We start from the raw sequence: 110,366 nt of genomic DNA on the forward strand, positions 1-110,366 counted from the left end.
GCTGCTCGAGGTCCGCTGGATGCTCGAAGAGCTCCGGATCAGCCTGTTCGCCCAGACCCTCGGTACGCCGTACCCGGTCTCGGACAAACGCATCCGGAAAGCTCTGACGACTGCCTGAGCTACGTCCGGAGAGCCCGCCAGCGCTCTCCGGACGTCTGCTCAATTAGGGATAGCTCACCACATAACGTTGCTGGGTCGCCGCATTCGCGGTGCCGCCGGTGTTGTTGATGACGTTGGCGATGGTGCCGACGCCGCCGAGGGAGACCGAGACCAGGTCGTGGAACTTCACGCCCGCGGTGTCGGGGACCTCGAAGGACCGGTCGACGACGAGCGCCGGGTTGACCTGGAAGAACGAGTAGCTGCCGACTCCCCAGGCCTCATGGGTGGTGACGTTGTTCGCCACCTTGTACGCCGCCCAGCCCCGGGTCCCGCCACCGCTGGTCCAGGACGCCTGGTCCGGCGGGTCGTACGGGAACTCGTTCTGGAAGAAGTACGTCTTGCCGCCGTTGCCGTTCCAGAGCACCTCGTACTGCTGGTAGTGCTCGACGAACAGCCCGTACATCGTCACGTTGTTGCCATTGACAACCAATCCGTTGGCCGCCGTGTTGACGTTCCAGCCGACCTGGTCGCCGTGATCCGCGCGCCACAGCCACAGGTGGTCGCCGATCACGTTGTTGCTGTTGACCTGCAGGCTGACCGTCGCCTTGCCGAGGTGCGCGCCGCCGCCGATGCGAACGAACACGTCGTGCAGGGAGGTCGGGTTCGCCGAGTGGTCGGCGGTGGAACCGGCCGGGCCGATCTCGACGAGCACCGGTGAGTTCACCGGGCCGGCGTCGATCAGCAGGCCGCCGAGCTTGACGCCGTCGACGTCCGCGACCGAGATCGCGGCCTTTCCGTTGTCGGGCGTGAGCGTCGCCATCCCGATACCGAGGACGACGGTGTTCGGCTTGGTCACCCGGATGGTGTCGGTGAGGTGATAGATGCCGGGTGTGAAGAGCATGTGCTTGCCCTGGTCGAGGGCCGCGTTGATGGTGGCGATCGGAGTGGACGGCTTCGCGACCAGGAACTGGCTCAGCGAGATCGACGTGCCCGCGGCCGGGCCGTGCGACCAACTGGTGCCGGACGAGTTCTGCCGGAGGGCCGGTACGAAGACGTTGTAGCTGCCTGCGTTGTCGACGTACAGGAAGGGCTTCTCGCGGATCACCGGTGTGGTGCCGACGACCGTGTGGGACGGGTTCGGGAAGTTCTGCGGCGGCGCGCCGGTCGTACCGACGAACACCATGTTCCACACCGAGCCCGCCCAGCTGCCGAACTCGGAGTTGCGCGACACCCACTGCTGCTGCGAGCCGGAGACGACCCGGTTGTCGATCTTGGTGTCGGCGAACAGGCCACCGCTGGCCCAGCCGTCGCCGCCGCTCCAGAGCTGGATCTCCGGTGCACCCTTCAGGTGCATCCGCCGGTACGGCGCCGCTTGCGCGACCGCCCAGCGCTCGATCTGTCCGGCCGGCGGGGTGACGGCCAGGTTCTCCGCGGAGCGCCAGAAGTTCTGGGTGGCGTTCTGCTTGTTGTTCGGGTTGTCGCCCTGCTGCAGCCAGTCGGCCTCGACCCGGACGTGGCCGTTGAGGTTGACGTCGTCCGGCGAGAGGCCGAGGCCGGCCACCTGGGTGTTGAAGCCGAGATTGACGTCAGCGGTGTAGGTACCGGGCTTGAAGAGCAGCGCGTTGCGCTGGTCGCCGAACTGGTTGGTGTGCTGCTGCGCCGCCACCTGGTCGAGCCGCGCCTGCATCTGCGCCTGCGGGGTCGCCGGGGTGAAGACATCGACGTTCGGGCCGAAGTCGGGGTTGATCGGGTCGGTCGGCGGGATCACCGGGCCGGTGCCTCCATCGGTGGTGTGGACGACGAGCTCCCACAGCGAGTAGCCGTAGCCGGTGCCGCGCTGGGTGCCGTTGACCCGCAGGTACCGGCCGCTGCCGGTCACGTCGAGGGTCTGGTTGCCACCAGTGCCGGTGGTCGTCGTGTAGATCGAGTTCCAAGGTCCACCTGCGTTGGCGGACACCTGGATCTGGAAGGACTTCCCGTACGCCGCCTCCCAGCTCAGGCCCACCTGGCAGACCGACTGGGTCGAACCCAGGTCGACCTGGATCCACTGCGTGTCAGTAGCGGCACTGGACCAGCGGGTGCCGGGGTTGCCGTCGACAGCGGCCGAGGCCGGCGTACCGCCGTTCTCGATGCTCGACGCGGTAGCAGTCTTGCCCTGCGCGGCGTTGGCCGCGCCGCAAGCGGTCGGGCCGCCGTCGGTACCGCCGTACACCTGGAACTCCCAGAGCGAGTAGCCGTAGCCGGTACCTCGCTGGGTGCCGGACGTGCGGACGTACCGGCCGCTACCGGTCACATTGAGCGTCTGGACGCCACCGGTGCCGGTGGTGGTCGTGTAGATGGAGTTCCAGGGGCCACCTGCGTTGTCGGAGACCTGTACCTGGAAGGACTTCCCGTACGCCGCCTCCCAGTTGAGGACGACCTGGCTGATGGCCGAGGTCGACCCGAGGTCCACCTGGATCCACTGCGCGTCAGTAGCGGCGCTGGACCAGCGGGTGGCGGTGTTGCCGTCGACTGCCGCAGCGGCCGGTGTACCGCCGTTCTCTGTACTGGAGCTGGTGACCGGCTTGCCTTGGGACAGCAGCGTGGCGGCAGCCTGAGCTCTGCCGCCCGGTGCGATCACGAGGGCCGTGGTGATCAGGAACGCGGCTGAAACCAGGATCAGCCAGCGCCGGAGCAGGGCCGGAGAGCGCGCTCCGGCCGGTCTGGAAATGCGCATGGAGGCACCAATCAGAAGAGAGGGACGGGGGCGGAGAGAGCGCTCTCTCAGAGATTGGGGCGTGCGTGCGGAACTGTCAAGGGAACGTTCCCCCAGACTGGTTCCGGAACTTACCGATCGGACAGATCCAGCGCGTCGAGCGCCTCGGACAACTTGCTCAGCGCCGCGACCGCGTCGGCCAGCTGATCAGCTCCGGCAACGTCCGACAGCTCCTTGGCGTGCTGCGCATGATGCGGACCGATCGCCTGATTCGCCGCCAGGCCCGCTGGGGTGACGGCCACCAGCTTGGCGCGGCGGTGGGCGGGGTTGTCCTGGTACTCGACCAGGCCGCGCTCGGCCAGCAGGTCGGCGGTCCGCTGGACGGCCTGGCGGGTGATGCCCATCTCGCGGGCGATCCCGGACACGGTCAGCGGCTCGCCGATCACCGCTCCGAGCACCTGCCAGTAGGTCGCGGTCAGCCCGGCCGGCCGAGCGAGATGCTCGGCCAGCTCGAGAAACTGACCATTCAGCTTGAACGTCGTCAGCGCGGCCGCGCTGAGCAGTTCCTGCTGGCGCTGCCGGGTCGTCATCAGGCGGACATCAGCTCGTAGAAGCCGGCCGGGTCCTGGTCGCCGTACAGCTTGTACCAGGAGTCGAGCACCGGCGGCTTGTAGACCTCCAGCCGCGCGAAGATCGCCCGCGCGAACTCGACCGGCGCATTGGCACCCGCGGTGATCAGGTCACGATCGATCACCGCCGGCTCCTCCTTGTAGAGCTCGCCACCCTTGTATCCAAGGCTGTCCAGGAACGCCGCCGCGTTGCTCGTGTGCTCCCGGTCATCAAGCAGACCCGCCATCGCCAGCGCACCCGTCGCGCCACAGATCGCCGCCACCGGTACGCCGGCGTCGAGGAACTCGCGCGTCTTCTCGACGTACGGCGCGTACGCCTCGGTCGGCCAGATGTCGTTGCCCGGCAGGATCAGCATCGCGCTGTCCTCGGGCTTGAGCTCCGCCAGGGTCGAGTCCGGCAGCACTCGCATCCCGCCCATCGTGGTGACCGGCTCGAGTCCCGCGCTGACCGTCTGCATCCTGTATCGCCCCGGCGCCTGATGCCACTGCCCGTTGTTGATGTGAGCGGTGACGAACCCCACCTCCCAGTCAGCGAGCGTGTCGTAGACGGCCAGATGCACGGTGAGCTTCTCGTTTACAGACATGACAACACCTTGTCATTTTGACAAGCTGTTGTCAATGACTCAGGACGTCGCCACCGGTGCGGCCGCGGATCGTGGTACCGGAGGTGGTGATCTCGAAGTCGTCGAATCCTTCGAACATCTCCCTCCGATACCCCGAAGCGATCGTGCTAGACGCTGTCCAGGCAGATCCGGAACGGGTGGCCGGCCGGGTCGGCGTAGATGCGCCAGCCGCGGTGGCTCTCCGCCGGGGGCGCGTCGACCGGGTCGAGTGGTTCGGCGCCGAGGGCGACGACCGTGGCGTGGCCGCTGGCCAGGTCCTCGACGACCAGGTCCAGGTGAAGTTGCTGTGCGTCCGTACCCGGCCAGGTGGCCGGTACGTAGTCCTCCGAGCGCCGGAAGCCGAGCGTCGACCCGGGGCCGGTCAGGCTCCGCCAGTCGTCGTCGCCGTGCTCGTCGATCTCCAGACCGAAGAGCGTCGAGTAGAACCGGGCAAGCTCGAGCGGGTCCGGGCAGTCCAGCACCACCGAGCCGAGCCGCCCGGCACTGGTGCCCGGCTGCTCTGCCACCTGAGTCATCTGTCCTCCAGCTTCCTGTTCAGCAAAACGTCCATCCAAGGGCAGGCCCGTCCTGGTCAGAAGGCCCGGCCGCAAACAATGGCAGGTCCGACCGACATTCCGCACCTTTCGACACGCCTCGTTGACCAGTCACGGATCCAGCCGAGTAATGGAGGGAGTTTGCTGAAAGATCTTGACTAGCGCTGTAAGCAGACGAACACTTCCGGTCATGACACGACTCGCCCGCCCTCGTCGTCGGGTCTCGCTGGTTGGCCTCGTCTCGGCCGCTCTGCTAGCGACTCCCCTACTAGCCACTCCCGCTATCGCCATCACCATGCCTGCCACCGCTGAGCCGGCGGCAGCCCCGGCACCCGCGCTGATCCCCAAGCCGACCTCGCAGCAGGCATTGACCGGCCAGGACTACTCCCTGAAGCCGTGGAGCGTCGTCGGTGTCGCCACCAGCGCCAAGGAGCGCCGCGCGGCCCAGAAGGTCGCCGACCAGCTCACCTCACAGCTCCGGCGCACTACGGGCTACCCGCTGCCCGTAGTACCGGTCGTGGCCGGCGTCACCGACATCAAGTTGTCCACCAACGGCCCGTCCAGCCTCGGAGCCGAGGGGTACCAGCTGCGCGTCGACCGCAAGGGCGTCAGCATCACCGCTGCGACTCCGGAGGGCCTGTACCGGGGTGTCACCACCCTCCGACAGCTACTGCCCGCCAAGGCCGACGCCAGGACCCGCCAGGCCGGTCCCTGGAACTTGTCCGGTACTGCGATCGCCGACTCGCCCCGCTACGGGTACCGCGGGGCCATGCTCGACGTCTCGCGGCACTTCTTCTCGGTGGCCGAGGTCAAGCGCTACATCGACCTCGCCTCGCTCTACAAGCTCAACAAGCTGCACCTGCACCTGGCGGACGACCAGGGCTGGCGGATCCAGGTCGACTCCTGGCCGCGGCTCACGACGTACGGCGGCAGCCTGGAGGTCAACGGCACGCCTGGCGGGTCGTACAGCAAGGCCGACTTCGCAGAGATCGTCCGGTACGCCTCTGACCACTACCTGCAGGTCATCCCCGAGATCGACACTCCCGGCCACACCAACGCCGCACTGGCGTCCTACGCGCAGCTGAACTGCGATGGCGTCGCCCCGCCGCTCTACACGGGTACCGACGTCGGGTTCAGCTCGCTCTGCGTCGCCAAGCAGCTCACCTACGACTTCCTGGGCGACGTGTTCCGCGAGGTGGCCCAGCAGACGCCGGGCGACATCATCCACCTGGGCGGCGACGAGGCGCACTCGACGCCGCACTCGGACTACCAGACGTTCGTACCGAAGGCAGCGGCCGCCATCACCAAGCAGCACAAGCGCGTGATGGGCTGGCAGGAGATCGGCGACACGGTCCTGCCCGCCGGCAGCATCGCCCAGTACTGGGGTACCGACGACGCCGGCTCGCAGGAGCTGGCTCGCAAGGCTGCAGCCCAGGGCGCCAAGGTCGTCATGTCCCCGGCCAACCGGGCCTACCTGGACATGAAGTACGACGACAGCACGCCGTACGGACAGGACTGGGCCGGCCTGGTCGACGTGAAGACGGCCTACGACTGGAACCCGTCCACGCTGGTCCCGAACCTCCCGGAGGACGCCGTGGCCGGTGTAGAGGCCCCGCTGTGGACGGAGACGCTAGACGACGTCGACAAGCTCGAGTACATGGCCTTCCCGCGTCTGCCGGGCATCGCCGAGCTCGGCTGGTCGCAGGCGTCAGCACTGGACTGGACGGCGTACAAGGACCGCCTGGGTGGCCAGGCGGCGCGGTGGGACGCGCTGAGCGTCAACTTCTACCGTGCGCCTGAGATCAACTGGCACTAAGCATCAAGTGAGCACCGCCTGGCTCTAGGACTGCAGTACGCGGTCCAGGAGCCAGGCGGTGTCTGCGTCGAGGTCCTGCTCGGCCACCACGAGCTCTGTGGGCTCTGCGTCGGCAGTGGCGTGGACCTGCAGGCGGTAGACGTACCTGTCGGGCTGCGGGCGGCCAGAGCCCAGCTGTGCCCCGTCCAGGCCGAGTGCGACCTGCTCCAGGCGCTCACTGTCCGGTTGGGCCGAGGTATCCAGCTCACCGCTCGCCGTGAGACCGGCGAATCCACCGCTGCGTACCACTTTGAGGATCACCCGGACACCATTTCTCGTCTGGTGTCGGATGTCCACAGCGGTACGACACGCCGGGGAAATCCAGCACGTCCGGGCAGCGATCACCGGGCGTACAGGCCGCCTTGTCCAACCTTGTCTACCGCCGGACCCGCTCTGGGGCTGCCCGTCAGGCGTGAATCAGCAGGTCGGCGGGGGTTTCGTTGTCTTCACCCGGGGCTCCGGTGGACGCTGCGCGCGGGGGCGGGCGTTTCACGCTCCGTGGCGGGCGGCAACTTTCCGCGACACGTGTTCCCGATCACCCCCCACACGAGCCCTCGGATCGGCTACAGTTATCGCGTTGCAGTTTTGGACTCCCACTGACTTTTGCTGTGCTGTACGGCCGGTTTCGTCGTCTGGGGCCTTTCGGCGACACGCGGTTCATGAGGTGTGGATCGCGTCTTGTTACAAGCCATCAAGGAGATAGACAACAATGGCTGTCGGTACTGTCAAGTGGTTCAACGCTGACAAGGGCTTCGGCTTCATCACCCCGGATGACGGTGGCGCGGACGTGTTCGCGCACTACTCGGCCATCCAGACCTCGGGCTTCCGCTCGCTGGACGAGAACCAGCGCGTCGAGTTCGAGATCACCCAGGGCCAGAAGGGCCTGCAGGCGGAGAACATCCGCCCGATCTGATCCGCGGATCAGTCCTTCTAAGAACTGAGTAACGAGAGAGCCGTACACCACCCGGTGTGCGGCTCTCTTCAGTCTGCGGCAACATCTACCGCATGACCGACGAACCGCAGCCTCGCACCGCTCGCTATCAGCGGCTCGAGGAGGACGCGGGCGAGCGGCTGGACCGGCAGTGGATCGAGCTGCTCCAGGAGCTCCGGCTGGCCCAGACCGGCACTCAGATCCTGTTCGCGTTCCTGCTCGGCATCGCGTTCACCAACGTCTTCGAGGACGCCGACGCGTTCACCCACACGGTCTACGCCTGCACGCTGGTCGCCTCGGCGCTGGCGACCGGGCTGTTCCTCGCGCCGGTGTCGCTCCACCGGATCGTCTTCCAGCGCAAGGTCCGCGACAAGATGATCCCGATCGCCGCCAAGATGACCGTCGGAGGTCTGGTCATCCTGATCGTGGCGATCAGCGGCGGCCTGCTGCTCGTCCTCGACGTCGCCCTCAACCGAACGGCCGCGATCGTCATCGTGGCCGTCGTCGTCGCCTGGTTCGTCGTCTTCTGGTACGTCCTGCCGACCTGGGTCCGACGCGCTAACGAAGCCGCGGAATGACCTCGGCGGCAACCTGCTCCAGCACTTCCTCGGTACCGGCGTAGATGCCCTCGGGGCGGGGCCAGTGGGTGATGACGTCGGTGAAGCCCAGCTCGGCGGCTCGACCGGTGGCGTCCTCGAAGGCGGCGGCGCTGCTCAGGGCGTAGCGCTTGGAGTCCAGGGACAGGTACCGGTCGAACGACCGGCCCTCCAGTACGTCGTCCAGCCGGTGGCTGAGGTCGCGGACCGTACCGAACCAGCTCTCGTAGTCGTCGGCCTTGCCGCCGGTGGTCACCCAGCCGGCGCCGTACTGCGCTGCGAGGCGCAATGAGCGTGGCCCGTTGGCAGCCATCACGAAAGGGATCCGGGGCTGCTGGATGCAGCCGGGCAGGGTGCGGCCGTTGCGCGTCGCGAAGTACTCGCCGTTGTAGTCGACCTTGTCGGTGGTCAGCAGCTTGTCGAGCAGTTCTACGAACTCGGCCAGCCGGTCGACCTTCTGCCGCGGCGTCAGCTCGTCGCCACCGAGGATGGTCGAGTCGATCCCGCCGCCCGAGCCGATGCTGCACAGGAAGCGGCCGTCCGAGATGTCGTCGAGGGCGAGCAGCTCGCGGGTCAGCGCCAGCGGGTGCCGGAAGTTCGGCGAGGTGACGAAGGTGCCGAGCTTGATCGTCGAGGTCGCCAGCGCCGCCGCGGTCAGCGTCGGGGTCGTCCCGTACCAGGGTGAGTCCTGCAGACCGCCCCAGGTCAGGTGGTCGTAGGTCCAGGCGTGGTCGAAGCCGAGCTCCTCGGCGCGACGCCATTTCGGCCCCGCCACGGACCAGCGGTACTCCGGCAGGATGGTGATTCCGAATCGCATGATCCGCACCCTAACGCCTCTGGGAATAGATTGAGTGTTCAACTACATTGGAAGAGGTACGACCCTCTGGAAGGACTCTCCGATGAGTGACACTCAGCAGCCGGTGCTCACTCAGCCACGGCGCTCCCCCGCTGGCGGACGACCGGCAGTGGACCGCGGAGCTCGCTGCCGTCTCTGCCGGCCTCGCCAAGCCGACCGCGATCCTGATCGTGTCGGCGCACTGGGAGGCCGCTCCGCTCACGTTGGCGGCGACCGAGACCGTGCCGCTGCTCTACGACTTCTGGGGCTTTCCGGAGCGGTACTACCAGGTGCAGTACGCCGCACCCGGCGCGCCTGAGCTGGCCAACCAGGTGCGGAAGCTCCTGCACTCCCCCGCCACTCCGGTGTACGACGACCCCTATCGCGGACTGGATCATGGCGCGTATGTGCCGCTGAAGGAGATGTACCCCGAGGCGGACATCCCCGTTCTCCAGGTGTCGATGCCGACACTCGATCCGAAGCAGCTGTTCGACATCGGCCGCAAGCTGGCGCCGTTGCGCGATCAGGGTGTGCTGATCGTCGGCAGTGGCTTCACGACGCACAATCTGCGCGCGGTCAACCTCGGCGGACCCGCCGACGCGGCCGCGCCGAGCTGGTCGATCGAGTTCGACGACTGGGCGAAGCGGGCGTTGGCGAAGCAGGATGTCGACTCGTTGATCGACTTCCTGCACAAGGCGCCGGCCGCCGGGATCGCCCACCCGCGGACCGAGCACTTCGCGCCGCTGTTCGTCTCGCTCGGGGCGTCCGAGGATTCACTCGGTACCGCGGAGACCGTGGTGGACGGATTCTGGTACGGGCTGTCCAAGCGCTCCTGGCAGATCGGCTGATTCAGCGCTTGGGGGTCGGGAAGGTCGCCAGGTGGGTCGTGCCGATGCTGCTCAGCCAGACCTGCCCGTCGCGCTCGCGGACGCCGGTCGGCATCCGGAAGTCGGGGTGCTTGCCGCGCAGGTCGTGCACCAGGTTGCCGGCCTCGTCGTACGCCTGGATCTCGATGATGTCGGCGGCCTTCGGCTTGAGCGCGTCGGGCAGTGCCCAGACCACTTTGCGGAGTACCGGGGGTTTCGGGAGCAGGAGGTCGAGCAGGGCGTTGCGGGGTGAGCCGATCGCGACCCAGATCAGCCCGTCCGAGCCGCGCGAGATGTTGTCGGGCAGGCCGGGGATCATCGCGACCAGCTCGGGCTCGGCGCCCTCGGTGGTGAGGTCGACCTTGAAGAGTCCGTAGCCGGCGGTCTCGACGAAGAACAGCGTCCGGTGGTCACCGCTGAGCGCGACGCCGTTGGGGAACGGGCGGTCGGTCGCCAGCCGGGTGAGCTCGCCATCAGGAGTGAGCCGGTAGAGGCTGCCGGTACTGGAGTGCTCGAGCAGATCGGCCATCCACTCGTCGACGCCGAACCGGGTGGACGAGTCGGTGAAGTAGATCGTGCCGTCGGGCAGTACGTCCGCGTTGTTGCAGAACTTCATCGGCCGCCCGTCGATCTCGCCCAGCAACGTCTCGATCCGGCCGTCCTGATCGAGCGTCAGCAGCCCCCGGTTCGCGTCGCAGACGAGCACCTTGCCATCCGGCAGCCACTCCAGCCCGAGCGGCCGGCCACCGGTATCCGCCAGTACCTCGATCGCCTGACCGTCCGGACTGACCCGCAGAATCCGGCCGTCGACCAGGCCCGTCAACACGTTGCCATCAGCATCGATCAACGCATCCTCAGGCCCTTCCCCCGGAACCCGCACAGCCCGTACTTCGATCCGCCCCGGCTCTCTGGCCGGCAGTACCGGCGGCGGCGTCCACCGAACCGGGGCGATGCTCGACTTGGCGCTCATACCGAAAACCATAGACCGTCAAGCCCTTCGAGGTTCGTCGAACTGAGCTGATCGTGCCCCTCGCGGCTGCCGATACTGACCGCGGTGCCGGAGACCCCGGCGCCGGACGAGGGGAGAACTCCTGTGGCATTCCGAAAGACGAGTGTGCTGGCAGCCATCGGCGTCGTGGCGGTCATGACAGCCGGCGCCACTGTGTCAGCCTCTGCCGCTCCGACGACGTCCACCGCGACCGCGGCGACGTGCCACGCGGCCAGCGGCAACCTGTACTGCGGGAACAGGGTCAACGCGGCCATCTACAAGAGCCCGCGCTACGACACCGCGAGCGGCAACCCGATCGAGATCGTCGACACGCTGCGCTCCGGCTTCAGCTACTTCCAGTGCTACACGATCGGCCAGCCGCACGGAGGCGGCAACTCGATCTGGTACCGGACCTACGGCGACGACAACGGCGCTTGGGGCTACGTCCCGGCCGTCGACGTCTGGACTCCGCAGGACCCCTTCCCGGGGGTCAATTTCTGCTGAGCCCCGGCTGGACGGTGTGCTCGGGTCTACTCCCCGGTCGAACCGTCCAGCCGCTCTCTCAGCAGGTCGGCGTGGCCGTTGTGGCGGGCGTATTCCTCGATCATGTGGGCCAGGACCCAGCGCAGTGAGAAGCGGCGGCCGTCGTCCTCGCCGACGGTATCGGGGTCGAGGTCGGCGATGACGCCTCGGGCTCGCTCGACGGCTTCGTCGTACCGGTACAGGTCAGTGGCGTACTGCTTCGGGTCGAGGCCGATCCAGTCCCCCTCGGGGCGCTCGGGCGTCGCGTACGGGTAGACGACCGGCTCGTCGGTGAAGGTGCCGACGAACCAGCCGAGCTCGTTCTCGGTGAGGTGGCGGATCAGGCCGTGCAGCGTCATCGAGGACGGATCGACGGACGGCGTACCGAGTTGCTCGGGGGTGAGGCCTTCGCATTTCCAGCGCAGGGTGGCGCGCTGGAAGTCCAGGAAGCCGACGAGGGTCTCCTTCTCGCCGGCCTCCGTCGGCGGGTCAGGTCTGCCGTTGAGGTCCATGTCCGGGAACCTACCGCCCGGCACGGACAATCCGCTGGCTCAACTGGTGACCGTCATCCGGAGGGTCCTCCGATACGGCGTAGGCTGGCGGCATGAGTACTGAAGCCCCCCTCCCCTACAGCAAGTATCCGGTCCGGATCGGCGTCCAGGTTCAGCCTCAGCACGCGGAGTACGCCGCCATCCGGCGGACCGTCGCGGCGGCCGAGGAGATCGGCGTCGACGTGGCCTTCAACTGGGACCACTTCTACCCGCTGTCCGGTGAGCCGGACGGCCTGCACTTCGAGGCCTGGACGATGCTCGCGGCGTGGGCCGAGGCGACCGAGCGGATCGAGATCGGCTGCCTGGTCACCTGCAACTCCTACCGCAACGCCGATCTGCTGGCCGACATGGCCCGGACCGTCGACCACGTCAGCAACGGCCGGCTGATCCTCGGCATCGGCTCGGGCTGGTTCGAGCGCGACTACGACGAGTACGGCTACGAGTTCGGTACGGCGGGCGGCCGGCTCGACGCGCTGGCCGAGTCGCTGCCGCGGATCGAGCAGCGCTGGGCCAAGCTCAACCCGAAGCCGACCCGGGACATCCCGGTCCTGATCGGCGGCGGTGGCGAGAAGAAGACCCTCAAGCTGGTCGCCAAGCACGCGACCATCTGGCACGGCTTCGGCGACGCCGAGACGATCGCGCACAAGCACGAGGTGCTCGACGCGCACTGCGCCGCGATCGGCCGCGACCCGGGCGAGATCGAGCGCTCGACGGCGGTCGGCGACAAGAGCCCCGAGGAGCTGGGCAAGGCGATGCTCGACGTCGGCACCCGGCTGTTCACGGTCAGCACGTCCGGCCCGGACTACGACCTGGGTCTGCTGCGCGACTGGGTTGCCTGGCGCGACGAGGTCAACCAAGCCTGAGTCGCGGTGCGCTTCCGTAGTACCGGGGCGGTCCTGGTACTACGGACGCGCGCGCCGGCGTGGCGCGCGGATTCGCTAGGATTTCAGCCATGTCTACGCTGCCTACCGACGGCTCCGTGCGCCCCATGACCCGCTGGGGCGCCGACGTCATGCACCACGTGAACCAGCCGGTCACCGAGTTCGGCGAGGAACTGCACACGCTCGTGGCCGACATGGTCGCGACGATGAACGCCGCCGAGGGTGTCGGGCTGGCCGCGAACCAGATCGGCGTGGATCTGCAGGTGTTCGTGTTCAACTGCCCGGACAAGAACGGCGTCTACCAGTCGGGCGTCGTCTGCAACCCGGTGCTGGAGCTTCCCGAGGGCAAGGACCGGCAGCTCGACGAGGGCGACGAAGGCTGCCTGTCGCTGCCCGGCGCCTTCACCAAGTGCGCCCGTCCCGACTTCGCCCGGGTGACCGGGGTCGACCAGAACGGCGAACCGGTCAGCTACGAGGGTGACGGTCTGCTGGCACGCTGCCTGCAGCACGAGACCGACCACACCCAGGGCATGGTCTTCGGCGACCGCCTCTCCCGCAAGTACAAGAAGCGCCTGTTCGCCGAGGCCGAGGAGTTCGCGGCCGACTACCCCGACGACTGGCCGGTCTCCCCCATGCTCAACCAGGACGAACACGACCACAGCGACGAAGGCCTCAACGCCTGATCACCGACCTCGTCGCCTCCCTGCGGGCCGGACGGCGTACTGCCGTCGAGGTGGTCGCGGAGGCGCTGGACGGCGTCGCGCGGTGGGATCCACTGCTGCACTTCATCGACACGCTCGATGCTGACGGCGCTTTGTCGCGTGCCGAGCGCGTGGACCTGGGGTTGCCGTTGGCCGGGGTCCCGTTCCTGATCAAGGCCCGTACGCCGGCCGGCTCGCCGATCGTCACGCGGCTGCTCGCGGCCGGGGCGATCCCACTCGGCACGTCGACCCGCGCCCGGCCGGACGCGGTGTCGCAGACCTTCGGGTGGAACGGGTCGGAGTACACGCGGAACCCGTGGGACCTTTCGCGCTCGTCGGGCGGCTCGTCGGCGGGTGCTGCGGCGGCTGTGGCGGCTGGTGTCGTACCGCTGGCGACCGGCGGGGACAGCGCCGGCTCGTTGCGGATCCCGGCGTCGTTCTGTGGCGTGGTGGGGCTCAAGGGAACGGCGGGGCGGGTACCTCGGGCGGATGGCCGGGCTTTGGCCGGGCTCACGATCGGCGGGTTCATCGGCACGACGCTGGAGGATGTCGCGCTGGCGACGAGCCTGGTGAGCGGACCGGACCGCCTCGATCCGAGCGCGTTGCCACACTGGCCGGTGCCTACGGTCGCCGGACCTGAGTCTTGGCGAGTGGCGTACAGGTCAGCGTTGGGCTTGATACAGAATGATCCCGCAGTGAACGGAGTAGTCCGTGGCAGCCTCGCTGTGCCGAGCATCGGCGTACAAGATGTTGCTCTTGATTGGCTGCCCGTCGACTCGGCCTGGCTGACTCTGCGGGATCTGGATGCCGGTTTGCCTGTTGAGCCATCGGCGTTGCAGGCGGCCGTGCAGGTGCGGCGTCACAACAGCACGGCCCTCGCGGACCTGTTCTCCTCGGTCGATGCTCTGATCACGCCGACCACCCCGAGAGTTGCGCACGGGTACGACCAGCACGAACAGAACATCGTCGTCGGCGACCTGTGCTGGGGCTTCAACATCACGGGCCACCCAGCTGTGAGTGTGCCGGTTGGATTACTCGACGGCCTACCGGTCGGCGCCCAGGTCGTGGCACCGCATGGTCGTGAGGATGTCGCGTTGGCGGTCGCGGCGCGGCTGATGATGCCGATTTCGCCGCCGGGGTGAAGGTTCGCCGATAAACTGCCGGGATGAATGGGATGCTGGGGGATTCGGGGGTGCGGCGTCCTGTCACGCTTGATGATGTGGCTCGGGCCGCGGGGGTTTCTCAGCCGACTGCTTCGCGGGTGCTGAACGGGAGTTCGCGGAAGGTGGCTGAGAGCTATCGCGAGCGGGTGCTGGAGGCGGCTCGCGAGCTTGGTTACACGCCTAATCTGCCGGCGCAGGCGATGGCGCGGGGTACTTCGCGGACGATCGCGTTGGTGATCAGCCTGATCTCCGATCCGTACTTCTCGGCGATGGCGGCCGAGATCATGAAGCAGGCCGAGGCGATCGGGCTGCATGTATCGATCGCCGTCACCGAGCGGCAGGCCGACCGTGAGCTCGACCTGGTCCGAGAGCTCCGCGGTCAGCAACCGCGCGCCATCATCCTGGCCGGCACCGGGTACGTCGATCCGCCGTCGGAGCAGCAACTGGTCGACGAACTGCACCGCTACGAGGAGACCGGCGGTCGCGTCGTCCTGATCAGCCGCTCGGACCTTCCCTTCGAGACCGTCGACTTCGACAACCACGAAGGCTCCCGGCAACTCGCCCGCGAGCTGGCCGGCCTCGGGTACGAGCGCTGCCTCGTCCTCGGCAGCGGTACTCCCCTGCTGTCCATGCGCCGTCGCGTCGAAGGCTTCGTCACCGGCCTCGTCGAGTCAGGCGTCGCCGACGCGGCGACCAGAGTCCATCACCCCGGCTTCAGCTGGGCCGGCGCGCGCGACTTCGTGCTCAGCCTGACCGAAGCCGAGGTACGCGACCTCCAACTCGTCTTCGCCGTCACCGACGACATGGCCCTGGGCGCCCTGGCCGGCCTCCGCGAACGCGGCCTGCGCATCCCCGAAGACATCGGCATCGCCGGCTTCGACGACATCAGCACCCTCCGCGACGTCGTCCCCAAACTGACCACCGTCCACGTCGCCCTGAACGCCGTCGCCCAGGAAGCCGTCTACCGAGCCACCACCACAGACGCCGAGCTCACCCGCCGCACAGTCCCCGCCTACCCGGTGATCCGCGCCAGCACCCCGCCCCTCCCTCAGCACTAGTCTTTCCGGCTATGACCATGCAACCCGGCGTCCGGCCGCCGTTCAGCCGCCGGCCGCTGCTGTGGAGCGCCATCGCCTTCTTCGCCGCCGGCATCGTGCTGAGCTCCATCTTTGTCCTGCAGATGACAAGTGCGATGCCAACCGAACCGGTACCGCTCGGAGACGGTGTAGTCCGGCTGGACCGTGACGGCCTGACCATCTCGACGACCGCTCAAGGCCAGACCCCGAGTTGCCAGGCCAAGGACGCCACCGGCGCCGACATCCCCCTGAAGGGTCCACTGAGAAAAGAGAACTACTCCGTGGACGGCCCGAGCTACTACGTCATCGCCCACTCGAAATCCCCGATCCCACCCCAGACAATCACAGTCACCTGTACCAACGCCGACAACACGATCCCGTACTACGTAGGCGATCGCGCCTCCGTCGACAAGATGATCCCCTCCCTCATCAAGGCCTTCGCATCCTTCATCCTGGCCGTGCTGATCGGCAGCGCGTTCCTCCGCATCGAGCAACTCCGCCACCGTCGCGCCAGCCGAACGACCTGACGTCAGAGCTGCCACCACGTCAGGTGGGAATCGGCTTCGACCAGCGGTTCGATCACTTCCCAGGCTTCGGTGATCTGGTTGTCGGTGACCCGCAGGATGTCGATGACGGCAATGGATGGGCCGTCGGGCAGATGGCGGTGGGTGTGGACGACGACGTGGTCGGCGTCGGAGAAGATGTGGAGGATCTCGACCTTCATGCCGCCCAATGGGGTCAGGGCGTTGCCTACGTCGGTCAGCCATTCGGACTTGGTGCGGGTTCGGCCGTTGGGGCGGTGGTGCCGGAAATCCTCGCTGACGAAGGGTTCCAGGGCCGTGACGCCGCCTTCGCCGATGAGTTGGGCCAACGCTTGCTGCACCAGTTGCTTGTTCTGAGTGGTCATGAGCAGCAGTGTTGTGCCGGGTCGCGGCGGCTGTCGATGAAATGCCATTTCATCGACAAGTGGGGCGAAGTGAGTAGGGTCGATGACTATGGCAACGGTCGGGGAGCTTCTGCGGCAGTGGCGGCATCGGCGGCAGCTGAGCCAGCTGGATCTCGCGATCGCCGCTGACGTCTCGGCACGGCACGTCAGCCTGGTCGAGACGGGCAAGTCGCAACCGAGCGCCGAGATGGTCCTACGACTGGCCGAGCAGCTCGACGTACCGCTGCGTGAACGCAACGCCCTTCTCCTCGCGGCCGGCTTCGCACCCCGGTACTCCGAAAGCCCCCTCGACTCCATTGCGCTGTCAGCGGCGCGCAATGCCGTAGAGCGCGTCCTGCGAGCCCACGAGCCCTACCCAGCTCTCGCCTTCGACCGCCACTGGGACATCGTGATGACCAACCGGGCTGTCGCCCCGTTCCTCACCGGCGTAGCACCAGAACTGCGGGAGCCTCCGATGAACCTGCTCCGCCTCGGACTCGACCCCCGCGGCCTGGCCGCCCTGGTGGTCAACCGTGACGACGTCAAGACAGTCTTCCGCTCCCGGGTACGACGCCAACTCGCCACCGCCCCGGACGCCCGGCTCACCGCCCTCTACGAAGAACTACTGGCTCCCGGCGATACCGGTGACCCGGTCGAGGCCGAGGTCGTGATCCCGATGATCATCCGCATCGACGGCGTCGAGCTGCGGATGTTCTCCACGATCACGACCTTCGGCACCCCGCTCGATCTCACCCTCGACGAACTCGCCGTCGAGTCCTACTACCCGGCCGACGACGAGACCGCCACGTACTTCACAACTTCACTCCCCCACTGATCAGGTCGATCTTCCAGTACCGCTGAAGACTCAGGAACAGCACTCCCAGCGGAATGATCGACACCAGCACACCCGCGATGACGATCGAGTACTGCGCCGCCTGGCCACCCGTGATGATCATCAGCCCGTAGAGCCCGAGCGTCAGCGGGTACAGGTGATCGTTGTTGATCATCACGAACGGCAGCAGGAAGTTGTTCCAGATGCCGATGAACTGGAGCAGGAAGACGGTCACCAGGGCCGGCATCATCAACGGAGCGCCGACCGAGCGGAAGATGCGCCATTCGCTGCCGCCGTCGATCCGGGCCGCCTCCATGATCTCGTCGGGGACCGAGGCCTCCGAGTAGATCTTGCACAGATAGATCGCGAACGGACTGACCAGCTGCGGCAACAGCACCGACGCATAGTTGTTGGTCATCCCGACCTTTGCCAACAGCAAGAACTGCGGAACAGCCAGCAGGATCTGCGGCAGCAGCACCGCCGCGACGATCGCCCTGAACAACACGGTGCTGCCGGCGAAACGGTACTTGCCCAAGGCGTAGCCGGCCGCTCCGGCGATTGCCGTCGACAACAGTCCGCCGCCGATCGCGTAGATGACCGAGTTCAGCACCCAGCGGCCGAAGATGCCGTGGTTGTAGCTGAACAGCGCGTCCAGGTTGCTCCAGAACCCACCGTGGAAGGCGGGCAGGAACGGCGCGGTCGAGAACAGCTCGTCGTTGGTCTTGGTGGACGCGATGACGATCCACAGCACCGGCAGTACGCAGTACAGGGCGCCGATCAGCAGGATCAGTGTCGGGATCCAGCGGGTGCGCTGCCGGGTCATCTGGTGGACCTCCGGGCGATCCTGCGGCCGACGGCCGAGACGAGGACGGTCGCGGCGACCGTCATGGCGATCAGCACGAACGACGTCGCCGCGCCTTCATAGATGCTGTTGTTGACGAAGGCATCGGTGTAGACGCGCATCAGCGGCACCCAGGTCGACGAGATCGCATTCGCCAGCGGCTTCAGCGTCGTCGGCTCGTTGAACAGCTGCAGCGAGCCGATCACCGAGAACAGCGCGACCATCGCCACGGCGGGCGCGATCATCGGCAGCTTCACCCGTACGGCGATCTGGAACTCCGTCGCGCCATCCAGCTCGGCTGCCTCGAAAAGCTCCTTCGGCAGGCTCCGTACGGCGGTGTAGAGGATCACCATGTTGAAGCCGACCACACCCCAGACGGCCACATTGGCCACGCTGAAGAAAATCCCCTTGGTACCGAAGTAGTCGACTACGTCACCGCCGATCGGCGACGTCGCAGGCAGGTACATGAAGCCCCACAGCAGCGACGCGACCACACCCGGCACGGCGTACGGAAGGAAGATCGCCAACCGCGCGAACCCGACCAGCCGGGCCCGTTTCGCGTCCAGGCACAACGCGAACAGCGTCGACAGGATCACCGTCAGCGGTACGCCGAACGCCGCGATCAGCAGCATCCGGCCGAGACTCGACCAGAACTCGCTGTCGCTCAGGGTCGAGGTGTAGTTGGAGATACCGGCCCACACCTCGGTCGGTTTGCCACCGCCGAGCAGACCCTTGCCGACCTTCATCCGGCGGAAGCTGAGGAAGATCGCGTAGACCGCCGGGGCGATCGTGAACAGCAGCAACAACACGACCGCCGGCGTGACCAGCGCGACGGGCAACAGCCCGCCACGGCCGCGGGCCTTGCCCGCCGCCGTGGCGGCACGAGGACCGCTCATCTCAGCCGGCTACCTGGAAGCCGAGCTTCTTCATGTCGCTGACCGTTGCCTCTTGCATCGTGTCGAGTGCCCCGGACAGCGAGGTCTTCTTCTGCAGCGCGGCGCCGAACGCGTTGGAGTACGAGTCGAAGGTGACGTTCGCGTTCGGGCCCCAGATGTCGAACGTCCGCACGCCCTTGGCCGCGGTCGCCATCAGCGTGTTGTAGTCCGGCTGCGTCGACATGAACGGCGGCGGCGTCTTCAGCGCGGGCAGCGCCTGTCCCTGCGGCGAGGCCGGGAAGACCTGCACGTTCTTGATCAGCGAGTCCATGCCGGCCTCGGACGAGTTCATCCACTCGACGAACTTCGCGGCCTCGGCCGGGTGCTTGGAGTTCGCCGTCACGGCTTCGGTCTCTCCGCCCCAGATACCGACCGCGGTGTCTCCGGCGGTCCAGGCCGGCAGCGGTGCCGCGGCCCACTTGCCGGCGGTGTCCTTCGCGATCGACGGCAACTGGTTCGGTCCCCACTGCGCGCCGACCCAGCCGACGATGGTCCCGTTGTTCATGTCGGTGTTCCACTGCGCCGACCAGTTCGGCTGCGGGCTCACCAGGCCGTTCTTGATCAGGTCGTCCCAGTAGTCCGCGACCTTCTTGCTCGCGGCGTCGTTGATCGCCACGCTCCAGGTGTCACCGTCGGCCTTCCACCAGTTGGCCCCGGCCTGCTGGGCGAGCCCGGCGAACCAGCCCGGGTCCGCGGCGGTGAAGTTGCCGATGTACTTCTTCGGATCGGCCTTGTGGATCGCCGCGGCAACCGTCGCGTACTCCGCCCAGGTGGTCGGCGCCTTCAGACCGAGCTTGCCGAACACGTCCTTGCGGTAGAAGAACACCATCGGGCAGACGTTCTGCGGTACGCCGTACGTCTTGCCCTCGAACTGCACCTGGGACAGCGACGCCTTGTCGTACTTGGCGTCCAGCCCCTTCACGTAGTCGTCGATCGGGACGACCACCTGGTTCGCGATCAACGCCGGCAATGCCTGGTACTCGACCTCCGTGACGTCCGGGTTGGTACCGGCCTTGTTGTTGGTGATCAGCTTGTTGTACAGCGTGTAGCCGGTGCCCGAGGGCTTGCTCAGCTTGACCTGGATGTCCGGGTTGAGCTTGTTCCACTCGTCGACGACCTTGTCCATCCCGCCGTCCCAGTTGACGTAGCTCAGGGTGATCTTCTCTTTGGTGGCACTGCTACCACCCCCACTGGGGCCGGCGGTGTCGTCGTTGCCCGAGCAGGCGGCCAGGGCCAGCACGAGGACGGCGCCGAGGGCGGCGGTTTTGCGGAGGTTCATCAGGGGTTTCCTCATTTCGACGCCCAGCCGGGGTACTCGGTGGGGGTGGTCTGGATGCCGATCCACTGGCGGTGGGTGTAACCGGCCAGCTGGCCTTCGCCGCCGTGCCGGGCGTACCCGTCGTTGACGTGTACTTCGTTGCTCCTGACCTTCTCCGCGAACGCGAGCCCGCGCATCGGGTCCTTGGTGAAGACCGAATTCATCAGGGTGCGATGACGGTTGACGAGGTCGAGTGCCTCGGCCTCGCTGTCGACCACGGTGATCGGCATCACCGGGCCGAAGATCTCCTCGGTGAACACCGGCATCTGCGGCGTCACCCCGGTCAGTACGGCCGGCTGGTAGAACAAGCCGTCGTACGTGCCACCGGTCGCCAGCTTCGCGCCGGCCTCCAGCGACGGCTGCACGAGGCCTTCGTGGAAGCGCTTGAGCTGCGTCCCGGTGATGATCGGGCCGAGGTCGACGTCGTCGCGCAGCGGGTCGCCGACCCGGAGCTTGCTGACGCGTTCGACGACGGCCTCGGTGAACTCGTCGGCCACCGAGCGCATGACGATGTGCCGGCCGGCGGTGATACAGGTCTGACCCTGGTACCAGAGTGAGGACCAGACCGCGCAGCTGACGGCCTGGTCGAGGTCTGCGTCGTCCAGGACGACGAACGCGTTGTCGCCGCCCAGCTCGGTCGCGGCGGCGCGGAAGTTCTTGCCCGCGAAGCTCGAGATCTGCTGACCGACCTCGAACGAGCCGGTGAAGTGGATCAGGTCCAGGTCGGGATGCTCCGAGAGGGTCTTTCCGGTGGTCGGGCCGTCGCCAGGTACGACATTGAAGACACCAGCCGGTACTCCGGCCGCCTTGGCCGCCTCGGCGAGAATCTGACCGCCGGCGATCGGGGTGAGCTCGGCGGGCTTGAGGACGACCGCGTTGCCGTAGGCGAGGCCGGGAGCGAGTGCACGCATCGCGAGGCTCATCGGGTAGTTCCAGGGCACGATCAGGCCGATCACGCCCAGCGGGACCGCCCGGGAGAGCGAGATCTTGCCGCTCTTGTACGGGGGCAGGATCGCGCCGGCGTTCTCGGTCAGCTGGGTGGCGGAGTTGAGCAGCTGGTTGATCGACTGCCCGAGCTCCTCTTCGGCCTTCTCCGTAGTACCGCCGGTCTCGCGGATGATCAGCGTGATCAGCTCGTCGTGCCGGTTCTCCAGTTCACGCGCGAACGCCCGCAGGATCTCGCTCTTGGTGTTCGCGTCCACCTCGGCCCACTCGGCCTGCGCCCGCCGGGCGCTCCGGACCGCCCGGTCCACCTGCTCGGCCGACGCACTCCCGCACCGCGCGAACGGCTTGCCCGCCGCCTTGTCGAGCACCGGCAGCCAGTCCGACGCCGGCGGCTCACACCACCCGTCGATCCACACCTGCGCCTCGTAATCCCGCAACCCACTCGCAGGAACCGACCTCATCGGCGTACCTCCACTCGACCTACTCAGGAATGCGCTTTCCCGCAGGATTGCGCATTCCCGACCCCGGGTCAAGAGGTGGCGATCCGGGTACTCGTGATCGTGGTCCTCGCCGCCCGGCCGCGGCGGGCTGAGACATAATTGCTGCTGCTTTTCGGCGTCGAGAACACGGCGCCAGTAGTGAGATCTGCTGTTACGAAGGGTGACAGAGGATGAGCCAAGCCGGCGATTTCGGTGAGCTGGCCATGAACCTGCACGACCAGGACGGAACGCTGGCGACCGTCGAGGGTGTATTGCAGTTCGCGACCGAGGCGTTGCGCTACGACCATGCGTCGGTGATGCTGATGCGCCGCCGACGGGCGGAGACGGTCGCGGCGACCGACGAGCTGATCACCAAGGCCGATCAGCTCCAGCTCGACTTCCGGGAGGGGCCCAGCTTGCTGGCGATCTCCGATCACCACGAGGTGCTGGTGGCCGACACCACCACCGAGACCCGCTGGCCGGAGTGGGCGCCGACCGCGGCGGAGTACGGGATCCGCGGTGTGCTGGCGATCCGGCTGTACACCGAACACTCCACCAGTGGGGTGCTGAACCTGGTCTCCGCACAGCCGCTCGACTTCAGCGACATCGACCGCGAGTCAGCCCGGCTGCTCGCCCTGCACGCCTCCATCGCGATCGCTTCGGCCCGGCTGCAGACGTCGTTGATCCAGGCTGTCGACTCGCGCAAGGTCGTCGGCCAGGCGGTCGGCCGGCTGATGGAGCGTTACGGCCTCGATGCCGTCCAGGCCTTCACCGTTCTCCGCCGGTACTCGCAGGACCGCAACCAACGCCTCAACACCATCGCCGCCCACGTCATCGAAACCGGAATCCTGCCCGACTAGCCGGCCGGCCGCCGGCCGAAGGCGTCCAGCAGGAGGGACTGCGGGGAGGCGTCGGGCGGGAGGGTGTTGCTGGCGCCGGGGCCGTAGGTGCCCATGGCGCGCATGGAGTCGACGTGGGGCTCGACGATCGTCCAGAGTGCGCTGACGACGGCCGGGTCCAGCGTTGGGTCGAGACCGGCGCCGACGGCGATGTCCCAGGCGTGGACAACCAGCTCGCCGGCGCGAAAGCGGACGAACGTGTCGTAGCTGATGTCTCCGCTCGGGTGATGGAGGACGAGAGCCTGATCCGCGGTGGCGAAGGCCTGCTCCTGGGCCTCGCAGGAGCAGGTCAGGGTTGCGAGCGGGTTGTCGCCCAGTTGATCCGCGTCGAGCCCGGCGACCGCCTCGACAGCTGAGGCGCCGGCCAGCAGGCGGGTGGCGAAGATGTTGCCTGCGGCCACGTGGTCGACGACTTCGCGGACGGTCAGGTCAGCGGGGGTGTTGTTGTTCCACGCATCGGGCTGCACGGCAGAGACGATCCGGATGAGCTCGGCGCCGGCCGCCGCGAAGAGGTTCACGGGCACGAGGTTAGCGACCTCACGATTCACCGGGCCGGGTCGTCGGAGCGGCATGAACAGCATCGAAGGAAAGTCAGCGCAACGCGAGCTGGACGAGAATGCCATCAGGCGGCAGATCGGCCGGATCGTCGATGGCATCCGGGCCAGGGATCTCGAGGTGCTGCGGCAGGTGTACGCGACGGACGTGGTCTCGTTCGACGTCGAGCCGCCGCTGGAGCACGTGGGGGTGGAGGCGAAACTCGGGAACTGGGCGAAGGTGTTCACCTTCCTCGCCGATCCGGTGTACGAGGTGCGCGAACTGCGGCTGGAGGTCGACACCGAGATCGCCTTCGGGTACTGCTTCGGCCGGCTGAGCGGAACACTGCCCGACGGCACGGCGACGGACGGCATGTGGGTCAGAGCCACCTTCTGCTTCCGCAAGCTCGACGGCCGATGGCTGGTCGTACACGACCAGGCATCGGTCCCGTTCGACATCCAGAGCGGCAAGGGGGTAACCGACCTGCAGCCCTGAGGCGCTCCGGTCAGGTGATGGGGAAATCGAAGTAGGCGTCCGGGTGGGGTTCGTCGGTGAGGGTGTAGTGCCACCACTCGGACGCGTACGAGGTGAAACCGCAGGCCTCCATGATCGAGCGGAGCGCCTGGCGGTTGGCGGACTCGGTCGGGCTGATGGCTGTCGCGCCGTGATGGGAGATCGGGTCCATCAGGTCGTGGTCGCCGCCCATCGGGGCGAGTTCGCCGGTGGTCAGGTGGTAGAGCGTCAGGTCGACGGTGCTGCCGCGACTGTGGCCCGACTTGGCGGAAACGTAGCCTTTGGCAAACATCTCGGCGCGGCTGATGCTCGGGTAGTGGCGCGGCTTGGTCCGGCCGTCCTCCGGTTGCTTCGACCACCGCAGGAAGCAATCGACAGCGCGCTGCGGGCGGTACCCGTCCCAGAGCAGGAGGCCGAAGCCGCGGGGCTCGGCCTTCTCGCGGGCCGAGGCCAAGGCTGAGCACAAGGCCCTGGTACCGACGATTCTGTTGGCCAGGTAGCCGTCCACGGGCTTGCCGGTGAAGTTGTCCCAGGTCGCGTACTTGGCGTCCCAGCGCAAGCCGGGCGTGAACTCGTCCACGTAGACGAAGTCGGCCTTCACCGCCGCTCCCCCGCCAGCGTCGACGACACCAGCCGATCGATGACCTCGGCGAACGGCAGGCCCGCGGCCGCCATCATCCGCGGGTAGCGGCTGTACGACGTCATACCGGGGAAGGTGTTGACCTCGTTCAGGACAACCTGCCCGTCCGGCTTCAGGAAGAGGTCAACCCGCGCCAGCCCGCTGCAGCCCAGCGCGCGATAGACGGCCTTCGCGGTCTCCCGTACCAGCGAACGCGACTCGGCCGAGATGTCGGCGGGAACGATCGGCGTCGAGTTGTCCGAACCCTGCTCCGGCGCGCTCTCCTGGTGGATCCGGAAGAAGCCGTGGGACAGCGCGATCCGATCCACCTCCCCCACCACCAGATCCGGATCGCTGCCCAGGATCGCGCAGCCGACCTCATGCCCGACCACAGCTTCTTCGATCAGTACCTTCGAGTCGTACTGTCCGGCAACCGCCACAGCGTCGGCCAGCTCGGACGCGTCAGCCACCTTGCTGACTCCGAACGACGAGCCCGACCGGGCCGGCTTCACGAAGACCGGATAGCTGAGCTCGTCCGGATCGATGTCCTGCTCCCCCGTCACCGTCCAGAAGTCCGGGGTGGTGATCCCGGCGGCGCCGGCAACCGTGTAGGCCAGAGATTTGTCCAGGCACAGCGCCGAGCTCTGGATGTCGCAACCCGCATAGGGAATCCCGGACAGCTCCAGCAGCCCCTGGATCGCGCCGTCCTCGCCGAACTTGCCATGCAGAACGGGCAGCACCAGATCCAGCTGGATCGTCTCGTACTTCCCTTCGTCGAGGACCAGCAGCCCACGCACGCTGCTGTCCGGCGCGAGAACAGCCGGCTGGCAGCGGCCCGCTTCCCACTCCGGACCAGGACCGTCACACAGCATCCACGCGCCGCTCTGCGTGATACCGACGAAATACGGCTCGTACTTCGACGGATCGAGGTGTTTCGCGATCTCCCGCGCGGACTTGACGGAGATGTGGCGTTCTTCGGAGACACCGCCGAAGACGACGCCGATTCTCGATCTAGGCATACTGGCTCCTGCTTTCGAACTTGAGACAATTGACGAGCGAGTTCTCGACGGTGTCGCGCAGGGCGCGATCGGTGTAATAAGCGGTATGCGGACTGATCATCACGTTCGGCAGTTTCTGCAGCCGCCGCAGGGATCCGTTGTCGATCACCTTGCCGCCGTGGTCGGCGTAGAAGATTCCCTCTTCTCCTTCGACGACATCCAGCGCGGCTCCCCCGAGCCGGCCGTCTTCCAGCGCGGCGATCAATGCCTCGGTGTCGATCAGCGCGCCGCGCCCGGTATTGACGACGATCGCCCCTGGCTTCATCTGCTTCAGTCGTTGGCGATTCAGCAGATGATGGGTGCCGGCCGTGAGTGGAGCATGCAGAGTGACGATGTCGCTGAGCCGCAGCAATTCGTCCAGGCAGACATAGCCGGCAGACGTCGTGGGCCGGCTGTCGTGGGCCAGGATTCGGCACCCGAAGCCCCGCAGCCTGTTCACGACGGCTGAGCCGATGCGCCCGGTACCGACGACCCCGATCACCAGATCGTGCAGTTCCCGCCCGCGGACCTCGCCCAACCGGTAGTCCTGGACCTCCGTACGCCGGACCATGGCGCGCGCGTCGCGGATCGCCATGAGCATCAGCAGCAGCGTGTAGTCGGCCACGCTGTCGGGTGAATAGCTGACGTTCTCGACGAAGATGCCGAGCCGCGCCGCGAATTCCAGGTCGAGATGGTTGTAGCCGATGCTCCGGGTCGAGATGTACTCGACGCCGGCCCGGCTGAGGTCGAGCAGCGTGGCATTCGTGATTCGGGTCTTGTGGCCGACGCTGATGCAGCGATTGCCGACGGCCAGATCAGAATTCGCTTCGGATACCGCTGCCGCGGTGATGGTCGGCAGTACGCCGAAATGAGGTGCCAGTTCCCGGTACAGCACGTCCTCGTCCGGCTCACAGCCGAAAACCGTGATTCCTGTTGTCATTCTTGTCCCCCTGGATCCTGCGTCGGATCGGCGTAGGGCGCCGGGCAGCCATGAATCACGGCATCCGGACGTAGTTCGTAATGCCAGGATTCGTTCGCATAGATCTGGCACAACCCAAAGGCGCCGCCGCGCTTGGACAACCACGCGGCCGCGTCGCGGCCGAGGTCGATCGCGTGCCCCGACACGTGCGGCGACTTGTCAGGCGTCGCGACCCAGCGGGCCGCTTCCTCCTTCGAGCCGTACTCCGCGACCGCCTCGCTGAGCAGTTCTTCCTGGTACGCCGCCGAGCGCCACCCACTGTTCACCACGAACTCGACCCCGTCATCCCGAGCCGCCGTCGCGGCTCTCCGCAGAGCGCCGAGCAGCGAGGGATCGAGGTTGGCGACGGCAGGAACCCCAGCGTCGAAGACCGTCACGCCTTCGGGGACGTACCCGTTCTGCTCCCCGAGCGCGCGATGGCGAGCGTCGCTGGACGATGCGCTCGACAACAAAGTCGGGGCCACCGCCTGCTGGACGAAAACGGCTGCGAGCGCCGCGTTCGCGAGCACAAAGGCCACCCGGACGGTCAATCTGGTACGGCGACCTGCTGCGGGCGCCGGTTTGATGGCAGACATGTGACCAGCCAAGGCAACCGCGTGTTGCCGGCCGGTTTGGGGATTTCGATACGCCGACGATAACTACCAAGTCGTAGCATCGATGATGTGCGTGTGCTGATCGTCGAGGACGAACCCGTGATGGCCGACGCCATCCGCGATGGCCTGCGGCTGGAGGCGATCGCGGCCGACATCGCCGGTGACGGCGACACCGCGCTGGAAATGCTGTCCATCAACGAGTACGACATCGCCGTGCTCGACCGCGACATCCCCGGCCCGTCCGGCGACCAGATCGCCCAGCAGATCGTTGCCTCCGGCAGCGGTATGCCGATCCTGATGCTCACCGCCGCCGACCGGCTGGACGACAAGGCCTCGGGGTTCGAGCTCGGCGCCGACGACTACCTGACCAAGCCGTTCGACCTGCGCGAGCTGGTACTCCGGCTCAGGGCGCTCGACCGCCGACGGGCCCACAACCGGCCGCCGGTGCGGGAGATCGCGGGGCTGCGGCTCGATCCGTTCCGTCGCGAGGTCTACCGCGACGGCAAGTACGTCGCGCTCACCCGCAAGCAGTTCGCCGTACTCGAAGTACTGGTCGCCGCCGAGGGTGGCATCGTCAGCGCCGAGGAACTGCTCGCGAAGGCCTGGGACGAGAACGCCGACCCGTTCACCAACGCCGCGCGGATCACAGTCTCCGTACTCCGCAAGCGGCTCGGCGAGCCATGGGTCATCGCCACCGTCGCCGGCGCCGGCTACCGCATCGAGGCACCGTCCGACGACGCCGCCGCCGGACGTGACCGTGGCTAGGGAGCCTGGTTGGAGCGTCCGCTTGAAGCTCACCCTCAGCTATGCGGGATTCCTGATGATCGCCGGTGCCTTGCTGCTCGCGGTCGTCTGGGTGTTCCTGCTGCGCTACGTGCCCGACGTGATCGCCAACCCGATGCCGTCGACCGGTGCACCGCAGCCTCACGTGCGCGGAACACCCTCGCCGCCCGGCCCGATGGTCATTCCGGACCGCTCCGATCTGCTGGCGGCCTTCGGGCCCAAGGTGGCCCTCATGCTGGTCTTCCTGCTGGCTTTCGGCTTGATCGGAGGCTGGATCCTGGCCGGCAGCATGCTCGCTCCGCTGACCCGGATCACGCAGGCGACCCGGCTGGCCACCGCGGGGTCGCTCTCGCACCGGATCCAACTGGAAGGCCGCGGGGACGAGTTCCGCGAACTCGCCGATTCCTTCGACACCATGCTCGCGCGGCTCGAGGCGCACGACGCCGAGCAGCAGCGATTCGCGGCCAACGCCTCGCACGAACTGCGCACCCCGCTGGCGATCACCCAGACCCTGCTCGACGTGGCCCGCAACGACCCCGACCGCGACAACGGCAAACTCGTCGAGCACCTGCACTCCATCAACACCCGAGCGATCGACCTCACCGAGGCGCTGCTGGTGCTCAGCCGCGCCAACCAACGATCGTTCACCCGCGAACGCGTCGATCTCTCGCTGGCAGCCGAGGAGGCGGCGGAAACCGTGCTCCCCCTCGCGGAGGAACGCGGCCTCACGATCGAGACGGCCGGTGACATCACGCCGACGATGGGCTCCCGCACCCTGCTGGTCCAGCTGGTCACGAACCTCCTGCACAACGCGATCGTCCACAATCTGCCGACCGGGGGCACCGTGTGGGTCACCACCAGAGTTCGCCCGCAGAGCGTGCAACTCATCGTTGAGAACACCGGTGAGAAGCTCACCTCACAGCAGGTAGCCACCCTGGTCGAGCCGTTTCAGCGTGGCAACGAACGCGTCCGCACCGACCACTCGGGCGTCGGCCTCGGCCTGGCCATCGTCAAGAGCATCACTGAAGCCCACGACGGAACGCTCACCCTCACCCCTCGTCCTGATGGCGGCCTGCGCGTCATGGTGGAGCTACCCGCCGCTCCCAAACCGATGTGAGTCGCGCCAGGCTTCTCGAGTGATGGAGTAGACGACAGCGTCGAACGCTTCACCGTCCTCCTCCAACCGAGCCTCGTGATCGAAGACCATACCGATGCGCTCCATCACGGCGATGCTCTTGGTATTGGGAGTGTCCGTGGAGGCCAGCACGCGGGGAAGCTCAAGCTCCGTGAACGCATAGGCAAGCCAAGCTGCGGCCGCCTCCGTCGCGTAACCATTCCCCCAGTACTCCCGTGCCAGCCGCCACCCGAGTTCGAGATCGTCCGGATGCCACGACTCGTGCGTCAACCCGGCTGCCCCGAGGAACGCTCCGTCGGACCGCCGCTCGATCGCGAGAAACCCGGTACCTTCGGCCTCGTACTGGGCGTTGACCGCCGTCGCGATCCCGTCCGTCTCGGCCCGGCTCAACGGTTTGCCGCCGAGGTACCGAATCACTTCGGGGTCGGTGTTCAGCTCCGCCCAAGCCGGCAGATCCTCGTCCCGGAAGGGACGCAGCAGCAGGCGTTCCGTGGTGAGCATTCCGGCCTCCCGCTGGTCAGGGTCTGGTGGCGTAGAAGGCCACTGCCGCCGAGGATGCCACGTTGAGGGAGTCGACGCCGCCTGCCATCGGGATCTTGACCGTCAGGTCTGCCCGTTCGAGCACGTGGGGTTTGAGGCCGTGGCCTTCGGTGCCGAAGATCAGGGCAAGCTTCGCGTCCTGGCGCGCGGTCAGCTCGTCGAGGGTGATCGAGTCGTCGGTGAGAGCCAGGGCGGCGGTGACGAAGCCGTGATCCTTCAGGAGGTCGAGGGGGCCGGGCCAGGTGGCGAGGCGGGTCCAGGGGATCTGGAAGACGGTGCCCATCGAGACCTTGATCGAGCGGCGGTACAGAGGATCCGCGCAGGTGGGGGTGATCAGCACTGCGTCGACACCCATCGCGGCAGCGGCGCGGAAGCCGGCACCGACGTTGGTGTGATCGACGATGTCGTCGAAGATCGCGATCCGGCGTCCGGTGAGCAGGGTGTCGAGATCTGGTGCGGGCTGACGCCGGTACGACGCGAGCGCGCCCCGGTGGACGTGGAAGCCGGTGACCTGCTCGGCCAGCTCCTCGCTGACCACGTAGACCGGGGCCGAGGGCCACTTCTCCAGTACGTCCGCGAGCGAGTCCAGCCAGCGCGGTGCCAGCAGGAACGACCGCGGCTCGTACCCCGCATCAGCCGCCCGTCGGATCACTTTGTCGCCCTCGGCAATGAACAACCCATGCTCTTCCTCGAGCATCCGCCGCAGATTAACCTCCCGCAACTGGACATAATCACCCAGCCGCTCGTCCGCGGCATCCTCAACAGAAACCAGCGGACTCATGAACCGTCGACCACTCCATCAGACGAGGAAGCCGCACCCGAGGCGGGCGTGCCCGGGGTCGCGAGGCCGGCGATGTCGACGACCTGGCCGATAATGACGATGGCCGGGGCGCCCACGCCGGCGGCTGACATCGCCTCGGCGATGCCGGCCAGGTCTGACTTGACCTGGAGCTGGCCCGGAAGGGTGCCGTCAGCAATCGCGGCTGCTGGTGTCGCGGGATCCTTGCCATTGGCAATCAGCGTCGCGGCGATGACTGGCAGGTTCTCAACCGCCATCAGCAGTACCAGGGTGCCGTGCAGTTGGGCGAGTGCTTCCCAGTTGATCAGTGAGTCCGGATGGCCGGGTGGGATGTGCCCCGAGACAACCGTGAACTCGTGCGTCACCCCGCGATGCGTGACCGGGATCCCCGCCGCCGCCGGTACCGCGATCGAGCTGGTTATGCCCGGTACGACGGTCCACGGCACGCCTGCCTCAGCGCACGCGAGCGCTTCCTCGAACCCGCGCCCGAACACATACGGATCCCCGCCCTTGAGCCGCACGACGACCTTGCCCTGCAACCCACGATCGACCAGCAGACGGTTGATTTCCTCCTGCGCCGCCGACCGCCCGCGCGGCAACTTGGCCGCGTCGATCAGCTCCACGTCCGGATGCAGTTCCTCCAGCAACGGCTGCGGCGCCAACCGATCCGCGACGACCACATCCGCCTCGGCCAGCAACCGCCGCCCGCGCACAGTGATCAGATCGGGATCCCCAGGACCCCCGCCCACCAGATACACGCCAGGCTTCTTGGCCAGCGAGTCCCGCGCCCCCAGAGCACCAACCCGCAACGACTCCAGAATCGCGTCCCGTACCGCCGCCGACCGCCGGTGATCCCCACCACCCAGCACACCGATGGTCACCTGATCGTGCTGCCCGGAAGCCGGCGTCCACGCCGTCGCGCGCGACCGATCGTCCGACCGCACGCAGAAGATCCGCCGCGATTCCGCCTCGGCCGACACCTGATCGTTGACCGCGGCATCATCGGTCGCCACCACGACGTACCAAGCGCCCTCGAGATCACCATCGGCATACCCACGCTCGACCCAGCGGAGATCCGGGTTCGTCAGCAGCCCTTCGATCGTCGGCGTGATCACCGGCGAGATGACGTCGATCTGCGCACCCGCCTCGAGCAACCGCGGCAACCGCCGCTGCGCGACGCCACCGCCGCCCACGACCACCACGCGGCGGCCGGTGAGCACCAGCCCGGACAGGTACGGCGCCGTCACGCCTCGATCCCCGCGTCCTCGAAGGTCGCCATCTCCGCCAGCGCCCGCACAGCACAGGTGACGATCGGATAGGCCAGTACTGCGCCCGTCCCCTCCCCCAGCCGCAGATCGAGATCTACGAGCGGCTGCAGCCCCAGCGTCTTCAACGCCACCGCGTGCCCGGCCTCGGCTGACCGATGCCCAGCGATGCAGTAGTCGATCACCGCCGGCTCGAGCGCCTGCGCCACCAGCGCCGCAGCCCCCGCGATCACTCCGTCCAGAATGACCGGCACCTTGTTCGCAGCCGCGCCGAGGATGTACCCGGCCAGCGCAGCGTGCTCCAGCCCGCCGTACGCCGCCAGCGCAGCCAACGGCTCCGAGGCCGGTACTTCGTGAAGCGCCAGCGCTGCCCTGACAATCTCGGTCTTGTGCGCCAAGGTCGCGTCGTCGATCCCCGTCCCCCGGCCAGTCACCTCGTCGGCCGTTCCACCGCTGAAGGTCGCGATCAACGCGGCCGATGCCGTCGTGTTCGCGATCCCCATGTCACCGGTGAGCAGGCATTGATACCCATCGAGCACCAGCTGATCAGCAAGCTCGAAGCCGACCGCCACCGCGGCCTGCACTTCGTCCACCGTGAGCGCCTTCTCGACGGAGAGATCCCGCGTCCCGGCGCGCACCTTCGCGTGCACGATGTCCAGCTCGTCGACGTCGGACGCGACACCGACGTCCACCACCCGCACGTCGACCCGGTTGTTGGCCGCGAACGCGTTCACCGCGGCGCCACCGCCCGCGAAGTTCGCGAGCATCGCGGCGGTGACCTCCTGCGGCCAAGGCGAGACGCCCTGCGCATGCACCCCGTGGTCAGCGGCGAAAACCGTCACGACGGCGGCCGTCGGCACCACCGGCGGGCACACACCGGTCATCCCGGCGACCCGGACCGACAGTTCCTCCAGCACGCCAAGGGAACCGGCCGGTTTCGTCAGCCTCAGCTGACGCTCCGTCGCCACCCGCATCGCGGCCTCGTCGGCCGGACCGATCCTGGCCAGGTACTCCTCCACCGCTGATCCCTCCACTCGCGACGGCCGCCCGGACGCGGCCAGTTCCGATCTTCGCATCTCCGACCACCAGCCCCGGACAATGCGGCTGACCTGTGGACAGTAATGTCGGATTCACCACATTTCGCGAGATCCCCAGGAGGATCACCAGATGTCGCTCGATCGACCCGTCGCACCGGACCCGTACAAGCTGCTTCCCGAGGTCGGATCGTTCACGGTCACCAGCACCGACGTCACCGACGGTGAGCCGCTCAGCGACGACCAGGCCTTCGCCGGTGGCAACAAGTCCCCGCAGCTCAGCTGGGAGGGCTTCCCTGCCGAGACCCGCGGATTCGTCGTCACCTGCTTCGACCCGGACGCGCCGACGCCGTCCGGCTTCTGGCACTGGGTCCTGGTCGGCCTGCCTGCCGACGTGACCGAGCTGCCGACCGACGCGGGCAGCACCGAGCGCCTCGAGAACGGCGCCTTCCACCTCCGCAACGACTACAGCATCAAGGCGTACGCCGGTGCTGCCCCGCCGCCCGGCGACCAGGTGCACCACTACCACTTCGTGGTCCACGCGATCGACGTCGAGGCCCTGGACATCGACCACGACGCCAGCCCTGCCGTGGTCAGCTTCAACCTCGCCTTCCACACGCTGGCCCGCGCCATCATCACCCCGACGTACCAGATTTCAGGTGACTGACCTCCCCCGCGACCTTCGCGAGGCACTGGACGCGGCGGCGAGCGGCGCGTCCGGTGCCGCGCTGAGCAGCTCATTCAAGCGGCTCAGCACCCGGTACCGCGAAGAGGTGGCCGCCACCGCGCCGATCCTCAAGTCGGCCACGGACGTCGTCACCTATTCGGCGTACCGGATGCCCGCGACGTTCGGGGCGGTGCGCGCCGCGCTCGAACAGGCTGCGGCGTCCCGTCCTGGCTTCGAGCCAGTCAGCCAGCTGGATCTTGGCGGAGGTACCGGCGCCGCGATCTGGGCCGCGTCCACCGTCTGGCCGTCGCTGAAGTCCGTGACCGTGGTCGAGCAGGTCCACGAAGCAATCGCCCTCGGGCAGCAGCTCGCCAAGGGCGCTGAGGCCGCGGCGGTTCGCGACGCGAAGTGGCAGGCCGGCCGGATCGACGACCTCGGTACGCTGGCCGCCGCCGACGTGGTCACTGTCTCGTACGTCCTCAGCGAACTGTCGACCACCCAGCAGGAGAAGCTGGTCGGCCAACTGGCCGCACAGCGCGGGCTCGTCGCCGTCATCGAGCCGGGCACACCGACCGGCTACGAACGGATCGTGGCAGCACGAGACCAGCTGATCGCGGCCGGGCACAGCATCGTGGCACCATGCCCGCACAGCCTGGCCTGCCCCATCCCCCGCGGCCGCGACTGGTGCCACTTCGTCAGCCGGGTCAACCGCAGCGCGGCGCACCGGCAGACCAAGGGAGCCGAGCTGAGCTTCGAGGACGAGAAGTTCTCCTACGTCATCAGCACTCCTGCAGTTCCCGAGCCGGCCGAGAACCGTGTACTGCGGCATCCTCAGCAGCGCAAGGGACTGGTATCCCTCCGGCTCTGCACGAACGCCGGCGACCTGGAGGACACGATCGTCTCCAAGCGCCAGGGGCCGCTGTACCGCTCGGCAAGAGACACCGAGTGGGGCGACCCCTGGCCGCCCCACCCCTGAAGACTCAGTCCTTGATGCCGGACTGGGTGACGCCCTGGATCAGGTAGCGCTGCAGGAAGGCGAAGATCAGCACCAGCGGCACGATCGAGACCGCCGCAGCCATGAAGAGCTGGTGGATGTTGACCGTCTGGGCGGTGATGAAGGTCGACATCGCCACCTGGACGGTCCAGGACTTCTCGTCCTGGCCGATCACCAGCGGCCAGATGAACGAGTTCCAGTTGCCGATGAAGGTGATCGCCGCGATCGCCGCGAAGAACGGCAGCGAGTTGGGGACGACGATCCGCCAGAACGTGGTGAAGTACCCCGCCCCGTCGACCCGCGCCGCCTCCTCCAGCTCCTTGGGGAAGCCCAGGAAGTACTGCCGGAACAGGAACGCCGCGAACCCGCTGAACAGCGTCGGGATGATCATGCCGCGCAATGTGCTGACCCAGCCCAGCGAGGAGACCACGATGAAGCTCGGGATGAAGCTCACCGCGGCCGGGATCATCAGCGTCGCCATCACCGCGTAGAACACCTTGTCCGCATGCTTGTACGGGATCCGGGCGAGCCCGTACCCCGCCATCGATGCCAGCAGCAACTGTCCGCCGGTGCCCAGGATGCCGATCACCGCGGAGTTGTAGAGCGCCCGGGCCATCGGGACGTTCTGGTCGTCGAACAGTTCCTTGATGTTGCCCCACTGGAGATCGGTGGGGAAGAACTTCCAGTCGACGCCGGTGATGTCGGCCTCGGTGGACAGTGCGTTGCGCAGTACCAGGTAGAACGGGATCAGGAAGAGCAGCGTCGCGAGGATGAGCGCGACCCAGCGCAGGACCGACCCGACCACCCCCAACGGGCTGCGGGTGTAGCCGATCGGTTGCGGCGTACCGGTGGTCCGCTCGATCGCCGCCATCAGTCGTTCGCCTTTCCGAAACCGAAGATCCTGCTCTGCAGCAGGGTGAGCAACATGATCACCACCGCCAGGATGAGCGCGCCGGCACTGCCGTGGCCGAGGTCCTGGATGTTGCCGAGCGAGACCTTGTAGAGGTAGACCAGCGGCGGCCGGGCGAAGTTCGCGTCGGCGCCGATCAGGTTGTAGAACTCGTCGAAGGCCTGGTAGGCCGCGATCAGGTTCAGCAGCAGCACCGCGACCGAGGTCGCCCGCAGTTGCGGCCAGGTGATGAACCGGAACACCTGCCAGCCGGGCTTCGCGCCGTCGACGTACGCCGCTTCGTACAGCGTCGGGTTGATCCGCTGCAGGCCGGCGATGAACAGGATCATGTAGAAGCCGAGCTGCAGCCACAGCCGCACGGTGACGATCGGCAGCCAGAACCACGGCGGGTCGACCGTCGACAGCCAGGCGATCTGGTCCACCCCGAACCAGCCCAGGATCGTGTTCGCCAGGCCGAACCGGACGCCGTTGAAGATCGACAGCTTCCAGATCAGCGAGGCTACGACGTACGAGCACGCGGTGGGCAGGAAGAAGACCGAGCGGAAGAACGCCCGGGCCACGGTCACCTGGTTGACCAGCAGGGCCAGCGCGAGCGATAGCACGAAGGTCAGCGGCACGATGAAGATCGCGAACACCGTGAAGGTGCCCAGCGCGCTGACGAAGTTGCGGTCGGTCAGCATGTCGACGTAGTTCCGCAGCCCGACGAAGTCCGTCGGCGTGACCGTGTTCTGGGCCGAGAAGAAGCTCAGTACCAGGCTCCACAGGATCGGCAGGTAGCTGAAGATCAGCAGGCCGATCACGAACGGGCCGGTGAAGATCCAGAACCACAGCGTGTTGTTCCGGGTGGCCGTCCGGCTCACCCGAAGAGCCTCGCCAGCTCGGTGTTCACGGTCTTGTCCAGCTTGGCCAGCTCGGCGGTCGGGTCGGCGCCCTTGCGGATCACGTTGTTCAGCAGGTCGGTGAAACCGGTGGCCATCTTCGGCGTCCAGGCCGGCCGGTCGACCACGCCGAAGTCCTGGTTGAGCTTGACCACCTCGGCGGCGGCGCCGCTCTGCAGTTTGGTCGCCTTGGCCGCCAGACTCTTGCGCGGCGGGATGTGGAAGCCGTAGTTCAGGTTCCAGTCCTCCTGGAACTCCGCGTTGTCGACCCAGAGCCACTTGACGAACTTCTTCGCCGCCTCGACGTTCGCGCTCTTCGCGGAGACGAACTGGGTCCAGCCGCCGGACGGCAGCGCCTGCTTGCCCTCGGCATCGAGCTTCGGGTAGGCGAAGACGCCGAAGTCGTCACCGAGCGCCTTCTGGATGGCAGGCATCGCCCACAGCCCGGTCCACTGGATCGCCGTCAGGCCCTGGACGAACGCTCCCGGATCCCACCAGTCAGCCGGGGCGCCGAGCAGCGTGCTCTTGTCGGCGAAGAACTGGTGCAGCTTGCCGATGCCCTGAGCCGCCCGGGCGTTGTTGAAGCCCGGCTTGTTGTCATCGGTCAGGTACTGGCCACCGGACGACCACAGCGCCGGTCCACCGGCGATCACCCCGCCGTCGTTGCCGAGGAAGATGCCCTTCACCTTGTCGGTGGTGAGTTCCTTGGCCGCCGCGATCAGGTCGTCGACGGTCTCCGGCGGCTTGATCCCGGCCTTGTCGAACATCGACTTGCGGTAGTAGAACACCTGCGGGTCGTCGATCATCTTGATGCCGTAGAGCTTGCCGTCGATCGTGTTCGTCTTCAGGTCGTTCGGGTTGAAGTCGTCCTTGGCGTCGCCGAGGATGTCGTCCAGCGGCACCACCTGGCCGCTCTTCACCATCGCGACGTTCAGCTGGCTCTCGAACACGTCCGGGCCGCTGTTGGACAGCAGCCCCGAGGCGATCTTGGCGCCGTAGTCGCCCGGGATCCACTGCACCCCGACGGTCGAGTCGGTGTAGGCCTTCGCGTACTTGAGCGCGGCTTCCTTCGTACCGGCCTCGCCGTACTGGTGGTACCACTGCGACAGCGTGACCTTGCTGCCGCCGCCTCCCCCACTGCTCGACGGTCGGCCGGTATTGCCACCACAAGCGGCGGTGAAGGCCGCGAGGGCAGCGAGGCCACCGGTTCGCTTGAGCAGATCGCGCCGGGACAGACCGGCGTTCGGGATACGAGCAGGCATACGTGTCCACCTCCAGTGACGAGCGGATCAGAGTTACTTAACCGCGTTAAGCATCTCCGGCTTCGCACAGAGTCCTGCATCGTGGACGCCCTGTCAACAGTTTGATTCAGTCGAACCTCTCCCCCGCCTCCGCCTTGCGGGTCAGCAGCGCCGGCGGCTCGAAGCGTGGGCCGTAACTGTGCGCGAGCTCCCGCGAGCGGGCGACGAAGCCGGCCAGACCACCGGCGTACGCGTTGATGTACTGCAGTGCCCCGCCATGCAGCGGCGGGAAGCCGATGCCGAAGATCGAGCCGATGTTGGCGTCGGCCGTGGAGCGCAGAACGCCTTCCTCGACACACTTCACCGTCTCCAGCGACATCGCGAAGGCCATCCGCTCCTGCAGGTCGATCAGCGGTACGTCGACGTCCTCGCGGACGAAGTGCTCCCACAGACCCGGCCACAGGCGCTTCGGCCCGTCCGCCGGGTAGTCGTAGAAGCCGGCGCCCGCCGCCTTGCCCTTGCGGTCGAACTCGGTCACCAGCCGCTCAGCGACCGCCATGCCCGGGTGGTCGTCGAAGGCACCTGCACTGCCCCCGGCCGCCCGGGCCGCGTCGCGGATCTTCATCGGCAGCGTCAGCGTCACCTCGTCGATCATCGCCAGCGGCGGCGCCGGGAAGCCCATCTGGGTCGCCGCGCGCTCGATCGTCACCGGGTTCACGCCCTCGGCAACCATCGCGGCACCCTCCATCACCAGCGTGCCGAAGACCCGCGAGGTGAAGAAGCCGCGACTGTCGTTGACCACGATCGGCGTCTTCTTGATCTGCCGAACCACGTCGTAGGCCTTCGCGAGCGTGCGATCGGAGGTCTTCTCCCCGACGATCAGCTCGACCAGCGGCATCCGGTCGACCGGCGAGAAGAAGTGCATGCCGACGAAGTCGTCCGGCCGGTCGATGCCGTCGGCCAGCGAGGTGATCGGCAGCGTCGAGGTGTTCGAGCACAGCAGCGCGTCCGGCTCGACCACGCCGGCGATCTCCGCGAAGACCTTCTGCTTCAGTTCCTCGCTCTCGAACACCGCCTCGATCACCAGATCGCACCCGGCCAGGTCGTTCGGGTCCGCGGTCGGCGTGATCAGACTCAGGAACACCGCCGCCTTCTCCGGCGTGCTCCGCCCCTTCTGTACCTGCTTGGCGAGCAGCTTCTCGGAGTACTGCTTGCCCTTCTCCGCCGCCTCCAGCGAGACGTCCTTGAGCACGACCTCGATGCCCACCTTGGCGCACACGTACGCGATGCCCGCGCCCATCATGCCCGCGCCGAGCACCCCGACCTTGCGGGCCTTGTACGCCGGTACGCCGGCCGGCCGCGACGCCCCGGCGTTGATCGCCTGGAGCTCGAAGAAGAACGCGTTGATCATGTTCTTCGCGATCTGGCCGGTCGCCAGCGAGACGAAGTACCGGGACTCGATCCGGCTGGCCGTCGCGAAGTCGACCTGGCTGCCCTCGACGGCCGCGCTCATGATGGCTCGCGGGGCCGGGTACGGCGCGCCCTTGAGCTGCTTGCGCAGGTTCGCCGGGAAGGCCGGGAGGAACGCGGCCAGCTTCGGCGAGGACGGACTACCGCCGGGGATCTTGTAGCCGTCGCGATCCCAGGGCTGCTTCGCGTCACCGTCGTACGCATCGATGAACCGGTACGCCGCGGCCAGCAACTCGTCGGCGGGGACGACCTCGTCGACGATGCCGACCGACTTGGCGTGCGCGGGCTTCATCCGCTGGCCTTGGAGAAGTACCTTCATCAGCGCGTCCTGCAGGCCGAGCATCCGGACCGTGCGGGTGACGCCGCCACCGCCGGGCAGCAGGCCGAGCGTCACCTCGGGCACGCCGAGCTCGATCCGGTTGTCGTCGGCAACGATCCGGTGGTGGCAGGCGAGCGCGATCTCCAGCCCGCCACCGAGCGCCGCGCCATTGATCGCGGCGACGACCGGGACGCCGAGCGTCTCCAGAACCCGAAGCTGGCGCTTGACCTCCTCGATCGTCTCGAACACCTCCGCCGCGTTCTCCGGCTGGATCTGGGACAGCATCTGAAGGTTGCCACCGGCAAAGAAAGTGGACTTCGCACTGGTGATCACCACGCCCTTCAGCGTGTCCTTCTCGGCCTGCAGACGCTCGACCGTCGCAGCCATCGCGGCGATGTAGGTGTCGTTCATCGTGTTCGCCGAGGCGGCCGGGTCGTCCATCGTCAAGGTCACGACCCCGTCGGCGTTCTTCCAGTCGATCATGCCGCAAACCTCTCGATGATGGTGGCGACGCCCATGCCGCCGCCGACGCACAGGGTGGCCAGACCGTAGCGGAGCTCGCGCCGCTCCAACTCGTCCAGCAAAGTTCCGATCAGCATCGCGCCGGTGGCGCCGAGCGGGTGGCCGAGCGCGATCGCGCCGCCGTTGACGTTCACCTTCTCGTGCGGGACGCCGAGGTCGTTCATGAAGTGCAGGACGGCCGCCGCGAAGGCCTCGTTCATCTCGAACAGGTCGATGTCGGACACCTCGAGGCCGGCCTTCGCCAGCGCCTTGCGGGCGGCGGGCGCGGGGCCGGTCAGCATGATCGTCGGGTCGGTACCGCTCACCGCCGCCGCGACCACCCGGCCGCGCGGTGCCTGGCCGAGCGCCTCGCCGGCCTTCTCGTTGCCGACAGCAACCAGGGCCGCGCCGTCGACGATGCCCGACGAGTTGCCCGCGTGGTGCACGTGGTCGATCCGCTCGACAGTCACGTACTTCTCCAGGGCGACCGAGTCGAAGCCACCGTGCTCGCCGATGGCCGCGAACGACGCCGGCAGACCGGCCAGCGTCTCGACCGTCGTACCAGGTCGTACCAGCTGGTCGTGGTCCAGGATCTGCAGGCCGTTGCGGTCGGTCACCGGGACGATCGAGCGGGCGAAGTAGCCGTTGGCCCAGGCCTTGGCGGCGCGGGCGTGCGACTCGGCGGCATAGGCGTCGACGTCGGTGCGGGAGAAGCCGTCCAGGGTGGCGATCAGGTCGGCGCTGATGCCCTGCGGGATGAAGTTCGTCTGCATCGCGGTCTCCGGGTCCATCGCCCAGGCGCCGCCGTCCGAGGCCATCGGCACCCGCGACATCGACTCGACGCCACCGGCCAGGATGAAGTCCTCCCAGCCCGAGCGGATCCGCTGCGCCGCCTGGTTGACGGCTTCGAGGCCGGAGGCGCAGAAGCGGTTGAGCTGCACGCCGCCGGTCGTCTCCGGGTAGCCCGCCGCGAGGACCGCAGTACGGGCGATGTCCATGCCCTGGTCGCCGATCGGGGTGACGACGCCCAATACGACGTCGTCGATCGCCTGTTCATCGAGCCCGGGGTGCCTGACCCGGAGCTCCTCGAGCAGGCCGGTGATCAGCTGGATCGGCTTCACCTCATGCAGCGCGCCGGCCGCCTTGCCCTTGCCGCGCGGTGTCCGGATCGCATCGTAGAGAAACGCTTCAGTGCTCATGGGGATCCCGTCGGTCGAGTCGTCCCGCTGATTGTGACAGTTCTGGTGTCATGGTCGTCAAGAGGGGGTCGTTATGATCTCGGCCATGTCTGATGTGAGCGCGGATGAGGCGACCCTGACCGTCGACGAGCTGTCGGCGAGGGTCGGGATGACCGTGCGCACACTGCGCTTCTACGCGGGCCGCGGCCTGATCCCGCCGCCGGTACGCCGCGGCCGGGTCGGGTACTACGGCCCCGAGCACATCGCCCGGCTCGACCTGGTCCGCGAACTCCAGGCACACGGGTTCAACCTCTCGGCGATCGAGGGCTACCTGGATCGCATCCCGGCCGACGCGACTCCCCAGGACATCGCGCTGCACCGGACGCTGCTCACCCCGTGGATGCGGGACCTGCCCGAGACGCTGGACCGGGCGGCGCTGATCCGGCGTACCGGCCGTGAACTGACCGATGACGAGATCGAGATGCTGATCGCGCTGGGCGTGGTCGAGCCGACCCCGGACGAGGACGTCTTCCAGGTCGCGACGGCACACCTCAGCCTCGGCGTGGAGCTGCTCGAACTGGACCTGCCGGTCGACGCGGTGCTCGACGTCGGGCGGATCTTCAGCGAGCACGGCCGGGCGCTGGCCGAGGAGCTGACCGAGGTGTTCCGGACCAAGGTCTGGCCGCACTACCGCGACTCGGGCGGCCCGCCGGAGCACATCCAGCAGCTGGTCGAACGGTTCAAGCCGGTCACCATCCAGGGCCTGGTCATCGCCTACGAGCGAGCCGTCGGCGAAACCCAGCGCGACACGATCCGACGGTCACGCACCAAGCCACCGCGACGCTGACCTTCTTGGGACCTTCCGACTGTTACTAGTCGACCTCGCCGTCGTAGCGGCCGGCCTTGGTCAGGGTGCTGCCGTCGCGGAAGACCAGTTGCAGGCCGTGCTCGGGCTCCCAGTCGCACTCGCACTCCAGCGACACGTAGATCCGGCCGTCGCCGTCGTCGTTGCGGAACACCTCGGGCTCGTTCCCCAGCTGGACGTACTCGAGCACGTCGTCCGGGCCGGCGATCTGGACCTCCAGCTCAATGCCCAGCTCGCCACGCACCTTCAGGTAGTACCCGTAGATGGCCTGCCGCGCGTCGGCCAGCGCACCCGGCCCGAGGGCGAGGAAGCTGCGGATCGCCGCATGGAAGTCCTCCTGGTCCTCGAGCTCCTCGTACCCCTGCACAAGGAACTCGCACCCCACCCCACCGAGCACCGCGACCGGAACGGCCTTGCTCCGGTACCCCTCGAAGGCCTCATCTTCCACGACCGGCCCAAGCCCAGGAATCTCCATGCGCCGGATGCTAGAAGCAAAAAAGCCCATCCCCACGCCGATTCGACCTGGGTGCAATGTCAGTTGCTGCAATCCGGCCTTGCGGCAGGCCCTGAGTCAGATCGGGTTCGAGAAGCGGAGGTAGGTGAGCCCGCGAAGGTCGAGATAGGTGTCGGTGGGGGTGGTGACCACCCGGAGCAGGACGTCGTCACAGCCGGAGCAGCGCGCGACCAGGCCGGGGGCGTCCATGAAGACGTGGGTCTCGGCGAAGACGCCGGTACGGCCGCAGCCGGCGCACTGGCCGACGGCGGTGGTGATGTCGACGGCGAACAGCTCGCGCAGCGTTCCTGCTGCCGCGTTGCCATCAAGGTAAGTCGGCACATCCGCGGTCATCGCGGTCCTCCTGTCGGTCCGAAGCGTTCGGTTCTCACCCGGGCCGGGTCGTGCCCGGCCTCGACGAGCAGGTCGGCCACCGCCTCGACGAACGGGGTGGGACCGCAGACATAGACGGTCGGCTGTTCTTCCGGCGGGAAGGTGACCGACTTGATCAGCTCAGCATCGACGCGAGCCGGTGGACGGGTCTCCCCCGGCGGCGCTTCGCGGGTGTAGGCGAAGGTGACCTCGACGTCCTCGGACGCGGCGACCGCCTTCAGGTCGTGCACGTAGATGACCGACGTCGGCCTGCGTACGGAGTACAGGAGCCTGGCCGGACGCGTGCTCGCCTCGGCCGCGTGGGCGCGCAACATCGCCATCAGCGGTACTACGCCCGAGCCGCCGCCGATCAGCTGGATCGGACCTTCCTGCTCGGGCTTCCAGACGAACCAGCCGCCGACCGGGCCACGGACCTCGAGCGGATCACCGACCTTGAGCACCTCCACCAGGTACGGCGAGACCTCACCGTCAGGCACCTGCTCGACGGTCAGCTCGATCGTCGTACCGGTCCACGCGGACGCGATCGAGTACGACCGGGAGGCGTGGTAGCCGTCCTCCGCGGTCAGCCGCACGTCCAGGTGCTGCCCGGCCAGATGCCCCGGCCAGTCCGGTACGTCCACCACGATGGTGCGGGCCGTCGCCGTCTCCTCCCGTACTTCGGTGACGGTGCCGACCTGCCAGGTCAGTCGCCGGCGTATCGCTGTTCTTTCCATGGGTCTCCGTACTCGTGATAACCGGCGGTCTCCCAGAAGCCCAGGTCCTCGGTGTCGGACAGGATCAGGCCGCGCACCCACTTGGCGCTCTTCCACAGGTACAGGTGCGGCACCAGCAGCCGGGCCGGGCCGCCGTGCTCGGGGTGCAGCGGCTCGCCGTCGTACTCGTAGGCGACCCAGGCCTGGCCGTCGAGCAGGTCCTCGAGCGGCAGGTTGGTCGTGTACCCGCCGTAGCTGTGCACCATCACGAAGTCAGCGGCGGTCTCGACGTCGGCCAGCAGCACATCCAGCGAGACACCCCGCCACTCGGTGCCCAGCTTCGACCACCTGGTCACGCAGTGCAGATCCTTGGTGATCTTCTCGCTCGGCAGCGAGGTGAACGACTTCCAGTCCCACTTGGTCAGCTCACCTGCCTCGTTGGCGACGGTGAACTCCCAGTGCTCCGGCTGGATGTGCGGCGTCGGCCCAGCCGACAGCACCGGAAACTCATGCGTCAGGTACTGCCCCGGCGGCAGGTCGTCCCCACCCCGCCGACGCCCGGTGAACCCCGGCGACACAGCGCTCATCAGTGCCCTCCTTCAACCCGAAATCACTCCAGGCAGTCAACCACGAATCGGCCCGGATCACGCGATGGTCCGGCTGATTTCTGCACTCCCCGAGGAGATGAAGGAAGCAGCCGAGGGCAAGATCGAAGCACCGGAGTACTGAGGTTGTCGTCAGATCAGGTAGATCTGACCTACGTGGATCTGATCTACCTGATCGGTCAGATGCCCATTGTGCGGCCGATGATCTCTTTCATGATTTCGGTGGTGCCGCCGTAGATGGTTTGGATGCGGGTGTCCAGGTAGGCCTTGGCGATCGGGTACTCGGTCATGAAGCCGTAGCCGCCGTGGAGTTGGAGGCACTTGTCGACGACTTTCTTCTGGAGTTCGGTGGTCCACCACTTGGCCATCGCGGCGTCGGAGACGGTGAGGGTGCCGGCGTTGAGTTCTTCGATGCAGCGGTCGACGAAGACCCGGGCGATCTGGGTCTCGGTGGCCAGCTCGGCCAGGACGAAGCGGGAGTTCTGGAACGAGCCGATCGGGCGGCCGAAGGCTTTGCGGTCCTTCACGTAGGCCAGGGTGGTGTCGAGGATGTTTTCGCAGGCGGCGGCCGCGACGACGGCGATGGTGAGGCGCTCCTGGGGCAGCTTCTCCATCAGGTAGATGAAGCCCTTGCCTTCCTCGCCGAGCAGGTTGGCGGCCGGGACGCGGACGTTGTCGAAGAAGAGTTCGGCGGTGTCCTGGGCCTTCAGGCCGATCTTCTCCAGATTGCGGCCGCGCTCGAAGCCGGGCATGCCGCGCTCGACGACGAGCAGCGAGATGCCCTGGTAGCCGGCGTCCGGGGCGGTCTTGGCGACGACCAGGACGAGGTCGGCCAGGATGCCGTTGGAGATGAAGGTCTTCTGGCCGTTCAGGATGTAGTCGTCGCCGTCGCGCTTGGCGGTGGTGGTGATGCCTTGGAGATCGCTGCCGGCGCCGGGTTCGGTCATCGCGATCGCGGTGATCATTTCGCCGGCACAGAACTTCGGCAGCCAGCGGGCTTTCTGTTCCTCGGTGGCGTAGTCGAGTAGATAGGACGAGACCAGGTCGGCATGGATGGTGAAGCCGGGGCCGCTGGCGCGGGCTTTGGTCACTTCCTCGATCACGACGGCGTTGAAGCGGAAGTCACGCGCTCCACCACCGCCGTACTCCTCGGGCATCATGAAGCCGAGCAGGCCCGCGGCGCCGGCCGCGGTCCAGAGTTCGCGCGGGACGATCCCGGCATCTTCCCAGCTGTCGTGATGCGGGGTGATCTCCTTCTCGCAGAACGCGCGGGCGGTCTCGCGGAAGGCGTCGTGATCGGCATCGAAGAGGTGGCGTTCCACGGGCGGGCTCCTAGAGTTCGGCTTGTACTGCGGCGCCGGAGGCGAGTAGGGCTTCGACATCGGTCACTCCCCAGTCGGCCAAGGCCTCGCGGGTGTGCTGCCCAGGGCGGCCCGGGGGCTGGTCGAGATGGGTCGGGGTGCGCGAGAAGCGTGGCGCGGGCGCCGGCTGCCGGACGCCGGCGTTGTCGACGAAGGTGCCCCGGGCAACCAGGTGCGGGTGGTCGGCGGCCGGCCGTAGTACGGGCGAGACGCAGGCGTCGGTACCGTCGAAGAGCTCGGTCCACTCGGCCTGAGTGCGCTGGGCGAACGTCTCGGTGAGGAGCTTGTGGAGCTCCGGCCAATTGGCCTGGTCGTACCGGTCGGGGGCTTGTACTCCGAGCAGGCGGATCAGCTCGTCGTAGAACTGCGGCTCGATCGCGCCGACCGCCATGAACTCGCCGTCCGACGTCTCGTACACGTCGTAGAAGGGCGCGCCGGTGTCGAGCAGGTTCGTCCCGCGCCGCAGCTGCCAGTTCCCGGCGGCCAGAGCGCCGTGCACGATCGTGGTGAGGTGCGCTGCGCCGTCGACGATGGCCGCGTCGACGACCTGACCGCGACCGCTCCCCCGCGCCTCGACCAGCGCGGCGAGGACGCCGACGACGAGGTACAGGGAGCCGCCGGCGAAGTCGCCGAGCAGGTTCACCGGGACCTGTGGCGGACCGCCCGCCCGGCCGATGAGGTGCAACGCGCCGGACAGCGCGAGGTAGTCGATGTCATGCCCGGCCGACTGAGCCAGCGGACCGTCCTGACCCCAGCCGGTCATCCGGCCGTAGACCAACCTGGGGTTGACCTGATGGCACGCGTCCGGTCCGAGCCCGAGACGCTCCGCCACGCCAGGCCGGAAGCCTTCGACCAGTACGTCGGCACGCTCCACCAACTGCAGCACCGTGCCGATCGCCGCCGGCTCCTTCAGATTGAGCGCGACATTCCGCCGGCCACGGTTGAGCAACTCCAGCTCGGGCGGCCCCATCGCGAGACCGCCGCCCGGACGCTCGATCCGCAGCACCTCGGCCCCCAGCTCGGCCAGCACCATGCAGGCGAACGGCGCAGGCCCGATCCCGGCCAGCTCGACGACCTTCACCCCACTCAGCGGACCCATGCGAGCCATTGTGACAGTACTACTGTCACAGTAGTCAAGTCATCCTGCGGCGCGCGGCCTCCTGAGCCCCGCGGGGACCAACGCGAGCGGCAGCAGGACCGAGAAGATGGTGAAGCCCAGCAGTACTGCCGACCACCCCGGCGAGTCACCCCTCAGGTGGTCTGAAGCTCGCCGGGAAGAACAACGTCCAGCCACCGAGCGCGAGCTGGATGACGGCGAGCACGACCAGGCCGGGGCGCAGCAGTCGACTCATCGGCTGGCCTCGGCGCTGAAGCGGGCGGTCAGGTAGTCGGCGAAGGTCTGCTGCCCGTAGGTCGTGTCGCCAGTCATCGCGGCGCCCGCTGCGAAGGCGCCGAAAGCCCTGCCTGGAAGGCGAATGGGGGTGATCGGGCGATGAGAGCCGGCGGCCTGCTTCCAGAGGCGGGCCAGATCGGGGACGGATCGTTGCTCTGGGCCGCCGATGTCGGGGACGCGGCCGGCGGGCGGGGCGGCGGCAAGTTCGGTGAGGCGGGTGGCGACGTCGTCCACGGCGATGGGTTGGAGTCGGATCGAGGGAGCAAGCAGGAGCGGCAGGAAGCGCTGGGCGGTGAAGACCTCGTCGACGAGGTTGTGGAACTGGGTCGCCCGGAGCACGGAGTACGGGAGACCGGACTGCTCGACGAGACGTTCGGTCTCGAGTTTGGAGCGGTAGTAGGCCAGCGGGATCTGGTCGATGCCGACGATCGAGATGACGATCAGGTGCTCGACGCCGGATGGCCGCAGTGCCTCGACCAGGCTCCGGGTCTGGTCGGCATCGGCAGTGCCGCGGCTGGTGGCCAGGTGGAGCACGGTGTCCACGCCGTTGAGCGCCTCGCGGAGGCCGGTGCCCTTGGTCAGGTCGCCGGTGGTGAGGCCGGGGCCGCTGCGCCGGCTGAGGACGCGGACGTCGTGGCCCGCTTCGCGCAGGCGCGCGGTCGTCGGGCGGCCCAGGTTGCCGGTACCGCCGGTGACGAGGATGGTTCGCATGGTGGTGTCCTTTCGGTCACCAGCCCAGACCGGATACCCCGCCGATTCGTGACAACTGGTCGTCCACCCGGCTCAGCTTGTCCGGGTTCATCGCGATCTCGAGGCTGCTCAGCCGGTCGCCGTCGAAGGCCAGGAAGAGCACCGCGCGGACCCTGTCGGGGCCGACGGCAACGATCGCGGGCTCGCCGTTGGCGTGCGCGAAGTACGCGACGATGCCGGCGCCGAAGCGTTCCAGTACGCCGACCAGGTAGCGCGCGACACGACCGCTCCCCTCGACCGGCCGGCGGGCCGCGTTGACCTTGCCGCCGCCGTCGGCACGCGAGACCACATCGGCGGCCAGCAACGACTCGAGGCCCGCGATGTCGCCGAGTTGGGCGGCGGCCAGGAAGCGCTCCACGAAGGTGCGCCACTGGCTCGGGTCGACGGCATGCGGCTGCTGGTCGGCGGCGACTCGTTTGCGGGCCCGGGAATGGAGCTGGCGGGCGTTGGCTTCCGTAGTACCGATGAGATCGGCGACTTCGCGATGGGAGTAGGCGAAGGCTTCCCGCAGCACGTACGCCGCCCGCTCCGCGGGGCTGAGCTTCTCCATCACGGTGAGCAGCGCGAAGGAGACCGACTCGCGTTGCGCGACCTCGTCGAGTGGCCCGAGGTCGTCGAGCCCGGCACCGGTGAGGACGGGCTCGGGCAGCCACTCGCCGACGTACGTCTCCCGTCGCGCGCGGGCCGAGGTGAGCTGGTTGAGGCAGAGGTTGGTGACCGTCTTCGCGAGGAAAGCGGCCGGCTCCACAACGTGCTCGTGGTCGACCGACTGCCAACGCAGCCAGGCGTCCTGAAGTACCTCATCGGCCTCCGTCGCCGACCCGAGCATCCGGTAGGCGATGCCGAACATCCGCCCGCGATGCTCCTGGAAGATCGCCAGCTTCTCCGTCGCCGAAATCACCCGCTCATCCTTGCAGGCAGCTCAGCGCTTGAGCTCGGCGCAGACCGTTCAGCCCTCGCCGGCCCGCAGGGTCGTGGTGGCCAACTCGAGGAAGTCGAGTGCGGGTTCGTTGCGCCGGCCGGCCGGCACCGCCAGGAAGGTCCCGTCCGGCTCGGCGTCGACGATAGGGAGATAGACCAGGTCGGCGCGCGGATAGATCTGGGCCACCGTCTCGGGCATCAGCGCGATGCCGTGGCCGGAGGCGATCAGCTCGAACTTCTCCTCGATCGAGGAGACCCGCCGCCGCTCCTGCGCGTTCATGATCGACTCGCCGGCCAGGTCGGCCAGCGCCACGGCTTCGCGGTCGGCCAGCCGGTGTGACGTCGGCAGACAGGCGACCCGCCGTTCGCTGCCGATCTCGGCCACCTGCAGGCCGGTACGGTCGAAAGGGCCGCGCAAGTAGCCGACATCGGCACGGCCATCGCGCAACGGCACATCCTGCTCCCACCAGTTGAGGCGCAGCAGGTCGATCTCGACCTCCGGGTACTTCGCCGTGAACGCCAGCACCACTTCGGAGACGTGCAGCCCCGAGGCGAAGGCGACGACCAGCCGCCGGAGACCGCGGTCGATCTCGTGCACGCGGCGGACCGCGGAGTCCACGCTGGCGAACACTCCGGCCGCCTCCTGACGCAACTGCTCGCCGGCCGGGGTCAGCTGCACGCTGCGGGTGGTACGGACGAACAGCTCGCAGCCGAGGTCGCGTTCCAGCGCGCGGATCTGCCGGCTGAGCACCGGCTGCGCGATGTAGAGCTCCTCGGCCGCCTTGCCGAAATGCCGGTGCTCGGCGACCGCCGCGAAGTACCGGAGCTTGCGCAGGTCGAGATCCATACCTCAACCGTATCAATAGTCACACAGAGGTATTGGACCTGCCGCTCACGGTCACGCAGAGTTGACACCATGATCGTCATCACCACGCCAACCGGCGACATCGGCAGCAAGCTCCTGAACCTCCTCCTCGAGGACTCCCACGGCGAGGAGTTGCGCGTCATCGTGCGCGACCCCGCCAAACTTCCCGCCACCGTTCGCGATCGGGTCGACATCGTGACCGGGTCCCATGGCGACCCGGAGGTCGTCGGCAAGGCCTTCGCCGGCGCCGACGCCGTGTTCTGGGTCGTCCCGCCCGCACATCAGGCGGTGAGCCTGGACGACGCGTACTCCGGCTTCACCCGAGCCGCCGCGGACGCGTTCACGACGTATGGCGTCAGCCACGTGGTCGGCGTCTCGGCAGTCGGCCGCGGTACGCCGATGGCCGGGCGCGCGGGCCACGTCACCGCATCGCTTGCCATGGACGACCTGATCGCGAGCACAGGCGTTGCCTACCGGGCGCTCGCCAACCCGTCGTTCATGGACAACGTGCTGCGCCAGGTCGGCTCGATCCGCGAGAACGGCGTCTTCACCGACACCTCCGAACCTGATCGCCGGGCGCCCTTGGCCGCCACCAGCGACATCGCCGCCGTCGGCGCACGGCTGCTGCTCGACCGTTCGTGGACCGGCTCGGGCGAGGTCGCCGTCCTGGGTCCCGAGGACCTCTCGCCCATCGAGATGGTTCAGATCATGTCCGACGTACTCGGCCGCCCGATCCGCTACGAGCACGAATCGCTCGACACCTTCGCCGCCCGGCTGGCCGGCTTCGGCCTCAGCGACCCGATCGTCAGCGGCATGGTCGACATGATGCGGGCCAAGAACGAGGGCCTCGACGCCGGCCTCACTCGCACACCGGAGACCGCAACCCCGACCACCTTCCGGCAGTGGTGCGAACTCGTACTCATGCCCGCCCTCAACGCCTGATCCCCGGAGAATCCGTGACTCGAACCGCACTCATCGTCGGCGCTTCCCGCACCCTCGGACTCGCGCTGGCGACCGAATACCTCCGCCTCGGCTGGGACGTGATCGGTACCGTCCGCGGCGCCGACCGCACCGAACTCCATGCCCTGGCTGAGACCTCCGACGGACGGCTCGCCGTCGAGTCCGTGGACATCACCGACCCCGATCAGATCGCCGCGCTGCGCGACCGGCTGGCCGACCGCGAACTCGATCTGCTCTTCGTCAACGCCGGGATCACCCGGGGCAACCTGCCGATCGCCGAGGTGCCGACGGAGATGTTCACCGAGGTCATGGTCACCAACGCGCTCAGTCCGTTGCGCGTGATCGAGTCTCTGCGCTCACTCGTCACGCCCGACGGGACGATCGGCGTGATGTCCTCGCGCCAAGGCAGCCTGGCGATGAACACCAACGGCGGCCAGGACGTCTACCGGGCCAGCAAATCCGCCCTCAACCAGCTGATGCGCTGCTACGCCGCCCGGTACGCCGATGCCGCCCACACTCTGCTCCTCATCAACCCCGGCTGGGTGAAGACCGACCTCGGCGGCCCCGGCGCCATGCTCACCATCAGCGAGAGCATCCCCGGCGTCGCGGCCACCATCAACGCCCAGTCCGGCCAGCCCGGCCTGCACTTCCTCGACTACCAAGGCGAAACCGTCCCCTGGTAGGTCCCCACCTCGCGTCTTCCCCTGTGGAGGCGCGAAGTGGCGCTATCTGAAGGTCTCGGCTGCCTGTTGGAGTTTGGTGTAGTAGGCGGACCAGCCGGCCTCGTCGAGGACGTCGGCGTCGGGGCCGCCGGTACCGTCGATCAGTTCGCGGATGATGTCGGCGTGGCCCGCGTGGTGCGCGGTTTCGTCGACCATCCGGATCAGCAGGACGCCCAGGGTGGTCGCCCGGCCGCCCTCGGGCCAGTGGGCGACGGAGGCCGGCGCGTCGAGGTCGAGCGAGGTGATCGTCTCGTCGGCGAAGGCGCAGGCGCGTTGGTACAGGGCGATCAGGTAGTCGCTGGTCTCCGACGGCAGGGCCCACATGTCGGCGCCGTCCCAGATCGTGCCGTCCTCCACCCAGGCCAGCTTCTCCGGCGGGGTGCGGCCGAGGGACTCGCCCAGGTAGGTGTACTCCAGGCCGGCCAGGTGTTTCACCAGGCCGAGCAGGTTCGTCCCGGACGGTACGAGTGGGCGGCGCCGGTCGTACTCACCGATGCCTTCCAGCTTGGCCAGCAGGACGGCGCGGGTGGTCCGGAGTTTCTGATGCAGCTCGTCTTTGAGGTCCACGAGAAGGACGGTAGATCAGGGCGCCGACAGTTTTGGAGCACCCGGCGGTACGAACGGCAGGCCGGCCGGGGCGCCCGCTTCGATCAGGCACAGTAGGGCCGTCGTGTCGAGGTGCTCGTCGATGGCGTCGGCCAGCAGGTCGAGCCGGGCTTCACGCTGCGCCGCGAACGAGACGGAACCGTCAGGCGCGGGCTTGCCGGTCAGCGCGGCGACCTCGGTGAGGAAGGCGTGGCGCGCGGTGTCGTCGTCCAGCAAGCCGTGCCAGATGGTCCCCCAGACGACCCCCGAACGACAGCCACCCGGAAACTCCGAAGCCGTACCCGTCACCGAGACGACGCCGTGATGGATCTCGTACGCCGTCGGCGCCGGCCGGGCCAGCACCTTCTCGACGCCGAAGGTGGTTGCTACTGGCAACAAGTCCAGGCCAGTGTGGGTGCCACCGCCTTCGACCCCTGATGGATCTGAGATCTCGCCGCCGAGAAGCTGATAACCGCCACAGATTCCCAGTACCGGGCGACCGGCCGCGACCCGCTCGATCACCGCGTCGGCCAGGCCGGTCGAGCGCAGCCAGGCGAGATCCGAGGTGGTTGCGCGCGATCCGGGCAGTACGACGAGGTCGGCGTCGCGGACCTCTGCGGGGCTCGCGGTGAAGAAGACGCTCGTGGTCGGCTCGACGGCGAGCGCGTCGAGGTCGGTGAAGTTGCTGATCCGCGGAAAGCGCACCACGGCGATGGTCAGCACGGACGAGTCCTGGGAGAGCCGCCGAGCCGGTACGTCGAGCGCGTCCTCCGAGTCGAGCCACAGACCTGGGAGCCAGGGCAGTACGCCGTACGTCGGCCGTCCGGTGACCGAGCTCAACATGTCGATCCCCGGCTGGAGCAGGCTCACGTCGCCGCGGAACTTGTTGACCACGAACCCACTGATCAGCCGCTGATCCGCCGCATCGAGCAACGCGACGGTGCCGAACATCGACGCGAACACCCCGCCTCGATCGATGTCGCCGACAACGACCACCGGTGCTCGCGTGTGTTGCGCGAGTCCCATGTTCACGTAGTCCGACTGGCGGAGGTTGATCTCGGTAGGGCTGCCGGCGCCTTCGCTGATCACCACGTCGTACCGCGAGGCCAGGTCGTCGTACGCGGCGAATGCTGCCTTCGCCAGCTCTGCTCGTTCGGTGAGAAAGCCGCGGGCGGTCAGCTCACCCCAGGGCTCCCCCATCAGTACTACGTGACTGCGGCGGTCGCTGCCGGGCTTGAGCAGTACTGGGTTCATGGCCGCTTCCGGCTCCGCACCGGCGGCCACCGCCTGGATCCACTGGGCACGGCCGATCTCGGCACCGTCGGCGCAGACCATGGAGTTGTTGGACATGTTCTGAGCCTTGTACGGCGCTACGCGGACCCCCTGGCGCGCCAGCCACCGGCAGAGCCCGGTCACCACGGTCGTCTTGCCCGCGTCGGACGTAGTACCGGCTACCAGGAGAGAACCCACGGCGTGATCCTAGAAGGTCACCACCGCGGGCTCTCTTCCCTGGTCCGGCTAGCGATCCCGGACGTCGCCAGGCGGCGGGGCGTCGGGCCCAGGCTGATGGGACTCCGGCTTCACCGGAGTGATCCGCCGTCCTTGCGCATCGGTACTCGGCAACCGGGGCGTCGCCCCCTGGAAGCGGGTCGCGCCCGCGGCCTCCCGCGCCGACAGCGGCTTGGCCACGTTCTCCAGCGACTGCCCCTCGGCATCCACCCCGAAGAACCAGGCGATCAGACCACCGATCAACATGACCGCGGCGCCGATGATGTAACCCACCGTCAGCGGCCCGCGCGGCGGGTTGTCACCCTCACCGATCAGCGAGGCGAACAGGAACGGCGCGATCACACCACCGGTCAGCTGCGAGATCGCGAAGAAGAACGAGATCGCCTGCCCGCGCAGCTCGATCGGGAAGATCTCGCTCACCGTCAGGTAGGCCGACGACGCGCCCGCCGAGGCGAAGAAGAACACCACGCACCACAACGCGGTCAGGCCGGCCGCGTTCAGCGCGCCCGAGTTGAACAGCAGGGCGGTGATGAACAGCACGACCGCCGAGACCGAGTAGGTCGCCAGGATCATCTTGCGCCGGCCGATGGTGTCGAACCAGTGGCCGAGCAGCAACGGACCGGCCAGGTTCCCGATCGCGAACGGGAAGAAGTACAGGGCGACACCGGAGTCGGACAACCCGAAGTACGACTTCAGCACGAGTGCATAGGTGAAGAAGATCGCGTTGTAGAGGAAGGCCTGGGTGACCATCATCGAGAAGCCGAGGAAGGACCTGCTCCGGTAGTCCCGCAACATCACCCGGGCGATCTCGCGGTACGTCACCGGCGGATAGTCGACGACGTTGATCGCCTCGTCGTCGGTCACCTCGCGCAACGTACCGCCCTGGTGCCGGACGGTCTCCTCGATCGAGTCGACGGTCCGTTCGGCCTCCTCGACCCGGCCGTGGGTCATCAGCCAGCGCGGGCTCTCCGGGATGTGCCGGCGCAGGTAGATGATCATCAGGCCCATCACCGGGCCGACCAGGAAGCACAGCCGCCAGCCCCACTCGACCGGGATGATGTCCTTGTCGAGGAAGACCAGACCGACCGCCGAGCCGATCAGAGCGCCGGCCCAGTACGTTCCGTTGACGCCGATGTCGACCCGGCCGCGGTACTTCGACGGGATCAGCTCGTCGATCGCCGAGTTGATCGCGGCGTACTCACCGCCGATGCCCATCCCGGCCACGAACCGGCAGAGCGCGAGCGACCAGAAGTCCCAGGTCAGGCCCGCGGCGCCGGAGGCCACCAGATAGACGACCAGCGTGATGATGAACAGGCTCTTGCGGCCGAACTTGTCGGTCATCCGTCCGAAGAAGAGCGCACCCACCACTTCACCAGCGAGGTAGATGGACGCCAGCAGACCGACCTCTTTGGTGCTCAGCCCGAGGGTCGCGCCTTCTTTCAGCGTGTTGCCGACCAGGGAGACCAGCTGGATCTCCAGGCCGTCCAGAATCCAGGAGACGCCGAGACCGACGACGATCATCCAGTGGAACCGGGTCCACGGCAATCGGTCCATCCGGGCGGGTACCAGACTCGGTATCGCTCTACCCTCGTCCAACGCATGCTCGCTGCTCATCGGCACTCCTCCCGGCCGGCCTCGGAAAATCTCCGGTAGAGCCCGTACCCCGCGAGTAACTGACTTGAAACCCACCGCCACGGTGGGGGCCTGCGGTGGCTGGATACAGTGGCTGGCATGGAGAACGAGATCGCGATCACCGACGCCAAGGACGCCAGCCGGTACGAGGCGCGCGACGCCGACGGCAACCTGATGGGCTTCGTCGACTACAAGCTGCACGGCTCGGTGATTTCGTTCCGGCATGCCGAGACGCTGCCGGAGTACCAAGGACGAGGCGTGGCGGGCAGGATCGCGACCAAGTCGCTGGACGACGCGCGTGACGCGGGCCTGCGGGTTCGCCCAGCCTGCCCGTACTACCAGGACTTCCTGAAGAAGCACACCGAGTACGCCGACCTCGTGGACGCGGAGTGACCGCGCCCGTTCTCGGCAAGCTGGAGTGGCGGGCGGCTGCCGATGTACCGGAGTTGCTCGCCGAGCCCGTGCGGGCTGCCCTTGGCGATCTACCCGCGTGGGCGGTGGCGATCGACCCGACGCTGGCCGACACGGCGGCATTCTGCGCGGAGTACGACGTACCGATGGCCGCGTCGGCGAACTGCGTGATCGTGCACGGCAAGCGGGCCGGTGAGTCGACGTACGCCGCCTTGATGGTGCTGGCCACTCACCGGGCCGACGTGAATGGCGTCGTGCGCAAGCACCTCGGCGTCCGGAAGATCTCGTTCGCGGCGCAGGACGACGCGGTTGGCTCGACCGGGATGGAGTACGGCGGCATCACCCCGATCGGCGTACCGGCTGCCTGGCCCGTGCTCGTCGACGAGGCAGTGGCTCAGGCCGGGCTGGTCGTGATCGGCAGCGGGATCCGTGGCTCGAAGCTGCTCGTCGACGGCGCCGAACTGGCCAAGCTGCCGAGCGCCACGGTGCTGGAACTCGCGACTCCCGCCTGATCTGCGGTTAGCATGCTGGGGTGACGGTGGCGGGTGGTGAAGGTGGGCCGACCGCGCTCCGCATCATGCTGGGCGGTCATCTCCGCCGGATGCGCGAGGCCGCGGGGATCAGTCGCGCCGACGCGGGCTGGCAGATCCGTGCCTCCGAGTCCAAGGTCAGCCGGATGGAACTCGGCCGGGTCGGGTTCAAGGAACGCGACGTGAACGACCTGCTCGACCTGTACGAGATGAAGGACGCCCAGGAACGCGAGCGGCTGATGGAGCTGGCCCGGGCGGCGAACAACCCCGGCTGGTGGTCGCGGTACGGCGATGTGATGCCGAGCTGGTTCGGCAACTACGTCGGCCTCGAGGTCGCGGCCAAGCTGATCCGGACGTACGAGCTGCTCTTCGTCCCCGGACTGTTGCAGACCGAGGACTATGCCCGGGCGGTCGTCCAGTTCGGCAAGGCCTACCTGCCGTCCGAGGAGATCAACCAGCGGGTGGCGCTGCGGGTGACCCGGCAGCAGATCCTGACCCGGCCCGATCCGGCCCGCCTGTGGGTCGTGCTCGACGAGGCCGCGCTGCACCGGCCGGTCGGTGGCCGTGGGGTGATGCGCGAGCAGATCGAGTACCTGATCGAGGCCTCCCAGCGGCCGAACGTGACCCTGCAGATCATGCCGCTCACCAGCGTCGGCTATCCCGACGCCGGTGGCGCGTTCAGCATCCTGCGATTCCCCGAAGGCGATCTGCCGGACGTCGTCTACATCGAGCACGCGGCCAGCGCGCTCTACCTCGACAAGCTCGAGGACCTGGACGAGTACGCCGCGATCATGGAGGCACTGACGATCGCGGCGGCGCCGGTCAGTGCCACCCCTGCCCTGCTCGCGGAAGCCCTCGAGCGGATGAGCTGAGCCTGGGCGGCACTGACCAGTCGGTGCTTACTGCTTGCTGGTTCAGGCGACGCTGAGGTCGACCTTGATGTTGCCGCGGGTCGCGTTGGAGTACGGGCAGACCTGGTGAGCCTTGGCGACCAGCTCTTCGGCCTCGGCACGCTCCAGGTTCGGCAGGGTGACGACCAGCTCGACCTCGAGGCCGTAGCCGGCGCCGCCGTTGATCGGGCCGATGCCGACGGCCGCGGTGACGGTCGAGTCGTCGACGTTCTGCTTGGTCTTGCGGGCGACGGTCTTCATCGCGCTGTGGAAGCAGGACGCGTAGCCGGCCGCGAAGAGCTGCTCGGGGTTGGTGCCGTCACCGTTGCCGCCCATCTCCTTCGGCGGGGCCAGGGTGACGTCCAGCTTGCCGTCGTCGCTCGCGGTGTGACCCTGACGGCCGCCCTCGGCGGTCGCGCGGGCGGTGTACAGAACGTTCTCTACTGCAACAGTCATTGTTGTGGCTCCTGGGGTTTCAGCGGGTGGGGTCGAGCACGAGCTTGCCGACGGTCCGGCGGGCCCGCATGTCTTCGTGGGCGGTGACGATCTCCGACAGCGCATAGTCGCCGCCGAGGATCGAGCGCAGCTTGCCTTCCTTGACCAGCCCGAACAGCTCGGCGAGCGGCTCGCGCAGCAGCGCGGGGGTCTTGAAGCAGTCCGCCAGCCAGAAGCCGGCGATGGTCTTCGAGCCCTTCATCAAGCGGGCCGGCGGGATCGGCTCGGCCAGTTGGCGCGACGCCGCACCGAAGGTGACCAGGCGGCCGAACGTCGCGAGCGCGTCGAAGGACTCGTTCAGGGTGGTACCGCCGACCATCTCCAGCACAATGTCGACGGGCTTGCCGTCGTTCGCCTCGATGATCCGGTCTTTCAAGCCTTCGGGCTCGCCGTCGATCGCGGCGTCCGCGCCGAGTTCGAGGATCTGCTTGCGCTTCTCCTCGGTGGAGGCGGTCGCGATGACGCGTCCGGCGCCCCACAGCTTCGCGAGCTGGGTGGCCAGCGATCCCACGCCACCAGCCCCGGCGTGGATCAGTACGGACTCTCCCGGCTGCATATGGGTCGAAGTCTTCAACAGGTGCCAGGCACTCGTGCCCTGCACGATCAGAGCCAGCGCGTCGGCGTCACTGACGCCTTCCGGTACGTCGAACGCGGCCTGGGCGTAGCCGACCGCCTTCTCCGCATAACCGCCGGAGCCGACCAGCGCGACGACCCGGCGGCCGTCCTCGGTGTGACCGACGACCTCGCCACCCGGGATCAGCGGCAGCTTCGCCTTCGACAGATAGCTGTTCTCGACTTGGTGGGTATCGGCATAGTTGACGCCCGCCCGATCGACGGTGATCAGGATCTGCCCCTCACCCGGCACCGGTTCCTCGATGTCGACCACCTTGAGGACCTCGGGCCCACCGAACTCGCTGATCTGTACGGCTCGCACTGTCTCGCGCTCCTTCCGATTGTTTCCTTACAACGTACTATACACTGTACGTTAAGGAGGTCGATGAGATGTCGGACACCAAACCCAGAACACCGCGGAACACACTCAACCCGGACCTGATCGTGCGGACCGCGCTCGATCTGATGGAGGCCAAGGGGCTGCACGCCTTCAGCCTGCGCGGAGTGGCCGGTGAGTTGGGTGTCGGCCCGATGGCGCTCTACACCTACTTCCGCAACAAGGACGACCTGTACGACGCGATCCGCGACCACCTGATGGCCCTGGTGCCCGATGTGCCACCGGACCTCCCCTGGCCCGACCAGGTCCGCTTCGTCTGCCGCGGGTTGCGCGCCCTGATGCTGCAGCACCCTTGCCTTGCGCAACTACTCGCGAGCCGTCCGTTGAGCGGCAAGGAGACCGCCCGGGTGGCCGAAGGCCTGCTCGGCGTACTGCGGGCCGCCGGTCTCGAGCCCGAGGCCGCCGCCCGGACGCACACCACCCTCTTCACGTACGTACTCGGCGCAACGACCTGGGAGATCCAGATGGCCGCCGAGCGTCTCGACCCGGACGCCTGGCGCCGGTTGCGAACGTCGATGGAGTCACTGTCCGCCCACGAGTTCCCCACCGTCGTCGAGCTCGCCCCGGAACTCGCCCGTACTTCGGGCGGCGACGAGCAGTTCGACTACGGGCTGGATCTGTTGCTGGCGGGGCTCGAGGCTAGAAGACCATCGTGACGATGGCGACGATGCCGATCACAACGATCAGCGCCCGCAGGCCGGTCGGCGGGAGTTTGCGGCCGTAGCGGGCGCCGACGAAACCGCCGATCGTCGAGCCGACCGCGATCAGCGCGGCGGCCAGCCAGTCGACATCCGCGACGATGATGAACAGGATCGCGGCGACGCCGTTGACGACCGTGGCGAGCACGTTCTTCAGGCCGTTCATCCGTTGCAGGTTCGCGTCCATGCCGATGCCGAGGATCGCCATCAGCAGGACGCCTTGGGCCGCGCCGAAATAGCCGCCGTACACGCCTGCGCAGAAGACAGCGGGGATGACCCACCAGGCGCCGCGATGGGTGTGCATCGGGAGGCTGATCCGCTTGGACAGCCACGGCTGCAGGGCGACCAGCACGCAGCCGAGCAGGATCAGTCCGGGGACGACGGCTTTGAACGCCGAGCCGGGGAGCTTCAGGAGCAGGACGGCTCCGACGATGCCGCCGAGCAGCGACGCGGGGATCAGCCGGAGCATCCGGCCGCGCTGGCCTTCGAGTTCGCGCCGGTAGCCGATCGCGCCGGCCGCCGTACCGGGTGAGAGGCCGATGTTGTTGCTGACGTTCGCCAGGACCGGGGGGATGCCGACAGCAAGCAACGTGGGGAAGGTCAGCAACGTGCCGGACCCCACCACCGCGTTGATCGTGCCCGCGCCCATTCCCGCCACCAGGACGAACAGCGCCTCGAACCATGTCATCGTCGCAAGACTCTACGCACCTGATAGCCGTTTCCGATCATCAGTCCGGCAACTGAACAGGTTTCTGCAGTCAACGTCACACGGCCCGGCTCAATTGCGAGCCGGGCCGTGTGACGTTACGTAGTACTAGGTGATCAGCGCTCGACCGGAGGGCCGTCCTGCACCGGGGAGGTTTGCTCGGGGGCCGAGGTGACCGCCGGGGGTGCCTGCTGGGCCGCGCGGTTGCCGACGGCCGCGTTCTGCGCGGCGGCGATGGCTTCCTGTACCGCGTTGTCGGCCTCGACCACGGCGGCGTCCGGCGTGGCCGCCGAACCGAGCCCGCTGTCGACCGACACGGCCTGCGAGTCGCCCAGGTCGGGCTCCGGGAACGGGCCCTCGGCCTTCTGGGTGATGCCGGCGATCTGGCCGACGGCGCTGCCGAGGCCTTCCATCGCCTTGCCGATCTCGCTCGGGATGATCCACAGCTTGTTCGAGTCGCCCTGGGCGATCGACGGCAGCATCTGCAGGTACTGGTAGGCGAGCAGGCCCTGGTCGGGCTTGCCGGCGTGGATCGCGTTGAAGACGGTGGTGATGGCCTGCGCCTCACCCTGCGCCTTCAGGATCCGCGCCTCCCGCTCGGCCTGGGCGCGCAGGATCCGGGACTCCCGGTCGCCCTGAGCGGTCAGGATCGCGGACTGCTTCTGGCCCTCGGCCGACAGGACGGCCGACTGGCGCATACCTTCGGCGGTCAGGATCGCGGCGCGCTTGTCGCGGTCCGCGCGCATCTGCTTCTCCATCGAGTCCTGGATCGACGGCGGCGGGTCGATCGAGCGGAGCTCGACCCGGTTGACCCGGATACCCCATTTGCCGGTCGCCTCGTCCAGTACGTACCGGAGCTTCTCGTTGATCTCCTCACGCGACGTCAGCGTCTGCTCGAGGTCCATGCCACCGATGATGTTGCGCAGCGTGGTCATCGTCAGCTGCTCGATGGCCTGGATGTAGTTGGAGATCTCGTAGGTCGCCCGGACCGGGTCGTTGACCTGGAAGTAGATGACGGAGTCGATCGACACCATCAGGTTGTCCTCGGTGATGACGCCCTGCGGCGGGAACGCGACCACCTGCTCACGCATGTCGATCGTGTAGCGGACCTTGTCGACGAACGGGGTCAGCAGGTTCAGGCCCGGCTGCAAGCCGACCTTGAACTTCCCGAACCGTTCCACGATGCCCACGGTCTGCTGCTGCACGACCCGGACAGATTTGATCAGTGTGACGACCACCAGCAAGGCGACCAATGCCAGCACTATGAGGAACGCGGTCACGTGACCCTCCCACTCGAAGAACCCTCAGAAACGCACAGTCTTTCCTATCGACGGGCCACCGTGTGCAACGGTTCCCTCACGATCGCCCGTACTTCCGACAGTACTTCGGCGCCCGCCCCGCATCCCCGCGCCACACCAGCTTCTTCGGCGACTCTCAGGTCAGTCCTTGGCGTCCGGGGGCTCGGGGTTGGAGCGGAGTTCGGGCAGCGTGTGGTCGATGGGCTGGCCGATCGGGTAGACGACGGCGGTGGCGCCGTCGATGGACATCACCTCGACCCGGGTGCCGGGCTGGATGGTGGAGACGTCGTCGTACGGGCGGGCGGTCCAGAGCTCGCCGTTGAGTTTGATCGAGCCGCCGCCGTCGGGGTGGATCTCCTTGACCACGACGCCGCTGCGGCCGATCACGTGGGCGGAGCCGGTCTTCAGCTCGCCGGTGTGGTGCATCTTGCGGACCAGCAGCGGGCGGATGGCGCCCAGCATCGCGGCCGCGGTGACCAGGCCGACGACGATCTGCAACCAGAGCAGGTGCGGGAACAAGGCGCCTACGCCGGCCGCGGTGATCGCCCCCGCGGCGAGCATCAGCAAGGTGAAGTCGAGCGAAGCCAGCTCCGCCAGACCCAGCACGACGGCGATCCCGAGCCACGCCGTCCAGACGTTCTCCCGCAGCCAATCCATCATCTGCCAACTCTATCCGCGTTCGGGACCTCAGGCAGGTCCATCACCAGTGTGACGCGGAGAATCAGCCCCAGGATTCAGGACCGGCGGATTCGGCGTGAGCGGATTCGGGGTGAGCGGATTCGGGGTGAGCGGGTTCGGGGTGAGCGGGTTCAGAGGGCGCGGGCGAAGTACCGGCCGTCGCGGTGGTCGAGGCTGAGGGCCAGGTCGAAGGTGTCGCTCAGGGTCTCGGCCGTCAAGGCCTGGTCGATCGGGCCGGCCGAGATCACCCGGCCCTGCTTCAGCAGCAGCGCATGCGTGAAGCCCGGCGGGATCTCCTCGACGTGATGCGTGACGAGCACCATCGCCGGCGCGCCCTCAGCGGTCGCGATCGAGCTGAGCGACCGGACCAGCTGTTCGCGACCGGTAAGGTCCAGCCCCGCCGCCGGCTCGTCCAGCAGCATCAGTTCGGGATCCGTCATCAGCGCGCGGGCGATCTGGACCCGCTTCCGCTCCCCCTCGGACAGCGTCCCGAAGGTACGGTCGCTGAGGTGGCCGATGCCGAGCTCGGTCAGCAGCTCCTTGGCCCGCTGGTGGTCCAGCTCGTCGTACTCCTCACGCCACCGCCCGAGTACGGCGTACGACGCGGAGACCACCACGTCGGACACCCGCTCCGACTTCGGCAGCCGGTCGGCGAGCGCGGCGCTGGTCAGCCCGATCCGCGGCCGCAGCTCGAACACGTCGACCGCGCCGAGCACCTCGCCGAGCAGCCCGACCACACCGGTCGTCGGGTGCATCTGGGCCGCGAGGATCTGCAGCATCGTCGTCTTGCCGGCCCCGTTCGGGCCGATCACGACCCAGCGGTCGGTCTCCTCGATGGACCAGTCGACGGAGTCGAGTAGGAGCGCGCCACCGCGCACGATCGAGACACCGGCCAGCTCCGCCACTGCAGTCATAGGACCAAAACCTACGGGGTGGCTTCCCGCGACTCGCGAGGACCCTGCCCGCGTCAGCGCATCACCGCCCGGATGGGACAATGGGAAGTGTGCTGACCACTGCCGCCTCGGTGCGTTTCACCGTCTGGACCAACGCCATGCTGACCGGCGCCTGCGATCCGGACACCGCCGCGCACAAGATCCTCGGCGAGGACGTCGGGCACCACGTGTCCGGCCTCGCCGCGCACCCCACCCCGGCCACGTTGCCGGTGGCCCTCAACCTGTTGCGCGCGGCCGGCGCGACCCAGGCACACCTCGCGCTGCCCATCCCGGGTGACCCGATCGGACTGGCCGGGCCGCCGACCTTCAACGAGGCAGCGTTGGAGACGGGCGAGGCCGTAGTACTGACTGGAGCCGAGATCGGGCTCGTACCTTCGTACGTCGGCCCAGCGGTGCAGTGGACCGTCTTGCCGGCGACCAGTCCGCTGCCGGCCGACTTCGGTGAGGCCGACCGTGGGCTGCGGGCCGCGCTGATCGAGGCGGCCGAGTCGCTCGCCAAGCTCGACGTCGCCAAGTGGAAGCCCGAGGTCGCCGACGCGCTGATCGACATCCGCCGGATCGGTTCGGGCAAGGGCGACGACCTTGCCCCCGGCTACGAAGCCCGCGCGGTGAAGACGGCCGCGACCGCCCGCCGTTGTCTGGCCATCGCCGACGCCGCCCTGGAGGACGACGGCGCGGCCATCACCGGCGCGGAGGCCGACGCCCGTCGGCGCGCGCTGACCGACCTGGCGGCTGCTGCGAGGCGCGCACTTGTCGCGGCATGTGGACCGCCCACCTTCCGTTAACAATTCATCGGTAGCCTGAGGCCTTGAGATGACAGGACAGGCTGAGCACGAGACGTCGATAGCGGACCGCCCCACGCTGCTGGTCACTTTGACCGGTACCGACCGGCCGGGCCTGACTTCCGCAGTACTGTCGATGCTCGCGTTGCGCGGGCTCGACGTGATCGATGCCGAGCAGGTGGTGCTCCGGGGCCGGCTGGTGCTCGGGGTGCTGCTGTCGGCGCCGCGCGATCACAAGGAGCTGAAGAAGGAGCTCAAGGCGCTGGCCGAGAACCTTGACGTCGACATCGACGTCAAGAAGGGCTTCGGCGACAACGAGCCGCGGCGCAAGGGCCGGACCCAGGTGACGGTGATCGGCAGCCCGCTGACCGCGCAGGGCTTCGCCGCGATCGCCGGCCGGATCGCGGACACCGGCGCCAACATCGACCGGATCAGCCGGATGGCGCGCTACCCGGTGACCGCGATGGAGATCGCCGTCTCGGGTGCCGACCCGGACTCACTGCGGACGGTGCTCGCGCTCGAAGGGGTGAGGCAGGGGCTGGACGTCGCAGTACAGCCTGGTGGTCTGTACCGCCGGGCCAAGCGGCTGATCGTGATGGACGTCGACTCGACCCTGATCCAGGGCGAGGTGATCGAGATGCTCGCCGCCCACGCCGGCCGGCTGGAGGAAGTCGCGGCGGTCACCGAGCAGGCGATGCGCGGTGAGCTGGACTTCGCCGAGTCGCTGCGCAGCCGGGTGGCGACGCTCAAGGGGCTGCCGGAGTCGGCGATCGACGAGGTGTACGAGGCGATCGAGCTGGCGCCGGGCGCGCGCACGCTGGTCCGGACGCTGAAGCGGCTCGGGTACCAGTTCGCGATCGTCAGCGGCGGCTTCAGCCAGATCACCGACAAGCTCGCCGCCGACCTCGGCATCGACTTCGCCAGCGCCAACGAACTGGAGATCGTCGACGGCAAACTCACCGGCAGGGTCCTCGGCGACATCGTCGACCGGGCCGGCAAGGCGACCGCCCTGCGCCGCTTCGCCGAGACCTCGGGTACGCCGCTGTCCCAGACGGTCGCGATCGGCGACGGCGCCAACGACCTCGACATGCTCGCCGCAGCCGGCCTCGGCATCGCCTTCAACGCCAAGCCGGTGGTCCGCGCCGCCGCCGACACCCACGTCAGCGTCCCCTACCTCGACACCATCCTCTACCTCCTCGGCATCAGCCGAGAAGAAGTAGAGGCCGCCGACGCGGACACCGACGCCTGAAACCCCGTTGCGGCTGGGGCAGGGATGGCTGAGGATCATTCGTCGTGCCTACTCCGCCGGTGATGCCTGCTGGATTCGACTGCCGACCTGCCACGACAGATGATGCTGAAGCGATCGCCAGGCTGACCGGCATCGCGGTGGACGAGGTCGAGGCGTCGCTCGAGCGGCCCGGGCTCGATGCCTCCGTCGACAGCCTGGTGGTTCTCGATCCAGCCCGGAGCGTCGCCGCTTGGGCGTGGGTTCGGGGGCGCCGGTCTCAGGTCGACGTCGGGGACAAGTACCGCGGACTCGGTCTGGGGAGCGGCCTGGTCGAATGGGTCGAGCGCCGGGCGATCGAGTCGGGCACTGACCGGGTCGCCCAGACGGTCGACGACGAGGACCACGCCGGTACTGCGCTCTTGCGAGCGCGCGGGTACGAGGTGATCGCGACCAACTGGAAGCTCACCAAGCCCGTCGACGAGGAGCCGGCGCCGCCGGAGCTACCCGCCGGGATCACCATCCGTCCCTTCTCCGGCGAGGCCGCGCAGGCGGCGTACCAGGTGATCCAGGACGCCTTCGACGACTGGCAACCGCGTCGCTGGGGCTTCGACGAGTGGGCCCGGATGACCATCGAGCGAACCACCTTCGCGGCTGAGCTCTCTTCCGTCGCCTTCGCCGGCGACGAACTCGTCGGTGCCGCCATCTGCCTGGCGTTACCTGATTCCGCGGCCGGATATGTCGAACACGTCGCCGTCCGCGCGGACCAGCGTGGCAAGGGGATCGCCAGAGCACTGATCGCGCAGGCCTCCCTCGACTTCTATCGCCAGGGCCGGCCGGACCTCGTGCTGTGGACCCACTCGGGCACCGGCGCGCTGGCCATGTACGAGCGACTTGGGATGGCCGTCCAGCACAGCACGACGGTGTTCAGCCGCAAGCTCTGAGCGCGGGGAACGGTCCCTGGCGGCAATGCGGTGACAAGGCGTTGACACTGCGGAGTGAGAGCGCTCTCATGAGCGTACGCACCCGCCCTGGCGCTGCCCTGGTGACGGCGCCTGACCGTGGAGGTCAATCATGCGTTTCCGCCCCAGCAAACCGTCGACTCGTCGCCGGACCATCCTCAGTGCTCTGCTAGCTCCCGTTCTGGTTGTGACCGCGTTGACCGTGGTCGCACAGGCCAGTGTTCCGCCGCCGCCCGCGGGGTGGACGACGGTGTGGAGTGACGACTTCAATGGCAACAGCGGCACGTTGCCGTCGAGTGCCAATTGGATCATCGACACCGGGCACGCCTATCCGGGCGGCCCGGGCAACTGGGGTACCGGGGAGATCCAGAACTACACGAACAGTACGAACAATCTCTCCCTCGACGGCGCCGGCAACCTCCGGATCACGCCGCGCCGCGACGGCGCAGGCAACTGGACGTCGGCCCGGATCGAGACGCAGCGCAGCAACTTCAAGCCGCCGTCGGGTGGCGTGGTCGCGATGGAGGCGCGGATCCAGATGCCCAACGTCACCGGCAATGCGGCGCTCGGGTACTGGCCCGCGTTCTGGGCGCTCGGTTCGCCGTACCGGGGCAACTACTGGAACTGGCCGGGCATCGGCGAGTTCGACATCATGGAGAACGTCAACGGGCTCAACTCGGTCTGGGGCGTGCTGCACTGCGGCGTGAACCCCGGCGGGCCCTGCAACGAGACGACCGGCATCGCGAGCAACCGCGCCTGCCCGGGCAGCACCTGCCAGGCCGGCTTCCACACGTACCGGTTCGAGTGGGACACCAGCATCTCGCCGAACCAGTTCCGCTGGTACGTCGACGGGCAGCAGTTCCACTCCGTCAGCCAAGGACAACTGCCGGCCGACACCTGGGCCAGCATGACCTCGCATGCCGGGTACTTCATCCTGCTCAATGTCGCGATCGGCGGCGCCTTCCCGGATGCGCTCGCCGCGCCGACGCCTCGCGCCGAGACCGTCCCCGATCGGCCGATGGTGATCGACTACGTCGCCGTGTCCACCCGTGGTGGCGGTGGCGATCCGACGACTCCCCCGACCACGCCGCCGACCACGCCGCCGACCACGCCGCCTGGCGGTGGCGGTAGCGCGTACAGCAACATCCAGGCCGAATCGTTCAGCCAGCAAGGCGGTGTCGGTGTCGAGACGACGACCGACTCCGGTGGCGGGCAGAACCTGATGCAGATCGGGAACGGCGACTGGGCGCTCTACCCCAACGTCGACTTCGGCAGCTCCGCGGCTCATCAGTTCGTCGGCCGGGTCGCATCGGGCGCTGCCGGCGGAGTGAGCGGTCTGGTCGAGGTCCGGCTCGACAACAGGAGCAACGCGCCGATCGGAAGCTTCGCGGTGGCCAACACGGGTGGCTGGCAGAGTTGGCGGAGTGTTCCGGCCAACATCAGCGCGGTCACCGGCGTACACAACGTCTATCTGACCTTCACAAGCGGCCAGCCGGCCGACTTCGTCAACGTCAACTGGTTCACCTTCGGGCACTGAGATGCGGGCGACGAAGGTTCTCACCGGTGGGGGGTTGTGCTGATCGCGGCAGCCGCCGCAGTACTGGTTCATCAGCAGGCGCAGGCGACGCCGCAGCCGGTCGATCACTCGAAGATGCATCATGGCGAAGCACCCAGCGCTGCCGAGGCGGCCGCGATGCGGAAGCTGCAGCTGGCTCCGGTGCCGGGGTCGGAGTTCCGGGCCGAGTGCGGGAGCAGTCATCGGGCCGGGAATGACCCGATCGTGTTCCCCGGCCAGACCGGCGCCTCGCACATCCACGAATTCTTCGGCAACACGTCGACGAACGCGAACTCAACGCTGCAGTCGCTGCGGCTCGGCGGTACGAACTGCGATCCGGTCGCCGACAAGTCGGCGTACTGGACACCCACCCTCTACCAGAACGGAGTGCCGGTCGCGCCTGAGCGGGTGACCATCTACTACCAGGGAATCACCGACCGGACGCACGCGACCGCTTATCCACAGAGGCTCCGGTACGTGATCGGCAACGCCGCCGCGATCACCCCCGACCAGAACCCGGCCGCCCGCTGGTCCTGCGTCGGCCAGAGCCAGTCCAGCCGCGACTTCCTCGTCTGCCCACCGGGCTCGAAGCTCGAGAACTACCTCGACTTCCCCACCTGCTGGGACGGCGTCCGCCTCGACTCCCCCAACCACAAAGACCACATGGCCTTCCCGACCGGCCCCACCTGCCCGGCAACCCACCCGGTCGTGGTCCCCCGCCTGGAGTTCCTGATCACCTACCCCGTCAACGGCGGAGACCTCACGCTAGCCGCAACCCGCAACGGCCAACTCGTCACAACAGCCCCCGGCTACACCTTCCACGGCGACTTCATGAACGCCTGGGACCCCGCCGAACTCCAACGCCGCATCACCGACTGCATCAAAGCCGGCTACATCTGCGGCACCGACGGCAACCCCATCCAACAGTAAAAGCCAGATGGTGCCGGACCTGTCCCACCCCGGCACCATCTCCTTACTACCCGTCGATCTGAGCCGCGGGTGGGGCGGTGATGGTGACCTGCTTGCCGAACTCGGTGTAGACGGTCGACATCTTCGACCCACCGAAGGTGAAGTCCAGCTTGCGGGGCAAGGAGTCCTGGTCAACCAGGAGGACGGCGGTGATCTCCTTGAGCTGCTCGTCGGCGACCGTCTCGGGATCCAGGTACTCACCGAAGGCCTTCGCCGCCGCAGCCTTGGCCGGGTCGATGATGATCGTGTACTGCGTTGTCGGCGCGCCGTCGACGGTCTCCCCCGGCGCCGAACTGAACTTCGTCGCGTAGGCCGCCGCCCCCAGGAATTCGTGCGTCAGCACCTGTGCCGAGAGCAGTTCCAACTGCATTCCGACCACCGGGTCGGACGACTCGTCGGACGCAGCCTTCGGATCCCACTTCCGCCACGGCTTCGCAGGATCGTCGGTGAGATCCGTCCCCTTGGCGTAGAGGACTCCGTCGACCCGAAGTACGGAGTTGCCGTCACTACCGTTAGCTGACACATCCCCTCCGCCCGGGGCAACCTTCAGATCGGCTGTGTAGGTCGCTGGGTCGTCCTCGTCGTCCGTCGTCTTGGTAACCGAGTGGAAGGTCCCGCTCTTCAGCAAGGCAGCCTGCGCGCTCGGTGCGAGATCCACCCGGGTCAAAGGCGTCTTGGGCTGGTCGACGACCGGCGTCTTCGCGCTGTCATCAGAACCACCGCAGGCCGCCATCGACAGCATCGCGACGGCGGCTATCGGTATCAGCAGCTTCTTCATCGGACCGCTACCCGTCGATCTGAGCCGCGGGTGGGGCGGTGATGGTTACCGGGGTGCCGAACTTGCTGTACTGGACCGACTCCTTGGTGGTGCCGACGGTGAAGTCGAGTTTGTGGGGGAGGTTGCTCTGGTCGATGAGGACTACTGCTGTTACCTCGTTGATCTTCTGGGCAGTCACTACGGCTGTGGTGAGGTAGTCGCCCAGGGCTTTGGCGGCGGCTGCTTTGGGGGCGTCGATGGTGATCGTGTACTCGGTCATCGAGGCGCCATCGATGGCTGGAGCCTCGGTGGAGGTGAACTTTGTTGCGTACGCGGCGCCGGCCAGCAATTGGTGAGTCAGGGCCGCGGCGGACTGGATTTGGAGTTGTACGCCGGTGAGGCTGGCCAGCGGGTCCTTGGCGCCGGCGGCCGGGTCCCAGAGCTTCCAGGGCTTGGCGTTGTTCTCGGAGAGGCCGTCGCCCTTGCCGTAGAACTTGCCGCCGATTCGGAGGACGGTCAGGCCCTGGTCGGTAGTGGCGGCGAGGTCCGTGCCGGCGGGAGTCACCTTCAGGTCTGACGTCGTGACGACCGGACCGTCCTCGTCGGTCGTTGTCGCGACCGCGTGAAAGGTGCTCTTCTCCTGCAGGGCCGCCGGGACCTTCGTGGCGAAGTCCGCCTGGCTCAGGGCCGCAGCGGGCTTGTCGGCCGGCTTCGGGTCATCGGAACCACCGCATGCGGCGGCCGACATCATTGCCGCGGCAACAACCAGCGGCAGCAGAATTCTCTTCACCGGCGAAGGATGCCACAGATGACTACCCTCCGTACCCGACCTGCAGCTAGTTGCAATCTTCGGCTCGCAGGCGGGGCTGTGGACGACCGAAGCGGGCTGACGGGGGTCCAGCGCTTATTCTTCGGCTATGTCTGAACAGCAGGGTGGGGTGACGACGAGCGGGCCGGGGGCCCTGTTCGCCATCGGTGGGGCCGAGGACAAGCTGAAGAAGCGGCTGGTTCTGCAGGAGTTCGTCGAGGCGGCTGGTGGGCCGAAGGCGCGGATCGTGATCGTTCCGACCGCCTCCGCGCTCGGTCCGGACGTGATCGACGTGTACTCCGCTCTGTTCGCCGCGCTCGGCGCGGCCAGCGTGGTCGGGGTCCGGCCGGAGAACCGCGAGGACGCCGACGACCCCGCCTTCATCGAGCCGCTCGAGCAGGCCACCGGCATCTTCATGACCGGCGGCAACCAGCTCAAGCTGAGCGGGGTCGTCACCGGTACTGCGTTCGGCCGGGCCGTCACCGCTGCCCACGCACGAGGGGCCGCCGTCGGCGGTACGTCGGCCGGCGCCAGCATCCTCGCCGAGCACATGATCGCCTTCGGCCGCTCGGGCGCCACCCCGAGGCAGCGGATGAGCCAGTTGGCCGGCGGGCTCGGTCTTGTCCAGGGCGCCATCGTCGACCAGCACTTCGCCCAGCGGAACCGGTACGGCCGGCTCCTCTCGCTCGTCGCGCAGTCCCCCGGACTGCTCGGCATCGGCGTCGACGAGGACACAGCGGCCGTAGTGCGGGGAACTCACCTGGAGGTCGTCGGGCGGGGTGCCGTGACGATCTTCGACGGCAGCCGGATCACCTCCAACGCGCACTACGCGAGCCGGTCCGAGGCGATCCTCGCGTCAGGCGTCGTACTGCATGTGCTGCCCGCGTCGTCGACCTTCGACCTCAAGGCGCGGGTGCTGCTCTCGTTCGGCCCGCAGCCGCCGGCCGAGGAGATCGCGTCGATCGAGGCCGCTGAGGCGGATCTGCGCAAGCTGGCCAAGGAGATCGCCGCCGAGGGCGTGTCCCCCGCGTACTACGCCGAGCGCAAGCGCCGGGCGGGCCGGCGTACCGCGAAATCAGCCCCTGCGGCCGAGAAGACGGAGTCCGCCAAGAAGACGACCGTCTCCCAGAAGGCGGCGGCGTCGAAGAAGTCCAGATCGGCGGCGGCGGCCCAGTCCAGACCGGAGGCGACCGAGCCTCTGAGCGCGGGCGCCGAACTCAGCCGACCAGATACCGACCCGCGAGCAGACAGTGGGACAGCATGACCGACACCGCCCCCGACCAGACCCACGGGACGCCGAGCCCGGACCTGAAGATCATCGAGACGAGGGTCTACCGCGGCCCCAACATCTGGAGCTACGACCCGGCGATCCACCTCGTCGTCGACCTGGGATCGCTCGAGGACTTCCCGTCGAACACGATCGACGGCTTCACCGAGCGCCTTCTCGAGTACCTCCCCCGGCTGGACCAGCACCACTGCTCGCGCGGCCGCCGCGGCGGTTTCATCGAGCGGCTGCAAGAGGGCACCTGGCTCGGGCACATCGCCGAGCACGTGTCGCTGCAACTCCAGCAAGAGGCCGGCCACGACATGCGGCGCGGCAAGACCCGCCAGGTCAAGGGCGTGCCCGGCCGGTACAACATCATCTACTCGTACGCCGACGAGGGCGTCGGCCTGGCCGCGGGCGAGCTCGCCGTCCGGTTCGTCAACTACCTGGTCCAGCCGACCGAGGACTTCGACTTCACCACCGAGCTGGAGAAGTTCATCAGGATCGCCGAACGGAGCGCGTTCGGCCCGTCGACGCAGGCGATCGTGGACGAGGCGGTGTCCCGCGACATCCCGTGGATCCGGCTGAACAAGTTCAGCCTGGTGCAGCTCGGGCAGGGCGTGCACGCGAAGCGCATCCGGGCCACCATGACGTCCGAGACCGGCTCGATCGCGGTGGACGTGGCCAGCGACAAGGACCTCACCACCAAGCTGCTCGCCTCGGCCGGTCTGCCGGTACCGCGCTCCGTCTCGGTCCGTGAGGTGGACGAGGCCGTGTCGGCAGCGAACAAGATCGGCTACCCGGTCGTGTGCAAGCCGCTCGACGGCAACCACGGCCGTGGCGTCTGCCTGAACCTGCAGGACGCCGACGCGGTCCGGGAGGCCTTCCCGATCGCGGCCGAGCAGTCCCGGCGTGGCTCGGTGATCGTCGAGAGCTTCGTCACCGGCAAGGACTACCGCTGCCTGATCATCAACGGGCGGATGGAGGCCATCGCCGAGCGGGTGCCCGCACATGTCGTCGGCGACGGCGTGCACACGGTCGCCGAGCTGGTCGACATCACCAACGCCGACCCCCGTCGCGGTGTCGGCCACGAGAAGATCCTGACCCGGATCACGGTGAACAACGCCGCGCGTGAGCTGGTGAAGTCGCAGGGCTTCGAGATGGACGACGTACCGCCCGAAGAGACGATGGTGAAGCTGACGCTGACCGGCAACATGTCGACCGGCGGGATCTCGATCGACCGGACCTTCGAGGCGCACCCGGAGAACGTCGAGATCGCCGAGGAGGCGGCCCGGATGATCGGGCTAGACATCGCCGGCATCGACTTCATCTGCCCCGACATCACCCAGCCGGTCCGCGAGACCGGCGGCGCGATCTGCGAGGTCAACGCGGCGCCCGGGTTCCGGATGCACACCAACCCGACGATCGGCGATCCGCAGTACATCGCGAAGCCGGTCGTCGACATGCTCTTCCCGCCCGGCGCGACCAGCCGGATCCCGATCATCGCGGTGACCGGTACGAACGGCAAGACCACCACCTCGCGGATGATCAGCCACGTCTTCAAGGGGATGGGCCGCAAGGTCGGGATGACCTCGACCGACGGCATCGTGATCGACGAGCGGCTGGTGATCCGGTCCGACGCGTCCGGGCCGAAGTCCGCCCGGATGGTGCTGCAGAACCCGCGCGTCGACTTCGCCGTCTTCGAGGTGGCTCGCGGCGGGATCCTGCGTGAGGGGCTCGGGTACCAGCGCAACGATGTCGCCGTCGTGCTGAACATCCAGCCGGACCATCTCGGGATGCGTGGGGTGGACACGCTGGAGCAGTTGGCCGACGTGAAGGCGGTGCTGGTCGAGGCTGTGCCGCGCAACGGGTTCGCAGTACTGAACGCCGATGACCCCTTGGTCCGGAAAATGCGGCGCAAGTGCTCCGGCGAGGTGGTCTGGTTCAGCGTCGCCGAGCCAGGCAGCGAGGTGCGCGAGTACATCGAGGGCCACTGCCGCCGCGGCGGCCGCGCGGTCGTGCTCGAGCGGTCCGACCTGGGCGACATGATCATCATGAAGCACGGCCGGCGTTCGATGCAGCTGGCCTGGACGCACTTGCTGCCGGCAACGTTCGGCGGCCGGGCGATGATGAACGTGCAGAACGCGATGGCCGCCGCGGCCGCCGCCTTCGCCGCGGGAGCGCCGCTGCACGACATCCGGCAGGGCCTGCGCACGTTCAACACGTCGTACTACCTGTCCCCCGGCCGGTTGAACGAGATCGACGTCGACGGGCGGACCGTGATCGTCGACTACTGCCACAACGCGCCCGCGATGCGGATGCTCGGCGACTTCGTCGACAAGCTCGGCGAGAGCCTGAACGCCTCGTCCGAGCTCGGCCGGCCGTCGCGGATCGGCGTGATCGCGACCGCGGGCGACCGGCGCGACGACGACATGCGCGAGCTCGGCGAGGTCGCCGCGCAGCACTTCGACGTGGTGATCGTCCGCGAGGACGTCCGGCTGCGTGGTCGTGAGGCCGGCAGCACGGCCGAGCTGGTCACCGAGGGCGTACGCCGGGCGATGGAGAACGGCGCCCGGTGCCGTCAGGTCGAGACGGTACTCGAGGAGCTGACCGCGGTACAGCACGCGTTGTCCCGGTCGAACCGTGGCGACCTGGTCGTGCTCTGCGTCGACCAGCACCAGCAAGTGCTGTCCCACCTCGAGTCGGTATCCCACCTCGCACAGGCCGGCGCCCGCTCCGGTGACGAAGGCGGCGATCCCGACTTCGTCAAGCCGGACGAATCGGAAGCTGACGAGTCAGAGGAGTGACCAGAGCGTGAGCGGGGACACACGGTGTGTCCCCGCTGCCGCGGGAACTTGGTTGCCGTAAGCATCGTTGGCCTGTCCGTGAAGACGAAGCTACTGATCGCCGGGCTGGCAATCGCCGTCCCCTTCCTGTTGTCCTCTTGTGGATCGGATGCGCCGCCGGTGACCAAGGCGGCGGTGACGACGCCCGGCGTACTGGTCGAGGACGCGTGGGTGCGGGCGACGGTCGGGTCGAAGGACACCACGATGACGGCGGCCTTCATGTCGCTGACCAACCCGGGCAGCACCGACATCTCGTTGACCTCGGCCACGTCTCCGGTCGCCGGGATGGTGCAGCTCCACGAGATGGCGATGAAGGACGGCAAGATGGTGATGCAGGAGAAGGCCGGTGGCATCAAGGTGCCCGCGGGGTCGCACGCTCATCTCGCGCCGAGTGGTGACCATGTGATGCTGATGGGGCTCAAGCGGGCGCTGAAGCCGGGTGACGAAGTACCGATCACCTTGAAGTTCTCCGACGGCAGCACGCACGACCTGACCGTGCCGGTGAAGGCGTTCACCGAGGGAGAAGAGCACTACCACCCGTCCACGACGCCCAGCCCGACACGTTGACCGGACGCCCGTCCCGGCGGCAACTCTTCGGGTACGCCGGTGCTGCCGCCGCAGGCGCCGCCGTCACCGGCGGAGCCGTTGCCCTAGGCAAGGAATCTGAACCAGTAGTCGTCGCCAGGGAGATCAGCCCGTACGGCGACCATCAGCCGGCCGTCGTGGCCGCCTCCCCGAAGCATGCCGAGCTGGTCGCGTTCAAGCTGCTCCGCGGCACCGACAAGGCCGGACTCGGCCGGTTGATGCGACTCTGGACGAGCGACATCGTCGCGCTGACCGCCGGGCGGCCGGCTCCCGGGGACACCGCACCCGAGCTGGCCATCCCCGGTGTGGCCCTCACCGCGACGGTCGGCTTCGGCCCCAGGGTCTTCACCTTGTCCGGGCTCACCGATCGCGCGCCGCGCGGGTTCATCGACGTACCGGCGATGTCCCACGATCGCCTGCAACCCGTGTGGACAAGCGGCGATCTGCTCGTGCTGGTCGGCGCGGACGACGCGGTGTCAGTCGTACACGCCATCGGCCGGCTGGTCGCGGACGCAGCACCCTTCGCGAAGCCGCTCTGGCGCCAGACCGGGTTCTGGAACAGCACCGGCCCCGACGGCCAGCCGATCACCGGCCGCAATCTCTTCAACCAGGTCGACGGCACCGGCAACCCCACGCCCGGTACGCCGGACTTCAACAGCACCGTGTGGAACGAGGACGGCGGTACGACGCTGGTCGTTCGCCGCATCAAACTCAACCTCAAAACCTGGGACGAACTCACCCGCTCCGAACAGGAACGAGCCGTCGGCCGCAAACTGTCGAACGGCGCACCACTGACCGGCGCGACCGAGCACGACGAGCTCGACCTCGAAGCACGCGACGCGGACAACCGCCTGGTGATCGCCAAGAACGCCCACGCCCGGCTCTCCCACCACTCCGAGAACGACGGCCGCCGGATCTTCCGCAAAGGCCTCAACTACGTCCATGACACCGGCGCCACTCGCGAGTCCGGCCTCATCTTCCTCAGCTACCAAGCCGACCTCGTCAGCCAGTTCATCCCGCTGCTGACCCGCCTCGACGCCGCGGACGCCCTCAACGAGTGGACCACCACGATCGGCTCAGCCGCCTTCGCGATTCCCCCTGGCTTTCGCGAAGACGGCTGGCTGGGGCAAGGTCTGCTCGGCTAGGCCGTGGGCAGCACCCGGCGGAGGCCGTCGAAGACCAGGACGGGCTTCATGCCGACCGACAGATAGAGCCCCAGGGCCGGGGTCGGGTTGTTGGTGTCCACGTTGAGGATGCTGCCGGACCGCCCGGCGGCGGCGTCGAGGGCGAAGCTGTCGCGCAGCAGAAACTTCGCCAGTCCGCGTCCACGGAAGTCCTCGGCAACACAGAGCATGCCGATGTAGCCGGAGTTCTCATCCTTGACAAACTCGTCGCCACAGGACCGCACCGCGACCACCTGCCCCTCCGCCTCGAGCACGGTCAGCTGGGACCAGTCGAAGGTCGAGCTGGCGCCGAGAGCCTCGACCCACTCGTCGTGCGGCCGGATGACGTAGCCGAACTGGCCGCTGAAGCTCTCGATCATCGCCTCGTGCGCCGCCAACCGGGAGGCGTCGTCGAAGGCGCCGCGGCGGATCACGATGCCGGCCGGAAGCTCAGGAGCGGCGACGGCGCCGGCGTGGTCGATCCGCATCCGGTAGTACGTCGTACCGAGACTGAAGTCGTCGCCCAGCAGCAGTGCATGGAGCGGTTCGTCGGCCTGGTAGATGCAGGAGTCGACGGTGATCTCGGGATGGCCCCGCTCGCGGCCCATCTCGCGGGCGCGACCCATCGCCTCCGCGAACAACCACTGCGCGACCGCCGGGTCTGCCGAGGTGACCTCCACCTGGACCGTCTGCCGGTCCTCCCCCAGCCCGAACGCCGTGGCGTAACCAGCAGGCTCACCGTCGCCCGCGAGCACGAGCCACCCATCGGTGGCGCGATCGAAGCCCGGCTCCACGATGCAGTCGGCGATCTCGTCCAGCGTGCAGTCGGCGGCCCCGATCACCGCTGTGTTGTAGGCCGAGACCAGGCCGAAGATCGCCTCGGCGTCACCGGGCTCGGGCGAGCGGACAGTGAAGTCGCCCGGCAGTACGTTGCTGTGAATGGATTTCACGTTGCCCCCTTGGACACTTCTTAGATGCGCCGGGGGCGAGCAAAGTTACCTTCCGGCATGCACCACCTGAAGGGTGGTGCATGCCGGTCGGGTCAGACGGCGCGGAAGCTGAGGAACTTGGTGCTTGGGTAGCTGTGGAAGTTGTTGGCCGGCTCTAGGGAGGCGGGGCCGGTGCAGTCGGCGGTGCGGTACAGGTAGATGTCCTTGGTGCTCCAGTTGAAGAGCGCGCCGGGGACGAATGGCAGCACGGTGCACGACGTGCTCGGGTTGGCGTAGTGCACGCTGTTGCCGGTGAAGCTGGTGGTTTCGTAGAAGCAGGCGACACCTGGCGTGCAGGCCGTCGACGCCGACTGGTCCTGGTACGCCGAAGCCGGCACGACACCGACCGCGACAACGGCGGCGGCAGCGGTGGCTCCGAGAGCGAGGCGAAGTTTCACGAGGGGTCCTCCATGGTTTGGGAAGGCGGTTTCCCTGACCCCGGAAAGCCTATAGTTGAGGATTCACCAAAGCGGTTTCTACCGGCGTGCCGGGAGCAAGCGGCGCTTCGGTTCCTCGCGGTCGATCCAGTCCAGGTCGTCGGACAGCACGGCGTCGTTGGTGCGGCCGTCGTCCACGACGGGCGGAGGCGGCGGGGGTGGCAGCGCCCGGACCTTGAGGGCGACCATCGGGATCGCGAGCAGCACGGCCAGCGTCAGCCACGGCCAGTACTCCCGCAGTACCGGCTCGAAGGCGTCGAAGAACGCGTCGGTACCGGCGTTGGCGATCTCGTCCGTCGACTTCCCCTTGGCCGCGGTCACCGCCTGGAGGCCCTCGACGATCGCGAACGACGCCAGGTAGAACGCGCCGAGCGGCAGCCAGTAGTACGCCGATCGCCAGCCGCGCCGCCAGCATGCGACGTACAAGACGATCGTCAGGCCGATCGCGACCAACAGCCCGTTGAGCTGCCACAGCCAGCGCCAGTCCTGCAGCTCACCGGCCGGGCGCAACGCATACCAGGCAACCGGCACCGACAACGCAAACGCCGCGAGCACTGTACTTCGGATGCCCAGGGCACCCAAGAAAGCGCCGACGACACTTGCCACCAGCAACAGCGCCAGCAAACCCTTGTCGGACAGGCCATACCCGCTCAGCCACCAGGCGCCCCCGGCAACGACCAGGACCAACGGCATCGCGAACCGCACCCGCCCGACGATCAGCCCGGCCAGCACTCCCCCGGTGAATCCGCCCAGGACGAGCAGATCCACCCGGGTACCGACGAACGTGGTCGAGCCGGCCGGCAGCCCCTTCAAATACGTCGGCGCGAAGCCGGCCACGAACCAGGCGACCACCGCCGCCGGTATCGACCACAAGTAGCGCATGGAGAACCCCGATCCGCCCCGGGCGGTGGAGTCCCGGGGATCAGTGCTGTGCTCGTTCGACCTTCGCCTTCAAGGTCTCCGGGTTATCGACGGTAGCTCCCTCGGACCGCAACCAGGCGTCAAGACTCGCCCGATCCTGCAGAGACATAACAGCGACCACGTCACCTGCCTGCGCTTCTCCGACCAGCGCCTGGGCCGCTTCGAGCTCGGTGGGAAAGGCCGGTACGTCGTCGACGCCGACAGAACTGGTGCCTTCGCGGAAGACCGCCTCCAACTCCTCCGGCGGCCGGCCACGCAGGTACTCGCCCTTGTGCCCGATCACCACCCGGTCCGCGCCGCGGGCGCCGATCGCCCCCATCGCGCTGACCATGTCGTCGGCCCGGTCCCCCGGCGAGCCGAGCGCGAGCAGCAGTCGCCCGCCCGGCTGACGGACGCCGTTCATGATCTCCAGCAGCGCTTCGAGACCGGCCTCGTTGTGGGCGAGGTCGATCACGACGGTGAAGCCGCGGACGGAGTACATGTTCATCCGGCCCGGGTTGTTCTCGGCCGGCGAGAAGGTGCTCAGGCCCTCGATCACCGCAGCACGCGGCAGTCCGAGACCCAGTGCCGCCGAGGCGGCGGCGAGCGCGTTCTCGACGTTGTAGTGCGACAGCCCGGACAAGGTCATCGGGACGTCGACGACCTTCAGCAAGGGCTCGGCGTCACTGGACTGGTCCAGCACGGTGATGAACCCGTCGAGCACCGTCGTCGCCCGGCCGCCCTCGTCGAGCACGCTGCGGATGGACGGCGAGTCGGGGTCGCGGGAGAACACCCAGCACTTGGCCGGCGAGTCGAGCCGCATCGCGAACGTCCGCGGGTCGTCGCCGTTGACGACGCACCAGCCACGTGGCCGGGTGATCTTGGTGATCACGGCCTTCACCTCGGCGAGCTGGTCGACGGTGTCGATCCCGCCCAGGCCGAGGTGGTCGGCGGTGACGTTGGTGACCACGGAGACGTCGTTGTACGCGACGCCGACGCCGCGTCGCAGGATGCCGCCGCGGGCGGTCTCGGTGACGGCCAGCTGGACGCCCGGTTGCGAGAGCACCTGACCGGCGCCGCTCGGGCCGGAGAAGTCGCCGTACTTGACCAGCTCGCCGTCGAAGTACACGCCGTCGGTACTGGACCAGCCGACGTGCAGCCCGGCCGCGCGGCCGATGTGCGCGATCATCCGCGAGGTGGTCGTCTTGCCGTTCGTGCCGGTGACCGCGACGACGGGGATCTTCGGCCGCAGCGTCGGCGGCGCGTCGCCGGCCGGTTCGTTCCGGACCCGATCGCCGACAGACGCGACCAGCTCCGGCAGCTCGTCCGAGCCGAAGGCATCGACGACCTCGACGATCGCCTGGCCGAGCGCCCGGGCCCGGCCCTCATGCGCCCACGGGAACGCCACCACGAGCCGGTGTACGTCGGTCTCGGACCTGACCCGGACGCCGATCCGCCCGATTCCCGCCTCGCGCGCGATCCGCCGGACGATGTGCCCGACGACCCGCACCGCGAATCGCTGCCGGAACCCCGACCCGATCCGCCCGGGCCTGGTCGCGCCGAGCCCGAGCGCCTGCGCGTACGCCTTCGCGGCCGGAGCCGGCGCGTCGATCAGGGTGGTCAGGTCGAGCGTGAGCTTGATCGCGGCACGGCTGAAGTACAGGTTGGCGCCGTCCAGGACGCGGAGCTCTACCAAGGAGGTGGACACAGCTAGGCACCCATCGCGTGAAAGCCGCCGTCGACGTGGATGATCTCGCCGGTGGTGGAGGGGAAGAAGTCACTGAGCAGCGCGACGATCGTCTTGCCGGTCGGCTCGAAGTCGGACGGGTCCCAGCCCAGCGGGGCCTGGTCCAGCCACGGTCCCTCGAACTTCTCGAAGCCCGGGATCGCCTTCGCGGCCAGCGTCTTCAACGGGCCGGCGGAGACCAGGTTGCAACGAATCCCCTGCGCGCCGAGGTCCCGCGCGAGGTAACGCGAGGTCGACTCCAGCGCCGCCTTCGCCACCCCCATCCAGTCGTACCCGGGCCAGGCGACCGACGCGTCGAAGGTCAGCCCGACGATGCTGCTGCCCCGGCTCATCAGCGGCGCGCACGTCACCGCGAGCGACTTCAGGCTGTACGCCGAGACGTGCACCGCGCGCGACACGTCGTCCCACGGGCCCTCGAGGAACTTGCCGCCGAGGATCGTCTCCGGGTTGCCGTAGGCAATCGAGTGCACGACGCCGTCGAGGCCGTCGACGTGCTCGCGGATCGCGTCCGGCAGCGCGGCGAGGTGCTCTTCGTCGGTGACGTCCAGCTCGATCACCGGCGGCGTGACCGGCAGCCGGCCGGCGATCCGTCTGGTGATGTTCAGCGCCCGGCCGAAGTTCGAGATCAGCACCGTGGCGCCTTGTTCCTGCGCCACCTTGGCGGTCGCGAAGCCGATCGAGGAGTCGAGCGTGACGCCCGCGACCAGGATCCGCTTGCCGTCGAGGATGCCCACCGGCATTGCCTTTCTTCTAACAGATAAAGGGGTGGTCAGTTGCCCATGCCGATGCCGCCGTCGACCGGGATCACCGCGCCGGTGATGTAGCCGGCCTCCTCGGACGCGATCCAGCGGACGGCCTTGGCGATCTCCTCGGTGGCGCCGAAACGGCCGAGCGGGATCTGGCTCAGGTACAGCTTCTGGGTCTCTTCGGGCAGTACCGCCGTCATGTCGGTCTCGACGAAACCGGGCGCGACCACGTTCGTGGTGATGCCGCGGCTGCCGAGCTCGCGCGCCATCGAGCGCGCCATCCCGATCAGGCCGGACTTGCTGGCGGCGTAGTTGACCTGGCCGGCCGAGCCGAGCATGCCGACCACCGAGGAGATGAAGACGATCCGGCCCCGGCGCAGCCGCAGCATGCCCTTGGCCGCGCGCTTGGCGACCCGGAACGAGCCGGTCAGGTTGGTCGCGATGACCGCGTCCCAGTCGTCCTCGGACATCCGCAGCAGCAGCGTGTCGCGGGTGATGCCGGCGTTCGCGATCAGCACCTCGACCGGGCCGTGCTCGGCCGCGATCGTGTCGAACGCGGCCTCGACCTGCGCCGCGTCGGTGATGTCGCACTTGATGGCGAGGAAGCCCTCCGGCGGCTCGGTGCTGTTGTACGTGATCGCGACCTGATCGCCGGCCTCCTTGAAGGCGGTCGCGATCGCCAGACCGATACCTCTGCTACCACCGGTGACCAGTACCGATCTCGCCACGTCCATCTCCTCACCCAGGTGCTTCCAGCCGCTGTACGGCGCTGCCGGACGAACGGTATCGCCCGCCCCCACCGGTACTGCGAACCGGGCGGCCCCGGCGGTTCGCAGTACCATCAGCCGTCCGCCCGGATCGTCAGGAGTCCTCGAGCCGGAAGCCGACCTTCAGCCCGACCTGGTAGTGGTCGATCGCGTTGTCGACGATGTGCCCGCGGATCTGGGTCACCTCGAACCAGTCCAGGTGCCGCAGCGTCTCGCCGGCCCGGGTGATCGCGTTCGTGATCGCCGCGTCGACGCCCTCCTTGGAGGTGCCGACGAGCTCGGTGACGCGGTAGGTCCGATCGGTCATGACTGTTCCCCTTCGCCTGGGTGCGCCGGAACTTCCGCACCGGCGTACCGTTGGGTGTTGGTGAGGAGAATAGATGTCACAGCGCAGTAAGCGGGGTCGTGAGCGGGCCGACGCGGAGGTCATTTCGGTCACCAGCGCGCAGCCCGGCCGGTCGGAGGAGCTGGAGAGCCGGATCTTCCGGTACGCCTGGATGATGTCGTTGCGGGTGGTGTGTTTCGTCGGCGCCGTGCTCACCCCGTCGCCTTGGCGCTGGATCCTGCTGGTCGGTGCCGTCTTCCTGCCGTCGGTGGCCGTTGTGCTGGCCAATGCGCGGCGGACGAAAGCGGTGTCCGGAGCCAAGGCCTATGTGCCGCCGGCCCGGCCCGAACTGGGTCCGGATCACGACACCAAAAAGTGATCTGCGTCGGGACTGGATTCTCATGACGGATCCGTGTCAGAATCTGCGTGCTCTGAAGTTCACGGTTGGAATTCAGGGTGTTGATGCGGCGTCGGACGGCTCCCCCCGTGGCTGTCCGACGTCGCTTCATTTTGCCCAGGCTATTGATTATTGAGTGGTCAGGAACAATTGCCTGTACTGACCTGAATGACCCCTGGGAGACCTCGCCGTGACCGAAGAAGCTCTGCCGTCCACCTGCTCTGCAAGGGGATGCGGCCGGCCCGCGACCTGGGCGTTGTTGTGGAACAACCCGAAGATCCACACCCCCGACCGGCGCAAGACCTGGCTGGCCTGTGACGAGCACAAGCAGAGCCTGTCCGACTTCCTCGGCGCGCGTTCTTTCCTGCGCGAGGTGGAGGCTTTCCCGGCGCCGTAACCAACGCGCCGGAGTGCGTTACACCGGAAAAAGTAAATTTCCGGTTCAGAAAGGTCAGCCGCCGATCGCGGACATCGGCCGGACCGGCTGCAGAAAGCTCGGATCGTTGATGCCATGGCCGGGCAGTTTTCCACGCATCGCGCGCCGCCAGCGGTCGGCCAGCTCCTCGTCGTCGGCGCCGCCGCGCAGCGCCGTGCGCAGATCCGATTCGGTCCGGGCGAAGAGGCAGTCGCGGACCTGGCCGTCGGCGGTCAGCCGGACCCGGTCGCAGTCACCGCAGAACGGGCGCGTCACGCTGGCGATGATGCCGACCGTCGCCGGACCACCGTCGACCGTGAACGACTCGGCCGGCGCGCTCCCCCGGGCGGCCGCATCGGTCGGCGTGAGCTCGAACCGCCGGCCGAGCAGCTCGAGGATCTCGTCGGCCGTGATCATCTGGTCGCGACTCCAGCCGTGCTGGGCGTCCAGCGGCATCTGCTCGATGAAGCGCAGCTCGTAGTCGTGGTCGAGGCAGAACTGGAGCAGCTCGGGGGCCTGATCGTCGTTCACGCCGCGCATGAGCACCGCGTTGACCTTCACCGGCGTCAGGCCGGCCTCATGTGCCGCCGCGAGACCTGCCAGTACGTCCTTCAGCCGATCGCGCCGGGTCATCTGCTGGAAGGTGTCCGGATTGACCGTGTCGAGGCTCACATTCACCCGATCCAGGCCGGCCTCCCGCAACGCCGTCGCCTGCCGGGCCAGGCCGATCCCGTTCGTGGTGATCGAGATCTGCGGGCGCGGCTGGAGCTTCGCGGTCCGGGTGACGATGTCGACCACGCCGCGGCGGAGCAGCGGTTCACCGCCGGTGAACCGGATCTCGTTGACCCCGAGGTGGGTGACGGCCACGCCGACCAGCCTGACGATCTCGTCATCGGTCAGCAGCTCCGGCTTGGCGAGCCAGTCCAGACCCTCCTCGGGCATGCAATAGGTACAGCGCAGGTTGCAGCGGTCCGTGAGGGACACGCGCAGGTCGGTAGCGACCCGGCCGTAGCTGTCGGCCAAGCCTGTCTGGGTCGTACTGGGCGCTGTCATCCCGCCCAGCTTACGTCGCAGTCAGCAGCCGACGCCCGGGCGTTTCGGTGGATGGCTTAAGTTCGAAGCGTGCGTCGTCTGATGAATGTCCGGTGGATCGCCACTGCGCTGGTGATCCTGCTCCTGTCCGGGGTGTGTGTGGAGCTCGGCCGATGGCAGCTGCACCGGCTGGATGCCCGGAAAGCGCGCAACGAGGTCACCCGGACGAATCTGGCCGCTCCGGCAGCGCCGCTGTCCGAGATCGTCGGGCCACAGCGGGTGATCGGTGAGCAGCACGACTGGCGGACAGCGGTTGTCACAGGCCGGTACGACGCCGCCAAACAGGTCGTGATGCGCTACCGGAACATCAATGACCGGCCCGGGTTCGAGATCGTCACGCCGTTGCTGCTGAGCGACGGGAGCGCCGTACTGGTCGACCGCGGCTTCCTGCCGAAACAGGGCGGCGAGCTGGCACCCAGCAGCATCCCGGCCGCGCCCTCCGGAGAGGTCACGGTCACCGGCCGACTCCGGCGCAGCGAGCGTGGTGGGCACACCAACGGCGGTACGCCGGACAACGGGACCGCCCGGCTCATCAACGGGCCCGACTTCGCGCCCGTCCTCGGTCTGACCTTGTACGACGGGTATCTCACGGTGGAGCAGCAGGTTCCGGCGGCCGATCCGGCCTTCGGTGGACTGCCGGGGCCGGAGATCGACGACGGGCCACACTTCTTTTACGCGTTGCAGTGGTTCTTCTTCGCGCTGCTGGCGATCGGCGGACTGATCTACTTCTCCCGACGTGACGTGACCGGCGACAACGCCGGCCCGGACGGTGAGTCCAGCGGTCCAGCGGCGAGTCCTGACGAGTCGTTGCCTGCCGCAACGACAGGAGCCGCGGGGCGACTGGGTTCGGGCGGTTCGTAGTACCCCTCTTCCCGTCGTTTTTTCTTAATCGCTTGCTGTTGCCTTTGGCTACCACCGGCGTGTCGGGCCCTGATTTCGTGAGGTCAGGCAGGATGGAGCCGTGGACCTTGGACTCGAAGATCGCATCTACGTCGTCACCGGCGCCAGCGGTGGACTGGGCTTCGCCACCGCGAAAGCCCTCGCCGCGGAAGGCGCCCGGCTGGTCATCTCCAGCCGCAACGAGGAGTCGATCTCCCGTGCGGCGGCCGAGCTCGGCGAGAACGTGGTCGGCATCCCGGTCGACAACGCCGACCCGGAGAGCGCCGAGCGGCTGGCCGCGACCGCGATCGCCAAATGGGGTGCCCTGCACGGCGCCTTGATCAGCGTCGGCGGCCCCCGGCCAGGGACCGCGATGGACACCGAAGAGGACGACTGGCGAGCAGCCTTCGACAGCGTCTTCCTGGGCGGCCTGCGGATCGCGCGGTCGGTGGCCCGGGCAGGCACCGACGGTACTTCGATCGCCTTCGTGCTCTCCTCATCGGTGAAGTCGCCGATCGCGGGACTGGCGATCTCCAACGGACTGCGCCCAGGACTCGCGATGGTCGCCAAGACGCTCGCCGATGAGCTCGGGCCGAACGGGGTCCGGGTCAACGGGCTGATGCCCGGCCGGATCGCGACCGCCCGGCTGAAGGAGCTGGACGGCAAAACGGGTGACCCGGACGCTGCCCGGCGGGCCGCGGAGAAGACCATCCCGCTGCGCCGCTACGGCGACCCGGACGAGTTCGGCCGGGTCGCCGCGTTCGTCCTCTCCCCCGCCGCCTCCTACCTGACCGGCGCCATCATCCCCATCGACGGCGGCGCCCTCCGCACGTTCTGAGGCGCGCAGGCTCTACTCTTCCGGGTCTTTGGGCCGGTCGCGGTCCTTGGACGGCTGCACGCGCTTTGGCTCGCCCGGCATCTTCGGATACTCGGGCGGGTAGGGCATGTCGCCCTCGCCGAAGTCGCGTTCGTGCTTGGCGGACAGCTCCAGCAGCGACTCCAGCGAGAACGCCTTCTCGCCGACCGCCGCGTGCAGGTCGCCGACCTCGGCGAAGCGGGCCGGCATCGTCAGTACGTCGAAGTCGTCCGGCACCACCTCGGACACCTCCTCCCAGCGCAGCGGAGCCGAGACGCGGGCCCGGGCGTTGGGGCGGACGGAGTACGCCGAGGCGATCGTGCGGTCGCGGGCCATCTGGTTGTAGTCGATGAAGACGCGTTCGCCACGCTCCTCCTTCCACCAGTTCACCGTGACCTGGTCGGGCATCCGGCGGGACAGCTCGCGGCCGACCGCGATGACGGCCCGGCGGGCCTGGATGAAGTCCCAGCGCGGCTCGATCGGCACGTACACGTGCAGGCCGCGACCGCCCGAGGTCTTCGGGTACCCCTCCAGGCCGTGCTCGGCCAGCAGCTCACGTAGTACCGGAGCGACGACGGCGGCGCTCTTGAAGTCCGTACCCGGCTGAGGATCGAGGTCGATCCGGAGCTGGTCCGGCGAGTCGAGCTCAGGGCGGCGGACCGGCCACGGGTGGAAGGTCAGGGTGCCGAGGTTGACCGCCCAGGCGACCACGGCCAGCTCGGTCGGGCAGACCTCGTCGGCGGGCCGGCCGCTGGGGAACTTGATCGTCGCCGTCTCGACCCAGTCGGGCGCGCCCTTGGCGACCCGCTTCTGGTAGAACGCGTCGCCCTTGTTGTCCATCCGGGTGGACAGCTTCGCGCCCTCGAACCAGCCGCCGGGCCAGCGCTCCAGGGTGGTCGGCCGGTCCCGGAGCGCTCCCAGGATGCCGTCGCCGACCGCGACGAAGTAGTTCACGATGTCCAGTTTGGTGAGTCCCCGGTCCGCGAAGTACGGCTTGTCCGGATTGCTCACCCGGACGGTCCGCCCTGCGATCTCCAGCTCGATTGCCTTGGTCGCCGCCATGCTCGCGACGCTACCGGTCAGCGGGGACTAAATGCCGTCACCCCCACGGAAAAGGGAAGTTTTCTCAACCTCTGGCCACCCTAGGTGACTGAGCGGTAACGTACCCGCACCTCGTTCCTGGGGCGTGAGGCCCCCGGGACACTCTTGAAGGAGCACGAGGATGAAGAAATCCGCCCTGCTCGCCGCTGCCACCGCAGTGGCGACCGCAACCGCCCTGGGTCTCGGCGCCACCACGGCCACCGGTGCACCGAAGGCAGACCCGGGCACCACCCCCGCCGCAGCGGTCGCCCGGGCCAAGGCTGCGATCTCAGAGAATCTCGGCACGCTCAAAGCCACCGGCGCCGACGCCTTCCTCGTGAAGGACGTCATCCTGGACGCCGACGGCAGCAGCCACGTCCGGATGGACCGGACGATCGGTGGTCTGCCGGTCCTGGGTGGCGACGTCGTCCTGCACCAGGCCAAGGACGGCGCCCTCAAGGGCGTCAGCCAGACGCTCGCGCAGTCGGCGAACGTCGGCCGGACCCCCAAGGTCAGCACCGCCACCGCCCTCGCCAAGGGAGTCACCGGCGGCCTCAAGGCCCAGGGCAAGCCCGCACTGGTCATCGAGGCCCGCAAGGGTGCTCCACGGCTCGCCTACCTGGTCACCAGCGGCGGCACCCAGGCCGACGGCACCCCGAGCAACGTCACCACGACGATCGACGCCCTGACCGGCGCCAAGCTCGTCAGCGAGCAGCACATCGAGACGGTCACCGGCGACGGCAAGAGCCTGTACTCCGGAACCGTGCCGATCGACACCACGGCCGTCAGCGGCGGGTTCAACCTGACCGACCCGGCGCGCGGTGGCGGCACCACCCTGGACGCGCAGAACAAGACCGACTCGATCCTGTGCCAGCTGTTCGGCTTCGGCTGTCCGGTCGCGGTGAAGTTCCTCGACGCGGACAACCACTGGGGTACCGGCCTGAACAGCGATCGGGCCTCGGCCGCGGTGGACGCGCACTACGGCGCGGCGACCACGTTCGACTACTACAAGAACATCCATGGCCGGAACGGCATCTTCAACGACGGCAAGGGCGTCCCGAGCCGGGTGCACTACGGCACGAACTACGTGAACGCCTTCTGGGACGGCAAGAAGATGACGTACGGCGACGGCGACAACGTCGTCGCGGGTCCGCTCGTCTCGATCGACGTGGCCGGCCACGAGATGTCCCACGGCGTCACCTCGGCGACCGCGAACCTGACCTACTCCGGTGAGTCCGGCGGCCTGAACGAGGCGACCAGCGACATCTTCGGGACCTCGGTGGAGTTCTACTCCAACAACCTGAACGACCCCGGCGACTACTACATCGGCGAAGAGATCATGAAGGACCGGCCGGCCCTGCGGTTCATGGACAAGCCGAGCAAGGACGGCAACTCGGCCGACTGCTGGTCGTCAGGGGTCGGCAACCTCGACGTGCACTACTCGTCGGGCGTCGCCAACCACTTCTTCTACCTGCTGTCCGAGGGCACCGGCCCGAAGACCATCGGCGGTCTGCCGCACAACGGCAGCAGCTGCAACGGGTCGACCTTCAACGGGATCACGGAGGCCAAGGCCGCCAAGATCTGGTACCGGGCGCTGACGACGTACTTCACCACCGGTACGACGTACGCGCAGGCGCGGGTCGCGACACTCAACGCGGCCACCGACCTGTACGGCGCCTCCAGCCCCGAACGGGCGGCTGTGGCGACGGCCTGGACGGCAGTAAGCGTCAACTGAGCCAGCCTGACCTGATTCGGCACAGTTGCTGGGTCCTGTCCCACTGGGGCGGACAGGACCCAGCGATTGCGGGACGCTTACGTGGCCGGTCCGGCCGGGGTTTTGGTTGACCGGCCGCCGATAATGGGGACATGACAGAGAGCACCAGGCAGTACGCAGTACAGAAGTCCGACGAGGAGTGGCGCGCGAAGCTGTCCCCGGCGGAGTTCCAGGTCCTCCGCAAGGCCGGTACCGAGCGCCCGTTCACCGGCGAGTACACCGACACCAAGACCATCGGCGTCTACAAGTGCCGCGCCTGTGACGCCGAACTGTTCCGCAGCGAGACCAAGTTCGACTCGCACTGCGGCTGGCCGTCCTTCTTCGCCCCGCTCGCCGAGGACCGGGTCGAGTACATCGAGGACCACGACCTCGGCATGAAGCGCGTCGAGGTCCGCTGCGCCAACTGCGGCTCCCACCTCGGCCACGTCTTCGAGGGCGAGGGCTACGGCACCCCCACCGACCTCCGCTACTGCATCAACTCCGTCAGCCTCTCCCTGACCCCGGCGGAGTAGCTCAGACCGGGGTGGCCAGGGCGACCGGGTTGTTGTCCGGGTCGGAGACGTAGGCCTGGCGTTCGCCCCAGGGCATGGTGGCCGGCTCCTGGAGGATCGGGTAGCCGGCCGCGCGGAAGGTTTCGACGGTGGCCTGGACGTCGTCCACGTAGACGAAGAGTTCGAAGCGGGGGGCCGTGCCGACGGTGATGCCCAGCGTGGCTTCGGGCCAGCCGGAGTCGGCGATGCCCAGGGAGGACTCGCCGCGTTCCAGGCCGACGTAGTGCGGATCGCCTTCCAGCGGGAACTGGTACCGGGACTCGTAGCCGAGCAGCGCGTAGAACTCGAGCGACCGGCGGACATCGGTGACGTACAGGACCGGGAAGGCTTTGCGTTCCATCGTCAGGCCAGGTTCGCGATCAGATCACTCAGCTCGGTCCGCTTGCCGGTGTAGAAGGGGACCTCCTCGCGCACGTGCCGGCGGGCCGTCGACGCGCGCAGGTCGCGCATCAGGTCGACCATCCGGTGCAGCTCGTCGGCCTCGAAGGCGAGCATCCACTCGTAGTCGCCGAGCGCGAACGACGCCACCGTGTTCGCCCGTACGTCGGGGTAGGTGCGGGCCATCTTGCCGTGCTCGGCGAGCATGAACCGGCGCTCCTCGTCCGGCAGCAGGTACCACTCGTAGGACCGCACGAACGGGTAGACGCAGATGTAGGCCCGGGCCTCCTCGTCGGCCAGGAACGCCGGGATGTGGCTCTTGTTGAACTCCGCCGGCCGGTGCAGCGCGAACTGCGACCAGATCGGCGCCAGATGCCGTCCGAGCCGCGAGCGGCGCAGCGCGTGGTACGCGTCCTGCAGCGCGTCGGAGGTCGGCGCGTGCCACCAGACCATGAAGTCGGCGTCGGCGCGGAAGCCCTCCACGTCGTACCAGCCGCGGATCACCACGTCCTGGTCGGCGCCGAGCTTGCCGAGCAGCTCGGTCAGCTCCGCGGCGAGCTCCTCGCGGTCCGCCTCGCCGAGCGGCGTCTCCACCTTGAACACCGACCACATGGTGTAGCGGATGACATTGTTCAGCTCGCGCGCCTTCGGCTTCGTCTCGGTCACCCAGCCATTGTCGCCAATACATCCGCCTGTGTGTGCACCCGGGTTGGCTCTACTCTTCGTGACAACAGTCACCACCGGGGGGAATCACCATGCGCGCGCTGCCCAGAGCCACCTCGATCCTGGTCTGGATCGCCGCCCTCGCCTACGTACTGGTCGCCGTCGAGGGCTGGCGCGACTACGCGGTGTTCAAGGACGACCTCGCCGGCTGGGACTCGGACACGATCCGCCCGGTGGACGTGATCCTCTACGGCCTGATCTTCGCGGCGGCCGTCGTCTTCGTCGTCTGGCTGTGGCGGGCCCGGACCCGGTCGGAGGAACTCAGCCCGTGGCTTCCGCACCGCCATGAGCGGGGCTGGGTGATCGCCGGCTGGATCGTCCCCATCATCAGCTTCTGGTACCCGCTGCATGTCGTCGAGGATGTCGTCGCCGCCAGCACGCCCCAGGTCACTCCGGGTCCGCCCGAGCGGCCGCAGCCAGATCTCCGCATCGTCCACATCTGGTGGGGCACCTGGCTCGCCAGCAACCTCATCGAGCTGCTCCCGGTCGAGCCGGGCGAAGATCCGGTCGCCAACGACTTCCTCTGGACCGCAGTGACCTCCACCGCGACCGCCGTGCTGACGGTCGTCTGCGCGGTTTACGCAGTCCGGGTGATCCGGCTGATCACCGAGCTGCAGGTGTCGAGGCCTGCAGATGAGCTTGCACCTGGCTTGCCGCCTTTCCAGCACTAGCGACGCAGGCGGCGATCCCAACACCCCGGTACGCCGCTCCGCACACAGCCAACCCAGGTTGACCGGCAATGGCCGCCTCAACCCGGTCGATACGGTCCAGGTGGCCCACGGCGTACTGCGGAAGCCCGCCGCCCCACCTGGTGACCAGCGACCCGACCACTGGCGTCTGCAGCCCCACAGCGGCTCGTAGATCCCCGGCCGCAAGGGCAGTGAGCTCCTCATCCGAGCGCTGGAGCACGTACTCCTCACCGAGCCGTCCGACCGAGCAACGGAGTACTGCGAGGTCTCCCCCGGCGTCGGCGGACCACTGCCACTTGGCGTGCGAGTAGGTCGACGCCTTGATCGTCCGGCCTTCCACGGACGGCACCAGGAAGCCGGAGCCAGTTGCCCCTGCTGGCCAGTCCGCCTTGCGTACAACGAGCGTGACGATCGCCATGCTCGCGTACTGGATGGCGGCGAGCTCGGTCGACGCCTGCGGGACCACATCGGCGAGCATCCGGGCCGCTGGGGCTGCAGGGACGGCTATGACGATCGCGTCGGCCTGGAGGAAGGTGGGGGCGGGCACTGGGCCGGATTCGAGCTCGTAGCCGTCAGGGGTCTGGCGGATCCGGCGTACGGTCGCGTTGCGCTGGATCCGGACGCCACGGGCCAGCAGGTCAGCCTCTAGCGCGGTGATCAGCCGGTTGATGCCGCCCTTGATGCCGGCGAAGACGGGCGCGCCCGAGGTGTTGCGGCGCTGACCGATCTCCCGCAGTTCGGCGGTTGCCGCCAGCAAGCTGGGGGCTGTCTTCAGCTTGGCGTAGAGCTCCGGTACTGCGGCCGCCAGCGAGATCTCCTCGGCACGGCCGGCGTACACCCCACCCAGCAGCGGGTCGACGAGCCGGTCGGAGACGGCCGTACCCATGCGCTCGGCGACGAACCGTCCGATCGCCACGTCCTCGGTCAAGGCGGGCGCCGCCAGCTCGGGCTCGTGAGCGACAACCTCAGCTGCCGCCTCGCCCAGGGCGTCGATCGTCGACTTCGGGTCCGTCGGAACCCCCATCACCGTCGGCGGGATGGCGCGGATGCGGTCGCCGATCCAGAGGCCGGCCGAGGTCGTTGCCGGATGCACCAGGTCGTCGCCGAGCCCGACGGCCTGGATCAGGTCGACAGCCTCGGGGCGGCGCGCGAGTACGGATTCGGCACCGAGGTCCACCGGGATGCCTTCCAGCGAAGCCCCCGCCAGCTTGCCGCCCAGCCGTGGCGAGGACTCCAGCACGGTGATCCTCGGCGGATTCGGCCCGCTGGCCAAAGCATGAGCCGCAGCCAGCCCGCTGATCCCGCCACCGACGACTACTACCGAGCGCTCCACGGACCCATCAGATCAGACGCCCAGAGCCAGCACGTACTCGATCCCCGGCCGGCCGCCGTACTCCCGCTCCCCGACCGGCACGAACCCGGTGCGCTCCAGCACCTTCAGCGATGCCACGTTGGTCAGATTGGTCCCCGCGCGAAGTTCCTTCAGGCCGTACTCCCCCGCCGCCAGCGCACACACCTCGCGCACAGCCGCTGTCGCCAGCCCCTGCCCGGCCGCCTTCTCCGCGATCCGGTACCCGAGCTCGGCGGACCCGTCCGTCACGTCAACCAGGTTGACCCGGCCGACCACTTCACCCGACTCCGTCACCAGCACGTGCGGATGATCGGTCCCCTCAGCCTGATACCCGAGCAACACCGCCAGCCGCTCGCCGAACTCCGCGAAGAACGCGTCCCCCCGATCGGAGATGAAGCCGGCGAAGTACGCCCGATTCTCCACCTCGAACGCAAGCAACGCGTCAGCATGCTCAGCCCGCAGCCGCTCAAGCCGAATGCCCACCGGCAACCGCCCGGAGGCTACCGGGCCCGTGCCTTCAGGCACGAGTCGACTTTTCGTGGACCGCCTTGACTACTCGGTGGAGGACGTCGGGGTCGGTGGTCGGGGGGACGCCGTGGCCGAGGTTGAAGATGTGGCCGGGGGCTGACTTGCCTTCGGCCAGGATGCGGTCGATCTCGGGCTCGATGGCGTCCCAGCCGGCGATCAGCAGGGCCGGGTCGAGGTTGCCCTGGACCGGTTTCGGCGAACCACCGGCCGCGGTGATCCGGCGTACGGCCTCGTCCAGCGGCACCCGCCAGTCGACACCGACGACGTCCGCGCCGGCCTCGCTCATCAGACCGAGCAGCTCGCCCGTGTTCACCCCGAAGTGCAGCCGCGGTACGCCGTACTGCTCCATCGCCGCGAACACCTTGGCCGAATGCGGCTGCACGAACTGCGCATAGTCGCGCGCCGACAACCCACCGGCCCACGAGTCGAACAGCTGGATCGCGGACGCGCCCGCCTCGACCTGCACCGACAGATACGCGATCGCCACGTCGGCCAGCCGGTCCGCCAACGCGTGCCAGAGCTTCGGGTCGCCGTACATCATCGCCTTCGTCTTCGCGTGGTCCTTGCTCGGCCCACCCTCGACCAGGTATGACGCGACCGTGAACGGCGCTCCGGCGAACCCGATCAGCGGAGTGCCGCCCAGCTCGGTCACCAACTGCTGGACCGACTCGGTGATGTACGGGACGTCCTCCGCCGTGACCGGGCGGACCGCGGCCAGACCGGCGAGGTCGCGGATCGGGTCGGCGACCACCGGGCCGACGCCGGGCTTGATCTCGACGCCGAAACCTGTCGACTTCAGCGGCGTCACGATGTCGGAGTAGAAGATCGCCGCGTCGACGCCGTAACGGCGTACCGGCTGCAGCGTTATCTCCACGACGAGGTCGGCCCGCATACAGGACTCGAGCATCGTGATGCCTTCACGGATCGCCCTGTACTCCGGTAGCGAGCGACCCGCCTGGCGCATGAACCAGACAGGTGTGTGTGGGACCGGCTCACCCCGGGCCGCGCGCAGGAAGGCGGACTCCGGTAGGGCATCGGTAGCAGTGGGTGATTGGGCTGGTTGCGTCACGGGCACAGGTCCGATGATCCCATGCCCGGAACCTGTCACCGGCGCGTCGTCACCGGCGTCGGTGAGTAATCAGTCGTAGGCTGCGAAGCATGGGTGCCCGCAAGCAGGTCGACGCGCCACCCGCGGAGTTCGCCGAGGCCCTCACTCAGTTGCGTGAGGCCCGGTTCCGGCCCGAGGTGTTCGTCGAGGAAATGCCCGCACCGCAGCGGATCGCTCCGCATGCGGCGGCGGTCAGTGCCGACGTGACGGTCGACGGTGACGATGTCGCCACCGGCCGGCTGGTCGTCCTCTACGATCCCGCGGGGAACGACGCCTGGCAGTCGACCTTCCGCTGTGTCGCGTATGTGCGTGCCGCCGTCGAACCGGAGATGGTGACGGACGCACTGCTCGGTGGCGTGGGCTGGACCTGGCTGATGGAGGCACTGGCCGACCGGGGCGCGGAGTACCTGGCCCCGAGCGGTACCGTCACCAGAGTGGTATCCGAGAGTTTCGGCGGGATGGCCGACGACGACGCGACGGCGGAGATCGAGATCCGCGCGTCCTGGAGTCCTGTCGCCGGACCGGACGGGATGGTCGACGTGAGTCATCATGCCGAGGCCTGGGGCGAGGTGCTCTGTACAGCGGCGGGACTCCCGCCGGTACCGCCGGGGGTGGTCGCGATGCCGACCCGGCGCGGTCAGCGGGGCCGATGAGCCCGGCCGAGACCCAGCAGCAGCCGCCCGTGCCGGATGACCCGGCCGAAGACCAGCCACTGCTCGAACTGCGCGACGGACTGTCCGAGGTCATCGACACCGACCCGGCCCTGGCCGAGGTCGTCGAGGCCTTCCGCTCCGGCACCGGCCCGGTGGCCGTCGACGCCGAGCGCGCCTCGGGCTACCGCTACTCGCACCGGGCGTACCTGGTCCAGCTCCGCCGGGAGGGTTCCGGCTCGGCGCTGGTCGACCCGATCCCGTTCGGTGACCTGTCGTCACTCGGAGACGCGATCATCGACGCCGAGTGGATCATCCACGCGGCGAACCAGGATCTGGCCTGCCTGGCCGAGGTCGGGATGGTTCCGCAGACGGTCTTCGACACCGAGCTGGCCGGCCGGCTGCTCGGCTACCCCAAGGTCGGGTTGGCCTCGCTCGTCAGCGAAGTACTCGGGTACAAGATGCGCAAGGAGCACTCGGCGGCCGACTGGTCGACGCGTCCGTTGCCCGGGCCGTGGCTGATCTACGCCCAGCTCGACGTCGAGATGCTGATCGAGCTGCGCGACGCGATCGAGGCCGAGCTGCGTCGCGAGGGCAAGTGGGAGTGGGCGCAGCAGGAGTTCACCGCGATCCTGAGTGCGCCGCCGCGTGAGCCGAAGCCGGATCCGTGGCGACGGACGTCCGGGATGCATCGCGTGCGCAACCGGCGGAGCCTGGCGGTGGTACGGGCGTTGTGGGAGGCGCGCGACCAGATCGCGGCGTCTGCCGACATCTCGCCCGGGCGCATCCTTCCGGACGCGGCCATCGTCGAGGCCGCGGCCGCGATGCCGGTCGATCGGGACACGTTGCAGCGACTGACCGCCTTCAAGGGGCGCGGCGCACATCGCCACATGCGCACCTGGTGGGAGGCGATCGACCACGCCCGCCGCCTGCCCGACAGCGAGCTTCCCAAGCAAGGCCCTCGGTACGACGGACCGCCACCGGCTCGCGCCTGGGCGGATCGCGACCCGGACGCGGCTGCTCGGCTGTCGGCGGCGCGCTCGGCCGTCAGCGAGATCGCCGAGGCACACCGGCTCCCGACCGAGAACCTGCTCTCCCCCGACACGATCCGGCGCCTGGCGTGGACCCCACCGGCCGACGCGGACCTGGCCGCGGTGACGACGTTCCTGCGCGAGCACAACGCCCGCGAGTGGCAGATCGGCCTCACCGCCGAGGTCCTCACCGACGCCCTGGCCACCGAGGCGGCGCCGAACGAGCCGCTCGAACCGGTCGAGCCGAGCGAGCCCGCCTAGTCCGTAGTTTTCGCGCGGACGTGCATGCGTTCGCCTTGCCGGCCGAACAGGCTGAGCACCTCCACGGGTCTCCCGTCGGCACTGCCGAACCAGTGCGGAACCTTCGTGTCGAACTCAGCCACCTCGCCGGAGCCGAGCACGACGTCATGATCGCCTAGCACCAACCGCAGCCGTCCCTGCAACACGTAGAGCCACTCATAGCCCTCGTGACTGCGTAACTGCGGCTCAGTCCCTCTGTCCGGCACGATCAGTTTGTACGCCTGCAGCGGCCCCGGCGCCCGTGACAGCGGCACGAACGTCTCGCCGTTCGCCGACTTGTGCGGCTTCAACTGCACTCGCGGATCTCCCACTTCCGGAGCACCGACCAGTTCGTCCAACGGCACCCGGTACGCCGTTGCGAGCGGCAACAGCAACTCCAGGCTCGGCCGACGTTGCCCGGACTCCAGCCGCGACAACGTGCTCTTCGAAATGCCGGTCGTCTCGGCCAGTACCGCCAGAGTGATCCCGCGCTGCGCCCGCAATCGCCGCAGCCGATCCCCCACCTCGTCGAGCACCGCTTGGTACGCCGGTTGTCCGTCCATCCGCCGAGTGTCCCAGAAACAGCAACAAGAGTTGCCGCCTTTGCCGACTGAATCGCACTGTGCGGACATGAACCCGAAAACTGCCGAGCCGGCAGCCCGTACTCCGATCCGATGGGCGCTGACCGGCCTGTCCCTCGCGATGCTGCTGTCGTCCCTCGGCACGAGCATCGCCAACGTCGCACTGCCGACCTTGGCCGACTCGTTCGCCGCGTCCTTCCAACAGGTCCAGTGGATCGTCCTGGCCTACCTGCTCGCCAGCACCACCTTGATCGTCAGCGTCGGCCGCCTCGGCGACCTGACCGGCCGGCGACGGCTCCTGCTGACCGGTATCGCCGTCTTCACCGCGGCCTCGGTCGTCGCCGGTCTCGCTCCCACCCTCTGGCTGCTGATCGCGGCCCGCTCCGCACAGGGCCTCGGCGCCGCCATCATCATGGCGCTCGCCATGGCCTTCATCGGCCAAACAGTCCCCAAAACAAGAACCGCCAGCGCGATGGGCCTACTCGGCACCACGTCCGCAATCGGTACAGCACTCGGCCCGTCCCTCGGCGGCGTACTGATCTCCACCCTCGGCTGGCGCGCCATCTTCCTCATCAACCTGCCCCTCGGCCTGCTCACCTTCGCCCTGGCCCGTCGATACCTACCAGCCGACCGCGGGCCGACCGGCCGGGGGTCGGCCGGGCGGGCGCGCTTCGATCATCTGGGTACGGTGCTGCTGACTGGGGCGCTTGCGGCGTACGCGCTCGCGATGACGGTGGGGCGCGACCTCGGGGTCGCCGTCGACGGGTTCGGAGCTGCCGGGCGTGCCTTCGGCAGTGGGGTCGGGGTTGTTGGGTTGCTGGTGGTCGCGGCTGTCGGGCTCGCGGTTTTCGTCCGGGTTGAGTCGCGGGCGGGCTCGCCGTTGATCCGGCTGGCTGCCTTGCGCGATCGGGTTCTCAGCGCAAGCCTCGGGATGAGTGCGCTCGTCTCGACGGTGATGATGGCGACGCTGGTCGTGGGGCCGTTCTACCTGGCCGGAGAGCTCGGGCTGAAGGCTGCGGCGGTAGGGCTTGTACTGTCCGTGGGTCCACTCGTTGCGGCGCTCACCGGCGTACCGGCTGGACGGGTCGCCGACCGGTTCGGCGTACGGCGGATGACGATCGGCGGATTGAGCGCCATCGCGATCGGCGCCGGTGCGTTGGCCGCCTTGCCGGCGAGTCTGGGGATCGCCGGTTATCTGGTGCCGATCGTTGTCATGACCAGCGGCTATGCGACGTTCCAGACGGCCAACAACACCGCAGTACTGACCGACCTTCCGCCCGACCAGCGCGGCGTCGTCTCCGGCCTGCTCAACCTGTCCCGCAACCTCGGCCTGATCACCGGCACCGCGCTGATGGGCGCCGTCTTCGCCGCCACCAACCTGCACGTCACCTTCGCCGTCGCTGCGGTTCTCATAGCCGCAGCCCTCACCCTCGCGATCATCCGGCCACAAGCCGCCCAGCCGGCCGAATCAGCTGCCGACGTGGGGGTGGCGAAGTGGGGTGCCGGTGGCTACCGGTGAGTGGCGGGACTTGCTCAGGACCCGAAGCACCACCGCCGGGTGCAGCAGGGCCGTTGGTGGGTCGGCTAACTGGAGTACGCGGTTGAAGGCGCGCGCCACCGGCACCGATACGTGGGCCGCGCGGACCACCTGCGCGATGTAGCCATTCAACTGGGCAGTGCCAGCCGGCCTGTCCCCCACCGTCTCCGGATGGCCAAAGTCGCCACCGACAGCGATGCGCCAGGGCGATTCGATCACCCGAGCCGCCTTGCGGTGGAATCGTCGCGGCAGCTCCGGCGACAGCACACCGACAGCCTGGACGACCTTCTCGAGCGCAGCAGCTTGGAGCGCAGCCGACGACATCCCCTGCCCGTAGATCGGATCGAAGCTGCTCGCCGCATCCCCTAGCACGACAAGCCCTTGCGGCATCTGCGTCTTCTCGAAGTGCCGCCGCTGACTCGATGGGAACCGGTACGTCGCAACCTCCGACAACCACTCGCACCGCCCGATGAGCTGCCCAACCACAGGACTCGGCAACGAGTCCGCAAACGCGCGCACCCCTTCCTCGTCACCGGGCGGCGCATCACCGTGCACCCCCGCCAACGTCACCTGCCACCGCTCCCCCTCGACCGGCAACACCGATCCACCCCGAAACGACCCCGGATTGTCGACGCACGCGATGAAGTCCCCCTCGAAGTCCCCCGGCGACCGACGCATCAGGAACGACGCATACCCGATATCGATCCCAACCCGAGTGACCGGCGGCTCGAGCAGCCCCGACTTCGCCAACTCATGAGCAATCCGCGAACTCCGCCCCGAGCAGTCAACGACAAGGTCAGCCGCACGCTCCTCGCCCCCAACCACCACTCCAGTCACCCGCCACCCCGCGACCCCTCGGCGCCCCGTACGAACGGCCGCCCCGCGATCCACGACGGTGACGCGCTCGACCAGCACTCCGTCCTCGACTGTGACTCCAGGCAGGGCAGCGACCCGAGAACGGATCACGTGCTCGAGCAGCGGTCGAGTCATGCACAGCACCGGCGGGCCCCAGTCGCCCTGTGCCCGGTAGGCGCCACCCTGGTGGACCCAGGCGCCGTACCCATCGACGGGCACAGCTCCCTGGGCTACGAGTTCGTCTTCGATTCCGGGGAACCATTCGCCAAGCAGGTGCAGGCCGGCCGCCAGGAGCAGATGCAGATGCCGGCCCTGCGGGACGTGGCCGCGTGGTGCAACAGCATCCGTGAGGTGCTCGCGCTCCAGCACGACCACCGAAGCAGCGTGCTCAGACAGCGCTCGAGCAGCAAGCAGCCCCGCAATGCTGCCTCCGACGACAATCACGCGCCCGTCACGCACTCTCGCCACGGCCCACCTCCCTCTCACCCTCAGGTTAGATCTCCGTAACCGCTCGCTCTCTTGACTGCCACGACCGTCAGGTCAATCGTCAGAAGGAGGGGATTCCGATGAACACAAGACCCAGACCAGAGCCCGACGACCGGGTGCTGCCGTACACCCGCGTCCTGTCGCTCGCCATCGTGCCGTTCCTGATCGCGGGATTCGTGATCCTGTACCTCTTCCCGCTCCACACCGCCCGCCTCTGGGCCTGGCCGCTGCGCCCGACAATGACCGCGATGGTGCTCGCATCGGCGTACCTGGGCGGCGCCTACTTCTTCGTCCGAGCAGCCTACGAACGCCGCTGGCACGTCCTCGCCCCAGGCATGCTCTCGGTCACGGCCTTCGCGACGCTCCTCGGAGTCGCGACCCTGCTCCACTGGAACAAGTTCACCCACGACAACCCGGCCTTCTGGATCTGGACCGCCCTGTACTTCGCCGCCCCACTCCTCGTCCTCGCCGCCTGGCTCCTCAACCGCCCGTACGCCGCCCCCGCCCGCGACCCCGATGACTTGTTACCGCCGTCATTGCGTGCAGCCGTAGCCGCGATCGGCGCGCTGGCACTCGTCCAGGGCGCCGCGATGTTCATCACGCCGTCGACGTTCATCGACCTCTGGCCGTGGCCCCTCACCCCGCTGTCCGCCCGAACCCTCGCAGCCGTCCTCTGCCTCGGCGGCGCAGGCGTAGCCATCTGGCACGACCCCCGCTGGTCAACCCTCCACCGCATGCTGGAAGTCGAACTGGTCATGGTCACCCCGATGCTGCTCGCCGCCCTCCGCGCCCGCGACCAACTCGATTCCGGCAAACCGCTCGCATGGCCCCTACTGGCCGGCTTCACCCTGCTGTTCATCGGCTCGCTGGCCCTCTGGTCCCGCCACGAACTCCACGCGCGCAACGCCCTGGCCCCGAGCGGCTGGTCGACGCCGCCTCGAAGCTGAGCAGCAGTTGGAGAAGGCCGCGTCGCAACGGGGTAATCGCAGTACCTGACTCGTCGCGAACGCATTTGGCAGACTCAGTACGCGACCTGATGTCCACCCTGGTCTACGGACTCATCGAAGGCGGCCATCGGGGGTTCACTCACCCCACCGTCGTCGCCGCGCTCGCGATCGCCGTGATCACCCTCGCCGCCAGCGCGGTGTTCAACACCTTCCGTCAGGTCGGTGGAGCAGTCGCCATCGCCGTTTTCGGCGCCCTGATCGCCAATCCGGACACCTTCCTCACCGGGCTGCGGGTCAGCCTCGGATCGGCCGCGGCCCTGCTCCTGCTCGCGGCAGTCAACAGCACCCGAATCCAGCCACGAGGCTGACGCACGCGGCAGAACTCCTACTTCGGTGGCGGAAGCAGGACGCCGAAGCCGGCCACGGCCAGGCGTAGGAGGACCTGGCCGGGGGCGAGCAGGTCGGCGATCTTGGCCGCGCTCAGCAGTTCCAGCTCCGCGAGCCGGATCGCGTAGGCGTCCGGCGAGATGAGCCGGGCTTGATGAAGCTCCACGGTGTTGTGCCAGACCTTGCGGCGGGACTCGCGGAGGAATCGTTTCGAGGCTCGCTGGTTGAGCGGGCGCAGGGCGCGGTCGAGGAGGGTGCGCGCCGAGCGGGTGGCCAGTTCGGCGTCCTCGGCGGCGACCCGGTCGGCGAGGACGCCGTCGATCCGTTCGTGGTCGCGGCGTCTGCGGTCGATCAAGGCAGCATCGTCGAACTCGTCGACGGAGATGACGGCGAGCAACGACTGCGGCAGGTCGTAGTTGATGTGGGCGTTGACCCCGAGCAGTACATGCGCCAACGGCGGCAGAGTCGCCCGTGCGTCAAACGCCAACCGCCAGGGTCGCGGAACACTCTCACCGGCCCGGTCAGCGTCGAACGCCTTCAGATAAAGGTCCGCGAAGACGACATCCCACACCTCGACCCAGTCCGGATCCTCGAACACCCCACGCTCGAGAGCCCGCCCCACCGCGCCCGTGGTCCGCTGATAGGTGGCAAGGAACTCACGCCGCGACTCCTCCCCCGGCGTCAGACTGTCCAGCCGCTCCTGCAGAGCCGCGACGACCGCCGCAATATCCCCCGGCTGCTCCATGACGCTCAGTATGTCCCCCGCTGCGCACCCCGGGCGAGGCTCAACGCGGTGGCCCTCGCGGGACAGGCGAGGCCCGGCGCCGAGACGCCGGGCCTCTCGATCCTCAGGCGGGGAGCTGGGATTCGATGGCGGCGACGAGCTCGTCGGATTCGGGCAGGGTCTGGGGCCGGAAGCGCGCGGCGACGGTGCCTTCGGGGGTGATGAGGAACTTCTCGAAGTTCCACTGGACGTCGCCGGCGGTGCCGTCGGCGTCGGGGGTCAGGGTCAGTTCGGAGTACAGGGCGTGCCGGTCGTCGCCGTTGACCTCGAGCTTGTCGAGCATCGGAAACGTCACGCCGTACGTGGTCGAGCAGAACGTCTCGATCTCCTCGGCCGTGCCGGGCTCCTGGCCGCCGAACTGGTTGCAGGGCGCGCCGAGCACGGTGAAGCCACGGCTCGCGTAACGCTTCTGCAGGTTCTCCAGGCCTTCGTACTGCGGGGTGAGGCCGCACTTGGAGGCGACGTTCACGACGAGCACCGCCTTGCCCTTGTACTCGGCCAGCGAGGTGTCCGCGCCGTTGAGGGTGTGCAGCGGAATGTCGTACAGGCTCATGTAAGTCCTTAGCTGATGGGGAGATGGCGGGCAAGGAAGGCTTCGGTACGGCTCCACGCGAGCGCTGAGGCCTCGGCGTGGTGGAAGGCGGGCATCGGGTTGTCGAAGGCGTGCCCGGCGCCGGGATAGCGGTAGATCTCGTTCCCGGGGCCGTCGACAGCCTCGATGATCTTGTCGACGTCGTCGCTCTTCAGGTAGTCGTCGGCGTCCCCGAAGTGATGCAGGCTGACCGCATCGACATCGGGCGCCAACTCGAGCAGGTTGGGCAGGGCGGAGCCGTAGTAGCTCACCAGTACGTCCGGCGACGACACAGCGGCCACATTGAAGGCCAGTCCCCCGCCGAAGCAGAACCCGACGATCCCCACACCCTGCTCACGACTACGCAGGTAGTCCAGCGCAGCGACCGAGTCCGACACGGCAGTCGGCCAGTCCACGCGCTGCACCAGGCCGATCGCCTGGTCCAGTACGTCAGAGCCGACTCGTCCAGCTCCGCGCCGTCCAGGCGCCAGTAGATCTCCGGTGCGATCACGTAGTACCCGAGGGCGGACAGGTCGAAGGCCCGCTGCTTGATGTAGTCGGAGACCCCGAAGACCTCCTGGAGCAGCAGGATGCCGGGCCCGGATCCGTCGGCAGGTTCCCAGACGTGTGCCGGCATCAACCCCGTGCCGGTATCAATCTCCAAGGTCACACCTCGGAGCCTACTTCGCGTCCACCGACTCCCGTGGCGAGACCTGTGTCACCTCCGCAGGCATCCAGCGCTTGGCCTCGGCTATCGCTGCACTGAGGAGCTCGTAGAGCCGCTCGTCCGGGTTGGACACGCAGGCCTGCGAGATGCCCTCCACAGCACATGACACAGCCCGTGGAGCCGTCCGGCGCTCGAAGTCCGGCGTACCGCGGTGTGGTCGGGCAGTGAAGGTCTTGGCCCACTTGGTAGCCGCCGGTACTGCGTCCAGCGCCTCCTGAGCCTCAGGCCGAAGACTGTCCAGCGGCCGACCGTCCAGCGCGGCCAGATGGCGCTCTCCGACCAGCAGGGCAACCGCCAGGATGTACTGCCGCTCCTGCGACACCACGGGCAACGCGTGCTGGATGCAGATCGCCGTCACCAGCGGTACGACGTGCGGGTCCTCCGGGACCAGCCCGATCACCGAGGGGATCATCGGGGCCAGCCGGGCGCGCCCTGCGTCCGTCGTGCAGTCGTTGACGTCGCGGGCCACTCCGGCCAGCAGTGGATGGGTACAGGCCGGATGGTCCGACCAGGGCTCGCCCGCGAGGTACGAGGCGAACTCCATGAAGCAGGCGCCCTTGCGGGGGTTGCGGTGTTTGCCCCGCGACAGGACCGGGACAGAAAGCTCGAGATTGTTCATTGCGGCTCCAGTGACGCTCCTGATCCCAGAATGCGCCCGAAAAGCCGTGGATGCCACGGGTAACCGCGATCAGCTTGTGAGCAGCGGCACAGGCGTGGCGGGTTGGGGTGAAGTGTTACCGACGGGTAGCCTTGCTGTTGCTCCCACTCCTGGAACCCAGAGGAGGGCCTCGTGCCCCGTGAGATCCGCGATGTCGTCTTCGTCGACGGCGTTCGCACCCCGTTCGGAAACGGCAAGGCCACCGGCCTGTACGCCGAGACGCGCGCCGACGATCTGGTGATCAAGTGCATCCGGGAAATTCTCCGGCGCAACCCGTCGCTGCCGCCTGAGCGGGTGGAAGAGGTCGCCATCGCGGCCACCACCCAGATCGGCGACCAGGGCCTGACCATCGGCCGGACCGCGGCCCTGCTGGCCGGCCTGCCGAACACCACCCCGGGCTACGCCATCGACCGGATGTGCGCGGGCGCCATGACGGCGGTGACCACGCTCGCCTCCGGGATCGCCTTCGGCGCCCAGGACGTGGTGATCGCCGGCGGTGTCGAGCACATGGGCCGGCACCCGATGGGCGAGGGCGTCGACCCGAACCCGCGGATCATCTCCGAGAAGCTCGTCGACACCAGCGCGCTGGTGATGGGTTCCACCGCGGAGAACCTGCACGACCGGTACCCGAGCATCACGAAGGCCCGGACCGACGCCTTCGCCGTACTGTCCCAGGAGCGCGCCGCCAAGGCGTACGCGAACGACCTGATCCAGCCCGACCTGGTGCCGATCGCGGTCCGCTCGGCCGAGCACGGCTGGGGTCTGGCGACGGCCGACGAGCCGATGCGCCCGGGCACCACGCTGGAGGACCTGGCCAAGCTGAAGACCCCGTTCCGCCCGCACGGCCGGGTCACCGCGGGCAACGCGGCCGGTATCAACGACGGCGCAACGGCTGCCCTCCTCACGTCGGCCGAGGCGGCCGCGGAGCTGGGTCTGACCCCGAAGATGAAGCTGGTCTCGTACGGCTTCGTCGGCGTCGAGCCCGAGGTGATGGGCTTCGGCCCGGTACCGGCCACCGAGAAGGCGCTGAAGCAGGCCGGCCTGACCATCGACGACATCCAGGCCTTCGAGGTGAACGAGGCGTTCGCCGTCCAGGTGCTGGCGTTCCTCGAGCACTACGGCATCGCCGACGACGACCCGCGGGTCAACCCGTACGGCGGCGCGATCGCGTACGGCCACCCGCTGGCGTCGTCCGGCATCCGGCTGATGACCCAGCTGGCCAAGCAGTTCGAGCTGCGGCCCGAGGTCCGGTACGGCCTGACCACGATGTGCGTCGGCCTCGGCATGGGCGGAACCGTCATCTGGGAGAACCCGAACTTCGAGGGGAACAAGGCATGAGTGACTTGCAGACGTTGATCGACGAGGCGCTCGCGATCGAGAACGACGAGCTGGTCACGCTCGCACCGAGCCGCGACGTCGTACTGCCGAACAAGGCCGGCACGCTGGCCCTGATCACCCTCGACAACGGCCACGACCACACCAAGCCGAACACCCTCGGCCCCAAGGGTCTCGCCGAGCTGAACAAGGCGATCGACGCGGCGCTGGCCCGTGAGGACATCGTCGCGATCGGTGTCACCGGCAAGCCGTTCATTCTGGCAGCCGGCGCCGACCTCAGCGGTGTGCCGAAACTGGCCGCGCGGGAGCAGGCCTTCAACCTCGGCAAGATCGGCCACGGCGTCCTGCGCAAGCTGGTCGACGGTGGCAAGCCGTCGTTCGCGTTCGTCAACGGAGTCGCTCTGGGTGGCGGCCTCGAGGTGGCGCTGCACGCGCAGTACCGGACTGTCTCGGTCGCGGCCGGGATGATCTCGACGCCCGAGGTCTTCCTCGGACTGCTGCCGGGCTGGGGTGGCAACTTCCTGCTGCCGAACCTGATCGGTGCGGACAAGGCCGTCAAGGTCGTCGTCGAGAACGCGCTGAACCAGAACAAGATGCTCAGCGGTCCCGAGGCGGTCAAGTTCGGCATCGGCGACGTGCTGCTGGACTCGGCCGACTTCCTCGAGCAGTCGCTGATCTGGGCGAGCAAGGTGCTGACCGGCGAGATCGTCGTCGAGCGGCCCGAGATCGACCGCGGTGAGGCCTGGGACGCGGCGGTTGCCCGCGGCAAGGTGTTCGCCGACCTCAAGGTGAGCGGCGCGGCGCCGGCGCCGTACCGGGCACTGGACCTGATCGCGGCGGCCAAGGACAACGACCGCGATCGTGGCTTCGCGGCCGAGGACGAGGCACTCGCCGACCTGATCATGAGCGAGGAGCTGCGCAGCGGCCTGTACGCCTTCGACCTGGTCAACAAGCGGGCCAAGCGGCCCGCAGGCGCTCCGGACAAGTCACTGGCCCGCAAGGTCAGCAAGGTGGGCGTCGTCGGCGCCGGTCTGATGGCCGGTCAGTTGGCACTGCTGTTCGTCCGCCGGCTCGAGGTGCCCGTAGTGCTCACGGATCTCGACCAGGAGCGCGTCGACCGCGGTGTCGGCTACGTGCACGGTGAGATCGACAAGCTGCTCGGCAAGGGCCGGATCCGGCCGGACAAGGCCAACCAGCTGAAGGCGCTCGTCACCGGCTCGGTGGACCGCTCGGTCTTCGCCGACGCCGACTTCGTGATCGAGGCAGTCTTCGAGGAACTGCAGCTGAAGAAGACGATCTTCGCCGACCTGGAGAAGATCGTCCGGCCGGACGCGATCCTGGCGACCAACACCAGCTCGCTGTCCATCACCGAGATGGCCGCCGACCTGGAGCACCCGGAGCGGGTCGTCGGCTTCCACTTCTTCAACCCGGTCGCGGTGCTGCCGCTGCTGGAGATCATCCGCGCGGATCAGACCGACGACGCGTCGCTGGCGACCGCCTTCGCGGTCGGCAAGACCCTGAAGAAGTCCTGCGTGCTGGTCAAGGACGCGCCGGCCTTCGTGGTGAACCGGCTGCTGACCCGCTTCCTCGGTGAGGTCAGCGCGGCGGTCGACGAGGGCACCCCGATTCCTGAAGCGGACAAGGCGTTGTCGGCGCTCGGCCTGCCGATGCCGCCGTTCGTGCTGCTGCAGCTGGTCGGGCTGCCGGTCGCGCTGCATGTCGCGGAGACGATGAACCGGGCGTATCCGGAGCGCTTCGCGGTGTCGCCGAACCTCGCCAAGGTGGTTGCCGCAGGCAAGAGTTCGTTCTACGTCTGGAGCGCCGAGGGCAAGCCTTCGGTCGACCCGGAGGTCGAGGCGCTGGTGACCGTCGGCGACAAGCCGTCGACGGCCGAGGAACTGCGCAGCCGGGTGCTGTCCGCGCTGGCCGAGGAGATCCAGATCATGCTCGACGAGGGCGTGGTCGCCGAGGCGCAGGACATCGACCTGTGTCTGCTGCTGGGTGCGGGCTGGCCCTTCCACCTCGGCGGCATCACGCCGTACCTGGACCGCAGCGGCATCGCCGAGAAGACCAACGGCAAGCGTTTCCTCCCCAAGGGACTTGCCAGTCTCGCGTAACACCTTCGATCTGCTGGGGGTCGGTCCGGCGCCGGAAGCCCGGTCCGGCCCCCAGCAATCTTCTTCTCGGGTTTGCAACATGTCGCGCGGAACTTCTGTGGTTTGTCGGCAGTTGTCCCTGGTGGATCAAACCAGAGCTGGGGAGAACATGAGCAAGCGCGTGGAACAGAAGTCTCAGGCTCGCGAGAAGGCGGCTTCGTTGGCCGCCGAGCAGGCGCGGGCCGAGCGGCGGCGGAAGCTGCTGATCGCGATCAGCGCCGTCGTGGTGGTCATCGTGGTGATCGGTGGCCTGGTCGCCGTCCGGCTCGCCGGTGGCGGCAAGAAGGACGAGGCAGCCGGGCCCTCCGGTACGGCGGATTCGAGCCTCATCTCGACGCTGGCCAACATCCCGCCCGCGACCTTCGCCGCGGTCGGCAGCGACGCCGTGAACGCTTCCCCCGCAGCCATCACCGCGCCACCGCTGACCGCCAACGGCAAGCCGAAGGTGCTCTACATCGGCGCCGAGTTCTGCCCGTACTGCGCTGCCGAGCGCTGGCCGGTCACGGTCGCGCTCTCCCGCTTCGGCACCTTCAGCAACCTCGGCACGACCCACTCGGCGTCGGCCGACGTCTTCCCGAACACGGCGACGCTGTCCTTCCACGGCTCGACCTACACCAGCCAGTACCTGTCCTTCACCGGCGTCGAGACGACGACCAACGAGCAGGTCAACGGCCAGTACGCGCCGCTGGACACGCCGACCGCCGAGGACGAGAAGACGTTCGCGACGTTCAACCAGCCGCCGTACGTGAAGAGCGGCGGCTCGATCCCGTTCGTCGACCTCGGCGGCAAGTTCGTCGGCTCCGGCGCGACGTACTCGCCGGAGATCCTGGCCGGCAAGACCCAGACCGAGATCGCCGCCGCGCTGAAGGACGCGAACAGCCCGATCGCCAAGGCGATCGACGGCTCGGCCAACGTCTACACCGCGGCCATCTGCGCTCTCACCAACAACCAGCCCGCCGCGGTCTGCTCGATGGACGCGGTCAAGACAGCGGCCGGCAAGCTCGGGAAGAGCTGACCCCGTGAGCGCCGGTGTCACGACGCAGCGCAAGTCGCTCGGCTGGCTCCCCTGGATCACCTTGGTGCTGTCCGTCGCAGGGGTCGCGGTCGCGGCGTACCTGACCTATGAGCACTACACCGCCGGTACGACGCTTGCCTGTCCTGACACCGGCGTCGTGAACTGCCTGAAGGTCACCAGCAGCCAGTACTCGAAGCTGTTCGGCATCCCGGTCGCGCTGCTCGGCCTGCTGTTCTTCGTCGGGATGACGGCGCTGTCGTTGCCACCACTCTGGCGTACGGCGTCCCCCTGGCCGAGCCGGCTACGGCTGGCCGCGGTCGTCGTCGGAGTGGTGTTCGTCTGCTACCTGATCTGGGCCGAGCTGTTCCAGATCGACGCCATCTGCCTGTGGTGCACGGTCGTCCACGGACTGACGATCATCCTGTTCGGGTTGGTCGTCATCCGGCAGGCCTTGCCACCGCTGGAGGACTAGTGTCCCGCCTCCGGGACACTAACCCCGGAACTTCTTCACCGCGGTGACCAGCTCGGCCGGCGTCTTGCCCGTGTGCTTCTTGATGATCGCGGCGTCGGCGGCCGGGCTGACGCCGTGCTGGGCGAGCTCGGTGTAGAGCGCGGCCATCCCCTTCACGCCCTCGGTGGAGACCACGTACTCCGTCGCCCACCAAGACTGCCCGTACGAGCGGTCGCCGCTCGCGTCGAACTGCGCCTCCCCCGGCAGCACCTTCATCGACGGCAGGTACTTGGTCTTCACCATCTTGCGGTAGGGATCGACGGTCCAGCGCGGGTCGTCCTCGATCGACCGGCAACGGACGTACTCCGCGACGCCCTCAACCAGCCACGTCGGCGTACCGAGGCCGAGCGGCACCGTGGCGACGTGCGTCATCTCGTGCACCAGCAGATCCTCTTCGAGGTTCTTGCGGACGGCTGGGTTGATCACGATCCTGCTGCCCACCGGCGCGACCGCCTTCACGCTCAGCGGCTCGCCGTCGTACAGGGTGACGGCCTTGGCCGCGATCGTCCAGCCGTTGCCGGTGCCGGTCCGCCAGTGCATCGACATCACCCGCGGCTCCGGCATCGCGATCACCATCACCTTGCCGTTCCAGGGCCGCGGCCAGTGCCGGCGGACGGCGGCGACGGCGTCCTGCGAGATGCCGGCGATCTTCTTGCCCATCGGGATTTCCTTCTTGTCCACCACGACGGTGACCGTGCCGCGGTGGACCACCTTGACCGGCTGGAAGTCCCAGGGCTGGCGATGGCCGTCCTCGCTCAGCGAGTCCTCGATCGCGTCGTCCGCGACCAGGATCCACCGGCCGGACCGGAGTACGAAGGTGTAACCGAGGTCGGTCTGCACCGGCTTCGGGTCGAGCCCGGTGAGCTCGTAGCGCATCATCACCCGGGTGGTGAAGGCGGTCTTGCCGTACTTCGCGACCATCTTCGGCGCGGCCCGCTCGTCGGCGGCGAAGTACCGCAGATTGGTGAAGTCGAACTGCCGCAGGTTGCCGAACAGCACCCGCTGCTCGGCGACGAGCTTCGGCTGCTTGGGATCGACCGAGGCGATGAACCCCGACTCGTCGTCCTTGAGAACGGCTCTCGCTCGCTGAGCCAGGAGCGCGTCCACCGCGGCCTTCCTGGACTTCGACAAGCCGGGCGGGGTGGTCGCCTCAGCAGCGGCCGCAGTACCACCCGGAGACCTGCCGCTGTCCGGTTTGGTCACCACGACGACGCCGACGGCACTCGCCAGGACCAGCGCGGTGGCGCCCGCGAAGAGGCGTCCCCGCTGCATCGTCATCTGGTGCTCCTCGCCCGGCCCGATCCGGCCGGACGGATATTACCCCCCAATTCGCTCCCCTGGGGTCGCGAAGAGGCCGCGCCCTTGCGGACGCGGCCTCTTCGAGCGTTGGACGACTACGCCCTGGTGCTCTCGCCAGTGCGCTCCGTCTCGCCGACGCGGCTCTTGCGGTAGCCGTAGAGCGCGTAGACGGCGAAGCCCAGCACCATCCAGACCAGGAACCGGATCCAGGTCTCCAGCGACAGGTTCAGCATCAGGTAGACGCAGATGAGGGCTGCCAGGATCGGTACCACCGGGTTGCCCGGCACCTTGAACGAGCGCTCGATGTCGGGCCGGCTCCGGCGCAGCAGCGGCACCGCGATGGAGACCAGGGTGAACGCGGCCAGCGTGCCGATGTTCACCATCTCCTCCAGCTTGCCGATCGGCGTCACGCCGGCCACGATCGCGACCACCACGCCGATGCCGATGGTGAGGCGGTACGGCGTACCGAACTTCGGGTGCGTCTTGCCGAGCCGGGCCGGCACCAGGTGGTCGCGGCTCATCGCGAAGACGACGCGCGCGGCGCCGATCATCAAGGTCAGTACGACGGTGGTCAGACCGGCGACCGCGCCGGCCGAGATCAGCGTCGCGAAGCCTGGCTTGCCGACCGACCGGAAGGCCTCGGCCAAGGCCGCCTCACCACTGATGTCGGTGTACTTGACCATGCCGGTGATGACGATGCAGACCAGCACGTAGAGCACCGTGCAGATCGCCAGCGAGCCGAGGATGCCGCGGGGCAGGTCGCGCTGCGGGTTCTTCGCCTCTTCCGCGGTCGTCGCGACCACGTCGAAGCCGATGAACGCGAAGAACACCAGCGAGGCGCCCGAGACCAGGCCCATCACGCCGTACGTCGACGGCACCCCGAAGATCCACTGGATCAGCGGGGTGGTGATCGAGGCATCGTGGTCGGGGGCCGGGACGCTCGGCGGGATGAACGGGGTCAGGTTCGAGCCCTTGATGTAGAACAGCCCGGCGATGATCACGAACAGCACGACGAACAGCTTGACCGCGACCAGCGCGAGGTTGACCCGCAGCGACTCCTTGATGCCGATCGTCGCCAGCGTGGCCAGCACGATCACCAGCAGCATCGCCAGCACGTTGACGTCGGAGTCCGGCCCGATCGAGGCGGGCCAGCCCAGTCCTATCTCGTCGAGGAAGAGCTTCGCGTACGTCGACCAGCCCTGGGCGACCACGCTTGCCCCGAGCATCAACTCCAGCAGCAGGTCCCAGCCGATGATCCAGGCGAAGATCTCGCCCAGCGAGAAGTACGAGAACGTGTACGCCGAACCCGACACCGGCACGGTCGACGAGAACTCCGCGTAGCACAGCGCCGCCAGCGCGCAGCAGATCGCCGCGAACACGAACGACAACGCGATCCCCGGACCCGCGTAGGCCTTGGCGGCCCGGCCGGTCAGGGTGAAGATGCCGGCGCCGATGATGACGCCGATGCCGAAGACGGTCAGGTCGAGGGCGGTGAGGCGTTTCTTGAGCTGGTACTCCGGCTCGTCGGTGTCCGCGATCGACTGCTCGATCGTCTTGGTTCGCAACAGGCTCATTACGCCTCCTTGACTCGGACGGAACGCTGCCGAGCCTGCCAAGCTGACGGGTTGAGGTCAAACCGCCACTCAGCGTTGAGGCTCGTAGTCCTTAAGGTAGATCCAGAGCGTCGCCTCGGTGAACCCGGTGCGGGTCAGCAGGATCCGGTCCCGGGCCGCCTGATCGGTTCCGTGCATGGCCAGATCCTCGTACAACTCCTCGACGGCCGCCAGA

120 protein-coding genes and 1 pseudogene (2 of these 121 cut by a window edge) are annotated in these 110,366 nt (G+C 68.0%); 50 read left to right on the forward strand and 71 right to left on the reverse strand.

What is annotated here, in order from left to right; translation table 11 throughout:
• Window positions 1–118: the 3' end of an ATP-dependent RNA helicase HrpA gene (gene hrpA, locus ACIA12_RS07520; RefSeq protein ID WP_396366083.1), read on the forward strand. It extends 4,061 nt beyond the left edge of the window; 118 of the gene's 4,179 nt are visible here — the last part of the coding sequence; its start codon lies off the left edge, out of view; its stop codon occupies window positions 116–118.
• A gap of 45 nt (window positions 119–163) precedes the next feature.
• On the opposite strand, the gene ACIA12_RS07525 is transcribed toward hrpA, so the two are convergent.
• The 4 genes from ACIA12_RS07525 to ACIA12_RS07540 form a co-directional block, all read right to left on the reverse strand.
• Complete coding sequence (locus tag ACIA12_RS07525) at window positions 164–2,815, reverse strand: discoidin domain-containing protein (protein WP_396366084.1); 2,652 nt, start codon at window positions 2,813–2,815, stop codon at window positions 164–166.
• Between the two features lie 110 nt (window positions 2,816–2,925).
• On the reverse strand, window positions 2,926–3,384 hold the full coding sequence (locus ACIA12_RS07530; RefSeq protein ID WP_396366085.1) for a MarR family winged helix-turn-helix transcriptional regulator: 459 nt from the start codon (window positions 3,382–3,384) through the stop codon (window positions 2,926–2,928).
• Window positions 3,384–4,007, reverse strand: a complete 624-nt coding sequence (locus ACIA12_RS07535; protein ID WP_396366086.1) for a DJ-1/PfpI family protein — start codon at window positions 4,005–4,007, stop codon at window positions 3,384–3,386. Before ACIA12_RS07535 ends, ACIA12_RS07530 begins: the two co-directional genes overlap by 1 nt.
• 146 nt (window positions 4,008–4,153) lie before the next feature.
• Window positions 4,154–4,561 (reverse strand): VOC family protein, encoded by a 408-nt coding sequence (locus tag ACIA12_RS07540; RefSeq protein ID WP_396366087.1) that lies wholly within the window; start codon window positions 4,559–4,561, stop codon window positions 4,154–4,156.
• A gap of 208 nt (window positions 4,562–4,769) precedes the next feature.
• On the opposite strand from ACIA12_RS07540, the gene ACIA12_RS07545 reads away from it, so the two are divergent.
• Window positions 4,770–6,395, forward strand: a complete 1,626-nt coding sequence (locus ACIA12_RS07545) for a family 20 glycosylhydrolase (RefSeq protein ID WP_396366088.1) — start codon at window positions 4,770–4,772, stop codon at window positions 6,393–6,395.
• Between the two features lie 24 nt (window positions 6,396–6,419).
• Here the strand turns inward: ACIA12_RS07545 and ACIA12_RS07550 are convergent, their stop codons facing one another.
• Window positions 6,420–6,695 (reverse strand): protealysin inhibitor emfourin, encoded by a 276-nt coding sequence (locus ACIA12_RS07550; RefSeq protein WP_396366089.1) that lies wholly within the window; start codon window positions 6,693–6,695, stop codon window positions 6,420–6,422.
• A 448-nt stretch (window positions 6,696–7,143) separates the two neighbouring features.
• On the opposite strand from ACIA12_RS07550, the gene ACIA12_RS07555 reads away from it, so the two are divergent.
• On the forward strand, window positions 7,144–7,347 hold the full coding sequence (locus ACIA12_RS07555; RefSeq protein ID WP_012921273.1) for a cold-shock protein: 204 nt from the start codon (window positions 7,144–7,146) through the stop codon (window positions 7,345–7,347).
• 92 nt (window positions 7,348–7,439) lie between these two features.
• Window positions 7,440–7,943, forward strand: a complete 504-nt coding sequence (locus ACIA12_RS07560; RefSeq protein WP_396366090.1) for a DUF6328 family protein — start codon at window positions 7,440–7,442, stop codon at window positions 7,941–7,943.
• Here the strand turns inward: ACIA12_RS07560 and ACIA12_RS07565 are convergent.
• Window positions 7,924–8,778, reverse strand: coding sequence for an LLM class flavin-dependent oxidoreductase (locus ACIA12_RS07565; RefSeq protein WP_396366091.1), 855 nt, complete (start codon window positions 8,776–8,778; stop codon window positions 7,924–7,926). The two genes, ACIA12_RS07560 and ACIA12_RS07565, sit on opposite strands and share 20 nt — an antisense overlap.
• An 86-nt stretch (window positions 8,779–8,864) precedes the next feature.
• Between ACIA12_RS07565 and ACIA12_RS07570 the strand changes: the two genes are divergently transcribed.
• The gene (locus ACIA12_RS07570) at window positions 8,865–9,644 is read left to right on the forward strand and encodes a dioxygenase (RefSeq protein ID WP_396366092.1); all 780 of its coding nucleotides are present in this window, start codon (window positions 8,865–8,867) and stop codon (window positions 9,642–9,644) included.
• 1 nt (window position 9,645) lies between these two features.
• Here ACIA12_RS07570 and ACIA12_RS07575 read toward each other — a convergent pair whose 3' ends face one another.
• A complete protein-coding gene (locus ACIA12_RS07575) occupies window positions 9,646–10,632 on the reverse strand; it encodes an SMP-30/gluconolactonase/LRE family protein (protein ID WP_396366093.1) in 987 nt (328 codons plus the stop codon).
• Window positions 10,633–10,755: 123 nt separating this feature from the next.
• On the opposite strand from ACIA12_RS07575, the gene ACIA12_RS07580 reads away from it, so the two are divergent.
• Window positions 10,756–11,154, forward strand: coding sequence for a hypothetical protein (locus ACIA12_RS07580; protein WP_396366094.1), 399 nt, complete (start codon window positions 10,756–10,758; stop codon window positions 11,152–11,154).
• A gap of 26 nt (window positions 11,155–11,180) precedes the next feature.
• Here ACIA12_RS07580 and ACIA12_RS07585 read toward each other — a convergent pair whose 3' ends face one another.
• Complete coding sequence (locus ACIA12_RS07585; RefSeq protein ID WP_396366095.1) at window positions 11,181–11,684, reverse strand: DinB family protein; 504 nt, start codon at window positions 11,682–11,684, stop codon at window positions 11,181–11,183.
• Window positions 11,685–11,776: 92 nt separating this feature from the next.
• Between ACIA12_RS07585 and ACIA12_RS07590 the strand changes: the two genes are divergently transcribed.
• The 5 genes from ACIA12_RS07590 to ACIA12_RS07610 all read left to right on the forward strand — a co-directional run bounded on the left by ACIA12_RS07590 (window position 11,777) and on the right by ACIA12_RS07610 (window position 16,071).
• Entirely contained in the window at window positions 11,777–12,586 is an 810-nt protein-coding gene (locus ACIA12_RS07590; protein WP_396366096.1) for an LLM class F420-dependent oxidoreductase, read from the forward strand.
• Window positions 12,587–12,675: 89 nt separating this feature from the next.
• Complete coding sequence (gene def / locus ACIA12_RS07595; RefSeq protein WP_396366097.1) at window positions 12,676–13,287, forward strand: peptide deformylase; 612 nt, start codon at window positions 12,676–12,678, stop codon at window positions 13,285–13,287.
• A 50-nt stretch (window positions 13,288–13,337) separates the two neighbouring features.
• The gene (locus ACIA12_RS07600) at window positions 13,338–14,447 is read left to right on the forward strand and encodes an amidase family protein (protein WP_396366098.1); all 1,110 of its coding nucleotides are present in this window, start codon (window positions 13,338–13,340) and stop codon (window positions 14,445–14,447) included.
• A 23-nt stretch (window positions 14,448–14,470) separates the two neighbouring features.
• Window positions 14,471–15,526 carry a LacI family DNA-binding transcriptional regulator gene (locus tag ACIA12_RS07605; protein ID WP_396366099.1) on the forward strand — a complete coding sequence of 352 codons (1,056 nt, stop codon included), beginning with the start codon at window positions 14,471–14,473 and terminating at the stop codon, window positions 15,524–15,526.
• A gap of 11 nt (window positions 15,527–15,537) precedes the next feature.
• Window positions 15,538–16,071 carry a hypothetical protein gene (locus tag ACIA12_RS07610; RefSeq protein WP_396366100.1) on the forward strand — a complete coding sequence of 178 codons (534 nt, stop codon included), beginning with the start codon at window positions 15,538–15,540 and terminating at the stop codon, window positions 16,069–16,071.
• Window positions 16,072–16,073: 2 nt separating this feature from the next.
• On the opposite strand, the gene ACIA12_RS07615 is transcribed toward ACIA12_RS07610, so the two are convergent.
• Window positions 16,074–16,451 (reverse strand): nuclear transport factor 2 family protein, encoded by a 378-nt coding sequence (locus tag ACIA12_RS07615; protein ID WP_396366101.1) that lies wholly within the window; start codon window positions 16,449–16,451, stop codon window positions 16,074–16,076.
• An 82-nt stretch (window positions 16,452–16,533) separates the two neighbouring features.
• On the opposite strand from ACIA12_RS07615, the gene ACIA12_RS07620 reads away from it, so the two are divergent.
• A complete protein-coding gene (locus tag ACIA12_RS07620; RefSeq protein WP_396366102.1) occupies window positions 16,534–17,304 on the forward strand; it encodes a helix-turn-helix domain-containing protein in 771 nt (256 codons plus the stop codon).
• On the opposite strand, the gene ACIA12_RS07625 is transcribed toward ACIA12_RS07620, so the two are convergent.
• From ACIA12_RS07625 to ACIA12_RS07640, 4 genes are read right to left on the reverse strand one after another with little or no spacing between them, the layout of a single operon-like run.
• Window positions 17,282–18,124 (reverse strand): carbohydrate ABC transporter permease, encoded by an 843-nt coding sequence (locus ACIA12_RS07625; protein WP_396366103.1) that lies wholly within the window; start codon window positions 18,122–18,124, stop codon window positions 17,282–17,284. The genes ACIA12_RS07620 and ACIA12_RS07625 overlap by 23 nt on opposite strands.
• Window positions 18,121–19,038, reverse strand: a complete 918-nt coding sequence (locus ACIA12_RS07630) for a carbohydrate ABC transporter permease (RefSeq protein ID WP_396366104.1) — start codon at window positions 19,036–19,038, stop codon at window positions 18,121–18,123. Before ACIA12_RS07630 ends, ACIA12_RS07625 begins: the two co-directional genes overlap by 4 nt.
• A 1-nt stretch (window position 19,039) precedes the next feature.
• Window positions 19,040–20,356 (reverse strand): extracellular solute-binding protein, encoded by a 1,317-nt coding sequence (locus ACIA12_RS07635; protein WP_396366105.1) that lies wholly within the window; start codon window positions 20,354–20,356, stop codon window positions 19,040–19,042.
• An 11-nt stretch (window positions 20,357–20,367) separates the two neighbouring features.
• Window positions 20,368–21,801 (reverse strand): aldehyde dehydrogenase family protein, encoded by a 1,434-nt coding sequence (locus tag ACIA12_RS07640; RefSeq protein WP_396366106.1) that lies wholly within the window; start codon window positions 21,799–21,801, stop codon window positions 20,368–20,370.
• A gap of 209 nt (window positions 21,802–22,010) precedes the next feature.
• Here ACIA12_RS07640 and ACIA12_RS07645 point away from each other — a divergent pair, with 209 nt between their 5' ends.
• Entirely contained in the window at window positions 22,011–22,679 is a 669-nt protein-coding gene (locus ACIA12_RS07645) for a GAF and ANTAR domain-containing protein (RefSeq protein WP_396366107.1), read from the forward strand.
• Here the strand turns inward: ACIA12_RS07645 and ACIA12_RS07650 are convergent.
• Entirely contained in the window at window positions 22,676–23,236 is a 561-nt protein-coding gene (locus ACIA12_RS07650; protein WP_396366108.1) for a maleylpyruvate isomerase family mycothiol-dependent enzyme, read from the reverse strand. The genes ACIA12_RS07645 and ACIA12_RS07650 overlap by 4 nt on opposite strands.
• A gap of 52 nt (window positions 23,237–23,288) precedes the next feature.
• On the opposite strand from ACIA12_RS07650, the gene ACIA12_RS07655 reads away from it, so the two are divergent.
• On the forward strand, window positions 23,289–23,747 hold the full coding sequence (locus tag ACIA12_RS07655) for a YybH family protein (RefSeq protein WP_396366109.1): 459 nt from the start codon (window positions 23,289–23,291) through the stop codon (window positions 23,745–23,747).
• Window positions 23,748–23,757: 10 nt separating this feature from the next.
• Here the strand turns inward: ACIA12_RS07655 and vanX are convergent, their stop codons facing one another.
• Genes vanX through ACIA12_RS07675 form a run of 4 tightly spaced genes read right to left on the reverse strand, consistent with a single transcriptional unit; the run spans window position 23,758 to window position 26,975 of the window.
• The gene (gene vanX, locus ACIA12_RS07660) at window positions 23,758–24,366 is read right to left on the reverse strand and encodes a D-Ala-D-Ala dipeptidase VanX (RefSeq protein WP_396366110.1); all 609 of its coding nucleotides are present in this window, start codon (window positions 24,364–24,366) and stop codon (window positions 23,758–23,760) included.
• Window positions 24,363–25,403 (reverse strand): D-alanine--(R)-lactate ligase, encoded by a 1,041-nt coding sequence (vanA, locus tag ACIA12_RS07665; protein ID WP_396366111.1) that lies wholly within the window; start codon window positions 25,401–25,403, stop codon window positions 24,363–24,365. The genes vanX and vanA overlap by 4 nt, the downstream gene beginning before the upstream one ends.
• Entirely contained in the window at window positions 25,396–26,361 is a 966-nt protein-coding gene (locus tag ACIA12_RS07670) for a D-isomer specific 2-hydroxyacid dehydrogenase family protein (RefSeq protein WP_396366112.1), read from the reverse strand. The genes vanA and ACIA12_RS07670 overlap by 8 nt, the downstream gene beginning before the upstream one ends.
• A complete protein-coding gene (locus ACIA12_RS07675) occupies window positions 26,358–26,975 on the reverse strand; it encodes a M15 family metallopeptidase (protein WP_396366114.1) in 618 nt (205 codons plus the stop codon). Before ACIA12_RS07675 ends, ACIA12_RS07670 begins: the two co-directional genes overlap by 4 nt.
• 87 nt (window positions 26,976–27,062) lie before the next feature.
• Here ACIA12_RS07675 and ACIA12_RS07680 point away from each other — a divergent pair, with 87 nt between their 5' ends.
• Together ACIA12_RS07680 and ACIA12_RS07685 are read left to right on the forward strand one after the other, a co-directional pair.
• Complete coding sequence (locus ACIA12_RS07680; protein ID WP_396366115.1) at window positions 27,063–27,758, forward strand: response regulator transcription factor; 696 nt, start codon at window positions 27,063–27,065, stop codon at window positions 27,756–27,758.
• Window positions 27,751–28,893: a sensor histidine kinase gene (locus ACIA12_RS07685; protein ID WP_396366116.1), complete on the forward strand. Its 1,143-nt coding sequence runs from the start codon at window positions 27,751–27,753 to the stop codon at window positions 28,891–28,893. The genes ACIA12_RS07680 and ACIA12_RS07685 overlap by 8 nt, the downstream gene beginning before the upstream one ends.
• On the opposite strand, the gene ACIA12_RS07690 is transcribed toward ACIA12_RS07685, so the two are convergent.
• From ACIA12_RS07690 to cobT, 4 genes are read right to left on the reverse strand one after another with little or no spacing between them, the layout of a single operon-like run.
• Window positions 28,867–29,412, reverse strand: coding sequence for a GNAT family N-acetyltransferase (locus ACIA12_RS07690; RefSeq protein WP_396366117.1), 546 nt, complete (start codon window positions 29,410–29,412; stop codon window positions 28,867–28,869). The genes ACIA12_RS07685 and ACIA12_RS07690 overlap by 27 nt on opposite strands.
• A gap of 16 nt (window positions 29,413–29,428) precedes the next feature.
• Window positions 29,429–30,232, reverse strand: a complete 804-nt coding sequence (locus ACIA12_RS07695) for a TrmH family RNA methyltransferase (RefSeq protein ID WP_396366118.1) — start codon at window positions 30,230–30,232, stop codon at window positions 29,429–29,431.
• Window positions 30,229–31,497, reverse strand: coding sequence for a uroporphyrinogen-III C-methyltransferase (cobA, locus tag ACIA12_RS07700; protein WP_396366119.1), 1,269 nt, complete (start codon window positions 31,495–31,497; stop codon window positions 30,229–30,231). Before cobA ends, ACIA12_RS07695 begins: the two co-directional genes overlap by 4 nt.
• Entirely contained in the window at window positions 31,494–32,591 is a 1,098-nt protein-coding gene (gene cobT, locus ACIA12_RS07705) for a nicotinate-nucleotide--dimethylbenzimidazole phosphoribosyltransferase (RefSeq protein WP_396366120.1), read from the reverse strand. The genes cobA and cobT overlap by 4 nt, the downstream gene beginning before the upstream one ends.
• Window positions 32,592–32,682: 91 nt before the next feature.
• On the opposite strand from cobT, the gene ACIA12_RS07710 reads away from it, so the two are divergent.
• Window positions 32,683–33,216 carry a YbhB/YbcL family Raf kinase inhibitor-like protein gene (locus ACIA12_RS07710; RefSeq protein ID WP_396366121.1) on the forward strand — a complete coding sequence of 178 codons (534 nt, stop codon included), beginning with the start codon at window positions 32,683–32,685 and terminating at the stop codon, window positions 33,214–33,216.
• On the forward strand, window positions 33,209–34,192 hold the full coding sequence (locus ACIA12_RS07715) for a small ribosomal subunit Rsm22 family protein (protein WP_396366122.1): 984 nt from the start codon (window positions 33,209–33,211) through the stop codon (window positions 34,190–34,192). Before ACIA12_RS07710 ends, ACIA12_RS07715 begins: the two co-directional genes overlap by 8 nt.
• Window positions 34,193–34,196: 4 nt before the next feature.
• Here ACIA12_RS07715 and ACIA12_RS07720 read toward each other — a convergent pair whose 3' ends face one another.
• From ACIA12_RS07720 to ACIA12_RS07740, 5 genes are all read right to left on the reverse strand, one after another.
• The gene (locus ACIA12_RS07720; protein WP_396366123.1) at window positions 34,197–35,081 is read right to left on the reverse strand and encodes a carbohydrate ABC transporter permease; all 885 of its coding nucleotides are present in this window, start codon (window positions 35,079–35,081) and stop codon (window positions 34,197–34,199) included.
• Complete coding sequence (locus ACIA12_RS07725; RefSeq protein WP_396366124.1) at window positions 35,081–35,980, reverse strand: carbohydrate ABC transporter permease; 900 nt, start codon at window positions 35,978–35,980, stop codon at window positions 35,081–35,083. The genes ACIA12_RS07720 and ACIA12_RS07725 overlap by 1 nt, the downstream gene beginning before the upstream one ends.
• Window positions 35,977–37,260, reverse strand: coding sequence for an ABC transporter substrate-binding protein (locus ACIA12_RS07730; protein WP_396366125.1), 1,284 nt, complete (start codon window positions 37,258–37,260; stop codon window positions 35,977–35,979). Before ACIA12_RS07730 ends, ACIA12_RS07725 begins: the two co-directional genes overlap by 4 nt.
• 106 nt (window positions 37,261–37,366) lie before the next feature.
• Window positions 37,367–39,511 (reverse strand): 3-hydroxyacyl-CoA dehydrogenase NAD-binding domain-containing protein, encoded by a 2,145-nt coding sequence (locus ACIA12_RS07735; protein WP_396366126.1) that lies wholly within the window; start codon window positions 39,509–39,511, stop codon window positions 37,367–37,369.
• Window positions 39,508–40,728: an acetyl-CoA C-acetyltransferase gene (locus ACIA12_RS07740; RefSeq protein WP_396366127.1), complete on the reverse strand. Its 1,221-nt coding sequence runs from the start codon at window positions 40,726–40,728 to the stop codon at window positions 39,508–39,510. The genes ACIA12_RS07735 and ACIA12_RS07740 overlap by 4 nt, the downstream gene beginning before the upstream one ends.
• A gap of 85 nt (window positions 40,729–40,813) precedes the next feature.
• Here ACIA12_RS07740 and ACIA12_RS07745 point away from each other — a divergent pair, with 85 nt between their 5' ends.
• Complete coding sequence (locus ACIA12_RS07745) at window positions 40,814–41,554, forward strand: MerR family transcriptional regulator (protein WP_396366128.1); 741 nt, start codon at window positions 40,814–40,816, stop codon at window positions 41,552–41,554.
• Between the two features lie 25 nt (window positions 41,555–41,579).
• Here ACIA12_RS07745 and ACIA12_RS07750 read toward each other — a convergent pair whose 3' ends face one another.
• The 9 genes from ACIA12_RS07750 to ACIA12_RS07790 all read right to left on the reverse strand — a co-directional run bounded on the left by ACIA12_RS07750 (window position 41,580) and on the right by ACIA12_RS07790 (window position 49,027).
• Window positions 41,580–42,047 carry a DUF6985 domain-containing protein gene (locus ACIA12_RS07750; protein ID WP_396366129.1) on the reverse strand — a complete coding sequence of 156 codons (468 nt, stop codon included), beginning with the start codon at window positions 42,045–42,047 and terminating at the stop codon, window positions 41,580–41,582.
• A 96-nt stretch (window positions 42,048–42,143) separates the two neighbouring features.
• Window positions 42,144–42,419, reverse strand: coding sequence for a DUF6510 family protein (locus ACIA12_RS07755; RefSeq protein ID WP_396366130.1), 276 nt, complete (start codon window positions 42,417–42,419; stop codon window positions 42,144–42,146).
• Window positions 42,416–43,171 (reverse strand): ferredoxin reductase, encoded by a 756-nt coding sequence (locus tag ACIA12_RS07760; RefSeq protein WP_396366131.1) that lies wholly within the window; start codon window positions 43,169–43,171, stop codon window positions 42,416–42,418. The genes ACIA12_RS07755 and ACIA12_RS07760 overlap by 4 nt, the downstream gene beginning before the upstream one ends.
• Window positions 43,141–43,737, reverse strand: coding sequence for a molybdopterin-dependent oxidoreductase (locus ACIA12_RS07765; protein ID WP_396366132.1), 597 nt, complete (start codon window positions 43,735–43,737; stop codon window positions 43,141–43,143). Before ACIA12_RS07765 ends, ACIA12_RS07760 begins: the two co-directional genes overlap by 31 nt.
• 197 nt (window positions 43,738–43,934) lie before the next feature.
• Window positions 43,935–45,077 (reverse strand): acyl-CoA dehydrogenase family protein, encoded by a 1,143-nt coding sequence (locus ACIA12_RS07770; RefSeq protein WP_396366134.1) that lies wholly within the window; start codon window positions 45,075–45,077, stop codon window positions 43,935–43,937.
• A gap of 10 nt (window positions 45,078–45,087) precedes the next feature.
• Entirely contained in the window at window positions 45,088–46,215 is a 1,128-nt protein-coding gene (locus tag ACIA12_RS07775) for a CaiB/BaiF CoA transferase family protein (RefSeq protein WP_396366135.1), read from the reverse strand.
• A 249-nt stretch (window positions 46,216–46,464) separates the two neighbouring features.
• Window positions 46,465–47,220 (reverse strand): SDR family oxidoreductase, encoded by a 756-nt coding sequence (locus ACIA12_RS07780; protein ID WP_396366136.1) that lies wholly within the window; start codon window positions 47,218–47,220, stop codon window positions 46,465–46,467.
• A gap of 16 nt (window positions 47,221–47,236) precedes the next feature.
• Window positions 47,237–48,160 carry an RNA polymerase sigma-70 factor gene (locus ACIA12_RS07785; RefSeq protein WP_396366137.1) on the reverse strand — a complete coding sequence of 308 codons (924 nt, stop codon included), beginning with the start codon at window positions 48,158–48,160 and terminating at the stop codon, window positions 47,237–47,239.
• Window positions 48,161–48,208: 48 nt separating this feature from the next.
• Complete coding sequence (locus ACIA12_RS07790; RefSeq protein ID WP_396366138.1) at window positions 48,209–49,027, reverse strand: LysR family transcriptional regulator; 819 nt, start codon at window positions 49,025–49,027, stop codon at window positions 48,209–48,211.
• 69 nt (window positions 49,028–49,096) lie between these two features.
• Between ACIA12_RS07790 and ACIA12_RS07795 the strand changes: the two genes are divergently transcribed.
• Together ACIA12_RS07795 and ACIA12_RS07800 are read left to right on the forward strand one after the other, a co-directional pair.
• Complete coding sequence (locus tag ACIA12_RS07795; RefSeq protein WP_396366139.1) at window positions 49,097–49,987, forward strand: NAD(P)H-binding protein; 891 nt, start codon at window positions 49,097–49,099, stop codon at window positions 49,985–49,987.
• Between the two features lie 14 nt (window positions 49,988–50,001).
• Window positions 50,002–50,688 carry an SDR family NAD(P)-dependent oxidoreductase gene (locus tag ACIA12_RS07800; RefSeq protein WP_396366140.1) on the forward strand — a complete coding sequence of 229 codons (687 nt, stop codon included), beginning with the start codon at window positions 50,002–50,004 and terminating at the stop codon, window positions 50,686–50,688.
• A 42-nt stretch (window positions 50,689–50,730) separates the two neighbouring features.
• Here the strand turns inward: ACIA12_RS07800 and ACIA12_RS07805 are convergent, their stop codons facing one another.
• From ACIA12_RS07805 to ACIA12_RS07815, 3 genes are read right to left on the reverse strand one after another with little or no spacing between them, the layout of a single operon-like run.
• On the reverse strand, window positions 50,731–51,294 hold the full coding sequence (locus ACIA12_RS07805; protein WP_396366141.1) for a DinB family protein: 564 nt from the start codon (window positions 51,292–51,294) through the stop codon (window positions 50,731–50,733).
• A gap of 15 nt (window positions 51,295–51,309) precedes the next feature.
• Window positions 51,310–52,782, reverse strand: coding sequence for a cobyric acid synthase (locus tag ACIA12_RS07810; protein ID WP_396366142.1), 1,473 nt, complete (start codon window positions 52,780–52,782; stop codon window positions 51,310–51,312).
• Window positions 52,783–52,830: 48 nt separating this feature from the next.
• The gene (locus ACIA12_RS07815) at window positions 52,831–54,435 is read right to left on the reverse strand and encodes an MFS transporter (RefSeq protein ID WP_396366143.1); all 1,605 of its coding nucleotides are present in this window, start codon (window positions 54,433–54,435) and stop codon (window positions 52,831–52,833) included.
• A gap of 117 nt (window positions 54,436–54,552) precedes the next feature.
• Here ACIA12_RS07815 and ACIA12_RS07820 point away from each other — a divergent pair, with 117 nt between their 5' ends.
• From ACIA12_RS07820 to ACIA12_RS07830, 3 genes are all read left to right on the forward strand, one after another.
• Window positions 54,553–54,846, forward strand: a complete 294-nt coding sequence (locus tag ACIA12_RS07820; RefSeq protein WP_396366144.1) for a GNAT family N-acetyltransferase — start codon at window positions 54,553–54,555, stop codon at window positions 54,844–54,846.
• Complete coding sequence (locus tag ACIA12_RS07825; protein WP_396366145.1) at window positions 54,843–55,376, forward strand: YbaK/EbsC family protein; 534 nt, start codon at window positions 54,843–54,845, stop codon at window positions 55,374–55,376. Before ACIA12_RS07820 ends, ACIA12_RS07825 begins: the two co-directional genes overlap by 4 nt.
• A gap of 65 nt (window positions 55,377–55,441) precedes the next feature.
• A complete protein-coding gene (locus ACIA12_RS07830) occupies window positions 55,442–56,266 on the forward strand; it encodes a helix-turn-helix domain-containing protein (RefSeq protein WP_396367142.1) in 825 nt (274 codons plus the stop codon).
• 42 nt (window positions 56,267–56,308) lie between these two features.
• Here the strand turns inward: ACIA12_RS07830 and ACIA12_RS07835 are convergent, their stop codons facing one another.
• Window positions 56,309–56,740, reverse strand: coding sequence for an organic hydroperoxide resistance protein (locus tag ACIA12_RS07835; protein WP_396366146.1), 432 nt, complete (start codon window positions 56,738–56,740; stop codon window positions 56,309–56,311).
• 19 nt (window positions 56,741–56,759) lie between these two features.
• Entirely contained in the window at window positions 56,760–57,713 is a 954-nt protein-coding gene (locus ACIA12_RS07840; RefSeq protein ID WP_396366147.1) for a zinc-binding alcohol dehydrogenase family protein, read from the reverse strand.
• Window positions 57,714–57,781: 68 nt separating this feature from the next.
• Here ACIA12_RS07840 and ACIA12_RS07845 point away from each other — a divergent pair, with 68 nt between their 5' ends.
• On the forward strand, window positions 57,782–58,444 hold the full coding sequence (locus tag ACIA12_RS07845; protein ID WP_396366148.1) for a TetR/AcrR family transcriptional regulator: 663 nt from the start codon (window positions 57,782–57,784) through the stop codon (window positions 58,442–58,444).
• Here the strand turns inward: ACIA12_RS07845 and ACIA12_RS07850 are convergent.
• The 4 genes from ACIA12_RS07850 to ACIA12_RS07865 form a co-directional block, all read right to left on the reverse strand.
• Window positions 58,428–59,174: a sulfite exporter TauE/SafE family protein gene (locus tag ACIA12_RS07850; protein ID WP_396366149.1), complete on the reverse strand. Its 747-nt coding sequence runs from the start codon at window positions 59,172–59,174 to the stop codon at window positions 58,428–58,430. The two genes, ACIA12_RS07845 and ACIA12_RS07850, sit on opposite strands and share 17 nt — an antisense overlap.
• Window positions 59,175–59,308: 134 nt before the next feature.
• Complete coding sequence (locus ACIA12_RS07855; RefSeq protein WP_363821784.1) at window positions 59,309–60,472, reverse strand: SPFH domain-containing protein; 1,164 nt, start codon at window positions 60,470–60,472, stop codon at window positions 59,309–59,311.
• Between the two features lie 159 nt (window positions 60,473–60,631).
• Entirely contained in the window at window positions 60,632–61,150 is a 519-nt protein-coding gene (locus tag ACIA12_RS07860) for an NfeD family protein (RefSeq protein ID WP_396366150.1), read from the reverse strand.
• A gap of 149 nt (window positions 61,151–61,299) precedes the next feature.
• Window positions 61,300–62,082, reverse strand: a complete 783-nt coding sequence (locus ACIA12_RS07865; protein WP_396366151.1) for an ABC transporter ATP-binding protein — start codon at window positions 62,080–62,082, stop codon at window positions 61,300–61,302.
• Window positions 62,083–62,162: 80 nt separating this feature from the next.
• Here ACIA12_RS07865 and ACIA12_RS07870 point away from each other — a divergent pair, with 80 nt between their 5' ends.
• From ACIA12_RS07870 to ACIA12_RS07890, 5 genes are all read left to right on the forward strand, one after another.
• Window positions 62,163–62,906 (forward strand): hypothetical protein, encoded by a 744-nt coding sequence (locus ACIA12_RS07870; protein WP_396366152.1) that lies wholly within the window; start codon window positions 62,163–62,165, stop codon window positions 62,904–62,906.
• 28 nt (window positions 62,907–62,934) lie between these two features.
• Complete coding sequence (gene serB / locus ACIA12_RS07875; RefSeq protein WP_396366153.1) at window positions 62,935–64,152, forward strand: phosphoserine phosphatase SerB; 1,218 nt, start codon at window positions 62,935–62,937, stop codon at window positions 64,150–64,152.
• Window positions 64,153–64,196: 44 nt separating this feature from the next.
• On the forward strand, window positions 64,197–65,072 hold the full coding sequence (locus ACIA12_RS07880; protein WP_396366154.1) for a GNAT family N-acetyltransferase: 876 nt from the start codon (window positions 64,197–64,199) through the stop codon (window positions 65,070–65,072).
• A 205-nt stretch (window positions 65,073–65,277) separates the two neighbouring features.
• The gene (locus ACIA12_RS07885; RefSeq protein WP_396366155.1) at window positions 65,278–66,627 is read left to right on the forward strand and encodes a glycoside hydrolase family 16 protein; all 1,350 of its coding nucleotides are present in this window, start codon (window positions 65,278–65,280) and stop codon (window positions 66,625–66,627) included.
• A gap of 36 nt (window positions 66,628–66,663) precedes the next feature.
• Window positions 66,664–67,575, forward strand: a complete 912-nt coding sequence (locus ACIA12_RS07890) for a DUF1996 domain-containing protein (protein ID WP_396366156.1) — start codon at window positions 66,664–66,666, stop codon at window positions 67,573–67,575.
• Between the two features lie 46 nt (window positions 67,576–67,621).
• On the opposite strand, the gene ACIA12_RS07895 is transcribed toward ACIA12_RS07890, so the two are convergent.
• A complete protein-coding gene (locus ACIA12_RS07895) occupies window positions 67,622–68,392 on the reverse strand; it encodes a hypothetical protein (RefSeq protein WP_396366157.1) in 771 nt (256 codons plus the stop codon).
• Window positions 68,393–68,399: 7 nt separating this feature from the next.
• Window positions 68,400–69,161, reverse strand: a complete 762-nt coding sequence (locus tag ACIA12_RS07900; RefSeq protein WP_396366158.1) for a hypothetical protein — start codon at window positions 69,159–69,161, stop codon at window positions 68,400–68,402.
• A gap of 127 nt (window positions 69,162–69,288) precedes the next feature.
• Here ACIA12_RS07900 and ACIA12_RS07905 point away from each other — a divergent pair, with 127 nt between their 5' ends.
• The 4 genes from ACIA12_RS07905 (at window position 69,289) to ACIA12_RS07920 (ending at window position 75,019) form a co-directional block, all read left to right on the forward strand.
• On the forward strand, window positions 69,289–70,443 hold the full coding sequence (locus tag ACIA12_RS07905) for a cyanophycinase (protein WP_396366159.1): 1,155 nt from the start codon (window positions 69,289–69,291) through the stop codon (window positions 70,441–70,443).
• Window positions 70,440–73,250, forward strand: a complete 2,811-nt coding sequence (cphA, locus tag ACIA12_RS07910) for a cyanophycin synthetase (RefSeq protein WP_396366160.1) — start codon at window positions 70,440–70,442, stop codon at window positions 73,248–73,250. The genes ACIA12_RS07905 and cphA overlap by 4 nt, the downstream gene beginning before the upstream one ends.
• 78 nt (window positions 73,251–73,328) lie before the next feature.
• Window positions 73,329–73,856 carry a copper chaperone PCu(A)C gene (locus tag ACIA12_RS07915; protein WP_396366161.1) on the forward strand — a complete coding sequence of 176 codons (528 nt, stop codon included), beginning with the start codon at window positions 73,329–73,331 and terminating at the stop codon, window positions 73,854–73,856.
• Complete coding sequence (locus ACIA12_RS07920; RefSeq protein WP_396366162.1) at window positions 73,853–75,019, forward strand: Dyp-type peroxidase; 1,167 nt, start codon at window positions 73,853–73,855, stop codon at window positions 75,017–75,019. The genes ACIA12_RS07915 and ACIA12_RS07920 overlap by 4 nt, the downstream gene beginning before the upstream one ends.
• On the opposite strand, the gene ACIA12_RS07925 is transcribed toward ACIA12_RS07920, so the two are convergent.
• From ACIA12_RS07925 to ACIA12_RS07955, 7 genes are all read right to left on the reverse strand, one after another.
• Complete coding sequence (locus ACIA12_RS07925; RefSeq protein WP_396366163.1) at window positions 75,016–75,987, reverse strand: GNAT family N-acetyltransferase; 972 nt, start codon at window positions 75,985–75,987, stop codon at window positions 75,016–75,018. The genes ACIA12_RS07920 and ACIA12_RS07925 overlap by 4 nt on opposite strands.
• 92 nt (window positions 75,988–76,079) lie before the next feature.
• Complete coding sequence (locus ACIA12_RS07930; protein WP_396366164.1) at window positions 76,080–76,424, reverse strand: hypothetical protein; 345 nt, start codon at window positions 76,422–76,424, stop codon at window positions 76,080–76,082.
• Window positions 76,425–76,502: 78 nt separating this feature from the next.
• Window positions 76,503–77,345 carry a hypothetical protein gene (locus tag ACIA12_RS07935; protein ID WP_396366165.1) on the reverse strand — a complete coding sequence of 281 codons (843 nt, stop codon included), beginning with the start codon at window positions 77,343–77,345 and terminating at the stop codon, window positions 76,503–76,505.
• A gap of 40 nt (window positions 77,346–77,385) precedes the next feature.
• Window positions 77,386–79,071, reverse strand: coding sequence for a Mur ligase family protein (locus tag ACIA12_RS07940; RefSeq protein WP_396366166.1), 1,686 nt, complete (start codon window positions 79,069–79,071; stop codon window positions 77,386–77,388).
• Between the two features lie 2 nt (window positions 79,072–79,073).
• Window positions 79,074–79,850: an enoyl-ACP reductase FabI gene (fabI, locus tag ACIA12_RS07945; RefSeq protein ID WP_396366167.1), complete on the reverse strand. Its 777-nt coding sequence runs from the start codon at window positions 79,848–79,850 to the stop codon at window positions 79,074–79,076.
• 29 nt (window positions 79,851–79,879) lie between these two features.
• The gene (gene fabG / locus ACIA12_RS07950; protein ID WP_396367143.1) at window positions 79,880–80,584 is read right to left on the reverse strand and encodes a 3-oxoacyl-[acyl-carrier-protein] reductase; all 705 of its coding nucleotides are present in this window, start codon (window positions 80,582–80,584) and stop codon (window positions 79,880–79,882) included.
• A gap of 133 nt (window positions 80,585–80,717) precedes the next feature.
• Window positions 80,718–80,930, reverse strand: a complete 213-nt coding sequence (locus ACIA12_RS07955; protein ID WP_343978498.1) for a dodecin — start codon at window positions 80,928–80,930, stop codon at window positions 80,718–80,720.
• Between the two features lie 73 nt (window positions 80,931–81,003).
• Between ACIA12_RS07955 and ACIA12_RS07960 the strand changes: the two genes are divergently transcribed.
• Both ACIA12_RS07960 and ACIA12_RS07965 read left to right on the forward strand, forming a co-directional pair.
• Complete coding sequence (locus tag ACIA12_RS07960) at window positions 81,004–81,327, forward strand: DUF3099 domain-containing protein (protein WP_396366168.1); 324 nt, start codon at window positions 81,004–81,006, stop codon at window positions 81,325–81,327.
• Between the two features lie 208 nt (window positions 81,328–81,535).
• Entirely contained in the window at window positions 81,536–81,742 is a 207-nt protein-coding gene (locus ACIA12_RS07965; RefSeq protein WP_396366169.1) for a hypothetical protein, read from the forward strand.
• 54 nt (window positions 81,743–81,796) lie between these two features.
• Here ACIA12_RS07965 and moaA read toward each other — a convergent pair whose 3' ends face one another.
• The gene (gene moaA / locus ACIA12_RS07970) at window positions 81,797–82,813 is read right to left on the reverse strand and encodes a GTP 3',8-cyclase MoaA (protein ID WP_396366170.1); all 1,017 of its coding nucleotides are present in this window, start codon (window positions 82,811–82,813) and stop codon (window positions 81,797–81,799) included.
• A gap of 69 nt (window positions 82,814–82,882) precedes the next feature.
• On the opposite strand from moaA, the gene ACIA12_RS07975 reads away from it, so the two are divergent.
• Both ACIA12_RS07975 and ACIA12_RS07980 read left to right on the forward strand, forming a co-directional pair.
• Complete coding sequence (locus ACIA12_RS07975) at window positions 82,883–83,713, forward strand: SURF1 family protein (protein ID WP_396366171.1); 831 nt, start codon at window positions 82,883–82,885, stop codon at window positions 83,711–83,713.
• Window positions 83,714–83,813: 100 nt separating this feature from the next.
• Complete coding sequence (locus ACIA12_RS07980) at window positions 83,814–84,569, forward strand: SDR family oxidoreductase (RefSeq protein ID WP_396366172.1); 756 nt, start codon at window positions 83,814–83,816, stop codon at window positions 84,567–84,569.
• Window positions 84,570–84,581: 12 nt separating this feature from the next.
• Here ACIA12_RS07980 and ligD read toward each other — a convergent pair whose 3' ends face one another.
• Complete coding sequence (gene ligD / locus ACIA12_RS07985) at window positions 84,582–85,649, reverse strand: non-homologous end-joining DNA ligase (protein WP_396366173.1); 1,068 nt, start codon at window positions 85,647–85,649, stop codon at window positions 84,582–84,584.
• Window positions 85,650–85,809: 160 nt separating this feature from the next.
• Here ligD and ACIA12_RS07990 point away from each other — a divergent pair, with 160 nt between their 5' ends.
• A complete protein-coding gene (locus tag ACIA12_RS07990) occupies window positions 85,810–87,402 on the forward strand; it encodes a M4 family metallopeptidase (protein ID WP_396366174.1) in 1,593 nt (530 codons plus the stop codon).
• A gap of 131 nt (window positions 87,403–87,533) precedes the next feature.
• Window positions 87,534–87,953, forward strand: coding sequence for a peptide-methionine (R)-S-oxide reductase MsrB (gene msrB / locus ACIA12_RS07995; protein WP_343978476.1), 420 nt, complete (start codon window positions 87,534–87,536; stop codon window positions 87,951–87,953).
• 1 nt (window position 87,954) lies between these two features.
• Here the strand turns inward: msrB and ACIA12_RS08000 are convergent, their stop codons facing one another.
• Both ACIA12_RS08000 and hemQ read right to left on the reverse strand, forming a co-directional pair.
• Window positions 87,955–88,332 (reverse strand): VOC family protein, encoded by a 378-nt coding sequence (locus ACIA12_RS08000; protein ID WP_396366175.1) that lies wholly within the window; start codon window positions 88,330–88,332, stop codon window positions 87,955–87,957.
• 2 nt (window positions 88,333–88,334) lie between these two features.
• Complete coding sequence (gene hemQ, locus ACIA12_RS08005; RefSeq protein ID WP_396366176.1) at window positions 88,335–89,036, reverse strand: hydrogen peroxide-dependent heme synthase; 702 nt, start codon at window positions 89,034–89,036, stop codon at window positions 88,335–88,337.
• A gap of 89 nt (window positions 89,037–89,125) precedes the next feature.
• On the opposite strand from hemQ, the gene ACIA12_RS08010 reads away from it, so the two are divergent.
• Entirely contained in the window at window positions 89,126–89,764 is a 639-nt protein-coding gene (locus tag ACIA12_RS08010) for a DUF4328 domain-containing protein (protein ID WP_396366177.1), read from the forward strand.
• Here the strand turns inward: ACIA12_RS08010 and hemG are convergent.
• Genes hemG through hemE form a run of 3 tightly spaced genes read right to left on the reverse strand, consistent with a single transcriptional unit; the run spans window position 89,697 to window position 92,736 of the window.
• Window positions 89,697–91,115, reverse strand: coding sequence for a protoporphyrinogen oxidase (gene hemG / locus ACIA12_RS08015; RefSeq protein WP_396366178.1), 1,419 nt, complete (start codon window positions 91,113–91,115; stop codon window positions 89,697–89,699). The genes ACIA12_RS08010 and hemG overlap by 68 nt on opposite strands.
• A gap of 12 nt (window positions 91,116–91,127) precedes the next feature.
• On the reverse strand, window positions 91,128–91,658 hold the full coding sequence (locus ACIA12_RS08020; protein WP_396366179.1) for a GNAT family N-acetyltransferase: 531 nt from the start codon (window positions 91,656–91,658) through the stop codon (window positions 91,128–91,130).
• On the reverse strand, window positions 91,651–92,736 hold the full coding sequence (gene hemE / locus ACIA12_RS08025; protein ID WP_396366180.1) for a uroporphyrinogen decarboxylase: 1,086 nt from the start codon (window positions 92,734–92,736) through the stop codon (window positions 91,651–91,653). Before hemE ends, ACIA12_RS08020 begins: the two co-directional genes overlap by 8 nt.
• Before the next feature lie 83 nt (window positions 92,737–92,819).
• Here hemE and ACIA12_RS08030 point away from each other — a divergent pair, with 83 nt between their 5' ends.
• Both ACIA12_RS08030 and ACIA12_RS08035 read left to right on the forward strand, forming a co-directional pair.
• Window positions 92,820–93,422 (forward strand): DUF3000 domain-containing protein, encoded by a 603-nt coding sequence (locus tag ACIA12_RS08030; protein ID WP_396366181.1) that lies wholly within the window; start codon window positions 92,820–92,822, stop codon window positions 93,420–93,422.
• Entirely contained in the window at window positions 93,419–94,711 is a 1,293-nt protein-coding gene (locus tag ACIA12_RS08035) for an HRDC domain-containing protein (protein ID WP_396366182.1), read from the forward strand. Before ACIA12_RS08030 ends, ACIA12_RS08035 begins: the two co-directional genes overlap by 4 nt.
• Here ACIA12_RS08035 and ACIA12_RS08040 read toward each other — a convergent pair.
• Window positions 94,708–95,292: a helix-turn-helix domain-containing protein gene (locus tag ACIA12_RS08040; RefSeq protein ID WP_396366183.1), complete on the reverse strand. Its 585-nt coding sequence runs from the start codon at window positions 95,290–95,292 to the stop codon at window positions 94,708–94,710. The two genes, ACIA12_RS08035 and ACIA12_RS08040, sit on opposite strands and share 4 nt — an antisense overlap.
• 67 nt (window positions 95,293–95,359) lie before the next feature.
• Between ACIA12_RS08040 and ACIA12_RS08045 the strand changes: the two genes are divergently transcribed.
• Window positions 95,360–96,829 (forward strand): MFS transporter, encoded by a 1,470-nt coding sequence (locus ACIA12_RS08045; RefSeq protein ID WP_396366184.1) that lies wholly within the window; start codon window positions 95,360–95,362, stop codon window positions 96,827–96,829.
• Here the strand turns inward: ACIA12_RS08045 and ACIA12_RS08050 are convergent.
• Complete coding sequence (locus ACIA12_RS08050) at window positions 96,779–98,170, reverse strand: NAD(P)/FAD-dependent oxidoreductase (RefSeq protein WP_396366185.1); 1,392 nt, start codon at window positions 98,168–98,170, stop codon at window positions 96,779–96,781. The two genes, ACIA12_RS08045 and ACIA12_RS08050, sit on opposite strands and share 51 nt — an antisense overlap.
• A gap of 98 nt (window positions 98,171–98,268) precedes the next feature.
• Here ACIA12_RS08050 and ACIA12_RS08055 point away from each other — a divergent pair, with 98 nt between their 5' ends.
• Entirely contained in the window at window positions 98,269–99,135 is an 867-nt protein-coding gene (locus ACIA12_RS08055) for a hypothetical protein (protein ID WP_396366186.1), read from the forward strand.
• Between the two features lie 89 nt (window positions 99,136–99,224).
• Window positions 99,225–99,503 (forward strand): hypothetical protein, encoded by a 279-nt coding sequence (locus tag ACIA12_RS08060; RefSeq protein ID WP_396366187.1) that lies wholly within the window; start codon window positions 99,225–99,227, stop codon window positions 99,501–99,503.
• 17 nt (window positions 99,504–99,520) lie between these two features.
• Here the strand turns inward: ACIA12_RS08060 and ACIA12_RS08065 are convergent, their stop codons facing one another.
• The 5 genes and pseudogenes from ACIA12_RS08065 to ACIA12_RS08085 all read right to left on the reverse strand — a co-directional run bounded on the left by ACIA12_RS08065 (window position 99,521) and on the right by ACIA12_RS08085 (window position 102,223).
• The gene (locus ACIA12_RS08065) at window positions 99,521–100,267 is read right to left on the reverse strand and encodes a DUF5995 family protein (RefSeq protein ID WP_396366188.1); all 747 of its coding nucleotides are present in this window, start codon (window positions 100,265–100,267) and stop codon (window positions 99,521–99,523) included.
• 103 nt (window positions 100,268–100,370) lie between these two features.
• Window positions 100,371–100,859 carry a glutathione peroxidase gene (locus ACIA12_RS08070; protein ID WP_396366190.1) on the reverse strand — a complete coding sequence of 163 codons (489 nt, stop codon included), beginning with the start codon at window positions 100,857–100,859 and terminating at the stop codon, window positions 100,371–100,373.
• A gap of 8 nt (window positions 100,860–100,867) precedes the next feature.
• Window positions 100,868–101,293 (reverse strand): dienelactone hydrolase family protein, encoded by a 426-nt coding sequence (locus ACIA12_RS08075; protein ID WP_396366191.1) that lies wholly within the window; start codon window positions 101,291–101,293, stop codon window positions 100,868–100,870.
• 122 nt (window positions 101,294–101,415) lie between these two features.
• A pseudogene (locus ACIA12_RS08080) lies at window positions 101,416–101,514 on the reverse strand (dienelactone hydrolase family protein); the annotation flags it as partial.
• A 43-nt stretch (window positions 101,515–101,557) separates the two neighbouring features.
• Window positions 101,558–102,223 (reverse strand): hypothetical protein, encoded by a 666-nt coding sequence (locus ACIA12_RS08085; RefSeq protein ID WP_396366192.1) that lies wholly within the window; start codon window positions 102,221–102,223, stop codon window positions 101,558–101,560.
• A gap of 171 nt (window positions 102,224–102,394) precedes the next feature.
• On the opposite strand from ACIA12_RS08085, the gene ACIA12_RS08090 reads away from it, so the two are divergent.
• The 4 genes from ACIA12_RS08090 (at window position 102,395) to ACIA12_RS08105 (ending at window position 107,240) form a co-directional block, all read left to right on the forward strand.
• A complete protein-coding gene (locus ACIA12_RS08090; protein WP_396366193.1) occupies window positions 102,395–103,600 on the forward strand; it encodes a thiolase family protein in 1,206 nt (401 codons plus the stop codon).
• A complete protein-coding gene (locus ACIA12_RS08095) occupies window positions 103,597–105,714 on the forward strand; it encodes a 3-hydroxyacyl-CoA dehydrogenase NAD-binding domain-containing protein (protein WP_396366194.1) in 2,118 nt (705 codons plus the stop codon). The genes ACIA12_RS08090 and ACIA12_RS08095 overlap by 4 nt, the downstream gene beginning before the upstream one ends.
• 148 nt (window positions 105,715–105,862) lie before the next feature.
• A complete protein-coding gene (locus ACIA12_RS08100; protein ID WP_396366195.1) occupies window positions 105,863–106,768 on the forward strand; it encodes a DUF929 family protein in 906 nt (301 codons plus the stop codon).
• Between the two features lie 4 nt (window positions 106,769–106,772).
• Window positions 106,773–107,240, forward strand: a complete 468-nt coding sequence (locus ACIA12_RS08105; protein WP_396366196.1) for a vitamin K epoxide reductase family protein — start codon at window positions 106,773–106,775, stop codon at window positions 107,238–107,240.
• 18 nt (window positions 107,241–107,258) lie between these two features.
• On the opposite strand, the gene ACIA12_RS08110 is transcribed toward ACIA12_RS08105, so the two are convergent.
• From ACIA12_RS08110 to ACIA12_RS08120, 3 genes are all read right to left on the reverse strand, one after another.
• Window positions 107,259–108,557, reverse strand: a complete 1,299-nt coding sequence (locus ACIA12_RS08110; RefSeq protein WP_396366197.1) for a hypothetical protein — start codon at window positions 108,555–108,557, stop codon at window positions 107,259–107,261.
• 116 nt (window positions 108,558–108,673) lie between these two features.
• Window positions 108,674–110,152, reverse strand: coding sequence for an APC family permease (locus tag ACIA12_RS08115; protein WP_396366198.1), 1,479 nt, complete (start codon window positions 110,150–110,152; stop codon window positions 108,674–108,676).
• Window positions 110,153–110,221: 69 nt separating this feature from the next.
• Window positions 110,222–110,366 carry the 3' portion of a hypothetical protein gene (locus ACIA12_RS08120; protein WP_396366199.1) on the reverse strand. 1,238 nt of this gene lie beyond the right edge of the window, so 145 of the gene's 1,383 nt are visible here — the last part of the coding sequence; the start codon falls outside the window, past its right edge; the stop codon is at window positions 110,222–110,224.

This window comes from Kribbella sp. NPDC051620, assembly GCF_044453825.1.
GTDB lineage: Bacteria > Actinomycetota > Actinomycetes > Propionibacteriales > Kribbellaceae > Kribbella.

Coding starts and splice junctions, on each gene's coding strand:
- ACIA12_RS07525 (WP_396366084.1), bottom strand. CDS start 2,815: ATGCGCATTTCCAGACCGGCCGGAGCGCGCTCTCCGGCCCTGCTCCGG.
- ACIA12_RS07530 (WP_396366085.1), bottom strand. CDS start 3,384: ATGACGACCCGGCAGCGCCAGCAGGAACTGCTCAGCGCGGCCGCGCTG.
- ACIA12_RS07535 (WP_396366086.1), bottom strand. CDS start 4,007: ATGTCTGTAAACGAGAAGCTCACCGTGCATCTGGCCGTCTACGACACG.
- ACIA12_RS07540 (WP_396366087.1), bottom strand. CDS start 4,561: ATGACTCAGGTGGCAGAGCAGCCGGGCACCAGTGCCGGGCGGCTCGGC.
- ACIA12_RS07545 (WP_396366088.1), top strand. CDS start 4,770: ATGACACGACTCGCCCGCCCTCGTCGTCGGGTCTCGCTGGTTGGCCTC.
- ACIA12_RS07555 (WP_012921273.1), top strand. CDS start 7,144: ATGGCTGTCGGTACTGTCAAGTGGTTCAACGCTGACAAGGGCTTCGGC.
- ACIA12_RS07560 (WP_396366090.1), top strand. CDS start 7,440: ATGACCGACGAACCGCAGCCTCGCACCGCTCGCTATCAGCGGCTCGAG.
- ACIA12_RS07565 (WP_396366091.1), bottom strand. CDS start 8,778: ATGCGATTCGGAATCACCATCCTGCCGGAGTACCGCTGGTCCGTGGCG.
- ACIA12_RS07575 (WP_396366093.1), bottom strand. CDS start 10,632: ATGAGCGCCAAGTCGAGCATCGCCCCGGTTCGGTGGACGCCGCCGCCG.
- ACIA12_RS07585 (WP_396366095.1), bottom strand. CDS start 11,684: ATGGACCTCAACGGCAGACCTGACCCGCCGACGGAGGCCGGCGAGAAG.
- ACIA12_RS07590 (WP_396366096.1), top strand. CDS start 11,777: ATGAGTACTGAAGCCCCCCTCCCCTACAGCAAGTATCCGGTCCGGATC.
- def (WP_396366097.1), top strand. CDS start 12,676: ATGTCTACGCTGCCTACCGACGGCTCCGTGCGCCCCATGACCCGCTGG.
- ACIA12_RS07605 (WP_396366099.1), top strand. CDS start 14,471: ATGAATGGGATGCTGGGGGATTCGGGGGTGCGGCGTCCTGTCACGCTT.
- ACIA12_RS07610 (WP_396366100.1), top strand. CDS start 15,538: ATGACCATGCAACCCGGCGTCCGGCCGCCGTTCAGCCGCCGGCCGCTG.
- ACIA12_RS07615 (WP_396366101.1), bottom strand. CDS start 16,451: ATGACCACTCAGAACAAGCAACTGGTGCAGCAAGCGTTGGCCCAACTC.
- ACIA12_RS07620 (WP_396366102.1), top strand. CDS start 16,534: ATGACTATGGCAACGGTCGGGGAGCTTCTGCGGCAGTGGCGGCATCGG.
- ACIA12_RS07625 (WP_396366103.1), bottom strand. CDS start 18,124: ATGACCCGGCAGCGCACCCGCTGGATCCCGACACTGATCCTGCTGATC.
- ACIA12_RS07630 (WP_396366104.1), bottom strand. CDS start 19,038: ATGAGCGGTCCTCGTGCCGCCACGGCGGCGGGCAAGGCCCGCGGCCGT.
- ACIA12_RS07635 (WP_396366105.1), bottom strand. CDS start 20,356: ATGAACCTCCGCAAAACCGCCGCCCTCGGCGCCGTCCTCGTGCTGGCC.
- ACIA12_RS07640 (WP_396366106.1), bottom strand. CDS start 21,801: ATGAGGTCGGTTCCTGCGAGTGGGTTGCGGGATTACGAGGCGCAGGTG.
- ACIA12_RS07645 (WP_396366107.1), top strand. CDS start 22,011: ATGAGCCAAGCCGGCGATTTCGGTGAGCTGGCCATGAACCTGCACGAC.
- ACIA12_RS07655 (WP_396366109.1), top strand. CDS start 23,289: ATGAACAGCATCGAAGGAAAGTCAGCGCAACGCGAGCTGGACGAGAAT.
- vanA (WP_396366111.1), bottom strand. CDS start 25,403: ATGCCTAGATCGAGAATCGGCGTCGTCTTCGGCGGTGTCTCCGAAGAA.
- ACIA12_RS07670 (WP_396366112.1), bottom strand. CDS start 26,361: ATGACAACAGGAATCACGGTTTTCGGCTGTGAGCCGGACGAGGACGTG.
- ACIA12_RS07675 (WP_396366114.1), bottom strand. CDS start 26,975: ATGTCTGCCATCAAACCGGCGCCCGCAGCAGGTCGCCGTACCAGATTG.
- ACIA12_RS07690 (WP_396366117.1), bottom strand. CDS start 29,412: ATGCTCACCACGGAACGCCTGCTGCTGCGTCCCTTCCGGGACGAGGAT.
- ACIA12_RS07695 (WP_396366118.1), bottom strand. CDS start 30,232: ATGAGTCCGCTGGTTTCTGTTGAGGATGCCGCGGACGAGCGGCTGGGT.
- cobT (WP_396366120.1), bottom strand. CDS start 32,591: ATGCGAAGATCGGAACTGGCCGCGTCCGGGCGGCCGTCGCGAGTGGAG.
- ACIA12_RS07710 (WP_396366121.1), top strand. CDS start 32,683: ATGTCGCTCGATCGACCCGTCGCACCGGACCCGTACAAGCTGCTTCCC.
- ACIA12_RS07720 (WP_396366123.1), bottom strand. CDS start 35,081: ATGGCGGCGATCGAGCGGACCACCGGTACGCCGCAACCGATCGGCTAC.
- ACIA12_RS07730 (WP_396366125.1), bottom strand. CDS start 37,260: ATGCCTGCTCGTATCCCGAACGCCGGTCTGTCCCGGCGCGATCTGCTC.
- ACIA12_RS07735 (WP_396366126.1), bottom strand. CDS start 39,511: ATGATCGACTGGAAGAACGCCGACGGGGTCGTGACCTTGACGATGGAC.
- ACIA12_RS07740 (WP_396366127.1), bottom strand. CDS start 40,728: ATGAGCACTGAAGCGTTTCTCTACGATGCGATCCGGACACCGCGCGGC.
- ACIA12_RS07745 (WP_396366128.1), top strand. CDS start 40,814: ATGTCTGATGTGAGCGCGGATGAGGCGACCCTGACCGTCGACGAGCTG.
- ACIA12_RS07750 (WP_396366129.1), bottom strand. CDS start 42,047: ATGGAGATTCCTGGGCTTGGGCCGGTCGTGGAAGATGAGGCCTTCGAG.
- ACIA12_RS07755 (WP_396366130.1), bottom strand. CDS start 42,419: ATGACCGCGGATGTGCCGACTTACCTTGATGGCAACGCGGCAGCAGGA.
- ACIA12_RS07760 (WP_396366131.1), bottom strand. CDS start 43,171: ATGGAAAGAACAGCGATACGCCGGCGACTGACCTGGCAGGTCGGCACC.
- ACIA12_RS07765 (WP_396366132.1), bottom strand. CDS start 43,737: ATGAGCGCTGTGTCGCCGGGGTTCACCGGGCGTCGGCGGGGTGGGGAC.
- ACIA12_RS07775 (WP_396366135.1), bottom strand. CDS start 46,215: ATGGGTCCGCTGAGTGGGGTGAAGGTCGTCGAGCTGGCCGGGATCGGG.
- ACIA12_RS07780 (WP_396366136.1), bottom strand. CDS start 47,220: ATGCGAACCATCCTCGTCACCGGCGGTACCGGCAACCTGGGCCGCCCG.
- ACIA12_RS07790 (WP_396366138.1), bottom strand. CDS start 49,027: ATGGATCTCGACCTGCGCAAGCTCCGGTACTTCGCGGCGGTCGCCGAG.
- ACIA12_RS07795 (WP_396366139.1), top strand. CDS start 49,097: ATGATCGTCATCACCACGCCAACCGGCGACATCGGCAGCAAGCTCCTG.
- ACIA12_RS07815 (WP_396366143.1), bottom strand. CDS start 54,435: ATGAGCAGCGAGCATGCGTTGGACGAGGGTAGAGCGATACCGAGTCTG.
- ACIA12_RS07820 (WP_396366144.1), top strand. CDS start 54,553: ATGGAGAACGAGATCGCGATCACCGACGCCAAGGACGCCAGCCGGTAC.
- ACIA12_RS07830 (WP_396367142.1), top strand. CDS start 55,442: ATGCTGGGCGGTCATCTCCGCCGGATGCGCGAGGCCGCGGGGATCAGT.
- ACIA12_RS07835 (WP_396366146.1), bottom strand. CDS start 56,740: ATGACTGTTGCAGTAGAGAACGTTCTGTACACCGCCCGCGCGACCGCC.
- ACIA12_RS07845 (WP_396366148.1), top strand. CDS start 57,782: ATGTCGGACACCAAACCCAGAACACCGCGGAACACACTCAACCCGGAC.
- ACIA12_RS07850 (WP_396366149.1), bottom strand. CDS start 59,174: ATGACATGGTTCGAGGCGCTGTTCGTCCTGGTGGCGGGAATGGGCGCG.
- ACIA12_RS07860 (WP_396366150.1), bottom strand. CDS start 61,150: ATGATGGATTGGCTGCGGGAGAACGTCTGGACGGCGTGGCTCGGGATC.
- ACIA12_RS07865 (WP_396366151.1), bottom strand. CDS start 62,082: ATGACTGCAGTGGCGGAGCTGGCCGGTGTCTCGATCGTGCGCGGTGGC.
- ACIA12_RS07870 (WP_396366152.1), top strand. CDS start 62,163: ATGGGAAGTGTGCTGACCACTGCCGCCTCGGTGCGTTTCACCGTCTGG.
- serB (WP_396366153.1), top strand. CDS start 62,935: ATGACAGGACAGGCTGAGCACGAGACGTCGATAGCGGACCGCCCCACG.
- ACIA12_RS07895 (WP_396366157.1), bottom strand. CDS start 68,392: ATGAAGAAGCTGCTGATACCGATAGCCGCCGTCGCGATGCTGTCGATG.
- ACIA12_RS07905 (WP_396366159.1), top strand. CDS start 69,289: ATGTCTGAACAGCAGGGTGGGGTGACGACGAGCGGGCCGGGGGCCCTG.
- cphA (WP_396366160.1), top strand. CDS start 70,440: ATGACCGACACCGCCCCCGACCAGACCCACGGGACGCCGAGCCCGGAC.
- ACIA12_RS07935 (WP_396366165.1), bottom strand. CDS start 77,345: ATGCGCTACTTGTGGTCGATACCGGCGGCGGTGGTCGCCTGGTTCGTG.
- fabI (WP_396366167.1), bottom strand. CDS start 79,850: ATGCCGGTGGGCATCCTCGACGGCAAGCGGATCCTGGTCGCGGGCGTC.
- ACIA12_RS07955 (WP_343978498.1), bottom strand. CDS start 80,930: ATGACCGATCGGACCTACCGCGTCACCGAGCTCGTCGGCACCTCCAAG.
- ACIA12_RS07960 (WP_396366168.1), top strand. CDS start 81,004: ATGTCACAGCGCAGTAAGCGGGGTCGTGAGCGGGCCGACGCGGAGGTC.
- moaA (WP_396366170.1), bottom strand. CDS start 82,813: ATGACAGCGCCCAGTACGACCCAGACAGGCTTGGCCGACAGCTACGGC.
- ligD (WP_396366173.1), bottom strand. CDS start 85,649: ATGGCGGCGACCAAGGCAATCGAGCTGGAGATCGCAGGGCGGACCGTC.
- ACIA12_RS07990 (WP_396366174.1), top strand. CDS start 85,810: ATGAAGAAATCCGCCCTGCTCGCCGCTGCCACCGCAGTGGCGACCGCA.
- msrB (WP_343978476.1), top strand. CDS start 87,534: ATGACAGAGAGCACCAGGCAGTACGCAGTACAGAAGTCCGACGAGGAG.
- ACIA12_RS08000 (WP_396366175.1), bottom strand. CDS start 88,332: ATGGAACGCAAAGCCTTCCCGGTCCTGTACGTCACCGATGTCCGCCGG.
- ACIA12_RS08010 (WP_396366177.1), top strand. CDS start 89,126: ATGCGCGCGCTGCCCAGAGCCACCTCGATCCTGGTCTGGATCGCCGCC.
- ACIA12_RS08030 (WP_396366181.1), top strand. CDS start 92,820: ATGGGTGCCCGCAAGCAGGTCGACGCGCCACCCGCGGAGTTCGCCGAG.
- ACIA12_RS08035 (WP_396366182.1), top strand. CDS start 93,419: ATGAGCCCGGCCGAGACCCAGCAGCAGCCGCCCGTGCCGGATGACCCG.
- ACIA12_RS08040 (WP_396366183.1), bottom strand. CDS start 95,292: ATGGACGGACAACCGGCGTACCAAGCGGTGCTCGACGAGGTGGGGGAT.
- ACIA12_RS08045 (WP_396366184.1), top strand. CDS start 95,360: ATGAACCCGAAAACTGCCGAGCCGGCAGCCCGTACTCCGATCCGATGG.
- ACIA12_RS08055 (WP_396366186.1), top strand. CDS start 98,269: ATGAACACAAGACCCAGACCAGAGCCCGACGACCGGGTGCTGCCGTAC.
- ACIA12_RS08060 (WP_396366187.1), top strand. CDS start 99,225: ATGTCCACCCTGGTCTACGGACTCATCGAAGGCGGCCATCGGGGGTTC.
- ACIA12_RS08065 (WP_396366188.1), bottom strand. CDS start 100,267: ATGGAGCAGCCGGGGGATATTGCGGCGGTCGTCGCGGCTCTGCAGGAG.
- ACIA12_RS08070 (WP_396366190.1), bottom strand. CDS start 100,859: ATGAGCCTGTACGACATTCCGCTGCACACCCTCAACGGCGCGGACACC.
- ACIA12_RS08085 (WP_396366192.1), bottom strand. CDS start 102,223: ATGAACAATCTCGAGCTTTCTGTCCCGGTCCTGTCGCGGGGCAAACAC.
- ACIA12_RS08095 (WP_396366194.1), top strand. CDS start 103,597: ATGAGTGACTTGCAGACGTTGATCGACGAGGCGCTCGCGATCGAGAAC.
- ACIA12_RS08100 (WP_396366195.1), top strand. CDS start 105,863: ATGAGCAAGCGCGTGGAACAGAAGTCTCAGGCTCGCGAGAAGGCGGCT.
- ACIA12_RS08110 (WP_396366197.1), bottom strand. CDS start 108,557: ATGACGATGCAGCGGGGACGCCTCTTCGCGGGCGCCACCGCGCTGGTC.
- ACIA12_RS08115 (WP_396366198.1), bottom strand. CDS start 110,152: ATGAGCCTGTTGCGAACCAAGACGATCGAGCAGTCGATCGCGGACACC.